92 protein-coding genes and 9 pseudogenes (1 of these 101 running past the window's edge) are annotated in these 115,343 nt (G+C 45.6%); 37 read left to right on the top strand and 64 right to left on the bottom strand.

What is annotated here, in order from left to right; genetic code table 11:
• Positions 1-137 precede the first annotated feature (137 nt).
• Complete coding sequence (locus tag DP114_RS34255; protein ID WP_216669963.1) at positions 138-461, top strand: hypothetical protein; 324 nt, start codon at positions 138-140, stop codon at positions 459-461.
• A gap of 175 nt (positions 462-636) precedes the next feature.
• Here DP114_RS34255 and DP114_RS01875 read toward each other — a convergent pair whose 3' ends face one another.
• The 21 genes and pseudogenes from DP114_RS01875 to DP114_RS01780 all read right to left on the bottom strand — a co-directional run bounded on the left by DP114_RS01875 (position 637) and on the right by DP114_RS01780 (position 28,087).
• Positions 637-2,025: a mercuric reductase gene (locus DP114_RS01875; protein WP_171975302.1), complete on the bottom strand. Its 1,389-nt coding sequence runs from the start codon at positions 2,023-2,025 to the stop codon at positions 637-639.
• Between the two features lie 103 nt (positions 2,026-2,128).
• Positions 2,129-4,399, bottom strand: a complete 2,271-nt coding sequence (locus tag DP114_RS01870) for an aromatic acid exporter family protein (protein ID WP_216669962.1) — start codon at positions 4,397-4,399, stop codon at positions 2,129-2,131.
• Positions 4,400-4,475: 76 nt separating this feature from the next.
• Positions 4,476-4,652: a hypothetical protein gene (locus tag DP114_RS01865; protein ID WP_169265128.1), complete on the bottom strand. Its 177-nt coding sequence runs from the start codon at positions 4,650-4,652 to the stop codon at positions 4,476-4,478.
• Positions 4,653-4,680: 28 nt separating this feature from the next.
• Positions 4,681-6,186: an NHLP bacteriocin system secretion protein gene (locus DP114_RS01860; protein ID WP_171975301.1), complete on the bottom strand. Its 1,506-nt coding sequence runs from the start codon at positions 6,184-6,186 to the stop codon at positions 4,681-4,683.
• 314 nt (positions 6,187-6,500) lie between these two features.
• Positions 6,501-8,153, bottom strand: coding sequence for an NAD-dependent malic enzyme (locus DP114_RS01855; protein WP_171975300.1), 1,653 nt, complete (start codon positions 8,151-8,153; stop codon positions 6,501-6,503).
• A gap of 48 nt (positions 8,154-8,201) precedes the next feature.
• Positions 8,202-9,905, bottom strand: a complete 1,704-nt coding sequence (locus DP114_RS01850; RefSeq protein WP_171975299.1) for a thiamine pyrophosphate-binding protein — start codon at positions 9,903-9,905, stop codon at positions 8,202-8,204.
• A gap of 508 nt (positions 9,906-10,413) precedes the next feature.
• Complete coding sequence (locus tag DP114_RS01845; RefSeq protein ID WP_169265132.1) at positions 10,414-10,923, bottom strand: DUF1003 domain-containing protein; 510 nt, start codon at positions 10,921-10,923, stop codon at positions 10,414-10,416.
• A gap of 210 nt (positions 10,924-11,133) precedes the next feature.
• Positions 11,134-11,694, bottom strand: coding sequence for a cytochrome P460 family protein (locus DP114_RS01840; protein WP_169265133.1), 561 nt, complete (start codon positions 11,692-11,694; stop codon positions 11,134-11,136).
• 89 nt (positions 11,695-11,783) lie between these two features.
• Entirely contained in the window at positions 11,784-12,170 is a 387-nt protein-coding gene (locus DP114_RS01835; RefSeq protein ID WP_169265134.1) for a DUF6130 family protein, read from the bottom strand.
• A 329-nt stretch (positions 12,171-12,499) separates the two neighbouring features.
• Positions 12,500-14,143 (bottom strand): NAD-dependent malic enzyme, encoded by a 1,644-nt coding sequence (locus DP114_RS01830; protein ID WP_171975298.1) that lies wholly within the window; start codon positions 14,141-14,143, stop codon positions 12,500-12,502.
• Positions 14,144-14,265: 122 nt separating this feature from the next.
• On the bottom strand, positions 14,266-15,666 hold the full coding sequence (gene fumC / locus DP114_RS01825; protein WP_171975297.1) for a class II fumarate hydratase: 1,401 nt from the start codon (positions 15,664-15,666) through the stop codon (positions 14,266-14,268).
• A gap of 224 nt (positions 15,667-15,890) precedes the next feature.
• Positions 15,891-16,886: an alpha/beta hydrolase gene (locus DP114_RS01820; protein WP_171975296.1), complete on the bottom strand. Its 996-nt coding sequence runs from the start codon at positions 16,884-16,886 to the stop codon at positions 15,891-15,893.
• Between the two features lie 395 nt (positions 16,887-17,281).
• On the bottom strand, positions 17,282-17,872 hold the full coding sequence (locus tag DP114_RS01815; RefSeq protein WP_171975295.1) for a Dps family protein: 591 nt from the start codon (positions 17,870-17,872) through the stop codon (positions 17,282-17,284).
• Positions 17,873-18,305: 433 nt separating this feature from the next.
• Positions 18,306-18,590, bottom strand: coding sequence for a DsbA family protein (locus DP114_RS01810; RefSeq protein WP_318284532.1), 285 nt, complete (start codon positions 18,588-18,590; stop codon positions 18,306-18,308).
• 138 nt (positions 18,591-18,728) lie between these two features.
• Positions 18,729-19,193: a peptidoglycan-binding domain-containing protein gene (locus tag DP114_RS01805; protein WP_169268684.1), complete on the bottom strand. Its 465-nt coding sequence runs from the start codon at positions 19,191-19,193 to the stop codon at positions 18,729-18,731.
• Between the two features lie 200 nt (positions 19,194-19,393).
• Positions 19,394-19,732 (bottom strand): hypothetical protein, encoded by a 339-nt coding sequence (locus DP114_RS01800; RefSeq protein ID WP_246163028.1) that lies wholly within the window; start codon positions 19,730-19,732, stop codon positions 19,394-19,396.
• 247 nt (positions 19,733-19,979) lie between these two features.
• A pseudogene (locus tag DP114_RS01795) lies at positions 19,980-20,756 on the bottom strand (GMC family oxidoreductase); the annotation flags it as partial.
• Positions 20,757-20,877: 121 nt separating this feature from the next.
• Positions 20,878-21,000: an IS1/IS1595 family N-terminal zinc-binding domain-containing protein gene (locus DP114_RS36500; RefSeq protein WP_417281512.1), complete on the bottom strand. Its 123-nt coding sequence runs from the start codon at positions 20,998-21,000 to the stop codon at positions 20,878-20,880.
• Between the two features lie 1,113 nt (positions 21,001-22,113).
• A complete protein-coding gene (locus DP114_RS01790; RefSeq protein ID WP_171975292.1) occupies positions 22,114-24,396 on the bottom strand; it encodes a CHASE2 domain-containing protein in 2,283 nt (760 codons plus the stop codon).
• 59 nt (positions 24,397-24,455) lie between these two features.
• Positions 24,456-25,283: a DUF928 domain-containing protein gene (locus tag DP114_RS01785; RefSeq protein ID WP_171975291.1), complete on the bottom strand. Its 828-nt coding sequence runs from the start codon at positions 25,281-25,283 to the stop codon at positions 24,456-24,458.
• A gap of 8 nt (positions 25,284-25,291) precedes the next feature.
• The gene (locus tag DP114_RS01780) at positions 25,292-28,087 is read right to left on the bottom strand and encodes a CHAT domain-containing protein (protein WP_216669961.1); all 2,796 of its coding nucleotides are present in this window, start codon (positions 28,085-28,087) and stop codon (positions 25,292-25,294) included.
• A 493-nt stretch (positions 28,088-28,580) separates the two neighbouring features.
• On the opposite strand from DP114_RS01780, the gene DP114_RS35650 reads away from it, so the two are divergent.
• Positions 28,581-28,703: a hypothetical protein gene (locus DP114_RS35650; RefSeq protein WP_256379327.1), complete on the top strand. Its 123-nt coding sequence runs from the start codon at positions 28,581-28,583 to the stop codon at positions 28,701-28,703.
• A gap of 534 nt (positions 28,704-29,237) precedes the next feature.
• On the opposite strand, the pseudogene DP114_RS36545 reads toward DP114_RS35650, so the two are convergent.
• The 8 genes and pseudogenes from DP114_RS36545 to DP114_RS36190 form a co-directional block, all read right to left on the bottom strand.
• Positions 29,238-29,502, bottom strand: a pseudogene (locus DP114_RS36545) (IS982 family transposase); the annotation flags it as partial.
• A gap of 110 nt (positions 29,503-29,612) precedes the next feature.
• A pseudogene (locus tag DP114_RS36540) lies at positions 29,613-29,838 on the bottom strand (IS982 family transposase); the annotation flags it as partial.
• Positions 29,817-29,969, bottom strand: a complete 153-nt coding sequence (locus DP114_RS01770; protein ID WP_169269043.1) for a hypothetical protein — start codon at positions 29,967-29,969, stop codon at positions 29,817-29,819. The gene DP114_RS01770 and the pseudogene DP114_RS36540, both read right to left, overlap by 22 nt.
• A gap of 136 nt (positions 29,970-30,105) precedes the next feature.
• On the bottom strand, positions 30,106-31,335 hold the full coding sequence (locus DP114_RS01765; RefSeq protein WP_216669960.1) for a hypothetical protein: 1,230 nt from the start codon (positions 31,333-31,335) through the stop codon (positions 30,106-30,108).
• A 14-nt stretch (positions 31,336-31,349) separates the two neighbouring features.
• The gene (locus DP114_RS01760) at positions 31,350-33,698 is read right to left on the bottom strand and encodes a hypothetical protein (protein ID WP_172195146.1); all 2,349 of its coding nucleotides are present in this window, start codon (positions 33,696-33,698) and stop codon (positions 31,350-31,352) included.
• Positions 33,699-33,989: 291 nt separating this feature from the next.
• Complete coding sequence (locus tag DP114_RS01755) at positions 33,990-34,400, bottom strand: hypothetical protein (protein ID WP_172195144.1); 411 nt, start codon at positions 34,398-34,400, stop codon at positions 33,990-33,992.
• Between the two features lie 569 nt (positions 34,401-34,969).
• Positions 34,970-35,362: a hypothetical protein gene (locus tag DP114_RS01750; protein ID WP_172195142.1), complete on the bottom strand. Its 393-nt coding sequence runs from the start codon at positions 35,360-35,362 to the stop codon at positions 34,970-34,972.
• Positions 35,363-35,408: 46 nt separating this feature from the next.
• Positions 35,409-35,528 (bottom strand): annotated as a pseudogene (locus tag DP114_RS36190) (zinc ribbon domain-containing protein); the annotation flags it as partial.
• A 797-nt stretch (positions 35,529-36,325) separates the two neighbouring features.
• Between DP114_RS36190 and DP114_RS01740 the strand changes: the two are divergent.
• On the top strand, positions 36,326-36,730 hold the full coding sequence (locus DP114_RS01740) for a CVNH domain-containing protein (protein WP_169264268.1): 405 nt from the start codon (positions 36,326-36,328) through the stop codon (positions 36,728-36,730).
• A gap of 199 nt (positions 36,731-36,929) precedes the next feature.
• Here the strand turns inward: DP114_RS01740 and DP114_RS01735 are convergent, their stop codons facing one another.
• The 5 genes from DP114_RS01735 to DP114_RS01720 all read right to left on the bottom strand — a co-directional run bounded on the left by DP114_RS01735 (position 36,930) and on the right by DP114_RS01720 (position 42,428).
• Positions 36,930-40,364 (bottom strand): two-partner secretion domain-containing protein, encoded by a 3,435-nt coding sequence (locus DP114_RS01735; RefSeq protein WP_171975287.1) that lies wholly within the window; start codon positions 40,362-40,364, stop codon positions 36,930-36,932.
• A gap of 176 nt (positions 40,365-40,540) precedes the next feature.
• Complete coding sequence (locus tag DP114_RS01730; RefSeq protein ID WP_169264270.1) at positions 40,541-41,170, bottom strand: response regulator; 630 nt, start codon at positions 41,168-41,170, stop codon at positions 40,541-40,543.
• A 195-nt stretch (positions 41,171-41,365) separates the two neighbouring features.
• Positions 41,366-41,995: a response regulator gene (locus DP114_RS01725; protein WP_169264295.1), complete on the bottom strand. Its 630-nt coding sequence runs from the start codon at positions 41,993-41,995 to the stop codon at positions 41,366-41,368.
• Between the two features lie 20 nt (positions 41,996-42,015).
• On the bottom strand, positions 42,016-42,132 hold the full coding sequence (locus DP114_RS36535; protein WP_465251438.1) for an ATP-binding protein: 117 nt from the start codon (positions 42,130-42,132) through the stop codon (positions 42,016-42,018).
• Between the two features lie 134 nt (positions 42,133-42,266).
• On the bottom strand, positions 42,267-42,428 hold the full coding sequence (locus DP114_RS01720) for a CopG family transcriptional regulator (protein ID WP_169264271.1): 162 nt from the start codon (positions 42,426-42,428) through the stop codon (positions 42,267-42,269).
• A gap of 59 nt (positions 42,429-42,487) precedes the next feature.
• Here DP114_RS01720 and DP114_RS01715 point away from each other — a divergent pair, with 59 nt between their 5' ends.
• Positions 42,488-43,669, top strand: a complete 1,182-nt coding sequence (locus DP114_RS01715) for an RNA-guided endonuclease InsQ/TnpB family protein (RefSeq protein WP_169264272.1) — start codon at positions 42,488-42,490, stop codon at positions 43,667-43,669.
• 163 nt (positions 43,670-43,832) lie between these two features.
• Here the strand turns inward: DP114_RS01715 and DP114_RS36185 are convergent.
• Positions 43,833-44,028: pseudogene (locus DP114_RS36185) on the bottom strand (serine/threonine-protein kinase PknK); the annotation flags it as partial.
• A 256-nt stretch (positions 44,029-44,284) separates the two neighbouring features.
• On the opposite strand from DP114_RS36185, the gene DP114_RS35935 reads away from it, so the two are divergent.
• The 3 genes from DP114_RS35935 (at position 44,285) to DP114_RS01695 (ending at position 45,564) form a co-directional block, all read left to right on the top strand.
• The gene (locus DP114_RS35935; RefSeq protein WP_305764691.1) at positions 44,285-44,446 is read left to right on the top strand and encodes a DUF1634 domain-containing protein; all 162 of its coding nucleotides are present in this window, start codon (positions 44,285-44,287) and stop codon (positions 44,444-44,446) included.
• Positions 44,447-44,470: 24 nt separating this feature from the next.
• Positions 44,471-44,851, top strand: a complete 381-nt coding sequence (locus DP114_RS01700) for a hypothetical protein (RefSeq protein WP_171975285.1) — start codon at positions 44,471-44,473, stop codon at positions 44,849-44,851.
• Positions 44,852-44,997: 146 nt separating this feature from the next.
• The gene (locus DP114_RS01695; protein ID WP_169265858.1) at positions 44,998-45,564 is read left to right on the top strand and encodes a cupin domain-containing protein; all 567 of its coding nucleotides are present in this window, start codon (positions 44,998-45,000) and stop codon (positions 45,562-45,564) included.
• 256 nt (positions 45,565-45,820) lie between these two features.
• Here the strand turns inward: DP114_RS01695 and DP114_RS01690 are convergent, their stop codons facing one another.
• Positions 45,821-45,967 carry a hypothetical protein gene (locus DP114_RS01690; protein ID WP_171975284.1) on the bottom strand — a complete coding sequence of 49 codons (147 nt, stop codon included), beginning with the start codon at positions 45,965-45,967 and terminating at the stop codon, positions 45,821-45,823.
• A 467-nt stretch (positions 45,968-46,434) separates the two neighbouring features.
• On the opposite strand from DP114_RS01690, the gene DP114_RS01685 reads away from it, so the two are divergent.
• The 3 genes from DP114_RS01685 to DP114_RS01675 all read left to right on the top strand — a co-directional run bounded on the left by DP114_RS01685 (position 46,435) and on the right by DP114_RS01675 (position 50,564).
• Positions 46,435-47,121 carry a YoaK family protein gene (locus tag DP114_RS01685; protein ID WP_169265860.1) on the top strand — a complete coding sequence of 229 codons (687 nt, stop codon included), beginning with the start codon at positions 46,435-46,437 and terminating at the stop codon, positions 47,119-47,121.
• A gap of 154 nt (positions 47,122-47,275) precedes the next feature.
• Complete coding sequence (locus DP114_RS01680; RefSeq protein WP_246163027.1) at positions 47,276-48,616, top strand: Nramp family divalent metal transporter; 1,341 nt, start codon at positions 47,276-47,278, stop codon at positions 48,614-48,616.
• A gap of 310 nt (positions 48,617-48,926) precedes the next feature.
• A complete protein-coding gene (locus tag DP114_RS01675; RefSeq protein WP_171975283.1) occupies positions 48,927-50,564 on the top strand; it encodes an alpha-keto acid decarboxylase family protein in 1,638 nt (545 codons plus the stop codon).
• A gap of 166 nt (positions 50,565-50,730) precedes the next feature.
• Here the strand turns inward: DP114_RS01675 and DP114_RS01670 are convergent.
• Positions 50,731-50,892, bottom strand: a pseudogene (locus tag DP114_RS01670) (IS4 family transposase); the annotation flags it as partial.
• 156 nt (positions 50,893-51,048) lie between these two features.
• On the opposite strand from DP114_RS01670, the gene DP114_RS01665 reads away from it, so the two are divergent.
• Positions 51,049-52,878: a mechanosensitive ion channel family protein gene (locus tag DP114_RS01665; RefSeq protein WP_171975282.1), complete on the top strand. Its 1,830-nt coding sequence runs from the start codon at positions 51,049-51,051 to the stop codon at positions 52,876-52,878.
• Between the two features lie 217 nt (positions 52,879-53,095).
• Here the strand turns inward: DP114_RS01665 and DP114_RS36530 are convergent, their stop codons facing one another.
• The gene (locus DP114_RS36530; protein WP_246163026.1) at positions 53,096-53,860 is read right to left on the bottom strand and encodes a transposase; all 765 of its coding nucleotides are present in this window, start codon (positions 53,858-53,860) and stop codon (positions 53,096-53,098) included.
• 436 nt (positions 53,861-54,296) lie between these two features.
• On the opposite strand from DP114_RS36530, the pseudogene DP114_RS34625 reads away from it, so the two are divergent.
• The 25 genes and pseudogenes from DP114_RS34625 to DP114_RS01535 form a co-directional block, all read left to right on the top strand.
• Positions 54,297-54,371: pseudogene (locus DP114_RS34625) on the top strand (DNA-binding response regulator); the annotation flags it as partial.
• Between the two features lie 358 nt (positions 54,372-54,729).
• Positions 54,730-55,098 (top strand): LuxR C-terminal-related transcriptional regulator, encoded by a 369-nt coding sequence (locus DP114_RS01650; protein ID WP_246163025.1) that lies wholly within the window; start codon positions 54,730-54,732, stop codon positions 55,096-55,098.
• 99 nt (positions 55,099-55,197) lie between these two features.
• Positions 55,198-55,737, top strand: a complete 540-nt coding sequence (locus tag DP114_RS01645; protein WP_169265863.1) for a general stress protein — start codon at positions 55,198-55,200, stop codon at positions 55,735-55,737.
• A 93-nt stretch (positions 55,738-55,830) separates the two neighbouring features.
• The gene (locus DP114_RS01640; RefSeq protein WP_171975281.1) at positions 55,831-56,814 is read left to right on the top strand and encodes a heme o synthase; all 984 of its coding nucleotides are present in this window, start codon (positions 55,831-55,833) and stop codon (positions 56,812-56,814) included.
• 319 nt (positions 56,815-57,133) lie between these two features.
• On the top strand, positions 57,134-58,591 hold the full coding sequence (locus DP114_RS01635) for an NAD(P)/FAD-dependent oxidoreductase (protein WP_171975280.1): 1,458 nt from the start codon (positions 57,134-57,136) through the stop codon (positions 58,589-58,591).
• Positions 58,592-58,714: 123 nt separating this feature from the next.
• On the top strand, positions 58,715-59,572 hold the full coding sequence (locus DP114_RS01630) for a PrsW family intramembrane metalloprotease (RefSeq protein ID WP_169265866.1): 858 nt from the start codon (positions 58,715-58,717) through the stop codon (positions 59,570-59,572).
• 40 nt (positions 59,573-59,612) lie between these two features.
• Positions 59,613-60,149, top strand: a complete 537-nt coding sequence (locus tag DP114_RS01625) for an HdeD family acid-resistance protein (protein ID WP_169265867.1) — start codon at positions 59,613-59,615, stop codon at positions 60,147-60,149.
• A 380-nt stretch (positions 60,150-60,529) separates the two neighbouring features.
• Positions 60,530-61,024 carry a DUF2231 domain-containing protein gene (locus tag DP114_RS01620; RefSeq protein ID WP_216669959.1) on the top strand — a complete coding sequence of 165 codons (495 nt, stop codon included), beginning with the start codon at positions 60,530-60,532 and terminating at the stop codon, positions 61,022-61,024.
• Positions 61,021-61,641 carry a DUF2231 domain-containing protein gene (locus DP114_RS01615; RefSeq protein WP_171975279.1) on the top strand — a complete coding sequence of 207 codons (621 nt, stop codon included), beginning with the start codon at positions 61,021-61,023 and terminating at the stop codon, positions 61,639-61,641. The genes DP114_RS01620 and DP114_RS01615 overlap by 4 nt, the downstream gene beginning before the upstream one ends.
• Positions 61,642-61,648: 7 nt before the next feature.
• Positions 61,649-62,536, top strand: a complete 888-nt coding sequence (locus tag DP114_RS01610; protein ID WP_171975278.1) for a cytochrome c oxidase subunit II — start codon at positions 61,649-61,651, stop codon at positions 62,534-62,536.
• Positions 62,537-62,625: 89 nt separating this feature from the next.
• A complete protein-coding gene (locus DP114_RS01605; protein ID WP_171975277.1) occupies positions 62,626-64,269 on the top strand; it encodes a cytochrome c oxidase subunit I in 1,644 nt (547 codons plus the stop codon).
• Between the two features lie 32 nt (positions 64,270-64,301).
• A complete protein-coding gene (locus tag DP114_RS01600; RefSeq protein ID WP_171975276.1) occupies positions 64,302-64,898 on the top strand; it encodes a cytochrome c oxidase subunit 3 in 597 nt (198 codons plus the stop codon).
• Between the two features lie 187 nt (positions 64,899-65,085).
• Entirely contained in the window at positions 65,086-65,721 is a 636-nt protein-coding gene (locus DP114_RS01595; protein WP_216669958.1) for a MarC family protein, read from the top strand.
• Between the two features lie 116 nt (positions 65,722-65,837).
• Entirely contained in the window at positions 65,838-67,913 is a 2,076-nt protein-coding gene (gene tkt, locus DP114_RS01590; RefSeq protein WP_171975275.1) for a transketolase, read from the top strand.
• A 49-nt stretch (positions 67,914-67,962) separates the two neighbouring features.
• On the top strand, positions 67,963-70,842 hold the full coding sequence (locus tag DP114_RS01585) for a bifunctional transaldolase/phosoglucose isomerase (RefSeq protein ID WP_171975274.1): 2,880 nt from the start codon (positions 67,963-67,965) through the stop codon (positions 70,840-70,842).
• Positions 70,843-71,074: 232 nt separating this feature from the next.
• Positions 71,075-72,103, top strand: a complete 1,029-nt coding sequence (gene gnd, locus DP114_RS01580; RefSeq protein WP_171975273.1) for a phosphogluconate dehydrogenase (NAD(+)-dependent, decarboxylating) — start codon at positions 71,075-71,077, stop codon at positions 72,101-72,103.
• Positions 72,100-73,635 (top strand): glucose-6-phosphate dehydrogenase, encoded by a 1,536-nt coding sequence (zwf, locus tag DP114_RS01575; RefSeq protein WP_171975272.1) that lies wholly within the window; start codon positions 72,100-72,102, stop codon positions 73,633-73,635. The genes gnd and zwf overlap by 4 nt, the downstream gene beginning before the upstream one ends.
• A gap of 41 nt (positions 73,636-73,676) precedes the next feature.
• Positions 73,677-74,357 (top strand): hypothetical protein, encoded by a 681-nt coding sequence (locus DP114_RS01570; RefSeq protein ID WP_171975271.1) that lies wholly within the window; start codon positions 73,677-73,679, stop codon positions 74,355-74,357.
• A 228-nt stretch (positions 74,358-74,585) separates the two neighbouring features.
• Positions 74,586-75,500, top strand: a complete 915-nt coding sequence (locus tag DP114_RS01565) for a Cof-type HAD-IIB family hydrolase (RefSeq protein ID WP_171975270.1) — start codon at positions 74,586-74,588, stop codon at positions 75,498-75,500.
• Between the two features lie 171 nt (positions 75,501-75,671).
• Positions 75,672-76,619, top strand: a complete 948-nt coding sequence (locus DP114_RS01560; protein ID WP_169265879.1) for a class I fructose-bisphosphate aldolase — start codon at positions 75,672-75,674, stop codon at positions 76,617-76,619.
• A 226-nt stretch (positions 76,620-76,845) separates the two neighbouring features.
• Positions 76,846-77,613 carry a 6-phosphogluconolactonase gene (pgl, locus tag DP114_RS01555; RefSeq protein ID WP_171975269.1) on the top strand — a complete coding sequence of 256 codons (768 nt, stop codon included), beginning with the start codon at positions 76,846-76,848 and terminating at the stop codon, positions 77,611-77,613.
• A gap of 3 nt (positions 77,614-77,616) precedes the next feature.
• Positions 77,617-78,783 carry a glycogen debranching N-terminal domain-containing protein gene (locus DP114_RS01550; protein ID WP_171975268.1) on the top strand — a complete coding sequence of 389 codons (1,167 nt, stop codon included), beginning with the start codon at positions 77,617-77,619 and terminating at the stop codon, positions 78,781-78,783.
• The gene (gene rpe / locus DP114_RS01545; protein ID WP_171975267.1) at positions 78,762-79,457 is read left to right on the top strand and encodes a ribulose-phosphate 3-epimerase; all 696 of its coding nucleotides are present in this window, start codon (positions 78,762-78,764) and stop codon (positions 79,455-79,457) included. Before DP114_RS01550 ends, rpe begins: the two co-directional genes overlap by 22 nt.
• 7 nt (positions 79,458-79,464) lie before the next feature.
• Positions 79,465-80,235, top strand: coding sequence for a glucose 1-dehydrogenase (locus tag DP114_RS01540; RefSeq protein ID WP_171978087.1), 771 nt, complete (start codon positions 79,465-79,467; stop codon positions 80,233-80,235).
• Positions 80,236-80,243: 8 nt separating this feature from the next.
• Positions 80,244-82,928, top strand: coding sequence for an MGH1-like glycoside hydrolase domain-containing protein (locus DP114_RS01535; protein ID WP_171975266.1), 2,685 nt, complete (start codon positions 80,244-80,246; stop codon positions 82,926-82,928).
• A 96-nt stretch (positions 82,929-83,024) separates the two neighbouring features.
• On the opposite strand, the pseudogene DP114_RS01530 reads toward DP114_RS01535, so the two are convergent.
• From DP114_RS01530 to DP114_RS01455, 17 genes and pseudogenes are all read right to left on the bottom strand, one after another.
• Positions 83,025-83,381: pseudogene (locus DP114_RS01530) on the bottom strand (MGH1-like glycoside hydrolase domain-containing protein); the annotation flags it as partial.
• A 666-nt stretch (positions 83,382-84,047) separates the two neighbouring features.
• On the bottom strand, positions 84,048-84,719 hold the full coding sequence (locus DP114_RS01525; protein ID WP_171975265.1) for an SDR family NAD(P)-dependent oxidoreductase: 672 nt from the start codon (positions 84,717-84,719) through the stop codon (positions 84,048-84,050).
• Between the two features lie 141 nt (positions 84,720-84,860).
• On the bottom strand, positions 84,861-85,241 hold the full coding sequence (locus tag DP114_RS01520) for a hypothetical protein (RefSeq protein WP_171975264.1): 381 nt from the start codon (positions 85,239-85,241) through the stop codon (positions 84,861-84,863).
• Positions 85,242-85,363: 122 nt separating this feature from the next.
• Positions 85,364-85,657 carry a DUF1634 domain-containing protein gene (locus DP114_RS01515; RefSeq protein WP_246163017.1) on the bottom strand — a complete coding sequence of 98 codons (294 nt, stop codon included), beginning with the start codon at positions 85,655-85,657 and terminating at the stop codon, positions 85,364-85,366.
• Between the two features lie 2 nt (positions 85,658-85,659).
• Positions 85,660-86,001, bottom strand: coding sequence for a lyase family protein (locus DP114_RS01510; RefSeq protein ID WP_216669957.1), 342 nt, complete (start codon positions 85,999-86,001; stop codon positions 85,660-85,662).
• A gap of 224 nt (positions 86,002-86,225) precedes the next feature.
• Positions 86,226-87,266, bottom strand: coding sequence for an alpha/beta hydrolase (locus tag DP114_RS01505; protein ID WP_216669956.1), 1,041 nt, complete (start codon positions 87,264-87,266; stop codon positions 86,226-86,228).
• A gap of 90 nt (positions 87,267-87,356) precedes the next feature.
• Entirely contained in the window at positions 87,357-88,244 is an 888-nt protein-coding gene (locus tag DP114_RS01500) for an alpha/beta fold hydrolase (RefSeq protein WP_171975262.1), read from the bottom strand.
• A gap of 52 nt (positions 88,245-88,296) precedes the next feature.
• Entirely contained in the window at positions 88,297-88,947 is a 651-nt protein-coding gene (locus DP114_RS01495) for an MOSC domain-containing protein (RefSeq protein ID WP_171975261.1), read from the bottom strand.
• Positions 88,948-89,021: 74 nt separating this feature from the next.
• The gene (locus tag DP114_RS01490) at positions 89,022-89,411 is read right to left on the bottom strand and encodes a DUF302 domain-containing protein (RefSeq protein ID WP_169268677.1); all 390 of its coding nucleotides are present in this window, start codon (positions 89,409-89,411) and stop codon (positions 89,022-89,024) included.
• A gap of 48 nt (positions 89,412-89,459) precedes the next feature.
• Positions 89,460-89,609, bottom strand: a complete 150-nt coding sequence (locus DP114_RS01485; RefSeq protein ID WP_370460857.1) for an SDR family oxidoreductase — start codon at positions 89,607-89,609, stop codon at positions 89,460-89,462.
• Between the two features lie 15 nt (positions 89,610-89,624).
• A complete protein-coding gene (locus DP114_RS01480) occupies positions 89,625-90,302 on the bottom strand; it encodes a class I SAM-dependent methyltransferase (RefSeq protein WP_171975260.1) in 678 nt (225 codons plus the stop codon).
• Between the two features lie 42 nt (positions 90,303-90,344).
• Positions 90,345-90,494 (bottom strand): annotated as a pseudogene (locus DP114_RS36525) (ParM/StbA family protein); the annotation flags it as partial.
• Positions 90,495-90,662: 168 nt separating this feature from the next.
• Positions 90,663-91,412: an SDR family oxidoreductase gene (locus tag DP114_RS01475; protein WP_171975259.1), complete on the bottom strand. Its 750-nt coding sequence runs from the start codon at positions 91,410-91,412 to the stop codon at positions 90,663-90,665.
• 178 nt (positions 91,413-91,590) lie between these two features.
• Positions 91,591-92,109, bottom strand: coding sequence for an SgcJ/EcaC family oxidoreductase (locus DP114_RS01470; protein ID WP_171975258.1), 519 nt, complete (start codon positions 92,107-92,109; stop codon positions 91,591-91,593).
• 303 nt (positions 92,110-92,412) lie between these two features.
• Positions 92,413-92,844, bottom strand: coding sequence for a cupin domain-containing protein (locus tag DP114_RS01465; protein ID WP_171975257.1), 432 nt, complete (start codon positions 92,842-92,844; stop codon positions 92,413-92,415).
• Between the two features lie 81 nt (positions 92,845-92,925).
• Positions 92,926-94,503, bottom strand: coding sequence for a GMC family oxidoreductase (locus tag DP114_RS01460; RefSeq protein WP_171975256.1), 1,578 nt, complete (start codon positions 94,501-94,503; stop codon positions 92,926-92,928).
• Positions 94,504-94,618: 115 nt separating this feature from the next.
• Entirely contained in the window at positions 94,619-95,209 is a 591-nt protein-coding gene (locus DP114_RS01455) for a Dps family protein (RefSeq protein WP_171975255.1), read from the bottom strand.
• 615 nt (positions 95,210-95,824) lie between these two features.
• Between DP114_RS01455 and DP114_RS01450 the strand changes: the two genes are divergently transcribed.
• Positions 95,825-98,653 carry a two-partner secretion domain-containing protein gene (locus DP114_RS01450; RefSeq protein WP_171975254.1) on the top strand — a complete coding sequence of 943 codons (2,829 nt, stop codon included), beginning with the start codon at positions 95,825-95,827 and terminating at the stop codon, positions 98,651-98,653.
• Between the two features lie 270 nt (positions 98,654-98,923).
• On the opposite strand, the gene DP114_RS01445 is transcribed toward DP114_RS01450, so the two are convergent.
• From DP114_RS01445 to DP114_RS01405, 9 genes are all read right to left on the bottom strand, one after another.
• A complete protein-coding gene (locus DP114_RS01445; RefSeq protein ID WP_169267688.1) occupies positions 98,924-99,994 on the bottom strand; it encodes a catalase family peroxidase in 1,071 nt (356 codons plus the stop codon).
• A gap of 93 nt (positions 99,995-100,087) precedes the next feature.
• Complete coding sequence (locus DP114_RS01440; protein WP_171975253.1) at positions 100,088-100,645, bottom strand: DsbA family protein; 558 nt, start codon at positions 100,643-100,645, stop codon at positions 100,088-100,090.
• Between the two features lie 537 nt (positions 100,646-101,182).
• The gene (locus DP114_RS01435) at positions 101,183-107,191 is read right to left on the bottom strand and encodes an AAA family ATPase (RefSeq protein ID WP_171975252.1); all 6,009 of its coding nucleotides are present in this window, start codon (positions 107,189-107,191) and stop codon (positions 101,183-101,185) included.
• A 401-nt stretch (positions 107,192-107,592) separates the two neighbouring features.
• Positions 107,593-109,284 carry a potassium channel family protein gene (locus DP114_RS01430; RefSeq protein WP_169267685.1) on the bottom strand — a complete coding sequence of 564 codons (1,692 nt, stop codon included), beginning with the start codon at positions 109,282-109,284 and terminating at the stop codon, positions 107,593-107,595.
• A 125-nt stretch (positions 109,285-109,409) separates the two neighbouring features.
• A complete protein-coding gene (locus DP114_RS01425) occupies positions 109,410-110,024 on the bottom strand; it encodes a hypothetical protein (protein ID WP_171975251.1) in 615 nt (204 codons plus the stop codon).
• Between the two features lie 336 nt (positions 110,025-110,360).
• Positions 110,361-111,941 (bottom strand): hypothetical protein, encoded by a 1,581-nt coding sequence (locus DP114_RS01420; protein ID WP_169267683.1) that lies wholly within the window; start codon positions 111,939-111,941, stop codon positions 110,361-110,363.
• Between the two features lie 64 nt (positions 111,942-112,005).
• Positions 112,006-112,308, bottom strand: a complete 303-nt coding sequence (locus tag DP114_RS01415; protein ID WP_169267682.1) for a hypothetical protein — start codon at positions 112,306-112,308, stop codon at positions 112,006-112,008.
• 169 nt (positions 112,309-112,477) lie between these two features.
• Positions 112,478-113,659, bottom strand: coding sequence for a low temperature requirement protein A (locus DP114_RS01410; protein ID WP_171975250.1), 1,182 nt, complete (start codon positions 113,657-113,659; stop codon positions 112,478-112,480).
• A gap of 137 nt (positions 113,660-113,796) precedes the next feature.
• Positions 113,797-115,343, bottom strand: the 3' portion of a protein-coding gene (locus DP114_RS01405; protein WP_171975249.1) for a sigma 54-interacting transcriptional regulator. Its footprint extends 1,012 nt past the window's final position; 1,547 of the gene's 2,559 nt are visible here — the last part of the coding sequence; the start codon falls outside the window, past its right edge; it ends in the stop codon at positions 113,797-113,799.

Here is a 115,343-nt window from a genome sequence, read left to right as displayed (position 1 = left end):
TCTACTTTTTTGTAACTAACGCAATGGGTTAATGTTACTATAAAACTAATCCTTTCGAGTCAAGATTATTGAAGGGATGACTTCGTTTTCAAGAGTGGATTATCTTTGTGAACAACTTTTTAATTTGCAGCCTTTAAATGCTCTTGTGCTACAAGTTGGTCAGTCATTCACTGCTCGAGTCACTTGTTTTAAAACTAACAAGGGTTGAATGTACTTTATTAGCTCGTCATGATCAAGGATATGCCGATCCTTGGTTAATCCTCACCGATTTACTACCAGAAGATACGGATGCTTGCTGGTATGCAATGCGTTGTTGGATTGAGTGTCTGTTTAAAGATGGTAAACGCGGCGGTTTTTGTTGGCATCGTACCAAGATTACTGACCCAAAACGTGCCCAACGACATTGGTTAGCGATGGGTGTTGCAACTCTGTGGCAAGGAGCGCGTTGGTGGGGAAGTTGATGCCAATCTACCCATTAGATGTGCTTATCAGCATAGCGCACAACATAGTAATCTTGTCCGCATTCCCGGCAGAAAACAAGGGGATAAAGTAGGCAGTTGTCTGTGGTTGTATATTGACCTTCAAGAGTGAAATGTCGTTTCTTTGATAAGTCCTTGGGCTGCAATTGCTGTCTCCTTACAACTTGGAAAACAATATATTTAACCCTTCGGTCATCGTGGGATGAGTCAAAATACCATCGCGCAGAACGGTGTAGGGCATATGAGCTTGCATCACCATCTGCACCGTTGAAATCACTTCACCTGCTTCATGACACAACAGGGAACACCCTAGAATATGACCTGTATCTGTATCTACGATCGCCTTCAGAAGTCCATCGGTTTGACCGAGTGTTTTCGCTCTAGGAACGGCTGACGCATCCACCTTCGCCACGCGGATAGCATATCCTTGTTGCCGTGCTTCAGTTTCAGTCAAACCCACATGAGCGAGTTCTGGATTGATGAACAGACAGGATGGAACCAATCGATCCCGTGTACTACGGTTGCCCCCATCAATTAAATTAGCTTTGAGAATGCGATAATCATCGAGCGATATATGAGTGTATTGCGGGCCGCCGTTGATGTCGCCTAACGCCCAAATCCCCGGAATGTTCGTCTCTAAGCGATCATTGACTTGAATAAATCCGCGTGTATTGATTGCCACACCAGCAGCAGCTAAATTTAAGCTATCGGTATTGGGCGCACGACCAACGGCGACGAGCAAATGCGACCCCTGGAGGGTGATTTCACGATCAGCAACTTGGATTTGAAGGATGGTTTCATTACCAGTGTAATCGACCCTCAACACCTTTGCCTTCAGCAAGAATTCAATACCATCTTGTTCCAGCAATGTTTGAACTGCGATCGCTATATCTGGATCTTGCTGTGACAGGATTTGCTCACTTTGCCCAATGACAGTAACGCGAGAGCCAAAGCGCCGAAACATCTGGGCAAACTCTAAACCAATATAGCCACTACCGAGAACGATCAGGTGTTCAGGCAACTGTTTTAGCTCCATGATCGACTCACTTGTCAAAAACCCAGTTTCTTTGAGTCCGGGTACGGGTGGAATCAACGGTCGTGTGCCTGTATTGATAAACAACCGTTCTGCGGCAAGTAAACCAGTATTGCCTGCGGCATTTGTGACTTCGATCGTTTTAGCATCAACAAATCGTGCTGTACCAATGATCAAATTTTCACCCAGAGATCCTTCCAAATTGTGCAAATTTATTTCACGCGCAGCTAACACAACCGATCGCTTCCGTTGGATGACCGCTGCTAAATCAACGGTGGGTTGATTGGTCTTCACGCCATAAGCCGCGCTGTTCCGCACTGTATGAGCGACCTCCGCGCTTGCCACCATCGTTTTAGTGGGAATACAGGCGATGTTAATGCAACCACCCCCAATCATGGTTAAGCTACGTTCTACCAGAGCGATTTTTCGTCCATTCGCAGCTAATGCAGGTGCCAGTGTTTTACCCGCTTTGCCGCCGCCAATCACAATGTCATCGTAGTATTCACTGTTCATTTATGTCTCCTCATGTTTCTCTGTCCTCTGTGAAACTGTCCTCCGTCAGACGATTGGCGACAATACAGCCTGCCTCTGCACCAATTACAATGTAGTCATAACCCTACTGAGCATAGGTTGGTAAAGTCTGGCTCATTCGGTTCAGATTACTGGCGATCGCTTTCATCGTCATAAAGGTGGAACTGAACGCGATTAATTGTTCGAGGGGATAGCTTCGACTTTCAACTCGCCGCCTCAAAAGGTGCTGTTCAATCGATTCAATTTCCCGGACTAAGGATGATCCCTGAGAGAATTGCGGGAGCATTGGAGCGGTAATCATTGCCGATAGTTGATTAAACGCATCGACCGTTTGCTGGGCGATCGCCTGGAGTTCTGATAAATACTGTTGTCGAATCGCATCGGGCATCGGTTGTTGCAATTCATCTGCCAATGTTCCAAGTTGGGCAAAAAGCGTTTGTTCGTAACCCAGCAAGAAATTCCAAAGATTTTTATGCTTGGTTGCCAATCCACCCGAACCTTGCTCAAGACCCGCAACCTTTAAACCCATTGGATGTTGAGCAATCGTCTTTGCAAGGGTTGCTTTCAGTTGAGTGATTTCTAGGGATGGGGTTGCACCCTGAAGATAAGTTGTTAACAGAGATTGATAGAGCTGTCCAAGTTGCTTAAAGGTTTGAGCAAAACTCTTTTCTAATCCATTTGCAGCAGAGCCACCCATGAATACGGTTGTAATCAATAAAGCAATCAACACGCCACAGGGAATGGCAATTACCACCGCTGCTAGTCCCTCATAAAAGAAAGGGAAAATGTCTTTTCCGAGCCAATCGGCTGCAATAATGGCACCCACACGAGCAATCGGGGTAAATCCCAATAAGGCACAGCAGACATAAATAAAAAAGTAAACCACACAGCAGGTGATAGGATTATAGCCAAAGGAAATAGCCAGGAGATAGATCAAGAAAAGGCTGATCCAGAAACAAATGACGGCAGCTAGACTGAGCGCGATCGCCCTTCCCCGTGTCGGTTGAACGAGTATTGTAATTAGGGCAACAATAATAACTTCAGCCCCTGTCTCATATGCAGAAGGATAGGGGAAATCGATATGGTGAACAATGGCGATTACCATTCCGATCGCAATGCCCATACCAACAATTTCGATCGCCCGCTTCATCGATATAGACGTGCGCTTCGGGAAGGTCAAGAGTTTCCTTCGCTGATGGGTTGCAGCAACATTCGCTTTATAGAGCAGTCGATTTTGCAGCGATCGCAACTCCTGGGTAAATTGGATCAGAAGCTGGAGCAATTGAAAGAATCGCAATGTTTCTGAAATGTTGTATTCGCCAATTTCTCCGGTGGAGCGCAGGTGATTAAGTTTATCTTTGATAATGGCTAAGTCTTGCTCTAGTTCAGAAAGATCAGGATTAAAAGAATGGGACGTATTGGCGATCTGCGCTTCGCTCTTTACTCGCTGCGCTAACGTGCTTAACTCATCACAGCTTTTTTCCAGATGTTGAGCAAACTGATTTAATTCAACCCTAAACTGACGAGCTAACGTTTGCTCATTTTGATCGGCAAGAGCCAGCATATCTGCCAATTGGCGGGAAAGCTGGCTTTGACTGGTTAAAATTGCACTCCAATTCTCCTCCGTTAGCGTCTGACTCTGAAATTCATAAGCAGCTTTTGTCAAAGTTGTCAAGCTGGCTTGTGTGGTTTTTGTCAGCCGACTGAGTAGCGAGGCTGGCGGCACAAAGGCGGGAAGAACAGGAGTATGATTATTTTCGGTATTCTCCAACTGGGGAGACATGGCATACTGATTCACAATTAAGTGAAACAAATGAGGTACACCCTGCAAAAACTGTTTCAAGTTTCTGGTTAACTCAGTGCGAGTATCCTGTCGCCAAAACAGCAGGGTTACGGCAATTCCCACCGCAACGCCAATCCAGTTATCAATCAAACGTGATTTGAGGTACAGCCATATATTTTGCTGATCTGATGTCCCAACTGATCTCATTGCAATCAGCACTCCCAGCAATGTTGCTTGAGAATAGGCTGCCTGCCAGCGATAGGTTTCACAAATTAAGGCAGATAGGATGTAAGTAATCGGCGGAATGATAAATAAGCCTGAGCCATAAAGACCAAATGAATTCACTAAGACAGCAGCGATGAATCCGCCCAAGGCACTGCCGCCGACTCGTCCCAGACCCGCGATGATTGCGCCCCCTGCGGCGGGTTCAATCAGAACGGAGACATAGCCAAAAACGGGATAAACATAGTTATCTAATACATCTGCCCGATGCCAGAAAAAGCTACCCAGTAGGGCAGCACCAAGTGAAAATTTCAATCCCTGTTTGATGATCGTTGAGTACTGAGTATCCAAAGAATTTGCTTCTCCTCTAAACTTCAGCCGGAAATGTGACCCATCGTTTTCGAGGTTGTAGGACGCGATCTTTTATTTACTCGTTGATTGCGCGTTCAACAGAATAGAGAAGTAGCGCAAAAAACGCGACCAACCAGAACCAAAGCTGGGGTGGCTCACTAAAGACCATCAAGATAAACACGATCGCGGCTGCAATTACCCACCACTTCAGCCACCAAGCCCACCACTTCGCCCGTCTATTAGAATGTTGCATAGCATTCGGCTCCAATTAAAAATTAGTATCAGTATACTCCCGTAATCCAACGAAAAGCGGGAGTTAAGTAACTAAGGAGCGATCGCTCCTCAATTACAGCATTGACATCAGCAGTTGTCCCGTCTGTAATTGCTCTGGGTGCTCCCTTACCTTCAGTCCACTTAAAGCCACTGGGTGTATGAGAGTCCGTTTGGAGTTCCAGGATCACCTTCGTCACGCTGGCGTTTATCGGTTGAGGCTTATCGCGATCGTCCTTATCGCGTCCCAATAACAGCTTCTCTGCCAGATCCTGACTGCCGACCAGATTGGATAATTCGGATGCGGTGACTGGCTGTTGAGCCACCTGAATGACTTTTGCAACGATGCCACCATAGCGTTCGCGATCGTATAAATCAGGAATAACTTCGACTTCCATTCCTGGTGCTAACTGCTTTGCATCACCCACTTTGAACAGTGCCACCACATTGACTTTGGCATTGGGGTTATCGACTGCCAGCCTGCCGATGCGACCACTCGGAGGCACTACTTCACCTGAATTGACAGAAATTTCCTCAACTTTACCGTTGTAGAGACTGACGACCTGGCTATTGGCACGAATTCTAGTTTGTAAGGTGTTGATATCGCGTTGTTGGTCGGAAATCGCATTATATCGAGTGACATCACTGACGGTATCTTGCAGGTCGATACTGCGCTTCTCGGTAGTCAGTGCCTCATTCGCTGCTGTCAGGGTTTGCATCTGTGCTCTTAGGTTCTCATCTTCTCCCTTGAGGCGATCGAGGGCGACTTGCGTCTGGTTCACTGAGTTGGCAACTTCTTGTTGACTGAATTGAAAGAAATACGGTTGGAATCCAATCCGAGGGACAGCCCCCTCTTTTGCCAAAGCATTGTAAGCGGAGAGTCTCTCATCCGTAGATGCTTTAAAGCTATGCAGGTACTTGAGGTGATCGAGGTACGCTTCTCGCTGGCTCTGATTGCTCGCCAATTGCACCCGCAGCGATTCAATCTGACCCAAATTTGCCTGACGCTTCTGTGCTACAGCGCTTGAATTGAGTTGACTACGATTCGTTTGAACGGAACCAATTTGGTTGTTTTGTGCCTTGAGATCTGCAAGGCGACCGCGCTTGTCTTGCAATTCTGTTTCCAGTTCAGGAAACTCCATCGTTGCTAATACTTGCCCAATCTTTACAGTATCACCTGGTCGAATATTCAACGCCAATACCCGACCCCCTTCACGCGGTTGAATCGCAATGCTGGAGCGAGGAATCAAAATACCTGCCCGTCCCTCAGCCCGATTGGGAATCTTCCCAAACACTCCCCAAAGGACAAAGGCGATGAACAGCACTCCAACCGGAAGTAATCGCAGCCGAATTTCCCCGCTCTTTTCAACCGCGTTTGACTTTTGAAGTCCCGACTCAGACTGATCAGGTTTAATTTCGGGTTTATTCTTGTCCAAAACTCCCGTTGATGATTCTGGGTGCTGTCCACCCTGTTGAACAGGCATCTGTACGTTGCTTGATGTGTCAGGTGATTCCATTGTTAGCCCCTGGTTGACTGACAAAAGTTGGGGGTAATGTTTTAGATGTGTCGATGGTTAATTATAGCAGTTTTCACCTAAGGTACTTACCAGTAATAAAATATCCCGCGGTCGCCCAGCCTGAAAGGCGCTTGCTCCAACACTAATAACCGTTTTGCACACCCGATAACGAGTACGGTGGGATATTTTATTTTTTGGATCTGCCTAAATGAACCACACCGTTTGTAAAGGCGCAAGCAAGAGCACCCCTATGACTGTGGTTTGTTTACATGAAAATGGCTGTAAAGTGGATTGCCAGATGAACAGGTGCAGCGTTAGACAAGGCTTCTGTATTCAGGTGTGTAGGCTTGCGATTCAATGAAAGCTTGCAGATTGCTTGGCTTTGGCACTCCAGCCAGATTTTTCGCAAAGATAACTTCAGCAACTTTTTGAGCAATGTGCAACGATGTCTTGAAAATTTCTGACTGCGGCGGATAGACTAGCCCCATTGCCAGGTCAGAGGGTGAAACCAGTTCTGCCAACGCCTTCGCTGCTGTGATAAACATCTCATCGGTGACTCGCTTGGCTTGAGTCGCGTAAACTGCCATTCCCATCGCGGGAAAGATGTAGACGTTGTTGCCTTGCCCAGGAACAAAGGTTTTATCTCCATACTTCACAGGTGGAAAAGGACTGCCGCTGGCAAACACCGCCCGCCCCTCTGACCACTTGTACGCCTCTTGCGCTGTACACTCTGAATGCGAGGTAGGGTTGGAGTATGGAAAGATGATCGGACGCTGATTGACTCGCGCCATTGTCTCGATTACCTGCTGGTTGAAGGCTTTTGCCAAGCTGCTGACTCCAATAATTGCGGTGGGCTTGAGATCAGCAATCGCGGCAGCAAAGTCATCGATAGGAGCGTGGGGATGGGCGAAAGGCTTCTTAAAGTCAGCCAGATCAGTCCGGTTGGACTGGAGCAATCCTTTGCGGTCAAATAGCCAGCAGCGACCGCGAGCCTGTTCTGCCGACAGTCCTTCTTGCATCATCACCTGAGCTAATAAATCAGCAATGCCTGTACCTGCCGAGCCTGCTCCCAGAAAAAGGAAGGTTTGCTCAGACATTTTTCCACCTGTGAGACGAAGGGCAGCCAGGATTCCCGCCGCTGCCACTGCTGCCGTCCCCTGGATATCATCATTGAAGCAGCAGACGCGATCGCGATAGCGTGCCAAAATTGGAATCGCGTGAATATTGGCAAAGTCCTCGAACTGAATGCAGCAACCGGGAAATACATCCTGAACTGCTGTCACAAACTCCTCAATAAACGCATCATAGTCTTCCCCTCGCACACGAGGCTGTCGCAAACCCAGGTACAGCGGATCGCTCAGCAGGCTCTCGTTGTTGGTGCCAACATCCAGGGTAATCGGCAAGGTGTACTGGGGTGGCACACCTGCACAAGCGGTGTAAAGGGACAGTTTGCCGATCGGAATGCCCATGCCGTTGACACCGAGATCGCCTAAACCGAGAATTCGTTCGCCATCGGTGACAACAATAAAGCGCACATCCCGCTCAGGCCAATGTTGCAGGATCTCCTTGATCCGTCCCCGGTGAGTAATGGAAAGGTAAAGCCCTTTCGGTCGCCGCAGAATGTGTCCGAACTTTTGACAGGCTTCTCCCACTGTTGGGGTGTAGACCAGCGGGATGAAGCGGGCTGGATCGGACATCAGCGTTTTGAAGTACAGGGTTTCCTCATTGTCCTGTAGAGCGGAGAGATAAATGTATTTGTCCAGATCGGTCGTTTTGTGTCCGAGGTGCTGCATCACCCGTTGGATCTGAGTTTCCTCGCTCTCCAATCCCTCTGGCAGGAGTCCAACTAAGCCGAGTGACTCGCGTTCTGCTGCGGTGAAGGCCGTAGATTTGTTCAGGTGAGGGTTGTGGAGGATATCGGAACCGTGCAGTTGAGATGATTGGGTATTCGCAATGGTTTGAATCATGGTTTTACCTTTTGTTGTGATTAATTCTTTGGTTAGTTCTTTAGTTTGTTAAATCTGAGGGGGACGACTATTCGCCGCCGCAACTCGGCTACCCCATTCCAGCAGTTCTTTGGTGCAGTCATCGCGATCGATGATGCATTCAATCAAAGCTAATCCCTGATGAGCTTGAGCTTGCTCGATGGCTTCAGTCAGTTCACCGACTGTTTGCACTCGACGGCTCCAGCCCTTGCCCTCACCTGCATTGAAGACCTGCACCAGACCGGCATAGTCCCAATTTTTGATGTTGTTATAAGGACCGTCGTGAATTTCCACTTCGATCGTGTAGCCACGGTTGTTGATCAGAAAAATAATTGGATTTAACCCATAACGAATCATGGTGGAGACTTCCTGAGCCGTCAGTTGAAATGAGCCGTCTCCAATCAGGGCAATGACTCGTTTTTGTTGATTCAGTGCCAGAGCATAACCCAGCAATGCTCCGGTTGCCCAGCCGATCGAACCATATTGCATCTGAAACTCGTAGAGACAGCCATCGGGCAGCGTGATTTTCTGCCCGTTAAACCAGGAATCTCCCGTTTCCACCAATAGCGCCGAGTCGCTGGTCAGGATGGACTGAACTTGTTCGCGAATCGTCCGCGTAGTCAAAGGAGCCTCGTTTGGCAGAACTTGAGCAGGCAAAGGGGATTCATGAATACGCTTGAATGCCTTGAAAGAGGTGTCATTGGGCTGAATGGACTCGGCTAGAGCAGCGAGAAACTCCTGCATGTAGACCTGAGCATATTCCTGTCCATTCAATATCACGCGATCGGGCTGTACTTCAATTAGCTTTTCAGAAGCGATCAGCACAGACCAGCCAACGGTGGTGTAATCGTTAAAGATGGGACCTGCAAACAAGTAAGCATCACAGGATTCAATGATTTCGGCACAGCCAGGACTACTGACCTGTCCCCAATAGCAGCCAATGTATTGGGGATGAGTTTCAGGAAACATGCCTTTGGCGTTCGGCATGACCGCAACCGCATACTCAGAACGGTCAGCGAGTTTATGAAACGCATCGATCGCCTCAAACGCCCGTAATTTCACCCCAGCTACCAGGGCAGGTTTAACCGCCTGATTCAGCTTAGCGGCAACCGCTGCAACTGCTGCTTCTAATGCGACAGGATTGCTTTCCACATGACGTTTGAGCTGCAATGGTACAGATTTGGGAAGTGGGACAGTGACCAAGTTGGAAGCAATTTCAATGTAGACGGGTTTACGCTTCTGAATAGCGGCTTCTAGCGCCCGATGCAACAGGCGATGAGCATCCTCAATGTGTCGAATCACAACCGCTTCGGCAGTGATTTCTCGAAAGATGCGGTAGGACTGATTGAAATCATAGCTAGCAGTGGAATGATGAATCAGATGGTGCTGAGCGCGATCATTGGAATTGGGTCCGCCGGAAATCACAATCACAGGTAGATCTTCAGCGTAGGCACCCGCTATAGCATTCACCAAGCTTAACCCTCCAACCGTAAACGTGACCACCACTGCCGATACTCCCTTGCTGCGAGCATAGCCATCGGCTGCATATCCGGCATTAAGCTCATTACAGCAGTTGATCATCTGCAAATTAGGGTTCTTTAACATTTGGTCAAGGAGAACCAGGTTGTAATCACCAGGAACGGTGAAATAGTGCTCTATCTTGATCGTTTGCAGAAGTTCAGCCAGGTACGTGCCGATGTTAGAATAGGTGCCAAACTGATTCAAATTACTCATGTCAAAAACTTTATCTTTGATAGTATCGAACCTTATCTAGCGCCATTACTACTAGATCGCAACAGTCATCTGCAGTTATGTTTCACAAATGATTGCGGCAAACTTCAGGTTACTCGTAGTTTCAGTAGGCAAGAGTATTCACGGTACAAGCGGCACTGTGACATCTCTTTTCTTTAATTCTACAACTGTTTGTATGTTCTTAATCTAAAGGGCAAACTCAAATCTGTCGTCACCTCAGAGTTCACGTTTTGAGCCACCTCAGGTATTAGCATGACATCCACCTTAAGTTCAGGTTCAGCATCCACCTTAATTTGGGTGCATCTAAAAGTTAAGGGAGAGCAAGCAGATGATGCGCACAAAGGGAGACGCTGCAATTAAAACTTAATCCCGTCTATTGCGACTTGAATCAGTAACCAGCTATTGAGTCCAACCATCAAGACAGCAATTGTCCAAGCCATCATCTTAAGCCATTTAGGATTGACAAACTCACCCATCAAGCATCGTTGATTTATCTTTGTATCAAAAATGTTTTTAACTGCTCTATTTGTTGATTTTGCTTTTGTACCAGCTTAATAAGTTCTGCAATTTCCTCTTCTTTTAGAAGCGTGATTTTATCGTGTAAAAGTTCAATTTCCAATTCGGCTTTCATATTAATTTCATAATCGTGTTTAGCTTCTTGTCGGTCAATCGCAGCTTGCCGATTTTGGCTCATCATAATAATGGGAGCGGCATAAGCAGCTTGAAACGAAAGCATTAAATTCAGCAGGATAAACGGATAAGGGTCCCAGTGTCTAACCACGGCAACAACATTCAGAATCACCCAAACTGCCAGAAAGCAGCTTTGAGCAATGATGAAACGCCAAGAACCCATAACGGTGGCAACCTGATCAGCAATGCGCTCTCCGAAAGACAAACGCAGCTTAGGTGGATTTTGAGCAGGATCTTGCTCCCGCAACTTCAGCAACAGTTGATATTCGGCTGGAGTGACTTGACTGCTTATGGGTTGTTTAGAGTTCATAGCATTTCAACGATTTTTACCTAAAATCTTTAAAACTCAAATTGTAAAAGCATTTTAGCGATTTTTCTTAAGACTGAAAATGAAACTGAAATTAATCTGGGCTATGCCGCCAACGATACACATCCATTGCAGCAATAGAAACGGGTTGTGAGCATAAATTAAATCATTACTTTCTGAAACTCACGACATTAGCTAACACACCTTCGGCCTTCAAGGCGCGAAATTCGTAAAGACAAAGTCGCGATCTTTGACGAACGTGTGGCAGGAAAAGCAGCTGTTTTGTACCGCCACGTTGCCAGGTTTGCCGTCGTTAAATTGAGCGTACCCCCAGCCGCCGGTCGAGGCGTATTTTCTTGAGTCCTTGACCATAAACTGAACCCCCTCCTTCTCCTTGGGGGACCCAGCTACGAAAGATTGGAAATGGCCAAAGGCTTGGTCGTTTACCTCCGACGGGACGTAATTCCAGGCGAGCCGGGCAATGATTGTGCCGTCCGGGAAGGGAAGTTTTCCTTCCCGGTATGCCTTGATCGCTACGTCATTGCCCAATTTGGCGCGTATATCGTTGAGGTCGCCTTTTTCGCGGGCCACGGAGATCAACGGCCAGTAGCGGTATCCGGGGGGGATTTTGTCTCCGAGAACCGGGGGGAGCTGTGCATTAGCGTGTTGAGATGGGGGGGGCTGTGCATCAGCGTGTTGAGATGGTGGAACCATGCAGGCAACCACGCTGGCGACCATTACAACTGTAACCAGCAATAAAGCAATCCGTCTCATACAGTAGACCCTTTCAAAAATGGCTATGAAATCTTTACTACGCTTGCACTAAAAATCGATTGTCGTATTCAGTCTCTGCCGTTCTCTCCTTACTTAGCATCGGGCAGCGTGAACGTTACTGTTTCGCTGGTAATGACTTTGTGCGTGGGGTCAGCTAATTCGATCAACACCTTATGCGCTCCAGGTTTCAGTCCAACCAGGATGATCGTTTGACCGCTGGCATCGGCAAAGTGCCAGGACGCATCATCGACGGTAACGTGGATGTGTCCGATACGCGGCGATACATCGAGGGCACCTTTGCCAAACACTGGCAACACGCGCAGGTTCTCCGTCCGATACTGGATGAAGACACGACCCTGGGACAGTGGTTCGGGAAGCGGTGGATCAACAATCAGCTTGGCAGGTGCTTCGTTTTCGATCGCGAACAACGGGGATGCACCGATGATGTCCTTGGCGCTTGGTGTGTGAGTGTTCATAGTGGGTAAATACTTCAAAGTAATTTATAGAACTAAAGCTTACGGATTGACGAAAGTCCTCAAATATGTTCTTTAGACTGTAGGGTGGGCAGTGGTGAGTAAAACCTGATAATCTAGACATAATTTTAGGGCACTGCCCACCTTACAAGTTGTGGTCGCAAACCATTGAATGCGCGTTCATACACATGATGCTCAATCTGTACAGTGCGTAAGTCCTAAGAACGATCCCTTTGAACAGGTGCAGAGTCATAGCTCCGAGAAGCTATCACCGTTTCTTCGAGGCTAGTTGCCTGTAGAAAGAACGGCGTTAGCAACATAATCAAATTTTCTCAAACGAGTGTCTTATACTCCGGCTTGTAAACGTGCTGACGGATGAATGCATCAATGTTGGCAGGGCGATCAACCCGTGCCAGTCCACTGTCAAACACCAGTTTTGCCACCCGTATTGCGGTCTTAATCTCGGTTTCCAGGATGTTCGACTGCGGCGGATAAATGAGTCCCTGCTTCAACAGGTCTTCCGGCACCTGATCGGCAACCGCTGCTGCTGCTTCAATAAACATTTCATCAGAAACCCGCTTTGCTGCTGTAGCATAGATCGCTAACCCAACCGCTGGAAAGATGTAGAAATTGTTAGCTTGTCCCGGCAGAAAGGTTTGACCATTCAAGTGAACGGGTGGGAACTGCACTCCAGCCGCATAAATTGCCTTGCCCTTCGACCAGGTATACGCCTGCTCAGGTGTGCATTCTGCATGTTCAGTCGGGTTCGACAGTGCCATAATTACAGGGCGATCATTAAGCTGCGACATGGTTTCAACTACCTGTTGGGTGAAAGCACCACCAACTGTACTGACCCCAATGATGGTCGTGGGCTTGATGCTTTCAATAGCAGCTACAAAGTCTTTAGTTGGCGGATGCGAATGTGCATAAGGTTTCTGGAAATCCACGAGATCCGTGCGGGTTGGTTCCAGCAAGCCGTTGATGTCGAACATAGACACCCGTGACTGGGCATCTTCCAGCGTCATTCCCTGTGCCACGAGCGCTGTACAGAGCAGGTTTGCCAGACCGATCGCCGCTGATCCTGCACCTAGGAACAAATACTTCTCATCCTTAAGTTGTGTCCCCTTGAGTTTCGTTGCGTTAATCATACCAGCCAGGGTAATCCCTGCTGTTCCCTGCACATCATCGTTGTAGCAAGATACTTTGTTTCGATAACGTTCCAACAGATGTACCGCATCAACTCCCGTCCAGTCTTCAAAGTGAATACAGCATTTAGGAAACACTTCCTGTACGGCATCCACAAATTCATCGACGAAGCTGTACAGTTCCTCGGTTGACGGACGTGTCTTGCGAAGACCTAAATACAGCGGATCGTGGAGGTATTGTTCGTTGTTAGTCCCAGCATCCAGGTAGATGGGCAGCAGTCCTGTAGGCGGCACTCCAGCAGTTGCCGTGTAAAGTTGCAGTTTGCCAATCGGAATACCCATGCCGTTCGCACCCAGATCGCCTAATCCAAGAATCCGTCCTCCATCCGTGACGCAAATAACTCTCACATCCTTAACTGGCCAATTCTGGAGAATTTTCTTCACCTGCCCTCGCCGCTCGATCGACACATACATTCCTCTGGGATTCCGAAAGATATATCCAAACTTGAGGCAGGCTTCTCCGATTGTCGGGTCATAGACAATCGGCAAAAACCGTGCTGGTTCTGACATAATCGTCCGAAAAAATAGGGTTTCGTCGTGATCGAGCAAATTGATCAGGTAAATATAGCGATCAAGATCGGTGTTCTTATGACCAAGCTGCTGCATCACGCGGCGCAATTGCAGATCTTCCGATTCGGTGACATCAGGAACTAGCCCCACCAGTCCCAACGCCTGCCGTTCTGCCTCTGTATAGGCAGTAGATTTATTCAGCGATGGATCATGGAGAAGTTCAATTCCGCGTTTGCCGTTCCGGTTAATTTCGTAGTTCATTACTTCAACTCCTTCAGGTGCTAACTTGTCACATCAATTGAGTTCAAGAAACTTCTTTCCAATTCAATTTTTTGATTAGGTTGTGTGCGGGCTTTGACCATGATTTGAAAGAGGTCTAATGTTTACTTTGCAACATAAGGATGAACCATCTTAGCTGGATCAACGACTCGGTCAAACTCGTCAGCAGAAACGTAACCCAGTTTTAACACAGCTTCCTTTAGCGTCAGATCATGATTGAGGGCATAGTGCGCCACTTGCGAGGCTTTGTCGTACCCAATCATCGGACTGAGAGCCGTTACTAACATCAACGATCGCTCCACAAAGGCACTAATTTGTTTTTGGTTGGGCTGCATTCCTGTCACCAAAAACCGACTAAAGTTGTGACATCCATCGCTGATAATCCGAATCGAGTGCATGACATTGTGAATGATTACTGGCTTATAAACATTCATCTCCAGATAGCCACTCGCCCCACCAAACGTCACTGCTACATCATTTGCCATGACTTGTACTGCAATCATTGTCAGAGCTTCACACTGGGTTGGATTCACCTTACCAGGCATAATGGATGAGCCTGGTTCATTGGCAGGAATATCCAGTTCGTGAAAACCACAGCGAGGTCCACAACTCAATAAACGAATATCATTCGCAATTTTGTACAAAGAGGTTGCCAAAGTCTTCAGCGCTCCACTAAGCATCACCAGCGCATCATGGCTACCCTGCACCGTAAATTTGTTAGGAGCACTGACAAAGGGTAGCCCGCTGAGTTGAGCAATCTCTGCTGCAACGGCTTCTGCAAACTCAGGCGTTGAATTAATTCCTGTGCCGACTGCCGTTCCTCCCAACGCTAGTTGATATACTCCTTTCAAGCTATCGGCTAAACGCTCTAGATTACCGTCTAATAAGCCTACGTAACCCGAAAATTCTTGTCCCAATGTGAGTGGAGTAGCATCCTGAAGGTGAGTACGACCAATTTTAACAATATCTTTCCAGTCTTCTGCTTTAGAATTTAGCGCATTTTGTAATACTTTAACAGCCGGAATCAACGCTTCATTTACTCTTTGTGCTGTTGCAATATACATTGCAGACGGAAATGAATCATTGGATGATTGCGACATATTCACATGGTCGTTTGGATGCACAGGTGTTTTACTGCCCAATGGCTTTCCGACGAGTTGACAGCAACGATTAGAAATCACTTCATTGACATTCATATTGAATTGCGTACCGCTGCCTGTCATCCAAACATGTAGAGGAAACTGATCGACGTGTTGTCCTGCTAAAATCTCGTCACAAACCTGGCAAATTAGATTCTTTTGTTCGTCACCTAATCGTTGAGCTTGATGATTGACAATCGCCGCTGCTTTCTTGAGTACCGCATAGGCAACAATCATCTCGCGTGGGATTAAGTCCTCTCCAATGCTGAAGTGTTCGAGCGAACGCTGGGTTTGGGCTCCCCAGAGTTTGTCACTGGGAACTTTGACTTCACCCAGGCTATCGGTTTCAATGCGAATTGCAGTCATGATCAATCTTGGTAAATAGTTCACTGAAAATGCTAAGAGCAGATTAGAAGCTGTATCTATTAGTTTTCTGCCTTAATTCAATAATGACCAGTCGAGATTGACTTGTTATGCCGCATGTTCAAGACTTACGCAAACCTCGGAGGTTTGTACTAAAAATGAGATATGATATTTCGGTATAAGGGGTTAAACCTCCGAAGTTTGGCATAACGGGAAACGATCGCATCCTATTGCAGATGTTTCTTTAATTCAGCTGCTGCTTGAACAAACAGAGAACGGGTTTCTGGCAACTCAGCTAAACCATTCAATAGCCCGAAGTCATGAATCATGCCGTTGTACTGCACAGTTGTAACCTCGACCCCAGCTTCATCGAGCTTGCGTCCATAAGCTGTGCCTTCGTCATGCAAGATATCGCTCTCTGCAACCACAATTAATGCTCTTGGCAAGCCTTTGAGTTGCTCAACCGTCGCCTGCAAGGGAGAAGCATAAATGTCTTTGCGCTTTTCTGGATCAGCGATGTACATATCATACATCCACTTCATCGTTGGTACAGTCAAGAACCGCTTGTCGCCGAATTGATGATAAGAATTCGTTTCAAAATCAGCATCTACAATAGGCCACATTAGGATTTGCAGCTTAATGTGTGGTCCTCCTTTTTCTTTCGCCTTCAAAGCAGTGACAGCTGTCATGTTGCCGCCGACACTATTGCCAACGACTGCCAGATTCTTGCCATCCACTCCAATCTCCTCACCATGCTCAGCAACCCATTTTGTCGCAGCATAGATCTCATTAATCGCTCGTGGATACTGAGCATCTGGCGTGCGCGTGTAATTGACAAAGACACCTGCAAATCCTGAAAGCACAACCAGATCGCGAACCATGCGCTTGTGTGTTGGGTAATCACCCAGCACCCAACCACCACCATGAATAAAGATGAAAACGGGCAATGTGCCTTTGACCCCTTCAGGTCGTACAATATTGAGGGTAATTGAATAACCCTCAGCAGTAATCGTCTTTTGGGACTCTTCAATGCCTGAAAGGTCTACTGGAACGGAAGTCTGTGCATCCACAAGGAATTGACGTGCTTCGATTGGAGTGAGTTTCTCCAGCGCCACACCCCCTGAATTCAGCACTTTCAAGAATTCCTTTACTCCTTTGGAAAGACGTGGATCATCTGCAACTTCCAAAATTTTTGCTGATTGTGAGTTTACTTGAGCAACCATGACACTCTCCTTTGATAAGTAGTAAACAATCTGTTGAAATGGCACTGTTAAGTGAATGGATTTAACAGTGATGCTTGATCAGCAGTAATTGTGAAATGGCAATCACTTTCTACCAACATCGTTGCCCAGCCGAAACTATTTGTTATATCAAGTTCGGTTGATTAGTTATTATTCCGAAATCTTTGCAGAAAGAGTGAAAATCCTTTCCCGCTGCTCCCTTCCCCCTGCCCTCTTGCAGCCTTCATGATAAGTCTTTAACCGGACACGATATTACTGGTGGCTAGAGCGTGTTATGAACTTGTTAGGCTAAATAAACTAAAGGAATGGAACAAAAAATCCGAGTGATGTAAGTGACCAAGAGTGGGCATTTGTCCCTTGCTGTTGAATGGCTGAGGCTAACTGCGTACCAATGGTGTATCCACCAAATGTTCTGCCAGAAACCAAACTTGTGTCTCATTGGTTCGCAGGACTTGGCTGACTAACAAATCGTTAGTGCCACTATCCTGATTCGCTGCCGTTTTATCGATCGCCACTCTCAATTCCCCAACGATCAATTCATGGGCTTCTAGCAATCGCGACAACATCACCGGCACTTCTTCAACGCCGTTGGGAGGACGCTTAATCTTAGTGACTTCTGCCACATGACGGGGGTCAGCGATTGCCACACCTCCCAATGTTTGTACCCGTTCACCGAGTGCATCAATTAACTCAATTTGCTCACTGGCATGTTTATCGAGCAACAAATGCAGTTGGTAAAACGTGTGTCCACGCATCAACCAGTGATGTTTCTTATAGAGATGGTAGAGAATGATTGTATCTGCCAGAATTTGATTGACCAAAGTACAGCTTTCGCTACGGGCGCTGGGGTCGATAACGATTGGCAGATCGCGCAGAGTACCGTACTGCTGAATTTCATATCCATGCTGATGCAGCAAGGGTTGACTAGCATCGACTTGAGTTATTTTGCCTGTATTTTGAGTGGGCATAATTAGATTTCCTTGATTGTGTATTCAATATTTGTCCAACTACTTCACAGCAGTGCTTGCTACTTCAATCACTTTGGCAACCGCTCTTGGATGAGAGATATAGCAGGGAGCAGGCGTGTGATTGTCCCGTGGTTTCCGTGTTTTCTCATTAGTTGATGTCCTAATCTACCTGGCAACTGCTATAAAAGAAACATGGCTGGAGTGGACTTCAGTTGTCCTAGCGCTGATTCGTTTAGCCATAAAACGCTGAAGTTCAGGGTTGATAGCACGATCACTTTGAGTCACCAGATACCAAGAGGGGATCGTTTTCCAGGCAATGTCTTCAACGGATTGCTCAAACGGTGCTCTGGCGATCGCCTCTGTATTCTTGCTAAGTTGCTAAAATCTCTGGTTTTTGTTGTGCGTATAGAAGTTAGGATAAGCACCAAAAACCTCAATCATTTGCAGCAACAATAGCTGCCACTATCTGCTCAACAGTCCAGCGATCAAGATAGCGAATTCCATTAATAAACAAAGCGGGTGCAGCCTCTACTCCACTTATCTGTCCACCTTCGATGTCCGCATTGATACGATCGACATACGCTCCCTTGGATAAATCCTGCAAAAATTGACAAATATCAAGTCCCAAACGATTGGCATACTCCACTAGATAGCCATTTCCCAACTCCTGTTGATGGATAAACAGCATCTGATGCATTTGCCAAAACTGTCTTTGAATGATCGCTGAAGATAAAATCGTGTTGCATATTTGTGGGATGAATCAGGCTGAAAGGGTGACAAAGAGGAATTACGAAGCGATCGCATAAAGGGCGATCGCATCTATCTAACTGAACTTAAGTTTGAGTGAATGCTCTAACTAGTCTCCCAAGATGCCGCCCCAAGTCAGCGGACCTACAACCCCTACAATATTGGAATCGCGTTCGCCATCGCCATTCTTTTGAAATTCAATCACAGCAGCTTTTGTTCTAGGACCAAACTTGCCATCGGGTTGACCTGGATTTATTCCCTTTGACACCATCGCTTCTTGCATCAGCCGAACTGCATTGCCGCTATCCCCCTCTCTCAAGAAAGTTCCAGGTTGATTGTTCGGCCAAGCATATTGCATTGCTGCCCAAGTTTGTAAGCCAACAACACCATCCTGCTTTAGGTTTTTAGACTTCTGAAATTGGATAACGGCGGCTTCGGTGCGCGGACCAAAAATGCCATCAGGTGCATTTAGAGTAAATTTGCGAATTTGTAAGATGTATTGTAGGTCTGTGACTTCTGGTCCGGTTGAACCTTTTTGAAGAACGACGATTTTTGTTTGTGTTGTATCAGACATTGGAATTCTCCTGTTTTGTTGTAATGGTTGACAAGATTTGAACGTGAAACTGTAATAACGACAAGCCCTTGGCTTTACGCTCCGTGTATCGCACCATGAATCAAATGCCGGTGTGTTGCTATGACACTTGTTGAATCATGAGCGAGTTAATTTGTGTTTGAACTGAAGATGAGTTCCTAGAGGGCAGCACTTACTCCTCATCAACCTTTCGTACAAGCCTGTCGCATGAGGATATGATTGTTTTTATACACCTCTAAAGTTCCAGACTGCTGACTATCTAGCGTGCCATCCCACACCCAGTATTCATAATTGCCATTCGGAAATTTATACACTCGAACCCCTTCTGTAGCTTGGCTCGTTCCTCCGTCCAAACTCAAATTACCGTTGGAACTGGTAGCGCGGTAGAGAAGTTGACCCGAAGAATGCTTTTTCCAAACATTGATATTGTATCCACCCTGGCATCTCATACTGAGGATTAAACCAGCAGTAGAATCAGCAGAGGCTCTTAAGGAGAAATTAGCCCAAACACAGATTGTCATAACAAGGAGTAACGTGAATTTTTTCAGTGGTGTTTTCATAGTTTTTCCTATGGTTAAAGATATGGTAGTTTTGTGAGGCTTCAACAGCTACTGTGCAATTAAGCGTTAATGGGTTTTGAGCGTTGAATATTTCCCACACTGGCAACGCGGAGCGAATTTTGAGCAGCGATAAACCTTCAAGCGTCTTTTGCTCCGCGCAATCGCACATAGAGGCGATACTCCACTGATGAATCATGAAAACAACTCCATTAATAGAAGGTGAATTGAGATAGTTAGACGATGTCTGACGATAAGCCCACAAAACAGGACCAGAGAAAAACTGCAAATCTGGCGCAACACTCAAATTACTCTCAGTATGTAAAAACAATCCGGCTTCCGCGATATTGCTGGTTAGAGCAGGTTGCAGATCCACAGTTACCTGGTGTGCCACCGGGACAGTAAGGTGATCTTGGAGATTCTGATCGACACCAGGTAAATTAACAACTACGGGAATGTCGAGCGATCGCAGGTGTTCTGCATTGCCAATCCCAGAGAGCATCAGCAGTTTGGACGAATCGAACGCGCCAGAGAGAATGATTTCCTGTTGTACAAAGGATTGGTGTATCGTTCCCCGGTGTATGTATTCCACTCCTACCTTGCGCGTTCCCTCAAACAATAACCAAGTAACTAACGCACCAGTAGTAACTGTTAAGTTAGGGCGATCCAAAATACGTACTAAAAACGCTGCCGCCGTACTGTGCCGCTTACCATCTTTGATAGTCAACTGATACAGTTCAGCTCTCTCTTGCTGCGCGCCCTTGAAATCAGGATTGCGTCCATAACCCAGTGCAACGGTTGCTTCTACAAATCTTTGTGATGTCACAGCAGGGGCAATTGGATCGGTAACGCTCAACGCTCCATCGACACCATGGAATTCGGATGCTCCCCATTGCTGGTTTTCAGACTTTTTGAAGTATGGCAATACATCTTAGTATCTCCAACCGGGATTGCCTAACTCCTGCCACTGATCGTAATCGTGACGGTTTTGTTTTGCTCATTAGTCAGGAATACCCTTAGACGAGCACCCATATTTTCAGTCACCTCGGTAGATACATTATCCGTATTTATTTATCTTTACATAGTTTGGTTTTTCCATGCCGATTTACTTAACCTCGTTTTGAATATAATTCGACAAATTGGTGCTCGCATTTGACACAAATGTAGTTATGTTTACCACAATAACGCCCGTTTTTACGGTTATGAGTGGATGCACAATTAGGACAGTTCATCCCTTAATTATCCAACGCCAGAATTCTTATATCTGTGTTTGCATAAATTCAAATATATGCAATTAGCTCTAATTTGTCGTCCACTTAAAGTTGAAACTTTTGTTCAATAAAGTGATTGATCAATTAGTCTATCTCAAAATCGAACGTTGGCTCCAACTAAAGTTGGAATCCAAATTCCAACTGAAGTGCTAATCGTTTTACAAACTGACAATTCTTCGCCTCACCACAACAATCACAGCTTGAGTGCGTAGACGCGGAGCGGCTTGTTGTCAGCAACCCATGTGCGGGGCGCACCTTCAGGATGAAAGAAACCAAAAATCCATCCGTAAGTAAGTAGGCATGATTAAATCGAACTATGTTAACTTATGTAAAGCGCCAAAAATCTTTTAAAAAGAAGCTTTTAAGCGATTTACATTTCTTAATTTAGTTGTGTTTTTTAGCGCCCACCTACTTAGACAGTCAATAAGAATAGATCATTAGAGAGAGAATTACGAAGTTCAGACAGTTAAGACCGTTGATACCTTGGTGTCATTAGCCCGTTCGTCTAGGCTTATTTAGAATGAAATAGCCCTGCCCAACGATTATCTTGTGATAATTTTCACTTCATAGGAAGTTCAAAGTTTTCCAGTGAAATTGAAGGTTGCTCTAGTTTCCTATACATTGTGACTAATTACACTAGTACACGTCGGCAGAAATAAACATACCCTTCGGGTATGCGCAAAGCGCACGCGGCTTGGGCGAACACCCGTCGCCTAGGTCGGGAAAACGCCACATGCTATCTCCCAAGGGGAGACGCCAAAGGCGAACAAGCCGGGAAAGCCGGACGCCAGACGCCTACGGAGGAGCCAGTACTGTTCGCGCAGCGTGGCACTTTGTGCCATAGGAGGGTCTCCCTCCGTAGGTATCTGGCGTTGGAGAGCCGTCATTCGCGCTGGCTCTCCAACGCAGTGGCTCCCCTCCATCACAATGATTATCATTATTGATGATTGGATATTTTTTGGAAGTCCCCTAAGTCTTGATTTTCTTTTGCACAGAAGTATTTAACAGGGCTTAAATTACTCGCTGATGCTTCCAGACTCTGACAAATTTTAAATCTGGTGACACTTATGACGCCTACTCTCGGTTCACAATCACGACGACTTCCGTACCTTGAGTGGGTTGAGTGTTGATAATTAATTCACCTCCAATGCGTTCAGTCCGTTCACTCATCCCTAACAAACCAAAACCTCTAAACGATATATTGTCAATCTCAAACCCCTGTCCATCGTCTTTAACTCGCAAAAGGCACTGCTTGTGTTCATACACCAACTCAATACAAATTTCATGAGCATTAGCATATTTGATAGCATTTGTCAATGCTTCTTGTCCAATCCGCAGTAAGTTGTTCTCAACATTTGGTGATAGAGGATATGCCGTGCCAATCACCTCACAATGGAGGTGGATATCCGTGGAAGATTTCATTTGACTCGTAAGACGGTTGAGAGCATTATACAAGTTCCCTTCTTCTAGCAGTTGAGGACGGAGTGCAGCAACGGATCGTCGGGCTTCAGCCAGACCAGTGCGAGCCAACTCATCTACAGTTTCCATGTGTACCTGTACAGCATCTGGATTTTTCCCAATCAGCTCACTTGCTGCTCCAACATGAAGCAGAATACCAGTAAAAGCTTGCGCTAGGGTATCGTGAATTTCCCGTGCCATACGGTTGCGTTCTTCAAGAATAGATGATTGCTCAGCCAATTTACGTTCGCGTAGCGCGGCGTCAAGCCGTTCAGTAATATCTTGTCCAATACCAACAAACAGGCGATCACAAAACTGAACATTTGCCCAAGAGGTGTTTACAAAGTTATCGTCTTTTGTTCTAATTTTTACGTCTAACCATGTCCCAGTAGCCGCTAACATATGGTCTAAAACTTGCTGACGCTGCTCCTTATCAAAGCAGGATTCAGCAATCAAGTCAATATTATTCAAATCTGTGGTTGACCACCCTAATATCTGTCCTAGCTGACGATTAACGAACTCTACTCGCCCCTGTCTATCATGAAGCGTAATCATCACAGGGATATTGTCAACGATTGTTTGTAAGAGTTGTTTCTGCTGACTAAGCGTTTCTTGTGCCTGTTTTCGTTCAACGATTTCCTGTTTTAATCTCAGGGTACGCTCTTCCACTTTTTGTTCTAGGGTTCGTGCATACTCCTTGAGATTCTCCCACATCAGGTAGCCATTGCTCGTAATGGCAGATCCTACAAGAGCAAGGAGGGGTAGAATGATAACAAGCCACCAACCTGCTAGAAACAGCACATATGCACTGATTAAAAGAGCAATGCCAAAGAAAATAACTCCAGATGCTGTCCGTTGAGGAGAAACAGATGTCCAACCTATGACAGATCCTATTATTGACCAAAGAATGATCCACAGCCACTCCAAGGGTTCTGACCAAACATGCAGTAGAGGGCGTCCATATTCGGCAGCACTTAGCAATTGACTCGTTAACAAAGCGTGAACTTGAACACCAGCAGGTGCTGCAATTGAGTTAGTGGTGTAAGATGTGAAAAAGCGGTCTTCAACGCTCTCTGCGATTAACCCAATGATGACAATGCGATCGCGCACAAAATGCCGTGGCATTCGTCCCTTTAACACATCCGTGATCGAAATTGTGCGGAAGCCATTCCTAAACCTGGGGAAGTTTGATAATATTTGGTATCCTCCATTGTCAACACCAATATAACCTCCGTCATTTGGTTGCAAGGAAGTGAATACTGCTCGACCCAACCGAAACTGATTCTGATTAGAGTTAACGGGTTGGCGGGTGATGCCTTCACCCTCAAGATATGCAAACGCTAATTTTGTTCCAAGCGTTAATATGGATTGATTATCTTGAGTTCTCAAATACAGCAAACTGCGGCGAATCCTTCCATCAGCATCTAACAAGAGATCACTTGCACTAACTTGACCACGCTGTTTTAAGATGGGCGATGGTTGAATAACTTCACCTTGAGCCGTTTTAATCACTTTCTCAATTCCAATTAGATTGGGTGTAGACTTGAAAACGTTAACTAATTCTTGATGACCAGGCTCTACAGGTAAATCTCGAAATATATCAAGACCAATGACTCTGGGCTGCTGTTGTTTGAGCAATGAGATTAAGCGACTTAGCACTGCATCAGACATAGGCCATTGTCTTAGCTGCTTAATATCCGATTCATCAACCGTAACCAGGACAATCCGAGGATCGGGAGGTTCAAAGGGGCGTAGACGAAACATCTGGTCAAGCGCTACTAACTCCATGAACTGTAATGCACCTGTTAAGCCCAAAATCAGCAATCCTCCAGTAATGCTGGGAACAGTTATCAGCACCCCGCGCCATCGCCAAATTTGCCGTTTCAGCTTTGCCCACATAAGATGAATGCGATCGCCTTGGCGAGTTTTCTCTGGTGTTTAAGTTAATTATCCTTGTTTTACTTATTATCTTTTAATTTATTGTCTTTTAACTTGTCATCAATCATGACATCGACTCCACCAGATTGCAGAAATTCGCGCCAGGCTGCGCTGATACTTGAGTCATTGGGTTGGCTGCGCCGTAGCTCCAATAGGATGGGGAGAGCGTCGTACCAAATGTCATCTTTCTGGTATAATAAAAAGCGTTGTTTGAGAGGTGCTTGCTCAATTTGGCGCAAGCGAGTTGGCTCGAGTTCGGTTCGTTGAACGGTGCCTGTGACAAATTGATCTTTAATGCGATCGCTCGGGTTGCAAATGACTGCAAATGACCACGTGTATCGCTTCTTAATCTCTAGAGGTGGTGCGTTAGATGGTAAGCTGATGGTGACAATGTCAGGAGTCTTAGTCAAGGCAACCGTTGTCCGATATACACCGCTACCATTTTGATTACGTAAACTGAATTCTGCTGTTTTAGCGCTGGTTTTTGGTACGTATACGAGAAATATTGGACGCTCTGCTAGAGTTAAGCCTGGTTTGGTTGTTGGGCCCAGAGCAGTCAGCGATGAACCTGTTGTTACCGCTTCAGTATCCTGAGGACAAGTAGTTCGGTCACGCCGTCCTCCTGGTGCTGAACTATCAGGATTCTTCGGTGGAGGAGGTGGAGGAGGATTGCTTGGCTTGGGCTTTGCATTCTTGACCTTTGATATTTGCGGCTGTTCATGTGCATCCAGTTCTGCTGCCAGAACATTGGGTGCGATAGGCATTGCCGACGAGGGAGCGATTGCCAATTCTACAGCCAGAGCAACTCCAAGGGAAGCGGCACACAATAAGGGTTTTATGCGATACATAGCGTTTATTACAGCCAATTTCCTAGGAGAACAAACGGTGCCCAATAATAAGGAGAATTGTAATTATCTTGGTGCAACAAAGCAACTTGAGCACGACGCAGAGCTTCGGCTTTTGTAACACCAGGCTTACTTAACTCTCGATAGAATGAAATCATCAGCGATGCTGTGGAGCCATCGCTTACCGACCACAAGGAGGCGATAGTACTTCGTGCTCCTGATTGTACAGCAAAACCAGCCATTCCTAATCCAGCCCGCTGATCACCAGCTGCCGTTTGACAGGCGCTGAGTACTAGCAATTCGATTGGGCTGAGTTTTCCCTCTCTAGAACGCAGCAGTTGATCCAATTGTTTAACGTTAATACGTCCATCCCAGGTCAAGATAAACGTATCGTCAGCATTAGAACTAAACTGACCATGCGTTGCCAGGTGAACGATTGACACAGGAGTCGAATTAACCCGATTTTGGAAGATCCGATTGGTAAATGATTGATCGAGAAGCACCTGAGCGGGAATTTTTGCTTCAATTTGGTTAATTTCAACCGCAACATTCGGTAAAGCTGGAAAACTCTGACGAGCTTGACTTATCCCTGCCAATAGTCCTTTGAGCCGTTGGCTTTCTAGAGATTGGGGTTCAAGCAGTTGTAAACCGGGGGTTAGCACAATGCTATACTTCTCAATGAGATACTGCTGACCATCGTGGAGCGTTGCCATAGGCAGATTGCGAAGTAAGCCATCTGGGATAAACACAAGCGTTTTTACGCCACTTGCTTCTAACTGAGACTTTTGAGGACGCAGCACCAGATTATAAACTTCTTGGGCAACAGGCAACCAATCTTCTACAAAAGCTGTGGGTCTCAAAGATTGGCGCATTTGGTTTAAAATTTGCTCGACTTTTGTTTGAGCCAAAGGTATCTGGTGATAACGCAAAGGTTGGTTAGGCAAGGACAAGATAACAGCGAACTTATTGGGCAGAATGATCGGATAAATGACAGCAGCTTGTCGATCAATCTGGTCAATTTGTACAGGACGAGCATTGACACATGCTTCTCGGAAGAAGTTGTCGAGTTCTGCTAACTGCAACGCTTCGATGACCTCGCGAGCTTGTTTCAGGTTTTTTTGGCTAGGTTCACCTCCCGAACTTTGGGGAGATGGGGTAAGCAAAAGCTCAACAAACTGTCGATAAACAGGTTCTACGTTTTCCCGAAACGAAAACTGTACATCTTGATTGATGGCGACGAGATCACTACGGAGAGATTGCAGCGTTTTGACTGCTTCTGCATACGCAGAGGTTGCATTTTGCAGATTTCCCGTGGAGGTACACGGCTGTGTGCCTTGACAAAAAATCCGTCCTAACTGCCAATACCACTGGTAAGCAATGTCATCTGCATTAATTGACTGAGCCAAGCTGAGGGCTTGTTTTGTAAGGTTTTTAGCGCTAATCCATTGGTGAGTACTTTCATACAGGTTTCCTAAAGTACCAAGGGCATAGGATTCGGCACGGCGATCGCCAAGGGTGCGAACTTGCTGGACAGCTGTGGCTAGTTCCTGAGCTGAGGTACTGAGAAGATGAGAGGATAAAGGTTCCCCAACTCCACGGCAGTTACTCGACTTGGGACAATCCCGCACTGCCTCTCCTACTTCCCCTGCCTTGCTCCTCATCTTCACTAAGCTTTGAGCCAAATTAATTCGAGCATAAGCGCTCAGGCGACTTGGTGGTAACTCGGCAAGCTGAGATTGAATTTGAGGCAACAAGTTTTGAGCTTCCGCCCATCGACTTGCTTCAACCAGCAAGCTTAACTGCACAAGCTGAATTTGAGTTTTTGCCGTGAGCGAGGGAGCAGTGGTTACTGCTTTGTGGTAATATGTCAAAGCACTATCTATCTGTCCTTGGGCACGAGCAGTGTTTCCCAAATTCAGCAAAATGCCAGTTATATCTGAGCCAAATTGATTTGAGGGAACTTGCGTTTTGTCTCGGAGTTTCTCGGCAATCGCCAAGCTTTGCTGCAAGACAGTCCGAGATTTAGCAAGATTACCAACTAATCTCAAAACCTTGCCAAGGTTTCGCAAACCCGTCACCTTGAGACGCGAATCGGGCTCGTTTTTAAGCGACTCTTCCACTTGACTCAAAAGAGTAGTGGCCCGTCTGTAAAGTCCCTGTGTCTGTAAGGCTCTCGCTTGGTTAATTTGGCTACCGAGTATACCGCTTTTATCATTCGCTTTCCGGTAAGCCGCTTCAGCATTTTGCCAAGTTTGCAATGCTTCTGAGGCTTTGCCTTGAGCCAGTTGTAATTTTCCTTGAACGGTGAGGACTTGGGCGAGAACGTGTGAAGTATCCAGATTGTGGGGTGTATTTTGAGCGTTTACCAGCGAAATTGCCTTGTTGCTCGCTTCATTTGCTTGAGTCCACTGTCCCAGGTCTTCAAAGGCTGTGGCAAGGAAGCTGAGAACGACTGCTTGATTGAGGCGATCGCCTTTGCTGTCATAAATTGTCGCTGCTTGTTGCCAAAGAGCGATCGCCTCTGTATATTGTCCTGCTTGATAACGGTCTTCTGCTTGTTGCACGAGTTGAGCAGGTGAAGCAGAAGTCCCAGAGGGCTCAAAGGAATTTGAGGTAATTTCTACCTGCTGCCTTTTATTCTCGCCCTTCATCCAGTTGCTAGTCCTATCTACTGCAACAGCAATTGAGGCATGGAGGCTGATAGTGATGATCAGTCCCACCAAAGCGACTCGAACAAATGTCAGCCATCCCCTTTTTAACAAAAGGCTGTGCAATACGGACTTTCCCTGATGAATTCGCCTGTTCAAGTGCTGTTCCTTTTTTATTAACATTTGAAGAGCAAAAACTTCCTGTTCAACCGAGACTGTCAGCAGCACCTTGTCCACAGACGGACACGACAGAACTTGCCGCGTATTTTGATATATTTATTACCGCGTTCAAATCGCGGTCAATCTCAAAACCACATGAATGACAAGGGACTGCATACTGATATACAAACTACATTGTATTATATCCTTGAGTTGGAGCCAATCTTCCATCTTAAGATGGACTGATTTATCAATCATTCTATTGTAAAAAGTTTCAACTTTGAGTGGGCGATTTCTTGGAGCCAATTGGCTATATGAATTCATGCAAACATTGATAACAATGTAGATGCAATATCTAAGTTAAGGTTTTTAGACGTCAGCGGTATTCATCCTCTGACAAACAACACAAAACTGTAAAAAAAGACAACTTAGAAAGAGGTTCAGAAAAATGTTGAACAAGTCTTTTACCTTTAGTCTGTTAGCGGCTGGTTAAATGATTGCCCCAACTACAGCTTTTGCTGAACAATCTCAAACTAATGATGCTGGTGTTAGTGATAATGCCAAAAGTATTATTCAAAAAACCACTCAGACCTATGGTTGCTTTAAATGCATCTAACCGTATAAACCTGGCTTTAGTCAATAGCAACGCAATAAAGTTACATCACTTTTCTTGGCTTTTCTCGATAAAACTAAGACTTCAGGTTTAGTACTGGGTTGAAAAAACACATCAATTTTTCTTGGTGCAAGCGACGTGTACGTTACGTATGCCCCAATACGGTTCAGTTAAGGCTGAAAATTGTGTAAATTAAGCATTGTTCCCAAGCATGGAAATTGAGTGTGGTGCATCTCAAGGATTTCTCGTTGCTGTCTCCTGATATACAAAGTAGTGACCTGCTTAAAGCAATCGAGACGGTGATTCCAGCAACGGCAATTCAACAGGCGAGTGCGCGAAGGCGCACGCTGCGCGAACGCTAATAACCCAAGTTGCGAGTTATCAAATTCCAGGTGTATCTTCATCATCGATTCAGGCGTTAAGCGTAGCTCTGCCGTAGGCAATCGCCCACTCTGAAGTTGGGGTAGCGCGTCGCGCTACCCCAACTTCGACTTAATCAAAACTAGAACTACTGAATTGATTGAAAGTATAAAAACTTTATGATGACAAAAACGCTTTTTGAAGAGTGAAAGCCAAAATAAATGCTTCAAGTTTAAGTAAAAACCCTTCATACGTCACCCCATGAATTGACTTTGGAAAAACACAGACAATCTGACTAAATACAGTTTCTTTTGTTTTGTCGCGTACATTGTTTAATGTATTGATTCCACGGCTGGTCTTGACGCTTGGAATTTTTTTTTAGCATGACTTGTAGGTTGATTTGACTTGAGTGCTTCAAATCATCCTCTGCCGTGTAATCAGTACGGGGGTCTTACACGTAAAAAATTTGGGCAGCCTTTGTCTGTTGATCTGTGGGGCAAGACGCGTACTCGTTGTAATAAGGCTGCCCAAATTTTTAGGGGACGATGCGTCGTAAGGAGAGTCAGTGTATACTTCGCTCTCAGGTGGTAAATGAGCGTGGTAATGCATTTAATGCACGCACATCGCTTGCGCTACCAGGTAAAAATACAAACTCTACCGGAATACCAGTTTTCGTAGTTAGCAACTGTACTTTGACTCCACCATAAAAATAGCGTTTTTTAGAAGCAATATAACCTCTAAATTGTTCCGAGCGGATTAATCTAACGTTAAAAATCCGACACGGTGTGTACTGTAATTTCCTTTTTCTCCTCTTGTTTGAACTCCATCAATGACGGCATAGGCAAGGTCTAACTCGTCGTCAAAACTTTTAGAAGCTAGTTCATCTTTTTTCAGGTGTTGCCATTCCAATTCAATGTTACCTTGATAGACACATTGTACGTATTTACTTATCTTTACACAGTTTGGTTTTTTCACCTCGTTCTACTTATCAAAAGACCTTTTAACCTGTTCCCTATTTCCTATTCCCTATTTTCAACTCAGGTTGTTAAGGCTTTTGAAACTGGAACTCGCTCCATTGTGATTCAGCGACAGTTTGACCACCAGGAGCGATCGCCTGCACTCGCCAGCGCAAAGTCTGTCCAGTTTTTTCCTGAAGCCAAGGAGGAGCTGTATAGCTGGTCGTCTTTGCATCCAGCACTGCTCTTAGTATTGGTGTTTTATTGCTTTCAACCTCTAGCTTGTATGCACTTGCCCCCTGAGACTCCTGCCACTTAAAGCTTATAGGCTGGCTGGTTGCTAAGAGAGCACCTTGGTTTGGCAAAAGTAACTGGATGCTAGTTGTTGCTCTTAAGAGTGGAGAATTTCCACTGCTAACATAGTAACGCAACACAGGCAGAGGAAAGCCAGCCACTCCACCAGTAAATACAGTACCACGACCAGTCTGCGAGTTACCTGCATCTTCATCATTTGTTGCCTCAACTCTGAGCAAGACCAAGTGCAATCCGCCTGAGGCTTTAGGTAGCCTAGCGGGATCTGGACCTGGTAAAACCACGCGCCCTGTAGGTGGTAAATATATGTCAAAAGGCTGTATTTCAGTGTAGCGACGTTGTAAGGCACGTTGATCGATGGGTAGCGAAGCCTCTGGCACTAAGTCTCTTGTGGTGGGTAGTGCATCCCCTGGTAGCACGACTTCCCAACGTCCTCTGAGCCTTCCGCTGCCGTTGTAAGTAATTTCTGCATTAAATGGTGGGGGAGTTTGACCCTGTGTGACGTCTGCTATGAACGGATCTTCATTTTTGAAAGTTAAACGCACGTTAGTCAGTGACAGCGGTACCCTTGCACCACTTGCCAGACGACAAGTCACTGCTACGTACTCGTCAGGTCCTCCCGTTGTGCTGGCAAAGCGTCGCACGTAGAAAAATGTCGGGTCATTGCCTCGCGTCGCATCCTGGTAAGCGCGACGAGACACCGAAGCAGGAATTGTCATAATGTCGGTATAGTTATTGGGGCCGCTAGAAGTTCCCAGATCATTCCGCCTTGGTAGGCGACCATAAATAGTCCCTGGCACACAAGAGTTATTGGCATTGATTTCACCGCACCAGATTCCTTCTACGACACGCTGATTGTTCAGCCCCCTAAATGTCAGGTATACGCTTGTGGGTCCAAAAGTATTGACACTGACTCCCAAGGGACTGACTGTGATTGCTGTGGCTCTGGTTGTCGGTAAAAGAGCGAGTGGTAAAGAAAACAGAATCGGCAGAATACGGAATCGCATACTTTTATCTTAAGTTAAAAACTAATGCTGATACCACCATTGACAGTATGAATTGTGCCATCTGTAGAATCCTCAAACAGGCGATTGATGTTAGATAGCATTCCATATCGCAAAAATACTGTTCCAGGCAATTTCAGCCCTGCTGGTCCGTCAATTGTGAACATTCGGGTCAACGTTACGTTGAAGTCGTCATCTCGGTTAAATCCTTGATTCAAGGAGTCGGTGTTTTCGTTACGGCTGAGATTTACCATCAACATCATACTGGGATCCATTTGCCAACGTAACCCCAAGGTTGGATTGCCAGTAAAATTAGTCAGACCAGTTTGCAAACTTCTGCTGCTCGTCCACATATATCCCAAATTAAATCCGAAACGAGGGGATATTTGCCAATCAAACATGATCATGTTGGTGAATTCTTGAGAGTCTGGTTGCTGATTGGACGGGTCATCGCCCTCAAGGGCTTCACTGGGCTTGCGGTTGTCCTTAAAGGTACTACTGAAGTTATAGCTCAACATGATACCGGAGTTTGGGATATTCCACTCGATCCCAAATGTGTGAGTGGTGTCGAGTTGATCAACTTCCAACCTTTCGGCGGGGATGGGGTTGTTTACCGTAAATTGGTGGTTTCGTAAAAAGGAATACTTCAACGTGGGGAGCAGGGTGTTTTTCAGCGCCAGTAGAGTTTGGAGTGGTACGTTGAGATTAAAGGCTGTGTTGCGATTCTTGTTTTTCGCGATGTTGGCAATATCTGCTAGGTTATTTTCTGACCAAATTTGCCCTAGTGTCACAGTCGCCCCAGCAATTTCTCCATTTAGCGATAGTGTGTTTGCCAACTGATCAACCGTGAAGCTGCTAGCTCCAATAGTGTTGTATTGGGGGTCTATGCGTTCGTGGCGGGCAGTCAACGTTAGTTTCAGTGTACGATCATTGCCAAGTTTCACTCCCCTTAGTAGGTCGTAGTCTGCTTGCATGTAGTAGGCATTTTTAGTGGCTGGCTCTACTGGTACTACATTTACCCCTTCAGTCAGTTGAGGATCTTTTCTTTGAGAGGGGTCGCTAAAGGTGCTGCGGGCAAAACCGCCATCTATCCGCAATCTATTAGAATTGTCGTTGGCAAGCAGTCTCAACCCAAATCCGTCACTTTCCTCAGCATCAACCACTTCCCCCTGGTCAACGTTACTAATGGGCTTGCGGGAACCAGTCATCCAAGTTCCTTCTAAACGAACTCCGCGAGGTCCCTCCTGCGAGCTATTCTTGACTATCTGAAAGCCTAGAGTCGCAGCAGTGATGTTGTTGTCGTATTCGGTAAAGCCCAAGAAATTGTCTATGCCGATGATGTTGGTTGCACTGAGGCTGCTGAAGGAAATGTCAAAGCGATCGCCTAGTTTCGAGCTTAGTATTAATCCGCGATTGGTAATTTGGTCAAGCAAAAACGGATGATTACCGTAAGAGTTGCCTTGTCCCAAAGACAACGCAGCCGGACCAAAAGTGACATTAACATTGTACTCAGTTAGGTCTATGTTCTGCGGATTCTTATTTAACTGAGTCGTCGGTAGTATTGGATCCTTATCAAATGTACTTCCAAAAAATTGGAATTTACTCTCAATACCCAAGTCACCAAACCTTTGCTGCCCCGTATTTATGTCTGCCTTAAAGGTTAAGTCGGCAAAGGTGGGACGCTGGGAGTTTGGTTTATTTCCATTGCGCTCTTCCAGAAGCTGGGATTTGATCTCGAATTCGAGCTTCAATGGCGCACTTTCTGTGGAAGCTGATCCTGGCGTGGGTTGTTCAGTTGGTTGTGGTTGTCCAGGTTGAGTTTGTTCTTGGGTTGTTGAAGGTGGTTGAGTTGGTTGTGTTTGCCCAGGTTGAGTTTGTTCTTGGGTTGTTGAAGGTGTTTGCGTTGGTTGTGGTTGCCCAGGTTGAGTTTGTTCTTGGGTTGTTGAAGGTGATTGAGTTGGAGCAGATGTAACTTTTGAATCCGTCGGCTGTTCAGCCTCTGGCTGAGTTGATACTTTTAGCGGTAGTTGGGCAATTTCTTGCCACTGATTATTTTCTTTTACTAGATAAACAATAAGTTTAGTTTCGCCACTCGGAAGGGGAAAATCCTTTGACTGGTAAATTAACTCGTTGCCAACGATGCGAAACTGCGAAGTGACATCAGTCTGACCAATAAAGATAGCTAATCTTCCCTCTTTCTGACTTGGCAGACGATCTAGTTTTAGCTTAATCTCACTCGTTGGTTGAATAGTCTCTTTATCACTAAAATTTGTCTGCTCAATAGTGACAGCAGCAGCTGTGTGGGCATAGAAAAGTAATAGACTACTTAGTATAAAACTCTGACAAATTGTTTGAATACATTTCATATAAAATTTTACATATTGACAGCAACTACTTGGGTATGTCTCTACAAGCTATAAGACTACCCAGTACAAAACTTTGATAAATTGTTGTTCAAATTTTCAAGGTAATCTTACTATGAAATCTACCTCTTATGTCAATTTAATTGACGTGTTGAAAAATTCAACAGAAAATCACGCAATACATGAATTGCGTGATTTTATCTCCAAAACACAGAAAATGATTTTGATCAAAAAGCTACATCAAACTTTACATAATTGACATGGCGGCAAATGGTAGCTGAGTTAATTTCACTCCTACTTAGGACACTTTCCGACTGAACAGAAGGAGGATACTTTATTAGAGAATTTGCCAAGACCTTGAGCTTGGTCAGGTCCAATCTGAATAAACTCACCTTTGAAGTTTTTGCCATCGTAGAACCTCCACGCCTGACCGTTGTTGACAGCAGCAAAAACAGCTTTATTGTCAAACCCAACCTTACTGAGGTCTGCAACGCCATCATTACTTGAAAATTCGCGTCCGCTTTGATCTTTTAAAGTTACATCTTTTACAGTATCTGGTTGCTTTGGTCCAGCGGATGCATTTGAAATAGTCAGCATAGTACCAGCAACAGAAGAGAGTGTTAAAAGTGCTAAAGCGGTTAGTTGTTTGTTGAGGTTTAACATTGCTTTTATCCTTGAAAAAGTGTTAACTTGTTTGTCTGGCATAGGAATCCTGTTAGATTCTTGAAACATTTTTGACACATAACCTTTAAGGGAGATCCAAAAAATAAAATGTCCCGCCTTTGTGGTTGATCTGTCGTTACGGGGTTCCGACTGGGAAAAGAGTCAAGCATGCCGGTTTGTTGATCAGGGGCGCGTAGTAGGGTACTCGTTCTAATAAGGCTTAACTCAATTCCAAGGTCCCAAGTGCGAGCGCAGTAGGTTATTCGTTGTAATAAGGCGGGACATTTTATTACTGGTAAGTGCCTAAAAACCTTATTCTTAGGTACATGCAGAAATTCAGTTTTTGTCAATAGCTTATGTGTCAGATTAAGGTGCGCTCGCCCTGTTACTATCAGTGTTTGCATAAATTCAATATATGCAATTAACTCTAACTTGTCGTCCACTTTGAGTTGAAACTTTTTCACAATACAGAGATTGATAAATGAGTCCATCTCAGAATAGAAGGTTTGCTGCAACTAAAGTTGGAATCCCAATTCAAACTGAAGCACAGCCTACAAACTGGCAATCCCGCGTTTAACCCGGATTTATCACAAATTCTTAAAAAAGAGAGGTCACAAACTGCCAAAATGTATATTGGATAAGCATTTCAGCGGCGCGGAGCGCAGATCGCCTTTGCTGTCATAAATTGTCGCTGCTTGTTGCCAAAGAGCGATCGCCTCTGAATATTGTCCTGCTTGATAACGGTCTTCTGCTTGTTGCACGAGTTGAGCAGGTGAAGCAGAAGTCCCAGAGGGCTCAAAGGAATTTGAGGTAACTTCTACCTGCTGCCTTTTATTCTCGCCCCTCATCCAGTTGCTAGTCCTATCTACTGCAACAGCAATTGAGGCATCGAGGCTGATAGTGATGACGAGTCCCACCAAAGCGACTCGAACAAATGTTAGCCATCCCCTTTTTAACAAGAGGCTGTGCAATACGGACTTTCCCTGATGAATTCGCCTGTTCAAGTGCCGTTCCTTTTTTATTAACATTTGAAGAGCAAAAACTTCCTGTTCAACCGAGACTGTCAGCAGCACCTCGTCCACAGATGGACACGACAGAACTTGCCGCGTATGTTGATATATTTCTTGCCGCGTTCAAATCGCGGTCAATTTCAAAACCACATGAATGACAAGGGACTGCATACTGATATACAAACTACATTGTATTATATCCTTGAGTTGAAGCCAATCTTCCATCTTGAGATGGACTGATTTATCAATCATTCTATTGTAAAAAGTTTCAACTTTGAGTGGACGATTTCTTGGAGCCAATTGGCTATATTGAATTCATGCAAACATTGATAACAATGTAGATGCAATATCTGAGTTAAGGTTTTTAGACGTCAGCGGTATTCATCCTCTGACATTGGTGAGATTTTAATGTCGGATACAATTTGTCAATAAGCAATAATGCTTAAAAAATAGCAAAAAGTCGGGGTTGTCAACATAATTTTTGAGCAGGCGATAAGCCGGAGGCTTGAGGCTACGCCTATGGCGTAATCTTAATACGCATCATTCATTTTTGACCCATATGTTAAGTACAAAGTTTAACTTGATACTTTTTACTTCTCCAAATGTTCAGCATAATTTCTAATTGACAAAAGTAAGATTATCTTAATATCTCACCGATGGACTGTGACCTGAAGAAGATTGTGGGTGCTGGAGCTTTGTTCCAACTCAGATTCTGGTAAGAGCAGTTGCAACGCCACCTACAGCCTCAACTGATAAGGAGAAGAAAGATTTTTTTGAGATATTTTTAGTCTTGGTGTTTTTTTGTGACTTTTTTGGAGATTCTCACTCATTCTTAGCGATCTCTTGAATTTACCTAATTGCTCATGCTTCATATATAGCAAGCAAATCGCCTTTTCCTCACTGTACTTGTTAGTAAGTATAAGCTAAACAAACAAGCCAAAATTCTAAGGAGAAAATATGTTTAAGTTCAACAAAAAACTGTCTTCAGTAGGACTTTTGACTCTAACTTCTATTACTGGAATTGTACTACATATTTCGAGTGCATCAGCTAAACCATCAACTTTTTTCTCAAGCTGTAGACAAATTAGTGTTCGTAATGATTTACTCCAAGCAATTTGTCGCAGACAGGATGGTTCTGAGAGCGCTACAAGTCTGATATTAGAAGGAATTAATAATGTTAATGGAACCTTAGTATTTCAACGAGGAAAGAAATCTAATTATTTCAGTACTTGCAGAGATATTCAGATTAAAAACGATACATTATCAGCTACTTGTCGAGCAGGAAATGGAGCCGAAAGAAATACTTCACTTATACTGAATGACATTGGCAACAATAATGGAGTTTTAGTTAATAAGGAATGAGGAGAAAAAAACTACTGTCCGCTGCGGTGAACTACCCACACCTATCTGAGTACAGATAAGGTGTGGGCTTCTGGCGCGTTTTTCAACACTGCCAGAACTTCCTTTATAGCGAGGGGCTTACGGCGAAGAAGCTAACAGAATGACAATTAATACCCTAATTCAGCAACGCCCGGTACTCTGAATCAGCGGCGGCAGGATGTCAATGCTTGCCAATGCAGTTAACAGGCTGCTTCAACGAATGTTGCACCGTAGGTTCAGGTGTGGTCGCAACCAGAAAGATTTCTCCACTAGAAGTTCTCTGCCATCCGGTTGCTTCAATGATTGGGGTGTAGGATTTGGGGTTTGGGGTGTGAGTCGTTCGGCTGTCGCGTGTGGAGTTTGGATTTTGCTCAGCAACTGTTAACAGGCGTCGGTCTTGCCACTCGGCGTCATCGTCTAATTGTTGTTCCACAGTCGGAGGTAAACCACCCCGCCCGGTGATCACGAAAGAATTGCCTTGGTTTGCCGGACAACCTTGGGCAATCAGGCGGGATAAATCTACCAAGTTAATCGGTAATTCAACTAAACCAGAAGTCGGGTCAATTTCTGCTCTGGTGATATCAATTGTGCCACTTAAGGCGTCGGTTGCTCCAGTGGCGGTGATGTCGCTACTGGGCGTGAGTTGAGGACGCGGTTGAATGCCGAACAGAGAAAATGCATTGATCCTGACATTGCCGCCGCGAAAATCTTGAGAATTGGCGCTGATATTACTATCTTCTTTAGGGACAGCAACTATAAACCGCGTATCAATCGCGATGTTGCCACCAGGAATGTTGCTGCCTGTGGCGTTCGTCGTGATGTTACTGCCATTGCGTAACACAATCAGGCGCGAACCCAAATTGATATTACCTCCACCTCCAGTCGTATCTGCCCGGATGCTGCCAGAATTGTTGAGATAGATGCGATTCGCATCCACAAACAAATTGCCTGCACTGCCTGTGCCCGAACTGCTGACTGTTACTTGTGCTTGGTTTTGAATGCCAAGGGTACCGGTTTGGAGATTTAAGTTGCCGCCATTACCGCTGCTACCCGTTCCGGCAGCAATAATCGAACCATTGCCAGTCAGAGTAATCGACTCTGGGGCAGTAATCGTCAGCCGTCCCCCATTACCATTGCTAGAAGTAGAGGCAGAGATTTGCGCCCCGTCTTGAAGATTCACCCGCACACTTTGCCCGTTTAAGCGTGGCTGAATCGTCAAGTTACCGGCATCCCCAGCACTGGTGGTTCCGGCAAACAGACCACTAGTTGCCCCAGCCAGTTGCAAAGAAGGAGTATTAACTGTGATGTCGCCAGCATGAGCGCGACTAGAAGTCGTCGTCAGCAGTCGCCCGCCACCGCTCAAACCCACTGTATCAGCACTGACTGTAATATTGCCAGCACCTCCGTCGCCAGCGGTGGCAGCAGAGAGTTGAGCGTTATTCAAAACTGAGAGCGTAAGCGCGGTGATATCAATATTGCCTCCTCTGCCCGTTCCACTTGGCTCAAGCGTGCTGATGGCATCTCCCCCATTAAAGGCGACACTACCGCTGGCTTGAATCTGAATATTTCCGGCATTGCCTTGCCCCTGAGTATTTGTGATGATTCTCCCTTGGTTGGAAACAGATAGAGAATCTGTCGTGATGCTCACGTCTCCTCCACTTCCCACAGTTCCTGGACTCACCAAGCTAACCACCCTGCTCTGGTTGTTGTCATCCATTATAGGGACAAGGGCTGTGCCACTAATTTGTACGGAGTCACGAGCATTAATGGTAACGCGACCAGCATTGCCTATTCCACCAAAATTGCCGCTGCTTATGTAACCCCCGTTGGTCAAAGACAAGGAACCCGTTGTGATCGTAACATTTCCTCCTTGACCGACAGCTCCTGAATTCACTTGCGTTGAAATACCGCTTTTGCCGCCTCCATACGCAGCACCATCAATGGAGACGCGATCGCGGGCATTGATAATTACGCTGCCTGCATCTCCCCGTCCAGCTGTGTCGGACACCAGCACAGCGCCATTGGTGAGAGATAGCGACTCGGTAGTGATGTTGATACCACCACTGTTACCGACACCACCTGGCTGCACCTGACTGAATATAGCACTCCCGCACTCACAGTCGTTAATTATAGTACCATCCAAGAAGACGCGATCGCGGGCATTAATATTCACTCTACCTGTGTTTCCCTGTCCTTGCGTGTAAGATGCCACTTGAGCGTTATTGGTGAGAGACAGCGACCCCGTAGTGATGTTGATACCACCACTGTTACCAACACCAGTTGGGTCTACACCACTACCTATAAAACTGCCACCATCCATAGAAACTGTATCACGGGCATTAATATTTATACTGCCTGTATTTCCCTGTCCTCTGGTGACCGAACCCAGTCGAGCATCGTTTCTGACAAAAAGTGACCCTGTAGTGATGTTGAAATCGCCAGCGTTACCGACACCCGTTGGGTATACTGCAGTGCCGCCTATGACACCATTGCCATCCCAAGAAACCGTATCGCGGGCATTGATATTTATACTGCCTGCATTCCCCTGCCCCTGTGTGTTGGAACCTATTTGAGCATTTTCTGTAACAAAAAGCGACCCAGTCGTGATGTTGATGTTACCTGCATTACCCGTACTTCCAGGACCCACTTGGCTGGCGATGAAGCTATCATCAGCTATGCTGATTGCTCCTGTGGTATCAAGCTGCATATCTCCCGCTTGCGCTCTAGCGTTGCCCAACCCGTCTTTGATTCCTACCCAAATTAGACTTCCTTGGCTCAAGCTTAAGTTCCGAGGCGTGATGGCAATGCTCCCGCCATCCTCACCACGCACGTCTACAAGAGATCTGTTGCTGAGGGAAACATCTGAACGCGCTACAGCATCGGGAAAACTCAAGCGCCAATCAAGCGCCGTTCCACTCAGTCCCACGATCCCCTGTCCCGCCAGGCCACCCAACTCCACTCGGCTACCCGGACTGATGATTTGCCCGCCTTCTAACCGGACATCGCCACCGACTAGCAACAGGCTTTGTCCCGCTGGCACCTGCAGCCCGGTTTGGTTGTTTGCAGTTGAGCGGTTGATGATCGCTTGTGCTGCTAGTTGATTGAAAAACAAGGCATTGGGATTGATGGTGAGCAACTGACTCGGTAATGGTTGAGTCGCATCGCTGCTGAAAAATTCGCCATTGGGAAACCTGATGGCATTGGCAGTTGTCCCTACAAAAGAACCACCAATATTGAGTGAGGCATTTGGACCAAACACAATGCCATTGGGATTGAGCATAAACAGATTGGCAGCCCCGTTGGCTCGAATTAAGCCGTCAATATTAGAGATTGATCCACCTGTGACTCGTGTCAGGATGTTCTGCACATCAAGGGCATTGTTGAAGAAAGCAGAACCGCCTGTCGGGATCGAAAACGATTGGAAACTGTGGAATAGATTGCCACCCCGCCTTGCTCCTCCGTCAATTTGGAAATTGGGGTTGCCTGTGACTTGTGTTTGCTCTGCCGCAGGCAATGTGTTATCGGGAACGACTTGAGCGGCGATGGGTTGGGCACAGTGAAGCACACTCAAAGCACTGCCAATTAAGAACCATGATTTCAGATCCCATACGTTCATTGCGCCGTTTCGCTCCCTGCATCCCTAACGACAACTCAGGCACTAGCTACAAATGCTTCAATAATAGCTCTTCTGAGCGTTTGTTACAAACGCTTCAACTTTATGAACAGCAGTTTGAGTGTTCCGTTAACATTTCCAACAAATAAATTATCCAAGTTTTCATAGCCGTGGGAGCGTCAAAGGTTGACAATTCCTCGTTTCAGGGCAACAATAGCTGCCTGTGTCCGGTCTTTGACATTTAACTTGCTTAAAATTCGATTGATATGGGTCTTAACAGTACTCTCGCTAATACATAGGGCTGCGCTAATTTCCAGATTGCTCATGCCCTGTGCAATTAAACGAAGCACCTCTAACTCGCGATCGCTCAATTCCGGGTTGGTCATTCGCTGAACTAGTTTAGCACCGACATTCGGTGGAATGTATTGTTGCCCGTTGTAAACACCGCGAATAGCTGTTCGCAGTTCGTTTGGTTTCAAGTCTTTGAGCAGATAACCCTTTGCGCCTGCCCGTAACCCTTGATAGATATCCTCATCCCCATCATACGTTGTTAGTACGATAATTTTCGCCTTGGCAAATTCAGCGCAAATGGTAGTAATAGCTTCGACTCCTCCCATTTGAGGCATCCGCAAGTCCATCAAGGTTACGTCGGGTTGCTCTTGCCGAAACAGCTTAATTGCCTCAACTCCATCCTCCGCCTGACCAATCACACTCATATCCCCCTCTTGCTCAATGATTGCTGCTAACCCTTGCCGCACAATTAAATAATCATCAACAATAAGAATGCGAATGACTGTTGACTGACTCATATTGCCTACTCTTCTTACGCTGTTGCGTTTATAAAATCCATTTTTTGAACTTTAACTGGGCGTCCACTAGTCCCTAAAAGGAGCACTGTGCGTTAACGCTGCGCTTTACTCTCTATTGTGCAACTTATAGGCGTAACAGCTTACTACTTTTTTGTACCTAGTTCATTTTTCGGGCGGGTCTATTCTACGAATTGCTTACAAACTGACAATCCCGCGTTTAACAGCAATAATTACCGCTTGAGTGCGATCGTTAACTCCCAATTTACTTAAAATTCGATTAACATGAGATTTGACAGTGCTTTCACCGATACTCAAAATGGTGCTAATGTCTAGATTACTCATCCCCTGCGCCATCAAACGAAGTACCTCTAACTCTCGCTCACTCAGTTCTGGATTACTCATCCGCTGTACTAGTTTTGCCCCCACGGATGGCGGAATATACTGCTGACCACGATAAACTGTGCGAATCGCATTAAAAAGCTCGTTGGATTTAGCATCCTTGAGTAAATATCCTTTAGCGCCTGCCTGCAACCCGCGATAGATATCTTCATCACTATCGTAGGTCGTTAGTACAATAATTCGGGCAGATTTAAATTCAGCACAAATAGCAGTAATCGCTTCAACCCCAGCCATCTGCGGCATTCGCAAATCCATCAGCGTGATATCTGGTTGGTATTCCCGAAACAGATTGACCCCCTGTTGTCCATCTTCTGCTTGAGCAATCACCGTCATTTCTGGATCGCGGTTGATGATGATTGCCAATCCTTGTCTGACAATGGAATGGTCATCAACAATCAGAATACGAATCGTAGTGGCAAGGCTTATCATTGTGCTCTCTCAATATACTATATAATAATGACGACAATTTCTGTTCCGTGTTCAGGTTGGCTGTGAATCATTAGCGCTCCAATGCGTTCTGCCCGTTCGCTCATTCCTAGCAATCCAAATCCGTCATTAGACATCTCCGACAATGACGTAAGGGCGAACGGCCGTTCGCCCCTACCAAGGCTTTCCGACAACGCAGAATTAATTTCTGGAGATGTCTATTAGGGAGACACGTCCTAATCATTCAATCGCTATAAAAAGCTGAACATAACTAGACTTTGCTGTTCATCTTTTTAATCTTTTTCTTCAAGGATTGAATATACTCTCGCAACACATCACTTTTATTCAAATCAACTAACTGGCAATATGCGTCTAATGTTTCTAACTCGTCCACCGTAACTCGAATCTCCAGTCTTTCCGTTTGTTTAGCCATTGACATACCGTACAAATGTCCGTACACTAAGAGTGTAAAATAAAAAAACACAACTTGTAATGTACGCCATCAAAGTAGAGCTAAAACTAAATAACAAAGAGCGAACTTTGATGCGTAAGCATTCTGGTTATGCACGTTTTGTTTATAACTACGGCTTGGCATTGACCCAAAGTCTGTACTCTGCTGGGGTAAAAGTAAGTATTGCTAAACAGATAAATGAAATCAAGAAAGTATTCACTGGCTACACCAAAAAGCAGGTTGAGAATCAATGGATGAATAAGTTGTCATCCAAAGTTTATCAACGAGCTTTTATGGATTTAGGACAGGCATATCAAAGATGGTCTAAAGGACTGTCTGGTAAGCCTGTTTTTAAGTCAAAGAATGACGGGGATTCGTTTAGTGTTTACGACGGCAACGGCAAAGTATTGATCTCGCCTGGGAAGAAAATAAAAATTCCGACTCTAGGAACTTTTCGACTCAAAGAGGATCTCGCCTGCTCGTACTGTACACAGACTTTTACCATTAGCCGCCAAGCTAATAAATGGTACGTTTCTTTTGCAATAGACGCTGATAGAATACCACCAACGCATCACCCGGAAGAGTTGGTGGGAATCGACTTAGGCGTGAAATGTTTTTGCACTCTCAGTGATGGCTCTCAGATTGAAGCCCCCAAACCTTACAAACAAGCGAAAACCAAGCTAGCTAAGGCACAGTGGCGAAACCGAAATAAGCAATCTGGCAATCGTCGCCAAGGTATAAAACAGTCGAATAGAGCAAAGAAGTTTTATGACTCTATCGCCACAAAGCACGCCCAAATCGCCAACCAGCGTAAAGACTTTCTGCATAAGACGACAACAGATATAAGCCGTAGATTTTACCGAATTCGGATAGAAGACCTAAACGTTTCAGGGATGCTGGCTAATAGAAAGTTATCAGCAGCAATCTCTGATTTAGGATTCTACGAATTCCGTCGTCAATTAGTCTACAAGTCTGAATTCTTCGGAACCAAGGTAGAGGTCGTTGACCGGTGGTATCCATCATCAAAATTGTGTTCGATCTGTAGGAACAAGCATGATAGCTTGAAACTTTCTGACCGAGTGTACCAGTGCCAGAATAAGTCGTGCTTAGCTCACACGATAACGATGGATAGGGATTTGAACGCAGCTTATAATTTGTTGAACGCACCATCGGACTTTGTACGGCTGGCTCAGCCGGAAGTGACGCTCGTAGACAAGAAGTAGCCGACTACCTTGGTTGAAGCGAGAAGTAAACATCAATGTTCAACGTTGTATAAGTTTTATAGAGCAGGTTACCGATTTCAAAGCCTTGTCCATCGTCCTTAACACGCAAGATGCACTGTCCATTTTCATACACCAACTCAAGTCGCATCAAAAAAAAGAAATCTATTAGTTTCAGAACAATGTCTGAAACGAGTTTGGGAATCGTTGCATTCGCCTCATGCGGACGAATAGGTGATTTGGCAATATGACAATGGACGAACTCTAGGATGTCGGTTGTGGGAAACGGCAACTGTCCAGTGAGCAGTTCGTAGAACGTCACCGGTGCGGTAATCGAGCAAACGGTTCATTGCTTTAGTTTGAGTCTGAATTCCAACTTAAGTTCGAGTCAATCTCCTATTTTAGGTGGGCTGGTTAATCAATCTTTCTATCATATAAAAGTTTCAACTCTCAGTGGACGACAAGTCAAAGCTAATTGCATATATTGAAGCTATGCAATACCGCTATTGCAACGAACGAAGCGAACATTTGATGACAAAGCTCTGGCATGAATTACGTAAGCTATTGCAAACTGATTAAACCACAAGTGTTTCGGCTTTTCTTAGTGCCATTGGCACTGTGGGGCGAGGTATCATCCAACTCGGCATTTTGCTATTGATTCTGACTCCAGTTGCACGAGTTGCGTTTTCAGTGTTTGCATTTTGGCAACAACGCGATCAACGTTACGTTGATTGTGCTGTTGATTCTTGTTCACGGTCTTCTGACGACAAGGTAATTTGAGAAGTTTCAAAACGGGAGGAGACAATGAAACTACTATCGAAACAATCTACAGTACTGTTGGGTTTGACAACTTGTGTTTTAGCTCATCTCCCTTTACCTGCCTCGGCTGACTCGACTGCGAGCTTATTGCTCAGTCTGAAGTGCCAAAGTGATTACACTGTAAATGTTTGGAGACGATATGCTTCGGGTGAGCTGCTTTACCGCGCTACAGGGCCTCTAGGAAATTTAAGGTTGGGCAATGGAACCAGGGAGAATACAGGAGCCGCTGAGGTGTATAAGTTTAAAAATGACAACTATGTGTACCAAGTTCTTGGCGGGCGGGGAGATCACCGACAGCAGGGAACCTTAGAGGTGTTCAAGAACGGGCGGTCGCTCCTAAGTCAAGCTTGTGGGCAAGAGGGATGAAACCTATTGATTTGTTAGTTTCCGTTTAGGTTGCAATTTAATACTCTGTTTTGGTCTTTTGTGACAGACAGAATGCCGATAGCTGGTAAATCTGAAAGGGGTCGTGCTTTTTTCAATAACGTTATACCTATTAAGGAGATGTAGACATGACAATTGCAAATACAAATTCCAAAGTTGTGAATGGTGTTGATCCCTCTTGCCCTTACCTCTTTCACCTTGCAGCTTTAACGCCAACCACATTTGACGGAGGAAACTTACGGGGTGGAAACGAAGACAACTGGCCGGCTCTGGCGGGTCAAAAAGGTGCTACCTATTTCTTCCACCTTGAGCCTGGTGGCGTTCGAGAGCCCCATTGGCATCCGAGCGCGTGGGAGTTTAACTACGTCGTATCTGGGAAGGCTAAGTGGGCGATGCAAGGTCTTCAACAGGAACATTACACCTTCGAAGCCGGTCAGGGTGATGTCGTGTTCGCTCCTCAAGGCTTTTTTCACTACTTTGAAAATGCCAGCGATGACGAAGAACTCATTGTCATGATTGTGTTTAACAGTAGTGTGCCAGAGCCACGCAACGACCTTGGTATTGTCAATTCACTAAGCGTGATACCAAACGATGTCATGGCTGCGGTATTTGGTGTTTCTGCTGATGTCTTCAGCAACCTACCCAAGATTGAGAAGCCTGTGACGATTGTCAAGAAGCGGTCATCCCCTGCTTAATGCGATTGGTAGGGCGCACAGGTATGATAACCTCCACGCGCTCTGGAGCCACTCGAATCACCACTGATAAGCTAATAACCCGAAATCTACCAGGATGATGAGTGGCAATACTATCTTAAAAGTGAGGCACGAATGACCATATTCGCTTTTGAAAGTACCTCACGGACGTTCGACTTCCAAGCGGGTGATGTTGGCTATGTGCCGATGTCAATGGCGCATTATGTTGAACACACCGGAACAACAACCATGCTGGTTTCTAGATATTTTCGCGAGCGATCGCTTCAACGATGTTTCGCTGACGCAATGGCTGGAACTCACGCCACACGAACTTGTTACCGCGCATCTCATGATCGTGCTTTGGTCGATGCCATCTGTGCTCAAAAGCGCGCGGTCGTGCCGTCATTAGAGCAGGTCGCATCATAAGCAGCCGACGATCACTACTGGGTAAGGTCGCGATTGTTACGGGTGCCGCTCGCGGAATCGGACGAGCAATAGCGATACGCGTAGCGTCAAGCCTCCGGCTTATCGCACTAACTTGTGAAGGTGTGGATATGAACGGGGTGTGGGGTGTGGAGAAGAACGATTGGACGGGGTTTGGGATCTCGCCCAATCAAAAGCGTCCTAAAACGGTAGGGCTTTAAACCCTAATGCTCTTAAGGCTATGGGGCAATACGGTTCAGTTAGAGCCAAAAACCTTAAAATTAGTAGGTTGGGTAAAGCGGAGCGAAACCCAACCTACTATTATCCTTAACTGAACTGTATTGGGCTATGGGGTAGGAATACAAGATTCATCTTTCCCTACACCCTACCCCCTCCGAGCTTTGCTCGGTAATCGGCATTTGATGATGTCCGAAAATAGTCACTGTTGTTATGATCAATCACTCCAGTTCAGTTCTACTCTTATCACAGCGTCGTCTGGCAATGGCTTTGATCTTTATCGCGGGTTATGTTGATGTCGTGGGATACATCACCCTGTCAGGCGTTTTTGTCTCCTTCATGAGTGGGAATTCCACAACGGCTGGTCTGCATTTAGGTCGGGGTCAAAGCGAGGTATTCGCTAAGGCGGTGTTGCCCGTCATTGTGTTTGTTTTGGGCGTGGGCGTTGGTTCCCGGATAATGCATCGTCGTCATGGTTTACGACTTGTGTTACTGCTTCAGGTGGCGTTACTAACGACATTTGCGGTGATCAGCAACAGTGTCATGCCGATCTCTCACCCACGCGGAGACTCATGGCTGATTCTCACGCTGACTAGCGTCTTTGCGATGGGTCTCCAAAATGCAATTGTTCGTCACATTGGTCAAGATAGCGTGGGTTTGACCTATATCACTGGGATGCTTGCTGCTTTAGGTTCTCACTTAGCAGCTTGGCTAGACCGTTCAGAACCCCAAGCAAGGAAGCATATCAGCTTATTCATCAGCCTATGGCTCAGCTTTATAGCTGGAGCGACCGTTAGCAGTTGGATCGCGCTCAAAATTGGAGTCACCTTACTTCCACCGCTCATCATGCTGCTAGTCTTACTGATTCTGGATTTTCGCCGCTCGACGACTTTAGCGTAGTAAAAGCGATACGAGGTTTCTAATTTTCTACTTTGTTGCTTGTGATGGACAAAAATCTGGTCGTGGCTCTGAATTTAAGTTGATTGCGGCAATCAAATGAGAGGCTCACAAACCTCATATCCATGATGGAAAGAAATAAAAAGGTCGTTAGCTTATGTTACTTCAACGTAAAGCCGAATCTATGCCCCATTCTGTACCGAGTTTGTCTGAAGTTCATCGTAGTATCTCGATTCCGAATGTTCAAAGCTTTTGGCGCAAAATGTTTGCCTTTGCGGGACCGGGCTACCTAGTTTCGGTCGGATATATGGACCCTGGCAATTGGGCAACTGACATTGCAGGCGGCTCGAAATTTGGCTATACCTTGTTAAGCGTAATCTTGCTCTCGAACTTGATGGCAATTCTGCTGCAATCGCTCTGTGTACGACTGGGAGTCGCAACGGGAAAAGATCTCGCGCAAGCGTGTCGAGATTACTTTTCTCCAAGCGTGAGTTTTATCTTGTGGATTCTGTGCGAAATAGCGATCGCAGCCTGTGATCTGGCAGAACTACTCGGCAGTGCGATCGCCCTCCAACTCTTATTTGGCTTGCCGCTCATGGCAGGAGTTTGGATCACCACTTTGGATGTGCTGGGGTTAATCTTTTTGCAAAGTAAGGGCTTTCGCTATACTGAGGCACTCGTCATCGTACTTGTGGCAACCATTGGAGTTTGTTTCGCTACAGAACTTTTATTTTCTCGCCCAGCAATTGGCAGCGTTTTGCAGGGCTATCTCCCTAACTCGGAAATTGTGCACAATCCTGAGATGCTTTACCTGGCGATCGGGATTCTAGGGGCAACGGTCATGCCGCATAACTTATATTTGCACTCCTCGATCGTGCAAACTCGAAACTGGCAACCGACCACTAACAAACGACGCGAAGCAATCAAGTTCGGTACAATTGATTCTACAGTTGCATTATCGTTTGCACTGTTGATTAATTCAGCGATTCTCATTGTCGCTGCTGCAACCTTTCATTTTTCTGGAAATCAAGGCGTTGCAGAAATTCAAGATGCTTATCAGTTGCTCTCTCCATTGCTGGGTGTGAGCGGTGCAAGTGCAATTTTTGGAGTTGCGCTCCTAGCTTCTGGGCAAAGTTCGACGCTGACTGCAACCTTGGCAGGGCAGATTGTGATGGAAGGTTTTTTGCGGATAAAGTTACCCGCGTGGTTGCGTCGCTTAGCCACTCGACTGATTGCAGTTATTCCTGCCTTGATTGCGGTCGCGATGTTCGGAGAGCACAGCACAAGTAACTTATTAGTATTCAGCCAAGTCATCTTGAGTTTACAGCTTCCATTTGCCGTGATTCCGTTAGTGATATTTACGAGCGATCGCCGCTTGATGGGTGAGTTTGTCAATCCTCGATGGCTCAAAATCATGGCGTGGGCAGTTGCCGTCTTACTGGTTGGACTTAATAGTTGGTTACTGATTCAAGTTGGGATGGACTGGATCAGGCTCTAATTGCAGTTTATAAGGAGTGGTGACTACAGCAGAACCAGAGATGGCGGGGAGCCAAGTCGCGGCAGCGCTGTTATTGCTGGGATTCAATCAATTAATTAGTGCAATGAACAAATTTAAACCCTGTTATGCTTCTGGATGATTTAACTTATTTACTAGTAGCTCACTCATGTAAGTGACAGAAGAGGGGTAAGGTAGGACTTACGCAAAAATCGCTCTTAAGCTTAATTTATCGAAATAGAAGCGACCGCTTTAACGCCAAACTACAGGGAGAGCAATATTCTAACACTCACAAATCAAGAGGAATAGCAATATGCTAATGGCAGATTCCATTGGAACTTATTTAATCAAAAGGCTTTACGAACACGGCGTTCACCATATCTTTGGTGTACCCGGTGATTATGTTCTAGGCTTTGACAAGTTGTTAGAAAATAGTCCCATTCAATTCATCAATACCTGCGATGAACAAGGTGCGGGGTTTGCAGCAGATGCTTATGCCCGTCTACGCGGATTAGGTGCAGTGTGTATTACCTATTGTGTTGGTGGTTTTAAGGTAATAAATACCACCGCTCAAGCCTATGCTGAAAAGTCTCCCGTGGTCATAATTAGCGGCGCACCAGGGATAAATGAACGTATTCAACATCCATTGCTACATCATAAAGTGAAAGATTTTAATACTCAGTACAAAATCTTTCAAGAACTTACCATTGCATCTACGGTACTCGATGATCCCAACAAGGCATTTGAGGAAATTGATCGCGTGCTTGCTACTGCATTACGTTACAAGCGCCCAGTTTACATCGAAATTCCTCGCGATATGCTCAATCAACCTGGTAATCGTGATTATCAGTGGATTCCTCAAACAGATGTCAGCGATCCAACTTCCTTAGCAGCAGCTCTTGAGGAAACTGTCAAGCTAATTAATGCAGCCCATCAACCTGTGATTCTAGCCGATGTGGAAATTCATCGATTTGGATTGCAGCAAGCACTGTTACAGTTGACTGAAACAACGAATATCCCAGTAGCAGATACCATTTTAGGCAAATCGGTGATTAATGAACTACACACCAACTACCTTGGACTCTACGCTGGTGCTTTGGGAAGTGAGTTTGCTCGTCAGTATGTCGAGTCTAGCGATTGCGTGATTATGCTGGGTGTTTTTCTCATGGATTTGAATCTTGGGATGTTTACGGCTCACTTAGATCCAAACTGTGCCATCTATGTCATGAGTGAAAAAACGTCTATTCAATGCCACGAATATCAAGGGATTCGTTTACAAGATTTTGTTCAAGGATTACTTCAAACTGACATTCGCTTCCGAGAACTCAGTTTCTCCAATAGTTCTAAACCGGCGACTTCTTTTTCTCCCATTCCCGATCAGCTAATCACGATCAAACGGTTGTTTGAGCAATTGAATATCTTTATTAACAAGGATATGATAGTCATCGCAGACATCGGAGATTCGCTGTTTGGAGGATTAGATTTATTTGTTCATGGTAAAACTCGATTTCTATCCCCTGCCTACTATGCCTCTTTAGGTTTTGCTGTTCCCGGAGCTATAGGTGTTCAATTTGCCAATCCTCACATCCGCCCACTCGTGTTAGTAGGTGATGGTGCATTCCAAATGACTGGGGTGGAGTTATCTACAATCGCTCGATATGGGCTTAATCCAATTGTGATTGTTCTCAACAACGGTGGATACGCAACAGAGCGTCCGTTGCTCGATGGCAAATTCAATAATATTCGGCTGTGGCAATATAGTCGAATTTCAGAGGTAGTAGGTGCAGGTCGTAGATTTGACGTTCACACAGAAAGTGAGTTAGAAGCTGCACTCTTAGAAAGCCGATCCCACCCTGAAAGCTTTTGTATCTTGGATGTGCATATTGGTTCAGATGATATGTCACCAGCATTGCAGCGAATGACCAACGAACTTGCTAAAAAGATTCATTAGGGGTGTGGTCGAAAGTAGTTGGTAAGTGAGCGCTCGCTTACAGCGCTTTTCAAGGAAATAAACCACGGGTAGAGGCACAGCATGCCGTACTTCTACAAAAATCTGTGGTTCAAATAGCTGAAAATAGCTGTAATATAAAAATCACAATGACAATACCTTTGCCAATTTACGAGGGTTCAAAACCTGTAGAACCGGGATGAATAGGTCCTGAATAACTAAGCTTGGCAAAAATTTGGGCTAATAAAATAGGCTCAGGCTTTTCTGTAAGCATTTTTAATATTTCACGGACATATCGAAAGCCACGATAATAGGTTTTAAGGTCAATAAGGAAAAAAGGGGCAGGACAAAAATGTTTACTTTTACACTTCTGCGATCGACGATGCCACTTTTAGCGATTCTCATTCACGTTTTTTAACAACAGGATAATTTGCGCTCGCTCAACCGCGAACAAACTATCTGGTTGTGTTGTCAAGAGCGGTCACTTATGATGTTCTCTGGCTGGCGGCATTTTGATCGCCCAAGTGTGAGGTTGGCGATCGCCTTTCTATTCAGCTTGACTCTGGCGCTGGGCTGGACATCCCAAGTTTGGGCGCAGGTTTCTCCGGCAAATCCTGTAGTGCAAAGTGCTAACCAACCGCCTTTAGGAGTCCAACGGCTAGGCGCAATTGAAATAGCGACAGTGAAGTTAGATGGGGAAAATTTATTTCAAGTCGTTGCCCCGACTGTCTGGAACCGAAGCAATCCTGGCAAGCAGATTCCGGTTGAAGCCAGAGTCGAAGAGATTGAGGCTAACCTCAACCGCGTTATTGCCTTCGCTCCAATTCAGAATTTTGCAATCCCGATTGGTTCAACACTGCAAGGCGATCGCCAAAAAGGTTTCTACACGAACTTCGATCCCAAAACATTGCAAGTGTTTGTATCTCAGCTTGATGGCGATACTATCCTTCTAGCTAAAGATGCTTATCATTCTGTACCCCTGCAACTATTAACTGTCACCCAGTTAGATGCCGATTACTATGGGCTGAGTGTAGAGCAACTAGCGCAACAGTTGCAGTCGGGAATTTACCAACAGTTATTAGAGCAACTGAACGAGCGTTTACCTAGAGCGATAAAGCAACAAGTTCAGAATGCATTTATCAGAGCTACAGCCACGATTGGAGCTAGTTTGCTACTTTGGATGTTGTATAAACTGCTGATGGTGCGCGAGCGCGTTCTGGCAACAAGACAAGCTGCGGTCGTGGCCCAGTCAAAAGCCGCAGCAGATACGGCTACAGGCAATGTCCCTCATGCTCGATATTTGTTGGAGTTCCGCCACTTGCTGCAAAGACAATTTACTTTGGAGCGACAGCGCAATTTGGTTGCTTTCTTGAGATGGCTGCTGATCTGGGGTCAATTTATCGTGTGGAGCGGTGGAATTACCGCAATTTTAAGTTTATTTCCCCTGACAAAACAGCTAGCCTTGCAACTATTATCTGCACCCTTGCAGTTATTGTTGCTCTGGTTGCTTGTAGGATTGGCAAATCGGATGAGTAATGAATTGCTCGATCGCTTTGCCAAAAATTGGCAAGACTATCATTTCTTCAATTTTCAATTTTTTACGATTGCCGACGCGCAGCGCAAATCTTTACGCATCTCCACAACTATTAGCGCGATCAAAGGACTGAAAACTTTTGTTGTTTGGGCGATCGCCATTGGTTGGGTGTTGCAAAGTCTGGGAGTCTCAATTGGTTCGGTACTAGCTGGCGGTGCGATTGTCGCTTTTGCACTTTCTTTGGGCTTCCAGAACTTAGTCAAGGATTTGGTCAATGGCTGTCTGATTTTATGGGAAGACCAATATGGGATTGGGGATGTGGTGGCAATTGTCAATACATCTGGTGGCAAAACAGGGGGTTTTGTCGAAAATATGAATTTGCGGGTAACTCAACTGCGAAATGATGAAGGGCGTTTGATTACTATTCCCAATAGCGCGATCGCTCAGGTAGAAAATTTGACCCGAATTTGGTCGCGGGTAGATTTTACGATTGAGGTGGCTTACGAAACAGACATCAAGATGGCATTGGCACTACTTCAAGAGATTGCCCAACAGATGTACGGCGAACCCCAGTGGCGTGATCGCCTAGTGGGACTGCCAGAGGTTTTAGGAGTCGATAACCTCGCTCACACTGGGATGATGATTCGAGTGTGGATTAAAACCCAACCACTGCAACAGTGGGTTGTTGGTCGCGAATTTCGCCTGCGCGTCCGCGTTGCTTTTGAAGAGCATGGCATTCAGATTGGCACACCCCAACAAGCCGTATGGTACGAATGGCACTAAGAAAAACTCTAAGCTTTACAGAATAGTGGTTATAGCGTTTATATTGAGTAGTAAGGGGATGAGTCAAGCGATCGCCTAGCCTTCCGTCGTAGGCGATCGCTGTGCCTTGTAGATGCAACAAAGCTCAATGGTGCGGATGATGCAGAAGTTGTACAAAATTTTTTAGGTAGGAAAAGCTTACTCGTTCGTGAAATACTTTCATTGACACTCCCCACGCCTAGAAGGCAGGGGATTCTTGCTTCACGGAGATTCCAATGAATTTACCCGAAGCCGCGCATCTTGACCGTGTGCCCCACGGCTGCAAGTCCACGTATCGCGACCACTTGAGCGGCTGCGACATCTCTATCAGTCGTATAGCCGCAATTCGAGCAAAGATGAGGAGCCACTGCGTTGCGGTGAATCCAGCGCTGCCAAGAGTTGTGCCTTGCGGTGAATCCAGCGCTGCAGGCGGGTTTCCCGCCGTAGGCGACGGGCGTTCCCGGAGGGAGCCAGTACTTGATGAGTGTTTCCCGACAGAGGTATCTGGTGAGACCAGCGCTGCAGGAGGTGAGACCAGTGCTGCGGGAGGGTCTCCCGACAGCCAGGCATCTGGCGAACCCGAAGGGGTCTCCCGACCTAGGCGACTGCGTTCGCGTAGCGTGCGCTTTGCGCTTACCCGAAGGGCGTTGGGGTTCCCAAGGCACGTTTTCGGGGGAAGCTTCCCCCGAAAAGCTGCCGCCCCGTTGAAGCAAGTGGCGTTACGTTCTGACAGTTCTTTTTTTCCTGTCTCGGTTCCACAATTAGGGCAAACCTGACTTGTCTTACGGCTATCTACTTTTTGAAAATAGACATCACGCTTAAAACAAATCTGTTCGAGAATGTTGAAGAATTGACCAAACCCGGCATCCAGGCAATGTTTTCCCAGCATTCCTCTAGATAACCCGACTAGATTCAAATCCTCGACAAACACCATTCCTGCGCCATCACAGATTTGGTGAGACAACTTTGTGTGGACGGGTTCCCCGGGATAAAGCACCTGGCGTTCCCCGGCGCACTACACCCCCATAGCTAGAAGCTAGGGGCACTGTGCGCGTTTTTGGTAGAGCGAAAACTTTGGCAAGCGTCAATAAATAGTAACCTGTGATACAGTTTTCCGTTGAATTCACATGCGCCACCTAGTTGTAGAATAGCTCACCAGCGCGAGCATTTTTCTCGCGCTGGTGAGCGTTGTTTCAGTCCGCGAATTGGGTTAGATTTTATATACCCTTGTTCAACAGTAAAATTTAATAAGCTTTGCAGTATTGCTTGATGCTTATGATGCGTTGTGTATTTTAAATGGCTTAGAGAAGAAAGATACTCAATAGCAATCAGCTTTTGCACTTTTCTCCAAAAACGGTATAACAGGCTACTATTTTTTTGTGCTGGTAAAACTTTTCGGTCTACTGAAATTAGAAGTCAACGACCGCACTCAAGCGGTGATTGTTGCAGTGAAACGAGGGATTGTCAGTTTGTAAGCAATTGTACCAGGACTTACGCAAAATTATGAAAAAATAAACCGCAAAGGACGCAAAGATCACGTATGCCTGCGGCACGGCTTTGCCGAACGCGTAGCGTGCGCCTTAGCGCATAGTTAAGAGGGTTTAAAAGAGTTTTTGCATAAGTCCTATGTACTAAAGTTTGAATTTGGATTCCAACTTTAGTTGGAGCCAAACTTCGATTTTGAGATGGACTGATTGATCAATCACTTTATTGAACAAAAGTTTCAACTCAAAGTGGACGACAAATTAAAAACAATTGCATATATTGAGTTTATACAAACAGTGATAGCAATTGAGTTGCAAAATTTAAGTTTGCCTTACTGAGGATAGTTTTATGACATCCATTTCATTACTGGTCAAAGATGATTTTGAGTACCTAAAGGTTCCAACTCAAACTGATTTTTTTGACAATTCCTCTATTAATTATGCACTCACTGCTGTTGCACAAGAGGTTGCTGAGTTGCTTCAACAAGCTTATCTTTTTCAAGCTGACGGTGTCAATCATGCGAAGACGATCGCGATTCAGACAGTCAAAGGAAAATATATACAAGTCATTACAATTGAGCCTTTGACTGATCGAGAGTTAGAGGTATTGCAATTGATTGTTGATGGACATAATAATAGTGCGATCGCCCAGAAGCTCAAAATCGCTAAGGGTACGGTGAGAACTCATGTTCGTAATATTTTAAAGAAACTCATGTGAGCGATGCCTTCGCCAACACACTCAGGCAGCGATTTAGGCGCTTCGATCTAGTCTTGTCCGCTAAATAGGACGATTTGTAATTTTTAAGGAGATAAAGCCATGTCAGTCAAGCATGAAGCTGTGAATATTTTTCCATCCCACGTTGAGGCAGAAGCTGCCGTGTTAGAACTGCAAAGAGCAGGCTTCGACATGCAAAAGATTTCGATTATTGGTAAAGACTATCAAACCACTGAGCATATCCGTGGATTTTTGACCTGGAAAGATACGGCTAAAGCTGGAGCTGGAGAAGCAGGCTACTGGGGCACCTTTTTTGGTGGACTCTTCGGCATTCTCACAGGTGTCGGCTTGCTCTTTATTCCGGGAGTGGGTCCTGTGATTGTTGCTGGGCATGTTGCTGGAGTGTTGGCAGGTTGGCTCGAAGGTATGGTTTTGGGTGGTGTGGGAGCTGCCGTTGCAGGAGGACTGGTGGGTGCTCTTGTAGGATTGGGAATTCCAAAGGAAAAAGCCCTAAAGTATGAGACACAAATCAAAGCAGGCAAGTTTATGGTCATTGTGTCAGGTACAGATGAGGAAATTAATCAAGCGCAACAGATTCTGCAAAATGCAGGTCATGAAGTCAATCAAACAGTTGTTGTTTAGCCAGGGCAGCAGCCACACAATCATGTCTTGCACCAAGTAGTTGTTGCTGTAAACAACGGAATCGACTGCAAACGTCTCTTTAAAGGAACTCTCATGAAGCTCAACAGAGTATTTACTTCAACCCTTACTTTTAATTCCACGACTCCTTACCATCAAACTACTTGGGAAGTTATTCAAAGTTATGTTCAGCTCACAAAGCCTCGCATCATCTTACTGTTACTGATTACGATGGTTGCCAGTATGGGAATGGCAGCAAAAGGGCACGTTGATCCCTGGCTTGTGTTGATCACATTAGTCAGTGGCGCTTGTGCCGCAGGAGCAGCAAATACAATAAACTGTCTTTACGACCGCGATATTGATTTTGCGATGGAACGAACCCGTCATCGTCCACTTCCGTCTGGTCGAATAGAACCTCATGATGCATTACTGTTTGCGATCGCGCTCATAGTGATTTCGTTTACGCTGCTAGCTGTGTTCGCTAACTTGTTGAGTGCTAGTTTAGCAATGATAGGGATTCTCGTTTATGTGCTGGTCTACACCCATTGGTTGAAACGGCATCACTCCCAAAACATCGTCATTGGAGGAGTCGCAGGGGCAATTCCGCCTCTAGTCGGGTGGGCAGCAGTAACAGGCGATTTGAGTTGGGCAGCGTGGTGCTTGTTTGTGATCGTGTTTCTATGGACACCTCCTCATTTCTGGGCATTGGCAATGATGATTCAAGATGACTATGCCAAAGTTAATGTTCCTATGTTGCCTGTGGTTGCCGGGAATGAGACCACGGCTCGACAAATTTTTGCCTACACTTTAATCCTCATTCCAGTAACTTTACTGCTTGGTTATCCGCTTGATGTAATGAATTTGCTGTATCCACTTATTGCGCTCGTTCTTGGTGGCATTTTTGTTCATAAAGCCTGGTTGTTAATGCAGTCTCCCTCAAATTTGGAGTTGGCGCGATCGCTGTTTAAATACTCCATTGTTTATATGATACTGCTATCTATTGGAATCGTAATTGATTGTCTTCCCATTACTTACAGCGCACTCAACAGGATTTCTGGAATCATTAATCTGTTGAATTAAGCTACGGATAGCCAACTGCTCCATTTACAAGGGGATGAGGTTTTGCCCGCGATCAATAAAAATCTGAATTTGGATTTGATCAGGTTTTTTCAACATCATCAAAACAGCATAAATTTCTGCTTAACTGTACAAACTTGCATGGTCAGAAATATGCCACTGTTATATGGTAAAGGAGTTCTTATTAAAAACCTGTTTTTATCTACACTTTGAGAAATTCCTCAGAACCAGAAATATACAGATTTTTTGATTGAACGAAAAGGGCTACATTGCTAAGTCATTCCTTAGATTGCCCACTGTTGTCTACCTTTCCTTTCCTAAAATGAATTCCTCGACTCACCGTACGATTATTGTCGGAGCTGGTTTTACGGGTCTTTTCACGGCTTTACATCTGCGTCATCAGCATGATCTTCGTTCAATCACCCTGATTGATCCGCAGGAACGGTTTGTTTTTAAGCCCATGTTGTATGAGCTACTGACGGGTGAATTGCCAGAAGACACAGTTTGTCCGACTTATAAAGAATTGCTGCAAGGCAGTGATATCACCTTTGTGCAGGACAAAGTAGCAGCGATCAACCTACAAGAAAAACACGTTCATTTAGCCTCTGGCTCAGACTACACCTACAGCTACCTTGTATTAACAGTCGGCAGTATTCAGGGTTATCTGGGAACGGAAGGAGCGCAAGAGAACGCATTTGCATTCCGGACGCGAGAGAATGCGATCGCTCTGGAACGCCAGTTACGAGATTGTTTGCAGCGTGCCAGTCAGACGAATGATGAAGCGCAACGACGAGCGCTCCTGACATTTGTTGTAGTTGGGGCAGGTCCAACCGGGGTAGAAATGGCAGCAACGTTAGCAGATTTGCTGCCCTACTGGTATGCCCAACTGGGCGGCAATATTCATGAGATTCGCATTATTTTGATCAATCACGGCAAAACGATTCTCGCAGGAGATGTCAATGCGGGTTTGAAGGAGAATGCTCTCCACGCTTTCAGAACTCGAACCGTACCGGTTGAATTGATATTAGGTGTAGGTGTGAAGTCCGTTGATGCAAACTACTTGGAGTATCAACCTGTTGACAGCGCAGAGAGAAAAAAACTGCTGACGCAAACCACGATTTGGACAGCAGGTACTGCTGTGAACCCACTCATCCAAAGTCTCAAGTCCCAGATTCGTGCCGACCATTTAGATAAGCATGGTCTACCGCTCGTCAGCCCCACTCTACAACTGCTGGATTTTCCAGAGGTGTTTGCAGCCGGCGATTGTGCAGATGTGCAGTCGCAGCCACTACCGGCTCTCGCCCAGGTGGCTTATCAACAAGGTGCAAACATTGCTCATAATTTGATTGCACTTGTTAGAGGGGCATCCCCTAGCCCAGCTCATGTGAATCTTCGCGGCACCCTGATGAAGTTGGGCTTGAACAATGGAGTAGCGAATTTATTCGACAAAGTGCAGGTGACTGGCAAACCCGGCGACCTGATTCGCAATGCAACCTATTTGGAAATGCTGCCCACGCCACTACATGATTTTAAGGTAACAACCGAATGGCTTAAGGAAGAAATCTTCCATCGTTACCACCGACCCAAGCTGGTTTCTGAAGCCGTCGCCAAACAGCCTCCTCTGTCTCCTGCTGAGCAACGAGAGCGATCGCTGGTCAAAGCCTTAGCCATCCTTGCGCCGATCGCTTTTCTGATTGTTGCTTACTTCGGCTTACGAACGCCACCTTCGGAACGACTCAGACAACCACAACCGAATTTACCTAGACAATCGACCCCGTAGTTCTATATTCTATAGTCAGGAGACCGTGATACTACTACCGCCACTGAATAACCCAATCTCCCCTGGATATTATTTTCTGATGGTCTGCGGCAAACTTAATTCTCATCAATAGAATGTCAAACCATGCGACAAGAGACTTCTGTACCCGCACGTCCAAAGCGCATCTGGTTGCGTGTATTTTTGGGTGGTTTCTTACTTTACCTCATTAGTTTTATTCTCGTTGTTCTGACAGCCAACCCCAACCTGTTTCCAACCCTGATTCTGTTAGGCAATTTTTTGGTGCCTGTCACTTTTGTCACCTTCCTGTACGAGCGTCAGCAACTCAGCAACATCACCTTACCAAGTTTAGGCTTGAGCTTCTTTCTCGGTGGTGTCATCGCTGTCTTTGAAGCTGGATTTCTGGAGAAATTGTTGATCAGCGGTCCCAAGTTCGACTTTTTTACCGCACTTCAAGTCGGGCTGATTGAAGAACTGGTCAAGCTAATAGCAGTCATGTTTGTGGCGCGCCGAATGCGACACAATTCGGAACTCGACGGATTACTTCTGGGAGCAGCAGTTGGAATGGGATTTGCTGCTCTAGAGAGCACTGGATATGCATTTACTGTATTTCTAATGGCATTTGCGCAAGGGTTAAGACCCAATGCACCAGAAACGTTTCCACTATTAGTAACGGTTGGAGTCACAGGACTGCGTAGCTTGCTGTCTCCATTTGGACATGGGGTCTGGACAGCAACCCTCTCAGCAGTGCTATTTCGTGAAAGCAGACCGGAACGATTCAGAATTACCTTTCCAGTGTTCTTAACTTATCTCATAGTCTCTCTTTTACATGGGCTATGGGATGGAATGCCAATAGGGCTTGTGTTAGACATTCCAATTATCAATTTATTACCGATCGGCTACTGGATTGTCATATTAGTAGGGGTATTGATGCTGATGCGTTTATGGAAAGAAGCTATCCGTGCAGCAAGACCTGCACTTTGATCATATATTTTATTACATTAATTCAATCAGGGAGATCAACATGAGAGCTACTGAATCTGAGACGAGAGAACAAACGATTAATTCTAGATGGTTAACGACGATTGCAATCTTCATGATTATTTTGGGGATAATTGCGATCATATTTCCCTTTTTTGCCACGATTACTTCGACCTTAGTGTTTGGCTGGGTTTTTATTTTTGCTGGAATTGCTCAAATCGTTTATGCCTTTCAATCTAAAGGGGCAGGTCAAGTTGCATGGAAGCTCATTTTAGGACTTTTGTATCTTCTAGCCGGGATTTTTGTCTTAACCGATCCGCTCCAGGGAGCGCTTGCCTTCACGTTAGTCTTGGGTGTTACAATTTTTGTGCAAGGCATCATTCAAGTCTCACTTGCGTTTCAACTGCGCCGGATTTCACCAAATTGGGGATGGATGCTCGTCAGCGGCATCGCAGGAATTATTTTAGGGATTTTCATCTGGTCTAGCTTTCCGTTTAGTGCATTCTGGCTGATTGGGACTTGGGTGGGAATCAATCTGTTTTTCGATGGCGTTTGGATGCTAACGCTGCATTCTGAATAGCCCCGTACTCTGCCCTAGCAATCACCTTGGCCATGAAGTCTCGTTTGCGGTAACCAGTGAGTTTCATATCTGGCATCTTTGAAAGTAGATTTAACGGTTTCGATTAGTATCATTCTTGAGATTCCAATTATAGAGATTAGCTCCTAGTTTGAGTTTTTTCGTCTCCTAAGTACCTACGCATAAATATTTATAAATTTCTCAAAACTGCTGAAACTTTTGAATTGCATTGCTGTTAAGAGTTCCCCCTCCTAGGTAAATAATTTATTTTCCATAATTACTTATCCTCTAGAATGACTGCTACTTTATTTTCCGGTAAGTCCCTAAGGTACAACCCTACCTTGACTCAATTGCTCTCATAGTTCAATAGATAGGAGAACGTGATGCTTCTGCCACCGTTGAATAACCAAAATCTCCCCTACCCAGACACCATGCATCCGGTCGTCGTCCACTTTGTGATTGCGATGGTATTTTTTGCCTATTTTTGTGACATAACCGGATATCTTAGCCGCAACCACCGGATGTTTGAAGTGAGCTGGTGGAACCTGGTTCTTGCATCGGTTGCCATCTTTGTTGCCGTGATTTTTGGTCAAATTGAAGCTGCATTAGCACAACCTTATCCAGCTGCCCAGCCCGCATTAAATTGGCACACCATAAACGGTTGGTCAATTTCAGGCATTTTGGTTGCTATCACGGCCTGGCGCGGTATCATCCGAGTTCGTGATCCGTTGAAGGTGCCTGTGGTTTACCTGGGTGCAGCCACGTTTTTGATGTGTCTGGTCTGTTTACAAATTTATTTGGGTAATTTAGTGGATTGGGTGTATGGACTCCATACGGTGCCTGTGGTGGAAGCAATGAAACAAGGACTTCTAAAATGAACCCACAATTAATTGATCAATTAAAGCAATTGGGAATTGAATTGGGGGCAAATGGATTACCCTATCGATTTCCGCTGCATCCGAATTTTGTACATCTGACTTTAGGTTTATTTATTATTGCGATCGCGTTTGATATCGCAGGCACGTTATTTCCGCTAGAACGACCAATTCTGAAGTTCTTCTCAATGCCTGTCAGTCGGTCTAACTTTTTTGACGTGGCATGGTACAACGCTGTAGCGGCATCCGTTATCACCTTTTTCACCGTGACAGCAGGCTTTTTCGAGATCCTGCTAGCCGATCCTCCCGCAGAGATGAAAAGTGCCTGGGGATTGGGTGCAGGTACAACCATGCTGTTGCATGGTGTAGGCGGAGTGTTATTGCTAACCATGATTGTGGCAATGACCATTTGGCGAGGATATCAGCGTTTTCGCTGGCGCAAAAACAATGTTCAGCAGGTTCAGTTGAGTTATCTGTTAGCAGGCGTTTTGATGTTGGGATATATGTTCGTTCATGGCACATTGGGAGCGCAATTGGGAGCCGAGTTTGGCGTGCATAATACGGCTGCTTATCTGATTCGGCAAGGCGAAAACCCTAATCAAGTCCTCCAGCAACCCTAGTTTTATTATGCGAACCTTTAACATTACGCTATTAGCTATTTTTGTTGGCGTGATCATTCTTACCAGTCATGCAATGGGACAGCAAGCGTATCATTGGCTCCCGATCGCGGCAGCAGCAGAGGCTGAACCCGTAGGTCACTTGTTTAGCTTCCTAGTGACACTCGGAACCATCGTCTTTCTAAGTGTGATGGGAGTGCTAGTTTATTCAATTCTATTTTATCGAGCCAGCGACACGAGCGATGCACCTGCCATTCGCGGCAATTTGAAGCTAGAGATTACCTGGACGGTGATTCCAATTCTGTTGGTGATCTGGATTGCGGGCTATAGCTATAACATTTACCAGCGCATGAACATTCTCGGTTCCTTGCCACTGGTTCATTTACATCTGTTGGAATCCCCCGCCTATGCTGAAACAGGTAGTAGCAATATGCAGCCTACTGAACAAATTGAGGTGATCGCCAAACAGTGGTCTTGGTCGTTCCACTATCCTAGCCAAAATGTCACCAGCACAGAATTACATATTCGTGTCAACCGCCCTGTTCACCTAATGTTGAAGTCTGAAGATGTGGTGCATGGCTTCTATGTGCCCAACTTTCGCATTAAGCAGGACATTGTACCGAATCAGACGATCGCGTTCAAATTTACTCCAAATCGAATTGGTCAATATCAACTGCACGACTCTCAGTTTAGCGGCACTTATTTCGCGCTGATGGAAGCCAATGTGTTTGTCGATTCTCCTGAACGTTACAACCAGTGGTTAGCTCAAGCCGCTACCCGTCCCTCTGTTCCAGCCATCAATCCCGCAAAATCTGAGCATAGTCAACCTCCCAAAACACCGTTAAGGAGCAATTGGCACACCGTTCCACCTGCTCAACCTCCCGTTGTGAATAAATAAGTACCATTACAAAATTAATTACACATCTTGTTTCTCTGTTAAGAGTTCCCTCTCTCCACCAATAAATTTAATTTTGCACGACTACTTAAATGACAAATATCTCCATTAAAAGTGCTAGTGAGCCTGAACAAACTGATTGGAAGCGCTACTTCAGCTTCAGCACCGACCATAAGGTAATTGGTGTTCAGTATTTAGTTACAGCATTTATCTTCTTCCTGTTTGGCGGCTTATTCGCCATGATTATTCGTGCCGAACTGCTCACCCCACAATTAGATGTCGTTAATCGCTCCCTTTACAATGGTCTGTTCACAATGCACGGCACGATCATGATCTTTCTGTGGATCTTTCCAGCAAATGTGGGATTAGCGAACTATCTGGTGCCACTGATGATTGGGGCGCGAGAGACGGCGTTTCCGGTGCTGAATGCGATCGCCTTTTGGCTGATTCCAGTTGTGGGGATCTTGCTGTTGTTCAGCTTTTTCTTGCCCAGTGGCACGGCTCAGGCAGGCTGGTGGTCTTATCCTCCGGTGAGCATTCAGAACCCGTCAGGACACTTGATCAACGGAGAATTTATCTGGTTACTGGCAGTGACAATCTCTGGAGTCTCATCCATTATGGGCGGTGTGAACTTAGTCACCACCATTGTGCGAATGCGGGCACCAGGAATGACCTTTTTTCGGATGCCAGTTTATGTCTGGACAACTCTCAGTGCTCAACTGCTGCAATTGTTTTGCCTACCTGCCCTCACGGGTGCAGCTATTCTGCTGCTGTTCGATCTTTCTTTGGGTACCGACTTTTTCAGTCCCTTTAAGCAGGGTGATCCGATGATCTACCAGCACTTGTTCTGGTTTTACTCTCATCCGGCTGTGTATGTCATGGCGTTGCCTGCCTTTGGAGTATTCTCAGAAGTTATTCCTGCCTTTGCTCGCAAACCCTTGTTTGGCTATAAAACCGTTGCCGTTTCCTCCCTGCTCATTTCTGGGATCAGCACCCTTGTTTGGGCGCATCATATGTTTGCTAGCGCCACCCCCAACTGGATGCGAATGTTGTTCATGGCAACATCAATGTTGGTGGCAGTGCCGACAGGAATCAAAGTGTTTGCCTGGACTGCGACCGTTTGGCGGGGCAAACTGCATTTCAAAACCCCGATGCTGTTTGCTTTGGGCGGTGTCGCCATGTTTCTGTTTGCGGGCATTACCGGAGTGATGCTGGCTGCTGTACCCTTTGATATTCATGTTAACAATACTCATTTTGTCGTTGGGCACTTTCATTATGTAGTATTTAATACCGTTAGTATGGCAATATATGCGGGAATCTACTACTGGTTTCCCAAAATAACTGGACGTATGTACTCCGAGGGGTGGGGCAAACTGCACTTCTGGCTCACTTTTATCGGCGCGAACCTCAACTTCTTTCCGATGCACCCGCTCGGCTTACAGGGAATGGTGCGCCGCATCGCCTCCTACGACCCGCAGTACACCGGATGGAATATAGTTGCTAGTTTAGGAGCCTTTCTATTGGGCATGTCCACCTTACCTTTTATTGCCAATATGGTGAGCTCCTGGTTACGGGGACGCAAAGCACCTAATAATCCTTGGAATGCCACTGGACTAGAGTGGACAACCTCCTCACCGCCGCCACTCGAAAACTTTGAAGAAATTCCAACCGTGACTTTAGAACCTTATAGTTACGGAGAATCTCACCGATTAACTACCGATCCGTCGTCTATCTAAGTGTCGTTATCGTTTCCTTTCAGGAGGCAGTGATGGAAAGCCCGCTCGATTCAGGAAATTCGCTTTCAAAAAACCTTAATTCAACGCCTAAGCGGGATAATCTTGCCTTTGGGTTTCCCATATTCCTCCTATCGGAGAGCATCATATTTGTCAGCTTTTTTGTCACCTATGCGCTGCTTCGTTGGAAAAATTCAACTTGGTTTCCACCTGGAGTTTCTGGGTTAGATATTCCCAGAGCGGCAATTAACACCGTTATTTTGGTGTCCAGTAGTATCGTGCTCTATTTTGCAGAGCGAGCGATCGCTCGCCACAAGCTGGTTAAATTTCGTCGTCTGTGGTTACTGACTGCTGCATTGGGTGTGATTTTTCTGATTGGGCAGGTGATTGAATGGCGTAATATGCCCTTTGGACTGGATGCAGGGCTGGCAGGTGCAACCTTCTATCTGCTGACTGGCTTTCATGGAATGCACGTTTTTACTGGCGTGGTGTTGCTGCTGTATATGTATGGACGCTCCCTGGTTCCCGGTAATTACAATGCGGGTCATCAGGGCGTGAGTGCAGTCTCCCTATTCTGGCACTTCGTTGATGTTATTTGGATTATTTTGTTTATGTTGCTTTACATCTGGTAGCTATCTTCAGCAGTGTCTTATATCACTCTAATTCTGGTTCCGTGCCCACCACCGATATTCGTACAACCTTCTAGCAACACATTGCGATCTGCTGAAACCAGCAGCGCTGAGTCCCAAGGGGACACGCTTACGCGAACGCTATCGCACAGACAATCACACAGAAGGCATGATGCAAAGAAAATACCTTATGGTTAATTTAATCACAGAACACACACTTCTAATGTTTACCGTAAAGGCTTTCGGGGCACTTTTTCCTATCGCGAATCCTATCGGTGCTGTAGCTTTTTTCTACAGCTTAACAGCAGAAGACTCTCCCAAGTTTCGACTCATCCAAGCTCGTAAAACAGCTTTGAATGTCACAGCAGTGCTAATTATATCGTTCCTGGTAGGTAAATTCATTCTCAGCTTTTTGGGCATTTCATTGGGAGTTTTGCGAATTGCAGGCGGTCTGATTGTTGCTCATACCGCATGGGAAATGGTAACTGCTCACCCACGATTAACCAAGCAAGAACATCAAGAAGCCATAGACAAGGAAGACGTTTCCTTTACACCGATGGCAATTCCGATGATTAGCGGTCCGGGTGCTATTGGAGTTGTGATCGGACTCTCAACTCAAACGCATCACTGGATTGAACAACTGGGCTGCATTACAGGAATTTTACTATTAGGACTGTTAGTTTATTTGTTTCTGGTTTTAGGAGAGCCACTAATTGAGAAGTTTGGAGCAACAGGTATGGGCGCATTCAATCGCATTCTGGGATTTTTGATTTTAGCAATCGCGGTGCAGTTAATTTCAGAAGGTGTTCTGGAATTACTTAAGTAGATTTTTTCAGCTTCAAAAAACTCAATATGATTTATAAATCTACATTTACGAAGTAAATAGTTTACATCGGTAATCCTTTCTATGAATTTAGCTTACTACCCTAAGGAGAAAAAGCAGTGATTGCTCAAACTCAAATTGCAAATCAAACTCAACTCGATGAGCTGTGCATTAACACGATTCGTACCCTATCAATGGATGCGGTGCAGCAGGCAAACTCTGGGCATCCAGGTACACCAATGGCAATGGCTCCTGTCGCCTACTGTTTATGGCAGCGATTTTTACGGTTCGACCCCGAAGATCCCATTTGGGCAAATCGCGATCGCTTCGTGCTCTCGAACGGTCATGCCTCCATGCTGCTATATTCGTTGTTACATTTAACTGGTGTCAAAGCAGTTAATGCTAAGTATGAGCAATTAGGTGAGCCATCTGTTACACTGGATGATATTAAGCGCTTCCGTCAACTTGATAGTAAATGTCCTGGTCATCCTGAATATCGCTGGACTTCTGGAGTTGAAACCACGACAGGACCATTGGGGCAAGGAGTAGCAACGAGTGTGGGGATGGCGATCGCCGGACAGTGGATGGCGCAATATTTTAATCGACCTGACTTCGAGCTATTCAACTACAACGTTTATGCTCTATGTGGAGACGGCTGCATGATGGAGGGCATCTCCAACGAAGCAGCTTCCTTAGCAGGACATCTCCGGCTAAGGAACCTGTGCTGGATTTACGACAACAATCACATCACTATTGAAGGACACACCAATTTAACCTTTAATGATGATGTGGGCACTCGGTTTCTAGCCTATGGCTGGAACATCCTTCGTGTCAGTGATGCCAATGATCTCAATGCACTGGAACAAGCATTCAACACCTTTGAGCAAACTCACGACCGCCCTACCTTGATCATTATCGATAGCCATATTGGATATGGAGCACCGCACAAACAAGATACCAGTGCAGCTCACGGAGAACCGTTGGGAGAAGACGAAATCCGGTTAACAAAACGCAGTTACGGCTGGCCAGAAGATGCGAAGTTTTTCGTTCCTGATGGCGTGCGCGAACACTTCCAGACGCAACTGGGACAGCGAGGACACAAACTGCGCGAGCAATGGATACACACCTTCAATGAATATGCTGCTGTGTATCCAGAAATGGCAAACCAACTTCACAAAATGCAACATCGCCAACTTCGTGATAGTTGGGAAGCCGCATTGCCAACGTTTCCAACTGATGCAAAAGGAGTTTCTGGACGGGATGCTTCTGCAAAGGTGCTGAATGCGATCGCCCAACAGATCCCTTGGCTGATTGGCGGCTCTGCTGACTTGGCTCCCTCCACCAAAACACGGCTCACCTTTGATGGAGCAGGAGATTTTAGCGCGGGCGATCGCTCCGGACGTAACTTTCATTTTGGCATCCGCGAACACGCAATGGCGGCGATTCTCAACGGACTCTCGCTCAGCAAAGTGCGTCCCTATGGTTCCGGGTTCTTTATTTTCAGCGACTACTGCCGTCCATCCATTCGCCTCAGCGCGTTAATGGAGATTCCAGTCATTTACATCTTCACACATGACTCGATTGGGGTAGGTGAAGATGGCCCAACTCATCAACCCGTTGAGCAGTTGGCTTCGTTGCGAGCGATTCCGGGACTGATTACCCTACGACCTGCTGATGCTAACGAAGTTGTGGAAGCATGGCGAGTGATTATGCAGTTGCAGCATCAACCAGTCGTGCTGGTGCTGACTCGACAGGCATTACCCACGTTTGATCGCACTCAGTATGCGGCGGCATCCGGTTTGGCTAAAGGAGCTTATATTTTGGCAGATGCAGAAGATGGTCAACCCAATGTGCTGCTGCTAGCAACTGGAAGCGAAGTTTCGCTTTGCATTGAAGCGTATGAACAACTTAAGACCGAAGGGATAAAAGCGCGGGTTGTGAGTATGCCATCGTGGGAGCTGTTTGAGCAGCAAAGTCAGGACTACCGCGATAGTGTGATTCCACCTGCGGTGACTGCTCGTGTCTGTGTGGAACAAGCATCGACGTTTGGCTGGGGCGAGTATGTCGGTTCTAGAGGTGCTCGCATTGTCATGCATACGTTTGGTGCTTCAGCGCCCCTGAAAGAATTGCAGCGCAAGTTTGGCTTTACTCCAAATCAGGTTGTTGCAGCTGCAAAAGCCCAGTTAGCAAGCTGAAGTTTTGTATTCTTGCAAATTTGTGTTAATTCAACAAGGATGTGAACTGATGATTAATGTACAAGCATCAAAGACAAAGAACCCTTTGCAGTCGTTACAATCCTACGGACAATCTGTCTGGTTAGACTATATTCGTCGCAGTTTAATTACTAGCGGAGAACTGCAAAAGTTGATTGATGAGGATGGTTTGCGGGGTGTCACCTCGAATCCTTCTATCTTTGAAAAAGCGATCGCAGGTAGTACCGATTACGATTCGGCTTTAACCACAAGCGAGCAAAGTCAAGATAAGAATGTCATGTCGCTATATGAGTCCTTTGCAATCGCGGATATTCAAGCAACCGCAGATATTTTGAGACCTATATACGAACAAACCAATCGGCGTGATGGCTATGTCAGTCTGGAGGTTTCACCTTATCTAGCAAACGATACTCAACAAACTATTTCAGAAGCTCGCAGACTATGGCAGGAGGTTGATCGTCCGAATTTGATGATTAAAGTGCCTGCAACACCTGCTGGAATTCCTGCAATTGAGCAGCTCATCAGTGAAGGCATTAATGTGAATGTCACGCTGCTGTTTGCTCAAGATGTTTATGAACAGGTTGCCAATGCCTACATGACTGGTTTAGAGTTGCTGGCAGCCAAAGGTGGAGACATCACCCGCATTGCCAGCGTCGCTAGCGTCTTTGTCAGTCGGATTGATACCGCAGTTGATAACCAGATTACGGCTCAACTTAAAACTACAACCGATGCAGTTCAACGTGATTTGCTCAAAAGCTTACTGGGCAAAGTGGCGATCGCCAATGCCAAACTTGCATATAAGCACTATCAGAACACATACAGCTCTAGTCGATGGCAAAAATTAGCCAGCCAAGGCGCACAAACCCAACGGCTATTGTGGGCAAGCACAGGTACAAAGAACCCCCATTATAGTGATGTGTTGTATGTTGAAGAACTGATTGGTTCCGACACTGTAAATACAATTCCACCAGCCACCCTATCTGCCTTCCGCGATCATGGACATCCGAAGTCTAGTTTGACTGAAAGTGTTGATGATGCTCAATCGACGTTATCAAAGCTACAGAAAGCAGGAATTTCTTTACAGCAGATTACAGACAAATTATTGGCAGAAGGGGTGCAACTTTTCATGGATGCCTTTGACCAATTGTTAGGTACAGTCGAGAAAAAGCGGACAGCAATTCTTGGTGGAAAGCTCGATCGCCTAACCTACAAATTGCCTGATGCGCTGAATACTACTGTTCAAGCATCTCTAGACGATTGGCAGAAGAATGGCAAGATTCGTCGCCTATGGGCACAGGATGCAAGCTTGTGGACAGGAGCAGATGAAAACAAATGGTTGGGTTGGCTCGGCATTACTGAAGACCAACTTGCACACCTGGCTCGTCTTAAGCAACTCGCGCAAGAAGTCCAAAACCTAAAATTCTCCCATGTGTTATTATTAGGCATGGGTGGCTCTTCGCTCTGCCCAGAGGTGATGAAGCTCACTTTTGGTAAGGCACAAGGATTTCCCGAACTGCTCGTACTCGATTCTACCGATCCAGCTCAGATCAAAGCGATCGAAAGTCAGATTGACCTCACCAAAACACTATTCGTAGTGTCGAGTAAGTCTGGCAGTACACTGGAGCCAAATATTTTCAAACAATACTTCTTTGATCGTGTGCAGCAAATTCTGGGTGCAGAATCAGCAGGCAATCGCTTTATTGCCGTAACTGATCCCGGTTCTAAACTGCAACACATTGCTGAAGGCGATGACTTCCGCCATGTCTTCTTTGGTGTACCCAGTATCGGCGGTCGCTATTCTGCTTTATCCAACTTTGGCATGGTACCTGCGGCGGCGATTGGAGTGGATGTAGCAAAGTTCTTGGATACGGCTGAAGTCATGGTGCATTCTTGTGCATCATCCGTTCCAGCGAAAGAGAATCCCGGCGTTGTGTTGGGAACCATTCTGGGTGTTCTGGCAAAGCAAGGACGAGACAAAGTCACGCTGATCACGTCACCGGGAATTGCAGACTTGGGCGCATGGTTGGAGCAACTGTTGGCAGAGTCTACAGGGAAAGACGGTAAGGGATTGATTCCAGTGGATCGAGAACCGTTAGGAACTCCAGATGTGTATGGGAGTGACCGCATCTTTGCTTACATTCGCTTAGACTCTGCTCCTGATTCTACTCAAGACGCTGCTGTCACGGCATTGGAGCAGGCAGGACAACCTGTGGTTCGGATTACCGTTGCCGATCCCTACCAAGTTGGTCAGGAGTTTTTCCGCTGGGAAGTTGCGACTGCTGTAGCCGGTTCCATCATTGGTATCAATGCCTTTAACCAACCGGATGTTGAAGCCAGCAAAATTGTTACCCGCCAGTTAACAGCTGAATACGAGAAAAACGGAAAACTGCCGCCCGAAAGCCCAATCTTCACGGTAGATGGCATTCAATTATTCACTGATCCAAAAAATGCCGCTGCACTGACAGAGGCAGTAGGAACGGATCAATCGTTGGTTAATTATCTGCGTGCCCATTTGAATCGACTACAGGCGGGAGATTATTTTGCACTGCTTGCATATATCGAGCGCAATGATATACACCAAGCGCAGCTACAAGCCATTCGAGAAAAAATTCGGGATGCAAAGCAAGTCGCCACTTGCCTTGGCTTTGGTCCCCGCTTCTTGCACTCCACAGGGCAGGCTTACAAGGGTGGACCAAACAGTGGCGTTTTTCTCCAAATCACCTGTGATGATGCCACGGACATTCCCGTTCCTCAGCAGAAATATACATTCGGAGTTGTGAAAGCGGCTCAAGCACGAGGGGATTTTCAGGTTTTAGCGGAACGTGAGCGACGGGCATTGCGCATCCATCTTGGCAAAGATGTTCAATCTGGTTTAGCTACCCTAAAAACCGTGATCGACCAAATTCTGTAATTGACATCTTGCACCAGTTGCGTTAAAGCAATTTTTGTAGGGTGGGCAGTGCCCTAAACTTATGTTGAGATCATCAGATTTTACGATTCACTGCCCACCCTACAGTCTACACTCGAAAAATGGAAATTCATATTTGAGGAGTTTTGTCAATGCGTAAGTCCTAATAATGACTTCATTCAGATGAAAAGCGCTACATACTTCACGCAATTGAGAATCACATAGGAGAAAAACAATGCAACTTGGTGTTATTGGTCTAGGGCGCATGGGCGCAAATATCGTTCGACGACTGCTGCGAAATAAGCATGAGTGTGTTGTGTTCAATCGCACACCCGATAAGGTGAAGCAACTTGCATCGGAAGGGGCAATTGGAGCTTATACCTTAGATGATTTTGTGCAGAAGCTCCACAAGCCGCGTGCCATTTGGCTGATGGTGCCTGCGGGAGATCCCACCGAGCAGATGGTCAAAGAACTGGCTGAAAAACTCGACTCAGGCGACATCTTGATTGATGGCGGCAACTCTTACTACATCGACGACATTCGACGAGCGAATGATCTGGCATCAAAGGGCATTCACTATCTGGATGTGGGAACCAGCGGCGGAGTCTGGGGATTAGAACGCGGTTACTGCATGATGATCGGTGGTCCCCAAGTGGCAGTTCAGTACCTCGACCCCATCTTTAAGTCATTGGCTCCCGGACGGGGAGAGATTCCGCGTACTCCTGGGCGGGAGAAGGTGGGCGGCACGGCAGAGGAAGGCTATTTGCACTGCGGATCGAATGGAGGTGGGCATTTTGTCAAAATGGTGCATAATGGCATTGAATACGGGTTGATGGCAGCCTATGCAGAAGGGTTGAATATCCTGCATCACGCCAATGTTGGCAAACAGAGCCGTGCTACTAACGCTGAAACGACTCCACTCCGCAATCCTGAACACTACCAGTACGATTTGAACCTGCCAGATATTGCCGAAGTGTGGCGACGGGGTAGTGTGGTCGCTTCGTGGTTGCTTGATTTGACTGCGATCGCTCTACTCCAGCAGCCTGACTTAGCAGACTTTGCCGGTCGTGTGTCGGATTCAGGCGAAGGACGGTGGACGGTTACAGCAGCCATAGACGAAGGCACACCTGCTCCTGTTCTCAGCGCTGCCTTGTATCAGCGATTTAGCTCACGTGGGGAAGATGATTTTGCTGATAAGTTGCTGTCTGCGATGCGCTTCCAGTTCGGCGGACACGTTGAGCAACATACGGAGACAAAATCATGACAATCGCAACTGCACCTCATTCTCAGGTTGAAACCTCAGTTCGTCCTGCCAGTCCCTGCGCGATCATCATCTTTGGTGCTGCTGGAGATTTGACCAAGCGTTTATTGTTACCTGCACTTTACAATTTAGCACGTAGTAATTTGTTGCCGCAGGAGTTTGCGATCGTCGGGGTTGCTCACACTCCAATGAGCCAAGACGACTTTCGCAGCAAACTCAGTCGGGATATTCACGAATTCGCAACGGTTGCAGTTGATGATTACCTCTGGCAGCAGTTTGAGCAGCGATTGTACTATCTTCCCGGTGAGTTTCAGGATGCTAACACGTACCAGCAGTTGCAGGATTTGTTGATTCGGGTAGACCAGGAATGCGGCACCCAAGGAAACTACTTATTCTACCTGGCAACCGCCTCTAACTTCTTTTGCGACATCATCACCCAGCTTGGTTCAGCGAGACTGGTGCGGGAAGACAACGGACACTGGCGACGCGTCATTATCGAAAAACCATTTGGGCATGATTTGGATTCTGCTCGCACCTTAAATAAGAACATCAGTAGCGTGCTGAAGGAAAGCCAGATTTACCGCATCGATCACTACTTGGGTAAAGAAACCGTCCAGAATATTTTGGTATTTCGCTTTGGGAATGGACTGTTTGAACCAATTTGGAATCGGGAACATATTGACCATGTGCAAATTACTGTGGCTGAAACAGTCGGCGTAGAAGGCAGAGGTAACTTCTACGAAGGTACAGGAGCAGTACGCGATATGGTGCAAAATCACCTGTTTCAATTGCTAGCGATGACTGCAATGGAGCCACCCGTTTCATTTGATGCAGATGCCGTTCGCGATGAAAAATCTAAATTGCTCAAGGCAATTCAACCCTTAACTCCTGAAGATGTGCTAAAGCATACTGTGCGAGGGCAGTATGGTGAGGGGACGATAAACCAGAAACCTGTTCCGGCTTATCGATCAGAACCACGTGTTGCTTCAGACTCTACCACTGAGACGTATGCTGCTTTAAAGCTCACGATTGATAACTGGCGTTGGGCAGATGTGCCATTTTACCTCCGAACCGGGAAACGGTTGCCGAAGCGTACTACTGAGGTTGCGGTTCAGTTTAAGCGGGTTCCCTCACTGCTGTTTCGTCAAACTTCAGTTGATCAATTAACGCCCAATTTCCTTGTCCTGCGCATTCAACCCGACGAAGGAATTAACTTCCAATTTGGCGCAAAAATTCCTGGTCCAACGGTGCGAATGGGCAGCGTGAATATGGATTTCTGCTACGCCGATTACTTTGGCTCAACCCCCAGCACAGGCTATGAAACTTTGCTCTATGACTGCATGATTGGCGATGCTACGCTGTTTCAGCGAGCAGACAACGTGGAATTGGGTTGGAGTGTAGTTACGCCAATTCTAGATGTTTGGAGTGCATTACCAACACGAGAGTTTCCCAACTATGCCGCAGGAAGTTGGGGACCGAAAGATGCTGACGAACTGCTCTGGCGCGATGGTCGGCAATGGCGATCAAGTGATTAATAAAAATCAGAAATCAATCAGCGATTCAACGGAGAAGCACAATGTTGAGTAAATATAAATGGGGCATTGTCAACATTAGTTTTCTAACCATTTGCAGTACGATAGCAACTTCCCAACTAATGCGAGCCGAAGACACGATTACCACAGCAACTTCAATCAAAAATGCTCCTTATAGCAAGGTATTCCACACTGGTTCAATCTATGCGGTGAGAGATCATGACTATAGAGGTAGTGAACCTGCTCTTGGTGTATCAACTATTTGGAGCAAAAATCCGACCAAGGATAGCCTTTTGCTAGGGGTACGCTACTGTGTACCTGACAACTCTCTAGTTGGCTCTGATGCCTCCTTAACTACGATGGTCCTGCTCAGCAAGAATCAACCCTTGGTCACGATCAATCAACCAATAAAAGAAACCTCTAGCTATCAAAAAGTTGTTCAAAGTTCCACCACGGTTCCGGGATTAGGCTTTTGGGACTCCGACACGTATTGGGGCAACGACGGTTTTTGGGATGGCGTTGATGAGCCTTTCTGGGCTGGTGCCGCTACGTTTCCGTCTGTAACATGTAGTGCGGGAAGCAGTCGATTTAACATTGCTCCACTTGCCAGCGCGATCGCTCAACTTCCGCCCCAAACGCTTCAGATGAAATTGATCTTTAGCAATGGTGCAACCAGCCAATGGGAATTGGGAAAAAAACGGTACAGGCACTCAAAGAATTGTTAGCTATTGGGCAAACCTCGTCAAATACCTCTCAAGCACCTTTGGCAAAGTGAAACGGTATCGGTATCCCGTATTATAGGGGTTTGCAATTGAGTAAAGTACACAAAGAAATAATAAACCACAGATGGACACAGATACACACAGATAAATTTGTACTTCATTCAAATGAGAAGCGCTATAGATCCAGACCAATAAATTGAGCACCAACAATCAACAACCAAGCTTTCTATCATGAATCCAATAACTTCTCCCAAATCGCCTAAAATTTCACTGCTGCTAGCAGATGTAGATGGCACGCTTGTAACAAAAGAGAAAATCCTCACTGATCGCGCCCGTGCTGCTGTTCATAAACTTTGGGATGCAGGCATTCGCTTCACAATTACCAGTGGTCGTCCACCATTAGGGATGAAAATGATTGTAGATGCTCTGAAACTGACAGAGCCTCTCGCGCCATTTAATGGTGGTCTGTTTGTCTATCCTGACTTTTCAACCTTGGAGGAAAACGTCTTACCCGCAACAACTGTTCAAGAAGTCATCAAGATAATTACTGCCCACCATCTGGATGTTTGGATTTATCGAGGGAAGGATTGGTTTGTGCATGAGCGGCATGGTCCTCATGTGGATCGCGAAGAATGGACGGTTAAGTTTCCACCTACCGTTGTTTCTAGCTTTGATGGTTTGTTTGATAACGTTGTCAAAGTCGTTGGCGTTAGTGATGATCTGGATGCCGTTGCCAAGTGCGAAACTGATGTGCAGCAAGCTTTTAGTCAAAAAGTTTACTGCAAGTCAAGAGCCAGTTCGGGTGGTGGTGAACAGGTATCTGCGGCGCGATCGCAGCCTTACTACCTGGATGTCACCCATCCCCACGCGAACAAAGGTGCTGTAGTTGATCGCCTCTCACAACTGCTCGGAATCCCCAGACAAGAAATTGCCACTATTGGAGATATGCCCAATGATGTCCCAATGTTTGAACGAAGTGGATTAAGCATTGCTATGGGCAACGCAAATCCAGACGTACAGCAACAAGCTCAGTACGTGACGACATCCTATGAAGAAGAAGGATTTGCCAATGCAGTCGAATGGTTCATTTTGGGCGATCGACATGGGGCTTCCAATGCAAAATTTCAGCAGTCCAGCGTCGGTTAAGCGTTGGAATGAAACTATGCCTTCACAGCATTGTCCATGCTGTTGTGATCAACTGTTGCGACATATCCGCAATCATCAAGTTCATTGGTTTTGCCGACGCTGTTGGCAGGATATGCCGTGAGGGAAAAGCGAAAAAGTTTGTACCAGACAGTATTTTTAGGAAAAACCACAATGACTCAACGAGTAAAAGAAATTCTCAGTTGGTATGGCAGCGACAATCCTGGAACGCTGACTAATCTGGCGCGGTTGCTTAATCATGGCAAACTAGCTGGAACTGGCAAGTTGGTAATTTTGCCCGTTGATCAGGGCTTTGAGCACGGTCCGGCTCGCAGTTTTGCACCCAATCCACCTGCTTACGATCCTCGCTATCATTTTGAGTTGGCGATAGAAGCCGGATGCAACGCTTATGCAGCTCCACTGGGTTTTCTAGAAGCGGGGGCACGAGAATTTGCAGGCGACATTCCCCTGATTCTTAAAGCCAATGATCACGATGTGCTATTGGATGAATCTGACCCTACTCAAGCTTTAACTGGCAGTGTACAGGATGCTTTGCGATTAGGTTGTGCTGGCATTGGTTTCACCATTTATCCCGGTTCAGCCCACCGATTTGAGATGTACCAGCAGATTCGAGCCTGTGCCGAAGAAGCGAAGCAGCATGGATTGGTTGTGATCATTTGGTCTTATGCGCGGGGATCGGGTTTAAGCAAAACAGGTGAGACGGCGATCGACGTGATTGGTTACGCTGCTCAAATTGCGGCTCAATTGGGTGCTCACATCATCAAAGTCAAACTGCCTAGCGAGCACATTGAACAAGAAGCAGCCCGCAAGGTGTACGAGAAAGAGCAAATCCCGATTGCGACATTAACTGAGCGAGTGCGTCATGTAGTGCAATGTGCCTTTAATGGACGACGGATTGTCATCTTTTCGGGTGGACCAATCGACAGTGATGATGCCTTTTTCAATGAAGTTCACGCTATTCAAGCAGGTGGAGGGTTTGGTTCGATTATCGGACGCAATTCTTTTCAACGTTCCAAAACGGATGCCGTGCGATTCCTCAACACGATCATGGATATTTACAACACGCAACCGTCTCAAGTTCAAGTTCCGGTTCTGAATTAAGGGAACACCAAAAAATAAAGGCATTGCTGAATAATGGCATGATTCAGGCTGACAAGGTGACGCGGGGACACGGTGATTCTGATTGATGCAAATTCCAAAATCATCCCGCAATTATGCAATGCCAAAATCAATTATCTCAAATTCAAAATTAACTTGTAGGGGCGCAAGGCTTTGCGCTCTTATGATAGGACGATTTTTTAATTAGAAGTCCCTAAAGGAAATAACCATGCAAGAATTAATTCGATCGCAAGTAAAGCCTGAAATTCAAGTTTTTGCAAATGCCGAAGCCCTGACTCAGGCTGCTGCCGCCGAGTTTGTGCAACAAGCCCATCAAGCCATTCAAGCACGAGGAAGATTTACGATCGCACTGTCTGGTGGCTCAACTCCCAAAAGTCTTTATGCATTGTTGGCAACTCAACCTTGGCGTAATCAAATCCCTTGGAACCAAATTCATTTTTTTTGGGGTGATGAACGCCACGTTCCGCCCAGCGATCCCAGTAATAACTTTCGGATGACGCAAGAGCAATTGCTGTTTCAAGTGCCAATTCCACAAGAAAATGTATATCGCATTAAAGCTGAAAATCCAGATGCTAAAGCAGCCGCAGCTGAATATGAGCAAGACTTGAGACAGTTCTTTCAGTTGCAAGAACATCAGTTTCCTCGCTTCGATTTAGTGTTGTTGGGCATGGGAGCTAACGGACACACCGCATCTCTTTTTCCTGGCACTGATGCAGTTCATGAGCAAACTCGTTTAGTCGTTGCACCTTGGGTGGAAGAGTTGAACAGTTACCGTATCACCTTAACGCCACCTGTGATTAACAATGCGGTAGAAATCCTCTTTTTTGTCACAGGAGCAGAAAAAGCAACAACACTAAAAGCGGTCTTGGAAGGTCAGTATCAGCCTGATCGCTTGCCTGCACAAATCATTAGTCCGACTCAGGGCAGAGTGATGTGGATGATCGATCAAGCAGCGGCTCATTTATTGGAGACATGAGGGATGCCCACTAAAGTCACCGTAAATTCAGGACAAATCGCGATCAATGACGGATCGACATTCCTCGTTACTGCTTCTGATGGCTCGATCGACGACAACCTTGCCCAAGGATTTTTTGTTCGCGATACGCGCCTCATCTCGTATTACGAAGTCTCACTCAATCGCCAGCCGCTCCAACTGCTTGCATCTAGTCCGCTACAACATCACCGTGCGCTCTATCAATTTACCAATCGAGAGACTCCGACTATTGATGGAACGCTGCCATCGGGCTGCTTGTTAGTGACCATCCGGCGCGATATTGCAGTCGGAATGCATGAGGATATTGATATTACTAGCCATTACACTCAGACCGTCGAACTGAAACTTATGTTGGCGATCCGCTCAGATTTTGCGGATATTTTTCAGGTCAAATCCCAACATCTACTGCCACGCGGTGCGATCGCAACCACCTGGAAAGACAGCATTCTCAAAACAGAGTACCGAAATGCCGAGTTTTATCGCGGGTTGCAAATCACTCCAACTTGTGCTAGTTCAACGCCCTACTATGGTAATGGTCGCCTCATGTTCGACATCAAGCTTGAACCAGGTCAAACTTGGCATAGCTGCGTTGATTTTACGGCGCTAGCGGATGGAGATGTGCTTCAGCCGCAACAAACTTGCACCGTCTCCCACGATACTGAAGCGGCGCGAGTCAGAGACGACTTTGTTCAATCCGCCACTCAGTTACAGTCCTCGAATGCCGAAATTGCCGCCTACTATCGACAATCCTTGATCGATTTCGGGGCACTCCGCATCAAGGTTGAAGATCGTGGACAGCATTTTTGGATGCCTGCGGCGGGTATTCCTTGGTTTGTCGCAGTATTTGGGCGGGACGCGATCATTGCGAGTTTACAAACGATAATGGTTTATCCGGAATTTGCACGCGGAACGCTCATAAAACTGGCGCAACTGCAAGCCACAACCGTAGATGATTGGCGCGATGCTCAACCCGGTCGTATGTTGCATGAAATTCGCCGGGGTGAATTAGCGCAATTGCACGAAATTCCGCATACACCTTACTACGGCACGATCGATACCACTATTCTCTTCCTGAGCGATCGCATCGATCCTGCAACGGCTAGAAATTCCAATGGATTGGAGAATATATCATGTCTCAATCTTCTAAATTAATCACGATCGCAGCTTCAATTTTATCGGCTGACTTTAGCCGCTTGGGAGAAGAGGTGCAAAGTGTGGATGTGGCGGGAGCTGACTGGATTCATGTCGATGTGATGGACGGTCGCTATGTGCCCAACATTACAATCGGACCTTTGATCGTAGAAGCAATTCGACCGATGACTGTAAAACCGCTAAACGTCCATCTGATGATTGTCGAACCAGAGCGGTACATCACCAACTTTGCTAAAGCAGGTGCCGATCATATTTTGGTTCAAGCAGGAGCAACGATTCATCTACACCGAACACTATCCCAAATTAAGGAACTGGGTAAGCAAGCGGGGGTTGTGCTCAATCCTGGTAATCCTTTGGAAGCGATTGAGTGGGTACTAGATCTGTGTGATGTCGTTTTAATTATGACGGTGAATCCCGGCTTTGGTGGTCAACACTTTATTTCAACCATGTTGCCAAAGATTCGTCGCTTACGTCAGATGTGCGATGAACGTGGGCTGGATCCGTGGATTGAAGTCGATGGTGGAGTCAAGCCAGACAATGCATGGCAGGTGTTGGAAGCAGGAGCAAATGCAATTGTAGCGGGATCGGCAATCTTCAATGCTAAGGATTATGCAGCGACAATCGCCGCGCTGCGTCACAGCAAACGACCTGAACAAGTCATAATTGATGTATAAGGACATGATAAACTTACAACGAAAAGTTGCGTTAGTCACTGGCAGCAGTCAGGGAATTGGGCAGGCGATCGCTGCTTACCTGGCGCAAGCAGGTGCAGATATTGTCATCGATTACCGCTCCCACCCCGATGGTGCTAAAGAAACGTTGGCAAAGGTCGAAGCAGCGGGACGCAAAGGGCATATTGTCCAGGCAGATTTAAGCGTGATTAGTGACGTTCGCAAACTTGTATCTGAAGGAATTCATCACTTTGGTAAGCTAGATATTCTAGTGAATAATGCTGGGGTTGATGGAAAAAATGCTGATTTTTGGAACATAACCGAAGCTGATTATGATACCGTTGTTAATCTCAACCTCAAAGGCACATTCTTCACGACGCAAGCATTTGTGCAGCACTTGATTGAGACAAAACGAACGGGTAAGATTATTAACATCAGTTCAGTTCATGAGGAAATGGCGTTCCCTCACTTCACCTCCTACTGCGCTAGCAAAGGTGGTGTGAAGATGATGATGCGAAATTTGGCGGTGGAATTAGGACCGATGGGAATCACGATCAACAATATTGCTCCTGGAGCGATCGAAACCCCGATTAATACCAAACTTCTAAATGACCCTGTGAAGTTACATTCACTCAAACAAAACATTCCCCTTGGACGACTAGGCAAACCAGAAGATATAGCGCCAATGGTCACATTCCTCGCGTCCTCCGCTGCTGACTACGTGACTGGAGCCACTTTTTATGTCGATGGCGGACTGATTCGGAATTATCACGAGCAATAGAACTTGTCATGACTCAAGAAGAAGCAAGGTTGGCAGCTGATCGCGATCGCACTGCTTACTGGAAACGCTGGGGACCCTATTTAAGTGAACGACAGTGGGGTACAGTGCGCGAAGATTACAGCCCGAATGGAACTGCTTGGGAGTACTTCCCTCATGACCATGCCCGGTCGCGTGCCTATCGTTGGGGAGAAGACGGCATTGCAGGTATCTCTGATACTCATCAGCAGTTATGTTTTGCGATTGCGCTGTGGAATGGAGAAGATTCCATCCTTAAGGAGCGGATGTTTGGGTTAACGGGGAATGAGGGTAATCACGGAGAGGATGTCAAAGAATACTACTTCTACTTAGACAATACCCCCACCCACTCCTACATGAAGTACCTTTATAAATATCCGCAGCACGCCTTTCCTTACACTCAGTTAGTGGAGGAAAATCGTCGTAGAACTCGCCAAGACTTTGAATTTGAACTACTGGACACAGGAATATTTAATGAAGATCGTTATTTTGATGTATTTATTGAGTATGCCAAAGCATCACCTGAAGATATTTTGATTCAAATCAAAGCAATCAATCGGGGACCTGATCCTAAAACACTGCACTTGCTACCAACGTTGTGGTTCCGTAACACTTGGTCTTGGAGTCGCGCACAGGAGAACGAAAAACCCTGGCTAAATGTTAGTCAAAAGGCGGTCAATTTCAGCGTCATTGAGGCATCGCATCCAACGCTAGGAACACGATGGCTTTACTGTGATGGCATCCCTAATTTATTGTTTACTAATAATGAAACGAATTACGAACGATTGTTCGGAGTTAGCAACTCTTCACCCTACGTTAAAGACGGCATCAATGATTATGTGATTCACAGCCGCAAGGATGCAATTAATCCCAGCGAAACAGGAACAAAATTCTCGGCTCATTATCAGCTAGTAATCGCTCCTGGTGCAATGCAAACGGTGCGACTACGATTGAGAGACTCCCAATCTTCTCTCAACAACGGCAACACAGAAATCTTGTTTGGACAGGAATTTGAGTCAATCTTTCGCGATCGCCAAGCTCAAGCAGATGAATTTTACCAGCGAATCTGTCCTTTTTCATTATCTGAGGACATGCGAAATGTTCAACGGCAAGCATTTGCAGGAATGCTGTGGAGCAAGCAATTCTATCATTACGTGGTTCATGATTGGCTAAACGGCGATCCAGTAGGTCCCACATCGCCAGTAGAGCGTAAACGAGGCAGAAATCATGAGTGGAGCCATCTATTTAACGATGATATTCTCTCAATGCCCGACAAATGGGAATATCCCTGGTTTGCGGCATGGGATTTAGCATTTCATCTTATTCCTCTAACCATGCTGGATCCAGAGTTTGCCAAACGTCAGTTAAGTGTCTTGATGCGAGAGTGGTACATGCATCCCAACGGGCAACTTCCTGCGTATGAATGGGCATTCAGCGATGTCAATCCACCCGTTCATGCCTGGGCTGCACTGCGAATTTATCAAATTGAGCAAAAAATGTATGGTCGAGCTGATCGAGCCTTTCTAGAGCGAGTTTTCCAGAAACTACTGCTCAACTTCACCTGGTGGGTGAATCGCAAGGATATTGAGGGCAAAAATGTTTTTCAAGGAGGATTTTTAGGATTAGACAACGTTGGGGTATTTGATCGCAGTGCATCGCTACCCAATGGTGGATATATCAATCAGGCAGATGGTACCAGTTGGATGGGAATGTACTGCCTGAATATGTTAACTATTGCACTAGAGCTAGCAAAAGATGATTCAACCTATGAAGATATTGCCAGCAAGTTTTTTGAACACTTTCTCTATATTGCTGATGCCATTGATGGAGTCGGTGAAGCCGAATTAGCCCTGTGGGATGAAACAGACGGATTTTATTACGATGCCTTGCATCTGCCCGATGGTCGTCACTTCTTAATGAAGGTTCGCTCAGTGGTGGGACTGGCACCGTTATTTGCCGTTGCGGCTCTAGAACCAAACACGCTTGAACGATTTCCCAGTTTCAAACGACGTACTGAATGGTTCATTCAAAATCGCCCAGACTTGACCCAAAATGTTGCTTGTTTAGAAATAGCGGGCGTAAAAACCAGAAGACTGCTGGCGATCGCAGGGCAGAATCAGTTGCGGCGCATTCTTCACAGGATGTTAGATGAAAATGAATTTCTTGGACCTTATGGCATTCGGGCACTCTCCAAATTCCACGCGACCAACCCCTACGTTCTACAAGTTCACGGCAATGAGTATCGAGTCGATTATGAACCTGCGGAATCCACAACAAGTCTTTTTGGTGGCAATTCTAACTGGCGCGGACCTGTGTGGTTTCCAATGAATTACCTAATCATCGAGTCCTTGCAGAAGTACCATCACTATTTAGGTGATGATTTCAAGGTGGAATGTCCAAGTGGTTCAGGTCAAATGATGACGCTTTGGCAAGTGGCGAATGAGCTATCACAGCGGTTGATTCGGACATTTTTAAACGATGCAACCGGACGACGACCTATCTATGGCGGTACGGAAACGTTTCAAACCAACCCGTACTGGCATGACCTTATTCTATTCTATGAGTACTTTCATGGTGACGAAGGAGCGGGTATCGGAGCAAGCCACCAAACAGGTTGGACAGGGTTAGTGGCAAAACTGATCCAGCAACATGCAGAATATGGCGTAGATCAACCGTGAGAGGTTAAGGTTATGGTAATTTTGTCAATAAGTAAAAAAACTTAAAAATACTACCAAAAACGTGGTAAGAAACATAATTTTTGTGGGAGCAATGGCGTAACCAAATGACTCTTTGACATCTTCCCCGTGATTGCCCTCATTCCCCGTTAGCCCAAACAGCCGCTCTTTGAGAATGCGATCTTCGCCATTCCACAGCGCGATCGCGAAACATAAGCGTTGATGCGTATCCGAAATCCCGGCAATCCCATCTTCTCCCCAACGATAAGCACGCGATCGAGCGTGGTCATGGGGAAAGTATTCTCAGGCAGTACGATTCGGGCTGTAATCTTCACGCACAGTTCCCCATTGCCGTTCACTCAGGTAAGGACCCCAATGTTTCCAGTAAACTCGTCGTTCGCGAAGCTTGTGCAAAGCACTCTCGCGATCCGCAATTAACCTTGCTTCTTCAGTCATGAGAGCGGTTCCAAGTCGTAATGGGTTTGAGCACTATCTTTTAGATGAATCACATGATACAGGACGTAACAATGTTTTCATTGCTAATGACTGGAGTTTAGACTAAAAGTCAGAGAGCAGCAGCAAATCAATTCAAATGTACTAAAAGACGGCATTTAGGTACAAGTATAAAAAATAGAGTTTAGTCGGCATCTGGTACAGGTAGTCACCAACGTTCGCTTTGGCAGCAAAAACTAACCTGATATAGGCGATCGCCACCGAAATAGTTCAAATGTACTGAAAAGATCGGATAACGCTCATTCCTAACAAGTTAAAAACAAGTGTATTTTGTCAATACGTCCAAATATAGAAAAGATTTGATAGAAGAATGATAATCACGAAGGCGGGGGGGGAGGGAGAGAAGCAGCCGACGGCTGCCTCTCTCCCTCCTCTTGCGATTATTATTATTAATATATTTTCAAGTAATATTCGTATGACAGCGATCGCCCGCTCTTGTTTAGACTGGCGGACAGAAGTAGTGGTAGAAAATTTCAAGAAAAGGAGCCTGCGGTTAACACAGGCTCCCGTTAACGGAAGATCACAGAAGCATCACCAACTCTCAACAACCGTTGTAATGCCGTTGCTATCTGAAATTTGTCAGATCTACTTGCGGCGATTTGCTATTGATCATTGGTATAGATTTGCCAAACAACGTTTACATTGGACGCTCCCGAAACTAGCAGGTATTAGTCCCTGTGGTGGCTTGAAGCAATCCATGTGCCTTTGTTGACTTTGAAGCGCAAGCGTTTCAATCAGAAAGTTACGAACAATTTCTACGTCTGCTCGAATCAAAAACACGAGAGCAGACGGGACAAAATCACGTACAAAACATTGGTCGTAGTTCAAGGTGTCTACACTTGTATCACGGGCACTGATGTTAATAATCTTTCCTGTTCGCTTTGTTTCAATTAAATGCTGCACAAAAGCTTGCGTCGTGAAAAATGTTCCTTTGAGATTGATATTGAGTACGGCATCGTAATCTGCTTCAGTAATGTTCCAGAAGTCTGCATTCTTACCGTCAATTCCAGCATTATTTACCAGAATATCTAGTTTGCCAAAGTGTTGAACTCCTTCAGATACAAGCTTGCGAACGTTGCTAACGGAGCTTAAATCTGCCTGAACAATATGACCATTACGCCCTGTGGCTTCTACCTTTGCTAATGTATCTTTCGCCCCATCCGGATGAGAGCGATAATCTATGACAACATCGGCTCCTTCCTGTGCCAAACGAGTCGCAATAGCTTGTCCAATCCCTTGACTGCTTCCAGTGACAAGAGCCACTTTACCTTCAAGTTTCATGTTGTTCTTAGACCTTGATAGAAACGGGTTCAGGTTGTTGACTGTGACGTAGTTACTAGCTATCGGCATTCTGTCTGTCAGAAAAGACCAGAACAAAGTAGTAAATCGCAACCTGAACGCAAACTAACAAATCAATACGTTTCATCCTTCTGGTCTACAAGCTTGATTTAGGAACGATCGCCCGTTCTTGAACACCGCTAACGTTCCCTGCTGTCGGTGATCTCCCCGCCCGCTAAGAACTTGGTATACATAGTTGCCATTCCTAAACTTATACACCTCAGCGGCTCCTGTATTCTCCTTGGTTCCTTTGCCCAAACTTAGATTTCCCAGAGGTCCCGTAGCGCGGTAAAGCAATTCGCCCGAAGCATATCGTCTCCAAACATTTACAGTGTAATCACTTTGGCAGTTCAAGCTGAGCAGTAAATCCGCAGTAGAGTCAGCCGAGGCAAGTGAAGGGAGATGAGCTAAAACACAAGTCATCAAACCCAATAGTACTGTAGATTGTTTCGGTAGTAGTTTCATTGTCTCCTCCTGACTTGAAAGTGGGTGTAGGGGTGTAAGGGTGTACGGGTGTAGGGAAAAGCCGGACTTTCATGCTTGGCGGTGAAAAATTTTTCATTGGGACTGTCTTGAAACTTTTCAAATTACCCTGTCGTCAGAAGACCGTGAACAAGAATCAACAGCACAATCAACGTAACGATGATATAGAATTGATCGCGCTGTTGCCAAAATGCAAACACTGAAAACGCAACTCGTGCAACTGGAGTCAGAATCAATAGCAAAATACCGAGTTGAATGATACCTCGCCCCCGCAATGCCAGTGTATCATTGAGAATTCCAGGAACTTGACGGAGATCAGCAGGTTCTCCTCGGAAGATATGATCTTCAGGAATGTCATTGCCGTTGTGAAACAGATAAAGGATACCACCTACAATCACGATCAACGATTAGAAATCACTTCATTGACATTCATATTAAATTGTGTACCGCTGCCTGTCATCCAAACATGTAGAGGAAACTGATCGACGTGTTGTCCTGCTAAAATCTCGTCACAAACCTGGCAAATTAGATTCTTTTGTTCGTCACCTAATCGTTGAGCTTGATGATTGACAATCGCCGCTGCTTTCTTGAGTACCGCATAGGCAACAATCATCTCGCGTGGGATTAAGTCCTCTCCAATGCTGAAGTGTTCGAGCGAACGCTGGGTTTGGGCTCCCCAGAGTTTGTCACTGGGAACTTTGACTTCACCCAGGCTATCGGTTTCAATGCGAATTGCAGTCATGATCAATCTTGGTAAATAGTTCACTGAAAATGCTAAGAGCAGATTAGAAGCTGTATCTATTAGTTTTCTGCCTTAATTCAATAATGACCAGTCGAGATTGACTTGTTATGCCGCATGTTCAAGACTTACGCAAACCTCGGAGGTTTGTACTAAAAATGAGATATGATATTTCGGTATAAGGGGTTAAACCTCCGAAGTTTGGCATAACGGGAAACGATCGCATCCTATTGCAGATGTTTCTTTAATTCAGCTGCTGCTTGAACAAACAGAGAACGGGTTTCTGGCAACTCAGCTAAACCATTCAATAGCCCGAAGTCATGAATCATGCCGTTGTACTGCACAGTTGTAACCTCGACCCCAGCTTCATCGAGCTTGCGTCCATAAGCTGTGCCTTCGTCATGCAAGATATCGCTCTCTGCAACCACAATTAATGCTCTTGGCAAGCCTTTGAGTTGCTCAACCGTCGCCTGCAAGGGAGAAGCATAAATGTCTTTGCGCTTTTCTGGATCAGCGATGTACATATCATACATCCACTTCATCGTTGGTACAGTCAAGAACCGCTTGTCGCCGAATTGATGATAAGAATTCGTTTCAAAATCAGCATCTACAATAGGCCACATTAGGATTTGCAGCTTAATGTGTGGTCCTCCTTTTTCTTTCGCCTTCAAAGCAGTGACAGCTGTCATGTTGCCGCCGACACTATTGCCAACGACTGCCAGATTCTTGCCATCCACTCCAATCTCCTCACCATGCTCAGCAACCCATTTTGTCGCAGCATAGATCTCATTAATCGCTCGTGGATACTGAGCATCTGGCGTGCGCGTGTAATTGACAAAGACACCTGCAAATCCTGAAAGCACAACCAGATCGCGAACCATGCGCTTGTGTGTTGGGTAATCACCCAGCACCCAACCACCACCATGAATAAAGATGAAAACGGGCAATGTGCCTTTGACCCCTTCAGGTCGTACAATATTGAGGGTAATTGAATAACCCTCAGCAGTAATCGTCTTTTGGGACTCTTCAATGCCTGAAAGGTCTACTGGAACGGAAGTCTGTGCATCCACAAGGAATTGACGTGCTTCGATTGGAGTGAGTTTCTCCAGCGCCACACCCCCTGAATTCAGCACTTTCAAGAATTCCTTTACTCCTTTGGAAAGACGTGGATCATCTGCAATTTCCAGAATTTTTGCTGCTTGCGAGTTTGCTTGAGCAACCATGACATTCTCCTTTAATAAATTGTAAACAATCTGTTGAGATGGCACTATTAAGTTAATTGATTTAACACTGCTGTTTGATAAGTAGTAATTGTAGAATGACAATCATTTTTTATCGACATCGTTTCCCAGGCAAAACTATTTGTTACTAGTGGTTAGCTTGGTGCTCTCTACAACGTGAGTGCTCAGAAAGTGGTGAATATGATCTGCGATCACGTCCCCATCTTCTTCCAGAGCAAAGTGTCCCGTATCGAGTAGATGGAACTCAACGTTTTTCAAGTCACGCTGGTAGGGATAAGCACCGTCAGCAGGAAAGATGTAGTCGTTCTTGCCCCAAACAATCAGGGTAGGGGGTTGATACTGGCGGAAATACTCTTGCCATTGGGGATAGAGCGGTGGATTGGTGCCATAACTATAAAACAGCGCCAGTTGAATCTCTTCATTTCCGGGGCGATCAAGGAAATGTTGATCCACCGTCCAGGTATCGGGACTAATTGCTTCGAGATTACGAACACCGTTGGTATATTGCCACTTCGTTGCTTCTAGAGTGAAAAGGTATTTGAGCTTTTCAGCATTCTCAGGCGATCGCTCATGCCAGTATGCCTTAATTGGTTCCCAGAATTCGCGCAGACCTTCCTCGTAAGCATTGCCATTTTGAACAATCAGAGATTGCACGCGCTCTGGATATTTAGCTGCAATCCGATAGCCAATTGGTGCACCATAATCCATCACGTAAAGGCTGTACTTTTTGAGATTGATCGCAGCAATGAATTTCTCCACAATCTCAGCTAAATTATCAAACGTGTAATCAAATTCATTTACAGTTGGCATCGAACTGTTGCCGTAGCCGGGATAATCAGGTGCAACAAGATGGAATTTATCAGCAAGGGCAGGTATAAGATTGCGGAACATATGAGATGAGGTTGGGAAGCCGTGCAATAATAGAATCGTTGGATTATCACGGGAACCCGCTTCGCGGTAGAAGATGTCTAAACCATCGATTGAAACTGTGCGATATGTAGTCATGATTTTGCTCCTTGTTAATGTTAAATAACACTGAAATGCAAATGCGTCTCATCTATCTCACATCCTGCCGACGGAGCAGCTCCTGAAAGTAATCGCGCCAGCTTTCGGGTAACGCTTTGAGTTGAGTTACACGATGCAGTAACTCTGGATTGTTTGGCTCACGAACATAAAGCTGAGTGATATCAGCAACAGTAATATTGTTGGTATCCCGACTCACCAACTCTAAAGTGTCTCCGGCTCCAACTTCGCCCTCTTGCAAAACCCGAAAGTAAAATCCGGTGCGACGACTAGCGAGAAATCGTTTCACCATATCCGATCGCCCAAAGCAAATCGCTAGTTTGTAGCAGGGTAAGCGCGGTTGAGTCACCATTAGTTCCACACTGCCGATTTTGAAGCGATCGCCAATGTTCAGTTCTTCTTCTCTCAATCCTGTGACTGTGAAATTTTCACCAAAGATACCAAGTGTTAACTCTGTGTCAGGCAATTCGCTTCGCCAGTAGTCATAATGCTCAAAGGGATAGACATAAACTGCTTTGTCTAAACCACCATGAACGGTGAGATCCGCTTGGCGATCGCCGTCTAAATTGAGCGATCGCACTCTCACCCGTTCGCTGACTGGCTCTTTGAAAATTCCAGTGCTAACTGTTTTTCCTTTCCAAGTCACTTCCTGCGGAAGTCCTACGTTGACAGAGATGAGTTTCATCTTTAGCTCCAAAGTTTTGGATTGCATTCAATTACAGCAGCAAACATGGGATATCGAAAAAACGAATGAGTTGTTTATTGAAGTGCTTGATTGATTAAAGGTTTAATGACCGCGATGTTTTTGACCAACTCATCAATGAGAGAGAACCGCTGTTTTAAGTAATCAGGATCGTTGTAACTCAGCCACACTTTGCCGTCAGCCGCTTCCCATGCCAGTACTTTCAGGGGTAAATCCAGAGCGATCGTCGGTTCTGCTACCATGAGCGGTGTTCCGGCTTCAGGGTTGCCAAATAGCAATAACTGTGTTGGACACAGGCTCAGTCCAACTTTTTTGGCTTCAGCTCGTTGATCGATGCGGGCAAAAATGGTGATGCCTTTTGCCTGAAGAATAGCTTCTAAGCGATCAATGGTTTCGGTTACTGAATATGGGCTAGACTGACTGATGATGCCGTTATTTGCATTCATAGCACCGAACTCCTCAACGGTTTTGGTGATAGATATTTTTAGGGCACTTCAAATCTGTGCCATACCTCCATCGACAAACAACTCAATGCCGTTCACAAAGCTACTGTCGGCTGAAGCGAGAAAGACAACGGCTTTGGCAATCTCATCGGGTGTGCCGACTCTCAAGAGTGGGATGGCGCAGTTAATTATCTCCCCCAACTGAAACTAAGCCAATTATGATCTTTGATATTCGATCCGCACTTGCTTAACATCAAATTGCTCAGACTCTTGGTATAATACCTTTTCTACTTGTTGTAATCCTAAACTTTCAAACCGTTCCAGTTCTGAGTCTGATAATGCCCAAGGTGGGCCACTTGGTTCTGCTTCTGTATCCCGAACATGGGTAATCAGCAAAAGTGTGCCACCGGGAGCTACAAAAGAGGCAACTGAAGAAATAGCCCCAGAGCGCACATTTAGCGGCAAAGCTTGAATGTTACGGCACTCAAACACAAAGTCAAAGGCTTGATGCCATTGTGCGGGAACTGCGAATAAATCTGCAACTACATAGTTGACCAAAGAATCAGGAAATCGTTGCTGACACCAAGCGATCGCAGTTGGAGAAATATCAAAAGCAGTTACCTCAAATCCCAGATGAGCTAAAGCTTCGGCATCATCCCCTAAACCACAACCGATGATTAATGCCTTTTGACCGTTAACAAACTGTTGATGATTCGTCAACCATTCTAAAAGATAAGGATGTGGAGCTAACTTAGCCCAAGGAATTTGTGTTGTGTCGCCTTGAGCTTCGGCATACAAAACTTCAAACCAAGCTGATGGCTCTGCTTTTTCTAGTGCTTCGTTAGCTAACTGTTGGACATGAAGTTGTAAATTTTGAGGTTGTTGTTCAAACATAAAACTGACACTGCTGTTTAGTACTAAACTTAGTTTGATATGGATGAGAACTTCTACACCCGTGGGATAGGGGGTGTGAACTTCACGCTTGCCTTGGTAGTAACGAGAATACAGAGTTGTACCATTGCCAAAGTCTAGAACTGTTAACTTTGCCCGGAATTATTGCCCAAATAATGCACCCATGTCCTCTGGGTATTAAACCGAGATATGACCAAAAGCCTTCAGATCCTCGTACTCAGCTTCTGCCACGTGGTAGAGGTGGCAAATTGCTTGTTCATTGTTCGCGGCCATTTCAGTTCCTCCTTCGTTAATATCCAGTCTGGCAATGTAGCATAGTTCGTCGGGCAAAGTTGAGACGCTTCAAATCTGCGCCATGCCCCCATCGACGAAGAGTTCGATGCCATTGACAAAGCTGCTGTCATCGGATGCAAGGAAGACGACAGCTTTAGCAATCTCGTCTGGCCTGCCCACCCGCCCAAGGGGGATATTGTCAGCCTGACTTGCTACAAATCCCTGCACCTGCTCCTCGCTCAGTCCCATGAGATTGTAGCCAGGAGTAGGCACGACACCAGGGCTGATGGCATTGACACGAATCTTGCGCTCTTTGAGGTCGAGTATCCAGTTACGTGCAAACGATCGCACAGCGGCTTTGGTGGCGCTGTAAACGCTGAACGCTGGGGTGCCCTTGATAGAAGTAGTCGAAGCATTGAGGACAATCGAAGCCCCCTCTGGCAACAAAGGCAATGCCTTCTGCACGGTGAAAAGCAGACCTTTGACGTTTATGTTGAATGTTTTGTCAAAGTGTTCCTCAGTGATTGCTCCAAGTGGGGCAATTTGTCCACCGCCAGCATTAGCGAAGATAATATCGAGGTGTCCTTGCTCTTGCTTAATGGTGGCAAACAGACGATCGAGGTCTGCCAGATTAGAAACATCGCTCTGCACAGCCGTAACATTTTTACCGATGGCTTCTACAGCAGCATCCAGCTCGACTTGGCGACGACCCGTGATGTAAACATAGGCACCTTCGGCAACAAACTGTTTGGCAGTGGCAAGACCGATACCACTATTGCCACCTGTGATTAGAGCAACTTTTCTTTCTAGTTTTTTCATAGGTTAATCTGATGGGGATTCTGGATTTGTGTGAACCATTGAAGTGTTATCGGTTCTGTTGCATGACAGCTTTGAGAACAGCAGATTTAACCCTTCAGTCATTGTTGGATGAGTTAAAACACATCGCGCAAAACGGTATAGGGCATCTGAGCTTGCATTACTATCTGCACCGTCGAAATCATTTCACCTGATGCTTGAGACCTGAAACGAGGTCGGTCACTTGACGTTGAGCCTCTGCGCTCAGTGAGTCAAAGTCGTCTAAGAAGAATTGACGTTCTAGCGTTAACTTCCGGGTATTGAGTAACCCTTCGATCTGCCAACCTTCGTCGCGTTTTGTGACGACGTATAGCGGCAGCGAATCTCGTGACGGTGAACTTTCAGTTTCTCCGGGCAGTATTACCCTGATAAATACATGCATGAGCGCGAGTTGCGAGTTCACGAAGCGGACAAAATTCACCTCACCCTCCAGGCGTGTTCCTTTGACAACTGTGTCGAACGCTTGCTGATGAAATGCAGCGATTTCTTTTCGTCCCTTGAGATGCGTGCCCTCGAACGTGAGGAAATCGGCAGTTTCACTGAACGGGGCAGCGAAGCCTTCGCCGCTACCTCGATTCCAAGCATCAATCATCTGGCGATGGAAAGCACGGATTGCCGACTCGTCAGCAGTAGTGGTGGTTTGAGCTGCTTGTGAATTCATAGTTTTGAGTTTTCCTTTTAAGTGATAGACCAGTTTTCAAGCGGCATAGAAGGTGTCAAAAGAGGCAGGGGAGCAGGGAGCAGGGGGGAGAGGCTGAGACGGAGCTTGTACTCCGAAAGAGCCAAGCCTCTTAGAAGGACGGGGCTTGATACCCATGTTCCGCAACGCGAGATGCAGAGGGGAATAGCTCAGTCCCCTTGCCCTCTGCCTCTTCGGTGAGCCAGTTCCAACCATTCCTCGAAAATCACAACGAGGGCCGAACTTCCCTTCTAGACTAGGTTCTATAGAAGTTCATAACACCCTCTAAGGGAGATCTCCAGGTGCACCCAGAATTTCGTCGCCAATTTCGCTAGAGATGCGATTGAACAATGCTATGTCAGGTGCCTCATTCTCGTTTAGCGTCCCTGTTGCTTCAATTAGTTGAGCAAAGCCACTGGGTACAGAAACGGTTAACCCGCGAGATGGTTTATCGCTGAGTGCAGCAACAACATGGGGTGTGCCTATCGGAATGAAGACACTTTCACCTGCGCTTAGCACAACCTTATTCTTATTAACCCAGGCAGTCAACTCTCCTTCCAGCACATAAATTTGTTCGGAATAGCGTGTATGGCGATGGGGTGGAGTCTGCGTACCAGGAGGGAAATAGCCCTCAATCAGGTCATATTTACCGTCAGTCGTGGTGTGATCGGCGAGAATAGTGAGGTAGGTACCAAGAAGCCAGAATGATTGTGTCATGGAAGTACTCCTTCTAATGAATGAATTGTGTTACGAACGCTCAAGCTTGCGGCTCAGATAAAGCAGGCGTTCATGCCGTTTCTAGATAGATAATTGAGCCAAATTTTGAACATTAAGCTTGTTGGGAACACTTTGCGAGGTACGCTCCGCTTTAATTGAATCTGCTGCCTTCTCAGCAATCATGATAGTGGGTGCATTTGTATTGCCTGTAGTGATTGTTGGCATGATTGATGCATCAACAACACGAAGGCCTTGAATTCCGTGTACTCGTAGTTGAGGATCGACCACTGCCATTGAGTCAATGCCCATTTTGCAAGTGCCAACCGGATGCCATACAGTGCTGCAAGTGTCCCGAATGTAAGCTTCGAGTGCTGCATCACTCTGAACGTGGGAACCCGGAGCAATCTCCTCACCACGAAAATCATCGAAGGCATTGCTCTGAAACAATTGGCGGATTAATTTAACTCCCTCAACCAACTTTTGTACATCGGCTTGACTTTGTAGATAATTCATCCGAATGGTTGGTGGATCTTTGGGGTCAGGCGATCGCAAACTAACGCTGCCAATATTTTCGAGACGGGTAAGACAGACAGCACCCGTAAATCCAAAATCAGCAGGGGTATAACCAGGTGACAAGAATTGAATCGGGCCGAAGAAGAACTGCAAATCGGGTGCGGTCTCCACATTCCCCTTGCTATGCAAAAATAATCCGGCTTCGATTCCATTACTGGTGATGGCAGGGTGTATATCTTGAGTAGCTTCTTGAACGACACAAGTGAGAATGTGATCCTGAAGGTTTTGACCGACACCCGGCAAATCTGCAACGACAGAAATTCCCATCGCTTGCAGGTGTTCGGCAGTACCAATTCCAGAAAGCATTAGTAGTTTGGGCGAATCAAACGCACCTGCGCTTAAAATCACTTCCTGGTTGACTCTCACCTGGTGAAGCGTACCTTCATGCAGATATTCCACTCCAACACAGCGAGTGCCCTCAACCAGCAATTTTGTCACTAATGCCCCTGTCACTACTGTCAAATTGGGACGATGGAAAATGGGTAGAAGAAAAGCAGCGGCTGCACTGTGCCGTTTACCATCCTTAACCGTCAATTGATAAAGTCCTACCCCTTCTTGCTGTACACCATTAAAATCAGGATTGTAGTTGTATCCCTTTGACACACAGGCATCTACAAAGCGTTGGGAGACCACAGCAGGGGACATCAAATCGGTAACGCTCAATTCCCCATCAACCCCGTGAAATTCCGACGCGCCTCGCTGCTGGTGTTCCGATTTCTTGAAATAGGGCAATAAATCAAGGTACGACCAACCGGGATTTCCTAATTCCTGCCAGCGATCGTAGTCTTGAGGATTGCCCCGGATATACATCATGAAATTAATCGAACTGCTGCCGCCCAAGACTTTGCCACGGGAACAAAACATTTTGCGACCCTTCAGGTAGGGTTCCGGCTCAGAAACGTAACCCCAATCCACTTCAGAGCCGATGAGACTAAAGCATTGCGCCGGAATTTGAATTTCTGGTTTTGTAGCTGGGTTGCCCGCTTCGAGGAGTAACACAGTTGTGTCGCAGTCTTCGGTTAGACGATTGGCAACCACACAACCTGCCGACCCTGCACCGATTACAATGTAGTCATAATTAGTCATAAAGTTCTCTTCCTCTGTTATCTACATGGATAAATGGAGTCAAGAATGAACTGATTTAAAAAGCGATTGCTGAAAGACTGTTAGTTATTCATTTACAACACCTGATCTGCTGAATTTAACTACGTACCAATGGTGTATCCACTAAATGTTCTGCCAGAAACCAAACTTGCGTCTCATTGGTTCGCAAGACTTGGCTCACTAACAAATCGTTAGTGCCACTATCTTGATTCGCTGCTGTTTTATTGATCGCCACTCTCAATTCCCCAATGAGCAATTCGTGGGCTTCCAGTAACCGCGACAACATCACAGGTACTTCCTCAACGCCGTTGGGAGGACGCTTAATCTTAGTGACTTCTGCCACATGACGCGGGTCAGCGATCGCCACACCTCCCAGTGTTTGTACCCGTTCACCCAGGGCATCAATTAACTCAATTTGTTCACTGGCATGTTTATCGAGCAACAAATGCAGTTGGTAAAACGTGTGTCCACGCATCAACCAGTGATGTTTCTTATAGAGATGGTAGAGAATGATTGTATCTGCCAGAATTTGATTGACCAAAGTACAGCTTTCGCTACGGGCGCTGGGGTTGAGAACGATTGGCAGATCGCGGAGAGTACCGTACTGCTGAATTTCATATCCATGCTGATGCAGCAAGGGTTGACTGGGATCGACTTGAGTGATTTTGCCTGTATTTTGAGTGGGCATAATTAGATTTCCTTGATTGTGTATTCAATATTTGTCGAATTACTTCACAGCAGTGCTTGCTGCTTCAATTGAGATTGAGGCAGATCAAAACTATTCTGTCGGCGATATTCATCCATTGAAACAATAGAATTAAATTGAGTCCGTAGAGTTTGAGACATTGGTTTTACCTCAATTTTTTGATTGGCTTTAATGGGGTGTGGTTAATGCAAATGAAAATGGCTGTGAATTTCATTGAGAGTATTGCTGCGTTTACATGAGTTGAATATAGGCAATTGATGCTCACTTGTCGTCCACCCGGAGTTCACATTTCTTTCCAACAAGCGATTGATGAAGCAATCCATCTCAAAATGGCGACCTGGCTCCAACTAAAGTTGGTATCCAAGTTCAAACCAAAGTACAGCTTACAAATTGACGCAATCATGCTAACTTAGTTATATTGTGTGGTCTAATGCAGTCGATTCTTGTATTCTGGCTTAAGCGCTTTTCAAATGAATCAGTCACAGTTTTGTGGATTGGGGGGTGGGGGGTAGTTAATGCAAATGAAAATGGCTGTAAGCGATCGCACTAAGATCTGTCCTCTCCTGCTGATCGCAACAATGGCATGAGGGTAGCAAAATGAACCGATCGCACTTGAAAGCATGGATTTTGACAGGCAGTATTGTGAGTGGATTGCTCTACGTTCAGTCGATCGCGGCTCAGGTGATTCCTGATGCGACGCTGCCTGCAGGGGAGCTATCGCAAGTCACAGGTAACCCCAACGTGCAAATTGATGGCGGAGCCAGACGAGGCGGCAACCTGTTCCACAGCTTCAGTCAATTTTCGATTCCTACAGGTGGGTCTGCCTATTTTAACAATGTCGTTGACGTGCAGAACATTTTCAGCCGCGTCACAGGTGGGTCAGTCTCCAATATTGATGGGTTAATCCGAGCGAATGGGACGGCAAATCTGTTCTTGCTCAATCCCAATGGGATTTTATTTGGTCCGAATGCATCACTTAATCTTGGCGGTTCGTTTGTGGGGACGACTGCGAACGCGATCGGCTTTCCCAATGGTGAAGTGTTCAGCAGCGACGCGACGAAACCGCTACCCAGTCAATTGCTCACTATTAATCCTAATGCTTTTTTCTTTAATCAACTGGCAGCACAAGCCATTATTAATCAGTCAACCGCAAATAAAGAAACAGGGCTTCGGGTACCAGCAGCACAAAGTCTGTTGCTGGTCGGGGGTGATATCCGGTTAGAAGGTGGGCGAATCGTGAGTCCGGCTAGTCGAGTCGAGTTGGGTGCTGTTGCTGGCCTGGGAAGCGTCGGGCTAAGCCAAACGGCGGGCGAGTGGCGGTTGAGTTTTCCCAATGATCTGGTGCGGGCAGATGTGTCTCTCAACAACAGATCTCGGATAGACGTTCGTGCTGGAGGTGGCGGGAGTATTGCCGTCACGGCTCGGAACTTGACGATGAACCAGACAAGTTTTCTTCAGGTGGGAATCAACTCAGGCTTGGGCTTTGTTGGTGCTTCTGCTGGCAATCTGACTATCGATGCGACAGAGACAGTTACCCTCAAAGATGTCAGCCTGCTTGTAAATTACGTAGACTCCAAAGCAACTGGCAATGCAGGCAACATCAATATTCTGACTGGTTCACTTTACTTAATCAATGGTTCTCAACTGTTTGCGAGTACCTATGGCAATGGGAATGCGGGCAAGGTGAATATCAATGCTCGTGAGCGAGTTTCCTTTGCCGGGGAGGGTGACACTGGATTCAGTCTCGTCTCCAGTGGAGCATTTAGTTCAGCAGATAGGGGAGCAGTAGGCAATGGGAATGACATCAACATTGAGACCGGGTCGCTTTCGATGACGGGGGGCGCTGGACTGTATGCTATCACCATTGGAAAAGGGAATGCGGGTAGTATCAATATAGTTGCCCGTGAAGGAGTCTCTTTTGATGGAGTAGCTAGGTTGGGGGGTCCCACTGGAGCATTCAGTTCAATAGAGCAATCGGGGATCGGCAACGCGGGCAACATCAACATCAGAACTAGGTCGCTGTCGGTGACAGGGGGTGCTGGACTGTTGGCGCTGACTGAGGGCAACGGAAATGCGGGCGATATCATAGTCATTGCAGATGCTGCTAACTTTTCTGGAGTTAGTAACTCTGGATTGGCGAGTGGGATGTTGACGAGCAATACAGCCACAGCGAATGGTCAGGGAGGAAACATTAAAATCACCGCTGGAACCTTGAGCATTCAAGATGGGGCAGTTTTGACTGCGCGAACGTATAACCGGTTCGATAGTGGTAATATTACTCTTAACGTCAATACCCTTAACCTGACCGGTGGTGGAAAACTCCTTACCACTACCCATAGCAGTGGACGAGCAGGCAACACCATCATCAATGCCACCGACAAAATCAATATTTCTGGCTTTGACCCCACCTTCGCTGATCGAGTCGCTCGATTTGGTGAACTGACTAACACGATTAGTGCCAGCAGTGGGCTGTTTGCCAACACAGAACCCAACTCCACAGGACGCAGCGGTGATATCCATCTCAGTACCGAAACCCTCAACATTCAAAATCAGGGAAAAGTCACCGTCAGCAGTTTGGGTACTGGCAGTGCAGGCAATCTGTTGGTGGACGCCGATCGCATCTTCCTCAATAATCAAGGCAGCATCCGGGCAGACACCAACGGGGGTGGGGGCGATATCAACGTGCGATCGCCCTTCATCCTCCTCCGCAATGGCAGTAACATCACCACCAATGCCACTGGAGCGAATATTCCGGGCGGCAACATCACCACTGATACCCGCTTCCTGATTGCAGTGCCGAACGAAGATAGCAACATCAGCGCCAACTCTGAAAACTTTCGCGGTGGTAATGTCCGCATCAATGCCTTTTCCCTCTTCGGTATTCGTCCCAGTCCGATTTCCACCCCGTTGAGTGAAATTACTGCCACAGGTGCAACTTCTGCATTGAGTGGCACGATTGATGTGATCACCGCAGGCATTGATCCGACCTCTGGGTTAGTCGCGTTGCCCACTGAGCTTGCAGATCAGTCAGGGTTGATTGCTCAAGGGTGTCCTGCTGACCGGGGTAACTCCTTCGTCATCACAGGTCGCGGTGGCTTGCCGCCCACACCGGAACAGCAATTAGATGATGATGCGGAGTGGAGCGATCGGCGCAGGCTGGTTGTGGGTCAGCAGGTAGACAGCAGAGGAGGACACGGGCTTCGGCGTGAGCGCTCAACCGAAAGAAACACACAGACACGCAGACACGAAGAATCCTTCAACTCAAAATTCAAAACTCAAAATTCAAAACTTCCTGACACCCCGATCATCGAAGCCACCGGATGGCGAATCACTCCTGCTGGAGAAATCTTCCTGGTTGCCGACACCCCTGATCCAACAGTGCAGAATCGGTTGAATCAATTTGTTGCCTGTCAAGGCAGGCGATAAACTGCTCGAACGTGACGCCGCTAATACCGTTTCAGTTTAACCCTCTTGTGTCACTCTCCGAAAAGTTTTATCATTTCTGAATTCTAGAGTTCTTATACAGTAGGCGATAGCAGATTTTTTTCGGAATAGAAATATTTGAAAGCATGGAACTTGCCAAAATTAGATGAGTAAATGCTGTATTGCCTGGTATACCTTGTGTTCAGAAAGTATTAATAATAGAAAAAACCGGAAAGTGACAGAAGAGGGATAGCTGGGCTTGCACAGAATCCGTCACAGATCACGTATCCGCCTTGTGTGGGATACGGCGTAGGAAGGAGACCGGAACAGAAGAACAGGATCATCAGTTGGTGCGATCCCGTCTGCCATGATCAGCGGATCGTAGTTGATCTGATAGCTACCAGCCAGGTTGGACGGCGTTGCCGATGTCAGGGTGAGGGTGCCAGCCTTCAGCTCTCGACGGTTCTTGGGCCAGAGCAGCGTCGGATTAGTTTCAGGATCACCGGGTTCGCCTATCGTCACGATCATGTCCCAGTTCACTGCCCTCGTACGCATGCGCCCCATAAGTGCCTGCTCCAGAAAGTTGCGCGGCATCGATTTCAACTGTGCATTTGAGAGCTGCTTCTCGCCGTCTTGAGGAACAAAACGGAATTTGGCGATGGTCGTCTTGCCTGCAGCATTGATAAACTTGAAGGCGTGGATGCTGTAAAATGCACAATTGGCGTAGCTCGGAGGTGGGTTGTTCTCCTGCAAAAATTTTGTTTGCAACATGTTGTCCGGGTGCGAAGACTCGAACTGCTTGAACTTTGCTGGATCTGGTTTTCCGGTAGTAGGATTGATCGCCAGTGCGATGAACTTGTCCAGAAACGTTTGCGGTACGGCAGCAAAGAACATCGGTGTACTGAGCATCGTCATGTGATGCAGGCTGCCATCGGGTAGCCGGAATTCCAGCGCCATACCGCGCGGGCTTTTCTCAGCGTCAGATGCCATTGGATCACCACCAGCAATGGAGAACCGTGCGACGATGTTGAGCTTTTCTCCAGAGAACAGCGCAGAACGCGAGATTTCTTTGACTTCTGGATTACCGATGAACGTACCCAGAGCACCCAGACCTTTCGTGTGATTTCGTCGCTGACCACGGTGTAAGCCATAGGCATCCTCAAGCGCATCCGCAACTTCTTCTGCGGTAGCCTCAGTCTGCCCTTCCGAGGGTTCCAATTGGCGAACAGACATGCCGACGGCAGCAGCGGCTGTCGCGGTTGTCGCCGTGACGAAACCCATAGCGGTAAGCCGACTGACTGATATAAGAAATTCTCTCCTGCTGCGAACCTTTTGATCTACCATTTGCTTCTCCGTAGATAATCATCTAATGGCGAATGAGCAAATCGCCGCCGAACCTGCGCCCAGGAATAGAAGTTAGGATAAGCACCAAAAACCTCAATCATTTGCAGCAACAATAGCTGCCATTATCTGCTCAACAGTCCAGCGATCAAGATAGCGAATTCCATTAATAAACAAAGCGGGTGCAGCCTCTACTCCACTTATCTGTCCACCTTCAATGTCCGCATTGATACGATCGACATACGCTCCCTTGGATAAATCCTGCAAAAATTGACAAATATCAAGTCCTAAACGATTGGCATACTCCACTAAATAGCCATTTCCCAACTCCTGTTGATGGATAAACAGCATCTCATGCATTTGCCAAAACTGTCTTTGAGCCGCTGCAGCTTCCGCAGCTTCCGCTGCCCGTTGAGCATGTGGATGAATCTGTACCTCAGGAAAATGACGGAAAATGAAGCACAAATCATTTTCCCCGAAAGAAACATTAAGCTGTTGCACAATAACTTTAATCAGCTTGTAAACGTCCGCACTCTTTTGACATTGATAGTCGCCATACATCACCAACACTACAATCGCATTCAGAACACCCTTTATGTGATCTTGTGTTGACGGTGGGAGGAATAACAGACTGCGGTCACGGTCAAAACTCACTCATGCCTCCGAAGGATGAAAATGCTCATCGCCAGCGATCTCTTCTGAAATCCTTGTACTACCTGAGCTAAAATATAATTTATGAAAAGGTCTAAGTCATTAGACATCTCCGAAAACTAATTTCAAACCCTTGTGCTGTCTGGGTTAATGTTTAATATCTGGAGAGGTCTATTTAGAAGAAAATTAGATGGTGCGTTAACGAAATGTAACCCACCTACAAAAGCGGCGATCACACTATTACCTAGGTAAGGTAAACATTGCTGTAAGATGCAATTCTTACAGATCTTTCGCCTCTAATACCACTATTACCTCCCAATACTGCTTTGTTATTAAAATCATTTTATGAACTCTTTATGGGATGTATGTCAAACAAACTTAGTTCATAGGAATGAGTTACTGTTGGTGTTTGTATAAATCTAAATATATGCAATTGACTCTAGTTTGTAGTCCACTCAGAGTTGAAACTTTTAGCCAATAAAGTGATTGATAAATCAGTCCATATAAAAATGGAAGATTGCATCCAACTAAAGTTGGAATTCAAATTTCAACTTTAGTATAATTGATAGTGACAATAATTTCTGTTCCTTGACCTGGTTGGCTTTGAATCGTTAGTTGTGCGCCAATGCGCTCTGCCCGTTCGCTCATTCCTAATAAGCCAAAACCACTGCTCCATAGAGCGCTACCTACTCCAAAGCCCCGCCCATCATCTTTAACTCGTAAGATGCAGTGTGTATCGTTGTATAATAACTCAACCCGAATTTCGCCAGCACAGGCGTATTTGATCGCATTAGTTAATGCTTCCTGCCCAATTCGGAGTAAGTTGTTCTCCACATCGGCTGGTAAGGCATAGGCTGTACCCTGAGTCTCGTAAATCACAACAGTATCGATTGTAGATCTCATTTGAGTCACGAGGCGATGCAGGGCGTTCTCTAAATTGCCCTCTTCTAATAGCTGCGGACGGAGTGCTGCTACGGATCGCCGTGCCTCTGCCAGCCCTGTTCGTGCTAGTTCGTCAATCATTTCCAAATGTGCCTGGGTTGCTTCCGGGTCATCCGCCAGCACTTGTGTTGCTGCTTGAACCTGAAGCAGAATACCTGTGAAAGATTGAGCGAGTGTATCATGAATTTCTCGCGCCATCCGGTTACGTTCTTCCAAAATGGAGGTTTGCTCAGCGCGTTTGCGATCACTGATATCGAGAAGCACACCCAACATTCGTACAGGTTGCCCAGCTTCGTTATAAATGCCTCGACCTCGACCTACCAACCAATGAATACTGCCATCTGGATGAATGACTCGATATTCAGCTTCAAAATCAGTATGAGTTTCTAGAGATGCTGTAATAGCTTGCTCAATCCGATCAATTTCTTCTGGATGAACGCGATCACGCCATGCTTGATAGCTGCTCTCAACTTCACCTGGGACTAACCCCAGCAGTCGGATATGGTTATCGTCCCAATCTATTGTATTCTCTACCATGTTCCAGTCCCAAGCGCCAATATAACTAACGTTCATAGCCAGTCTGCGTTGCTCTTCACTCTGTCGCAGAGCGTTTTCAACTCGTTGTCGCTCTTGAATCTCCTCACAGAGCAGCAGCGTCCGTTCAATGACTTGTTGCTCTAACGTTCGGTTATAATCGGCTAGCAGTTTCTCTGCTTGTTTACGTTCAGTGATGTCTTGAAAGGCTGCGATCGCATAAACTACATTGCCCTGTTCGTCGAAGACGGGAGTGCCCCAGACCTCGGTTGAAATAGTTGCGTTGTTTTGGTGAATATCTATATCGTCAACCGTAGTGCGTTCGCCACTCAATGCTCGGATGATGGGCAACTTCTCTGTCGGATAGATTTGATCCGTTCCCGTCACATAACATTGATAAATCTCTGGAATTTGCTCCGGTGTCGCGGCAGGATCAACGCCTTTACCCATCAACTCAATTCCTCGCTGATTGACATAGTAAGGGCGACCCGTCGCATCAATAATACCAATTCCTACTGGAATCGCTTCTAGAAATTGAGTCAGATGACTTTCGCTAGCCCGGAGCTTTGAGTAGAGTTTGGCATTTTCGATCGCAATTGCTGCCTGGGTTGATAATAGATGCAACACTTGCGTTCGCGTAGCGTCTCCTTCGGAGAATCGCTCCGGTGTAAAAGCTCCAGCCGCTAATCGATTCTCCAAGTACAACACGCCAACCAGCTTATTTTGATTCAGCAGCGGTAAACAAAGCAGTGATTGAGTTTGGTTATGTTGAATGTAAGGATCATTGATGAAATTCCCCTCACGAGTTGCATCATTCAGAATTAGAGATTCATGAGTCCGGATCACATACTGGATAATGGATTCGGGTACGCGAGTTGCCATTGGAACCGATTGCAGTACTTTCGTTGCACAGATCTGTTCACCCTCCTTGAGTTCACAAGCCGCTTTGATCGTCCATTCTCCTGAGTTTTCCAAAAGCAGGTATCCAGTTTGTGCTCCAGCATTCTCGATTAAGATCTGCATGAGAGAACTGAGCAACCGCTCGAGTTCAATTTCACTCGAAATTGCTTGAGCTGCTTTCATCACTGTCGCTAAATCGAGAGCAGTATGTGAGGTATTTGAGGTGGTTCCAGCAGTGGTGCGAATTGACGTATCAGCGACACCCGACGATTGAGGAAAAAACTGTGGATAACGAGTTTCTAAATCTTTGACTTTTGCCCTTGCTCCCCACCGTCCATAACAGTAGTGAGCTTCCTTCATATAGGTTTGGGCAATTTTCGCCCTACCTCGCGCTAGATAATGTTTGGCAGCTAACTCATAGGCTAAAGCTTCTTCTTGCAGATACTCGTTGTCTCTAGCACCTTGCATCGCTTGTTCATACAATTCTTCTGCCTCAAAAAGTTGACCTAATATCCGTGCTTTTTCTGCTTCAATTAATTCGTATTTATGTTGAAAATTTACTGGAGCAGAATGTGCCCATTTCTGCATTTTCTCCTGATTGTTATTTATTTTGAGCAGCAGATGCTCTTGTTCTGAGGAAGGAACAGATTGGTATAATTGTATCTGCGCTAGAGAGTCATAGAAATAGAATACAGATACTGAAAAAGTTCCTGCTACTCCGTCTAGATAAAGTCCAGCTTGAGAAGCACACTCCACTGCTTGGGGAAAATCTTCAAATAAATAATTTAGAATAAGCTTGTCTAGATACAGATAGTAAAGGTGAGTTCTATCGTTTGCTTCAAGGTGAATTGGCAAAAACTGATCTTCATTATAGTGAGCACCAAGTAATCGACCTGAATTTTCAACTTGTTCTAGTAAGTTAAAGATAACTTGCTGCAATCTGCGAAAGTAAATTAATATGTTTTCCTGTTTGAACTGAGCTAAAACATTACTGTAAATCCCGATCGCTGATGTAATCTTTGTTAATTCTAAACCAGCAAAATATGCGTACAAACAGTAAAAGCCAGCAGCATACATACTAAATTCTAAATCTCCAATTTCCAGCCCAGTCTCATATGTCTCCTGAAGTAAGGGTAAAGTCTGTCTAACATGGGCTATACAGTGCATAAGATGCGCTGCAACCATCTCTGTAACCCTAGGTTTAAGTTTTTTACTATCTAATCGCTCAGTCAAGCTGAGTGCCAATTCACCGAATTGGTAAGCTCCTTCAAAATCCCTCATAATTCCATTGAGAATCACCCCACCGTAAGTAGCATAGGCAAAAGTTGAAGAAGAAGTATTTCCATATTGAACAGATAGATTTGTTTTTTCTAATACAATCAGTGGTAATAATAGAGGAGCAGCTTGAAAGGCAGCTCCAACAAGGCTAGACAAGATTTGCATCGCAGCCAGTTTCTCTGGCTCTTTCATTAATGGTAGCTCCAGCAAATTTCTTATCTCTATGGCATTAAAGTAATCTTCCGTCTCTTTTAACTGCCTTTGAACATCAGCTTCTACTGGTATTTCTGGTAGAGCGATACCCAGTCGCTCTAAAACCTCTAAACCAATCTTAATTGCCTCAGTTTGCCTACTTTGCACCATGCAATTTTGAATTTTAGTTTCATAGACTTTTATTTTATCTAGAACACTATTTGCATACTCTAGAACCACGATCCCCGATCGCTCCATTTGTTGAAAGTCGCTACATAGGTATGCTGTTTCTGTTGCTTCTTCGTGCAATGCCAATGTCAGAGCGTATTGAAACTGCCAGCTATCGGTGGCTAGCAATTCTATTCCTGTCGTTAAATAGTGTAGTGCTGCACTATGAGCTAATGATTTTTTGGCTTTCTGACCTGCAATTAAATTCAAACTAGCTATTTTGTCGCACTCCTGTTGATTCGTGACTAAATCACGACCGAGATTAAGGTGATCAACTATCTCAAATAAATTGGCTGATTTAGTTTCAGACTCATTACTTTTCAGTAAACAGTAACCAATCTGCAAGTGAACAGTTTGTAGTTGTGCTTCATCAATCAAAGCATAGGCAGCTTGCTGGACGCGATCATGTGAAAACTTGTAATTCTGAATTAACAGATTTTCATCCAACTCTGAAGTAGCTAGAATCAACTCCAACTGAATCACTGTGGTCAGTTCTGCAAAAATTTCAACTGCCGGTCGTTTGCAGATAACTGAGAGTGTCGCTAAATCGAACTCAGCACCGACACAAGCCGCTAGACGTAAGATTTGTTGAGTTTCCTTTGGAAGTTGCTTCAACTTTCCAATAATTAACTCCACTACATTATCAGTAATATTTTTGGCTTTGATCTGAGCAATATCCCATTCCCAGTGTTGTTGATTAATATTGAAAACGAGCAGATCTTCGGTGTACAACGTTTTGAGAAACTCATTCGTAAAATAGGGGTTGCCGTTCGTTTTACGCCATATTGATTCTGCTAAAGGTGCGATCGATTCAGTAGGCGTGTGCAAGGTTTCAGCAATCAATTGAGCTACTGCTCCCTGTTCTAACGGAGCTAATGTAATCTGATTAATCGCGACGTTTTCCTGCTTGAGTTTTTCTATCATTACTGAGAGCGGATGTATCTGGGTTACTTCGTTATCCCGATAAGCTCCAATGAACAGCAAAAATTGCATCTTCTGATCGCTTAGAATTAACTCAATCAGCCTAAGCGTGGCGAAGTCTACCCATTGCAAATCATCTAGAAAAATGACCAAGGGATGCTCATAGGAACAACAAGCTCGAATGAACTTTTGAAAGACAAGGTTAAACCGATTTTGTGCCTCAGTCGATCCAACTTCTGGCACGGGTGGTTGCTTGCCGACTATCAATTCAACTTCCGGAATTACATCAATGATCAGTTGCCCGTTGCTTCCTAAGGCGTTTAGAAGTTGCGATCGCCTTTTTTGCAGTTGCTCCTCAGGTTCACTTAACAATTGTTGAACCAGTTTTCGTAGAGCATCTACAATTGCGCTGTAGGGAATATTGCGCTGAAATTGGTCAAACTTACCAGAGACAAAGTAACCGCGCTTTGCTGTAATCGGTTTGTAGAGTTCCTGTACTAACGCTGATTTGCCAATGCCAGAATAGCCAGAGACGAGCAGCATCTCAGAGGACGCGGCGATATTCCCCCTGTTTGCGTCACTTACCCCTGCTACCCTCTCGAACGCTGCCAATAATGCTGTGATCTCCTCCTCCCGCCCGTATAGTTTTTGTGGAATCTGAAATTGATCCCAAACGTCTTGCAGACCCAATTGAATGAAATTAATTTGACCCTTTGTTTCTAACTGACGAGCACAGTTTTCTAAATCCGCTTTGATGCCCCAAGCACTTTGATAGCGGTCTTCTGCATTCTTCGCCATCAGTTTCAAAATAATATCTGAAACAGGCTTGGGAATCTTAGCGTTCAACTTATATGGCGGTGTAGGGGATTTGGCAAGATGACAATGGACGAGTTCAAGGGTGTCTGTTGTGGGAAACGGCAACTGTCCGGTGAGCAGTTCGTAAAACGTCACACCGAGCGAGTAAAAATCGCTGCGGTAATCGATTGAACGGTTCATCCGCCCAGTTTGCTCTGGAGAAAGATACGGGAGGGTTCCTTCTAAGACGTGCGGGCTTTTGAACGTGGGATTGGTGCGGTTGAATTGAGTCGCAATCCCAAAGTCAATGATTTTGACAACACCAGTATTTGGATTGAGAACGATGTTGCCAGAGTTGATATCCTTGTGAATCACATTAGCCGTATGGATTCTGCCTAAAATTCTGGTAACGTGGATCGCAAGCGGGAGAAAAGTGGATATGGGCATGGGGCAGAAGGTCTCTGGGCGCAGCCGCATCCAGTACTCCAAGGACTCCCCGCCAAAGTCCTCCAAGAGAATAACGAGTGTGCGTTGATATTCCTGTTGGCTGTAAGTTTTAATCACTCCTTCCAGATTCAGGGAGCATGTAATTTGATATTCCTGTTTGTAGCGAGTTATTTCTTGAGGAGAGGGATAATCTTGCTTGAGCAGTTTGATGATGATCGCCTGACCATCTTGCACTCGGATGCCTCGATACACTAAAGAGACTGAACTCTCATAGATTTTGCATTGAATGGCAACTCCAGGCAGGGTAATCATCCAACTCTCTCCTGAGGTAGGATATAAGCATACTGCAAATTATATAGTATTCAGGACTTAGGCAACTGTCACAAACAATGGCGCTTGCACTCTTGCGCCCGGGTCAAACAACTACTAGACAAACATAGGAACGTCGGGACGTTTTAGTTGCTGAACGCGGAGGATTTGACGATATAGCGGTTCTCATCACATACACCACCACGAATGATGTAGAGCAGGGTTTATGCACTTTCACTACAGCTGTGTATTGCACTCAACACCAGAAGCGCTATAACCTATAACGTAAGCCAGACAACCAATATTTGCGATTAAGCGACGCCTAAAACTAAATACACAAGAGTACTCCTTCTTAAACTACTTCGTTTGCAATTTCAGGCGTTTATATTTCCACTTGGCTAGAGCTAACTCGCGATCACTTGCGGCGGTGCACTACGCCACAACTGATACAATCGTGTGCCGTGTGTTGTTATATATAAAATATCTCCACCACTCAGGTTTGTTTCCAGTAAATCCCAGCCGTGAAGAGTTTGAGAATTAGTCTCTAAGTATAAAGGAACAAACTCAGCAGACATGGCTACATCTTTCACCTGCTGACCACAAAAAGGGTGTACGGGTGTAATCAAAGTTGCAAAAGCAACCCAAAGACTATCTGCTGTAATGCCATTGCCGAGTATTTTTCCACCCAATGCAGCAGCTGCAAATGCTGGGGCTGCAAGTTCAGCAGGACTCAAGACTGCCTCGAAGTCAAACACCTCTTGTGCCATATGGGCAAAATCGGGTTCTGCGTAATGGACTATCACTGGCACTTGGGGTGTCATACCTTTTGCCTTAAGGGCAACTTCTAGGTTCGTCGCATCGTTACCTGTGACAGCAAGGACTGCAGCGGCAGAATCTAAATTAGCGACTTTGAGTGTGGCTGAAAAGCTAGCATCAGCATAAATGACGGGAATACCTGCTCCACGGGCAGTGTTGACATATTTGTTGTTTGAGTCGCGTTCAATGACGACGACCTCATGTCCGCTTTTTGAGAGTTGCTCAACAACTTTTATACCGATTCCACTCAGGCCACAGACAATGTAGTGATTACGGCGAGGAACTCGTGCTGCATCCCAAAATTGTTTAAAGCGACTACCCAAAACAAAATCATTGAGCAGTGCGTATAATAGACCGATGACAGCAGCCCCAATCAGCATCATAAGAACGGTAAATAGTTTAATGCTGTCAGGAGCATTTTCTACGACTTTGTCATTACCACCTGCTCCCGTAATCATGCCTACTGCAAAATAGAGGGCATCAATAATAGAAATATTCGTATTGGTAGAAGTGTAGGTGAGGGTGGCAATTACAATAATGATCAGCAAGACAATAGTCATCACGACCACTGATTGCGCGTGTTTCTTAAACTGCCGTAAACTGGTCAGGACTTTTAGAAGTTTTGTAAACCGTGATTTGTGGGTGGAACGGATACACGGTTGAGTACCAAGGATCAGGCGATCGCCCACCTTTAACTCTTGTCCAGACAACACTGCACTAACTAAATCCATCTCACCCTTGAATGGCATATAGTAAATCATTATCCGCGAGCGATCATTCCACAAATCACTCAGCTTGCGACCAACCCACGGATGATTTTTATCTATATATTCTTCGTAAATAGGCCAAGTTTGTTTGAAAAGTTTGATTTGCCCAATTACTTGGTTTCCTAAAGCCGCAAACGTGAAGACGGGTGCTGCCAAACCTGCAACACTCAGACTTAAGTGGTTAGGGACAGCTTTATCCAGGCGATCGCCCAAATTGGTATTAAAAAACCGGTTGATAATCCGAATTTGCGGATTCAACATCCGCGCTTGCATCATAACTGACAGATTCACTTCATCATCCGGTCCAGCAATCACCAAAGTGTGTGCCTGCTGAATTCCTGCTGCTGTAAGGGTACTAGCTGCTTGCAAGTCGCCGACAATCAGATCTCCTGATGATTCGCCTGCAATAGGTTGATGATGAACGCCAACGACTAACGCCCCCTGTTGTCGCAGCAAACGAAAGATTTTATATCCGGTGCGACTTAAGCCACAAACAATGATTCGAGGTTTCATGTAAAGGCAGCATGACTTACAGGATAAAGCTGCATTCTTATAGATTTCTTCTCATTTTTACTGATTTATCTCTAATAGAACTGTAGCTGAAAACACGATAATTGCAAATCCTAGAACACTTTTCTTCAATCTGTTAATCTTTTGACCATTTGTGCATAAAGCAAGACTTGTTTTGGAGACCAAAAAAGCAATCTACCGAAATTTAAGGCAGCTGTGGTAAAGCTTAAAGCTTCAAAATCCTGAATTTTGTATTCAACTTGATTCTCAAAATCTGTTAAGCTTATATTCTCTGTGTTTTTCCCCGTACCAGTATAAGCTTTCCACCCTTCATTTATAGCTTCGGCAACGACTGATGAGCAGTTTCTTTTTATCAAATGGTAGGATTTATTTTCCTTTGTAAATTTTTCCCAGAATGTTTTAATCGGCTCCTGAGGAAGATTTAATAATTCAACTGTGCAGTCTGCTTGTCTTTGTTCGTCACCTTGACCTAAAATCAAACAATCTTCCTCATAACTAGTACTTCTAATATCAGCCAAATGCTGGAATAAGAGTTGATTAATGTTTTGGTTTTTATGATTAATAATACTTTGAGTATTCTGCATTGATGACCTATTTATAATTTCTTTGTTAGGCCAAAAGCTTATATAAGTATCTATGCCTACCTGCATTGAAGCGTGACCTAAGAACTCCTTGGGAAACCAAATGTAGACAGTGATAATATCTCTCATGGAAACACTCATGCTCAATTGCTCGTCCAACGCCACTTATTTTCGAGTATTACTACTCATTTTAAGCTGTGCTGCACCTATAGCCAAATAAGGGGCTTGTCTAAGCAATTCAAATCTAACACCAGCGATCGCCTCCTGAGCCAACGTTTATAACTTGCCATCTCTTATATCTTGCTCTAGCTGTTTATCCCAACGCTGATAATCCAAGTCAAAGAACCACCGCCTAAATCGCTGAGACTAATCTGACGGAAGTGTTAGGATAGCTGCTTGAATTTGCTCAAGGGATCACATACCAGTTTCTACCTGCCCTACAAATAAAGATTTTCTCAGTTTAGGAAAAACTGTTCATTATGTATTTCTTACTTCCGTGAGATTCAAAATAATGTTTTTCTCCAAAAACTCATAAATTATTTCATTCTGATTGATTTCGCCAGGAAATGAACTCAAATCGTACTTACCAGTACCAGCTACAACATCGAAGAGTACGTAATCCATAAGGATTGATCGAAACAACCAGTTACCAAAATCCACCGAACATGAGAACCCAAGTTTATCATTTTTAGTCCATCCTAAGGGACAACGAGAAAATGGAACAGCGTCAAAATTCAGTACATCGTTGACATATTGTTTTAACAGATCACCCGATAGACAATCACCGAAGCTAACCATAAGTGGTAAAGCATTCAGACGATAACGCATCAAGCAGGACTGTACCCAAAAGATATAGTCGTGATGTGAGAACTTAAGTGAATCTGAATACACAGTATTCTCATCTGCAAAGCATGGAGTTTCTTCATAACTTATACGATCTGGATAGTTGGTATTTATTGTGTGTGGAAGTTGACATACGTCGCAGAGTTTATCTATGTAAGTGGCAATTGTTCTGTGGTCACGACAATCACTCAAAAGCCCGACTTTTTTTACGCAAAGTGCCAATCGTGCAAATCTAATAGGTGGATAAATGTCCTGCCAACGCCAGGATGGAGCATCATCAGGGGGATGCATAACATATGGTGGTAACGGAGGATTAAGCGCAATAAAGCAAAGCACATTAACGGTTGGCAAAACATCTAGCAGACGATCTAGCCCAGCGTTTAAGACTACCAGAAGGCTGCGAATGGGGATTCCATAATCACCATCAAGAATTGTTTTAATTCTGTTTGTGAGTACTGTTTCTACACCAGCTTTCCCTAGCACTGGCATCCAAAGTGATTCAGGTAGTAGCTGAAGTTCGGAAATGGTTGCAGCACACTCCATGAGAATCTTGCTGGTCAAATACATTCCAGATATAGAAACAAACATCATTTCGGTGTCATCTACCGAAAACCATTGTCTTGCTGTTAATGGGGTGGTTAATATTGCATTCTTCGTCTGCGGAAGGAAGTCATGTTCTGCACAAAGTGCCAACATAACATCTCCAACAACTTCACCAATAACTGTTCCTGGCGGTTTGCCAAGTTGTTTACTGATTCGAGAATCTTCAAATACCGCATGAACCCACTGATGATCGAACCATATCTGTCTAAACAGGTTCATCTGATCATGTTCATCACCTTGAGCAAAGATTGGATGTCGCGTTTGGGGATCGATTTCTAAAATTGGTGTTGTAAATTCGACACGTTGACGCAAAAAATCTCGTACTCTACTGGAAGGCATTTCCCGAAGCCATCGGAGGGTTGTGTTTTGCTGTGACAATCGCAATGCTTCGAGAAAACAGCCGAATGATGTTCCGTGATGCTGAAACCAATGAACTCGTTCGTGAATAACTGTAGCGTTGTATTCAAACCCTCGAAGAACAAACTCCTTCTTCTCCTGTCCTTCAAGATTTGGAGCTAGTATTTTTGTTAACAGCGTTCGGGGATCATAAAACGATTCAGTAAAACCAGAGTGATATATGGTGTGATTAAAAATTGGTAAATCTGGAACCATAATAAACAATTCACACAAATTAACAAACGTATTAGATTTGACATTTTAAAGGAGTCATCATCGTTTAACCTTTTCGTCTATTTGTTTGACCAGATCGCTGAAGGAATCCTTTTTTCTTGGCATGGTCATTGATTTTGTGACGAATCTGATCGTAAATAGCGGACGATGCGAGATTGATCGCAATGCCAAGTACGATGTCAACCAATTCAACTTGATTTAATGGCTCTCTATCTAAAAGACTGTTAATTGTGCTCGTCACTGACTTTACTTGCACATCAGCGACTTCCTCAATTGAGCTTAGAACACGTAAGAGCTCATCAACATCACTGCGTTTCCCTCTAAATGTTACTTGTTCTTCATGTAGCATTGTAGCTTCCTATATTTGTATCCGGAGGTATCCGATTAGTCGATTCATTAAGGCATATAACTACTTATTATACCTAAAATCACCGTATATCCACTCTACTTGTAAGCAGCTCCAGAAAAATGCCGGATAACATTCTACTATGCACTTGTTTTAGCCCAACAGCTTACGACTAGATTTCTGGCTCAACCAAACGTGTTGTGGGACGACTTTGAGATAAATCTTGCACAACCTGTACAGCACAAACTAAAGCGACAAGCCCAATGACTGCAACAGGGAACAAACCTTTGCCAAAAACGGCAATGAAAAGCAAAACGACTGCTGCCCCAACTCTATACTTGGTGCGGATTTTACAATAAAGGATCACTCCCAAGCGGTGGAGAATACCTAAAGCAAGGTAGCATACAGCAACAGAACCACAAAGCAGCCATCGAACAGAATCAGGAAGTGCTACCATTGGCTTGCTTATCAACGCAAGTTCTACAGCGACTCCAGAAGCCGCAATACCAGCAACAAGGGGAAAATGGGTGAAAAGCCATATAGCCATAATCGTTGCTCTTCCTTCAGTCCGCGCCCTGTTAATCGGTGTACCACCGAGGTTATCAAAATAAACCCACCATAGGCTCAAAGCAATACCTAAAGCGAACACAGCAGCAATCACAGTTAAAAGATCCCATTTCTGTTGAGAAACACCATCGACGACTGCGATAATTGCTTCGCCCAACACAATAATGGTGAATAGCCCAAAACGTTCAGGTAAATGGGATGCATGGGGAGGTAATTCTATCTGTAGTTTGCGTGTTGTTAAGGGTGTCGCAAAATCAATGATCAGTCCTAGTCCCCAAAGCACGAAACGCCAGGGAATCGATACAAATGCAGACACTAACCAGAAAAGCGCGCCTATTGAAAAACCTGTGGCGTAACTCTTTGTCAGGGGACGAGCCTGGGGAATATACTGTCCTGCACGGATATACTCAATAATCAGTACAAGACGACCAACAACGTACGCGAGAGCAAAACCAGCAGAACTTTCACCCAAGCCGTAGTGTATATTGACAGCCATTGCTGCGGCTGTAAGCATATGTAGACTGGTGAACAACCGCCGTCCAATGTCATCGCTATCAAAGCGATTAGCATAAAATGTCGTACCAATCCAAGACCACCAAATAGGTATAAAAAGAGCTATAAAGCCTAACACTCCCGAAAGTGAAACATGATCATGAAGATAGTGGGCGACTTGAGAGACAGCAACCACAAACACCAAATCATAAAAAAGTTCCAGCCAAGTAGCGCGTCTTTCTCCTTCTCCGTCTTCACCAATACGTAATCGTGGTGGTTTTATAAAACTTCGCATAAACAATTCAAAATATGTCCTAGGGACATGCACTTTTCCGGATTCTACCAGCTTAAGCAGACATTTTTGAGGGGCGATTTTTTGGTTCCCACAGCGTGTCTTCTGGACGTAAGGTGCCAGATTTTTCACTTGTTTAACTAACTAGATACAATCATTGCCCACATACTCGCTGCTAAGCCAATAGCAGCTAAATGTTGCCAAAAAAGCGATCGCATCGGCTGACGAGCAATTTTTTGTGTCAACACCACCGTCAACAAAAGTGAAATAATGAGGGTGGTTCCTTGCAAAAAGGTAATCACCGCTGGATGAGCCAGCAATATAGGTAATTGTTCACCATTCATACCGAAGGTTGCAAAACTTACAGGGAGAATACGTCCTCCTTCGGTTAAACCCAAATGCAGATAATGAGCTAAGTTTCCTCCTAACACGAGTGGTAAATATCCATAGGCAAGTTCTACAAATGATCGTGGCTTCGGATTTTGCTGAGTGGATTTTAACTGTTTGTAACTGACATATAATAATTGCATGATTCCGTATGCCAAAAAAGGAATCGCTACGGGGAGAATCAGAGCCAGTAAAGATAATCCTAAGTGAGGCAGAAATTGGGTTAAATCCAGATGTAAGCCGAGCCTTGATTGCATTTCCGGCAAGTGATGCAGGAACACCCCCCCCAATAGTAAAAACAACAGTGCAACTTCGTAACTGCGGGGAATATGAGTTGTCCACAATTCCATTCCCGGAGGACGCAAATTAAACTCAACGGAACGATGCGGACAGGCTTTGAGGCAAGTCATACACAGCACACAATCTCTATTATCTTCCAACTGTGCTGGGTGAGAGTACAACGGGCATCCATTTGTTTCCATCCCCTCTCCCTTCTGGGGTCCACCCTTGTAGCATTGATACGTGGTACAACTGGCAGAACAGATGCCTTGCTGTGCCCGGAGTTCGGTCATGGAGAGTTTAGCAAATAAACCATTCATTCCACCGATGGGACACAGATACCGACACCAAAATCGCCGCTCAAAAATGGCAGAGAATATCATTGCTCCTGCTGTAATTAAAAGCAGCAAACAACCAGAAAGATATGCTGTATTTTCTAAATTCCAGAGTTCTTCCCATAGGAAAATAAGAGTAAATAGTCCAAAAAGAAACCATCCGCCCCATTTTTCAGCTTGATGTCTGGGCCAGCGTTTAAGTTTTCGGGGAAAGAACTTTTGGGAAAGCTTTTGTGTCACTTCCCCGTAAATCATAAAGGGACAAACTGAACACCAAACACGTCCTAAAAAGGGAAATGCTAGTAGGGAGAAAGGCCACCACCAAGCCCAAAACAGATTGAGAGCGAAATTGCGATCGCGCGTTTGCGGACCAACAAATAAGACTCCTACAATGAAGGCAAATGCTGTTAAAGTAAAACCATAGTTAATACGATCAGGCCACCAAGAACTACGAAGAAACTTTCGCAAACCAGGATAAGCATTTAAAAGATTGACACGAAATTGCTTTTTCTTAGTATCAACAGACCAGAAAATTTCTTCTGTGAGTTCTTTTGCTTCTCCAGCTTGGACGATCGCCCGTTCTACTAGATCTTGCAGTTCTTTCAAATTGCCAGGGAAATCGTAAGACTGCAAACGGCGCAAAGCTTCTGAGGAAACTTTCGGTCGCGCAATACCTCTAGCGCGAG

The organism is Brasilonema sennae CENA114, assembly GCF_006968745.1.
GTDB classification, from domain to species: Bacteria; Cyanobacteriota; Cyanobacteriia; order Cyanobacteriales; family Nostocaceae; genus Brasilonema; species Brasilonema sennae.
Note: the sequence above shows the minus strand (reverse complement) of the source record. Positions and strands in the feature narration are given on the sequence as shown.

Excerpts from the sequence above, each read along its gene's own strand:
- DP114_RS34255 (WP_216669963.1), top strand. The coding sequence starts at position 138 with ATGCTCTTGTGCTACAAGTTGGTCAGTCATTCACTGCTCGAGTCACTT.
- DP114_RS01875 (WP_171975302.1), bottom strand. The coding sequence starts at position 2,025 with ATGAACAGTGAATACTACGATGACATTGTGATTGGCGGCGGCAAAGCG.
- DP114_RS01865 (WP_169265128.1), bottom strand. The coding sequence starts at position 4,652 with ATGCAACATTCTAATAGACGGGCGAAGTGGTGGGCTTGGTGGCTGAAG.
- DP114_RS01860 (WP_171975301.1), bottom strand. The coding sequence starts at position 6,186 with ATGGAATCACCTGACACATCAAGCAACGTACAGATGCCTGTTCAACAG.
- DP114_RS01855 (WP_171975300.1), bottom strand. The coding sequence starts at position 8,153 with ATGATTCAAACCATTGCGAATACCCAATCATCTCAACTGCACGGTTCC.
- DP114_RS01850 (WP_171975299.1), bottom strand. The coding sequence starts at position 9,905 with ATGAGTAATTTGAATCAGTTTGGCACCTATTCTAACATCGGCACGTAC.
- DP114_RS01845 (WP_169265132.1), bottom strand. The coding sequence starts at position 10,923 with ATGAACTCTAAACAACCCATAAGCAGTCAAGTCACTCCAGCCGAATAT.
- DP114_RS01840 (WP_169265133.1), bottom strand. The coding sequence starts at position 11,694 with ATGAGACGGATTGCTTTATTGCTGGTTACAGTTGTAATGGTCGCCAGC.
- DP114_RS01835 (WP_169265134.1), bottom strand. The coding sequence starts at position 12,170 with ATGAACACTCACACACCAAGCGCCAAGGACATCATCGGTGCATCCCCG.
- DP114_RS01830 (WP_171975298.1), bottom strand. The coding sequence starts at position 14,143 with ATGAACTACGAAATTAACCGGAACGGCAAACGCGGAATTGAACTTCTC.
- fumC (WP_171975297.1), bottom strand. The coding sequence starts at position 15,666 with ATGACTGCAATTCGCATTGAAACCGATAGCCTGGGTGAAGTCAAAGTT.
- DP114_RS01820 (WP_171975296.1), bottom strand. The coding sequence starts at position 16,886 with ATGGTTGCTCAAGTAAACTCACAATCAGCAAAAATTTTGGAAGTTGCA.
- DP114_RS01815 (WP_171975295.1), bottom strand. The coding sequence starts at position 17,872 with ATGCCCACTCAAAATACAGGCAAAATAACTCAAGTCGATGCTAGTCAA.
- DP114_RS01805 (WP_169268684.1), bottom strand. The coding sequence starts at position 19,193 with ATGTCTGATACAACACAAACAAAAATCGTCGTTCTTCAAAAAGGTTCA.
- DP114_RS01800 (WP_246163028.1), bottom strand. The coding sequence starts at position 19,732 with ATGACAATCTGTGTTTGGGCTAATTTCTCCTTAAGAGCCTCTGCTGAT.
- DP114_RS36500 (WP_417281512.1), bottom strand. The coding sequence starts at position 21,000 with ATGAACTGTCCTAATTGTGCATCCACTCATAACCGTAAAAACGGGCGT.
- DP114_RS01790 (WP_171975292.1), bottom strand. The coding sequence starts at position 24,396 with ATGTGGGCAAAGCTGAAACGGCAAATTTGGCGATGGCGCGGGGTGCTG.
- DP114_RS01785 (WP_171975291.1), bottom strand. The coding sequence starts at position 25,283 with ATGTATCGCATAAAACCCTTATTGTGTGCCGCTTCCCTTGGAGTTGCT.
- DP114_RS35650 (WP_256379327.1), top strand. The coding sequence starts at position 28,581 with ATGATTGCCCCAACTACAGCTTTTGCTGAACAATCTCAAACTAATGAT.
- DP114_RS01765 (WP_216669960.1), bottom strand. The coding sequence starts at position 31,335 with ATGCGATTCCGTATTCTGCCGATTCTGTTTTCTTTACCACTCGCTCTT.
- DP114_RS01760 (WP_172195146.1), bottom strand. The coding sequence starts at position 33,698 with ATGAAATGTATTCAAACAATTTGTCAGAGTTTTATACTAAGTAGTCTA.
- DP114_RS01755 (WP_172195144.1), bottom strand. The coding sequence starts at position 34,400 with ATGCCAGACAAACAAGTTAACACTTTTTCAAGGATAAAAGCAATGTTA.
- DP114_RS01740 (WP_169264268.1), top strand. The coding sequence starts at position 36,326 with ATGTTTAAGTTCAACAAAAAACTGTCTTCAGTAGGACTTTTGACTCTA.
- DP114_RS01735 (WP_171975287.1), bottom strand. The coding sequence starts at position 40,364 with ATGAACGTATGGGATCTGAAATCATGGTTCTTAATTGGCAGTGCTTTG.
- DP114_RS01730 (WP_169264270.1), bottom strand. The coding sequence starts at position 41,170 with ATGAGTCAGTCAACAGTCATTCGCATTCTTATTGTTGATGATTATTTA.
- DP114_RS36535 (WP_465251438.1), bottom strand. The coding sequence starts at position 42,132 with ATGTCTAATGACGGATTTGGATTGCTAGGAATGAGCGAACGGGCAGAA.
- DP114_RS01720 (WP_169264271.1), bottom strand. The coding sequence starts at position 42,428 with ATGGCTAAACAAACGGAAAGACTGGAGATTCGAGTTACGGTGGACGAG.
- DP114_RS01715 (WP_169264272.1), top strand. The coding sequence starts at position 42,488 with ATGTACGCCATCAAAGTAGAGCTAAAACTAAATAACAAAGAGCGAACT.
- DP114_RS01700 (WP_171975285.1), top strand. The coding sequence starts at position 44,471 with ATGAAACTACTATCGAAACAATCTACAGTACTGTTGGGTTTGACAACT.
- DP114_RS01695 (WP_169265858.1), top strand. The coding sequence starts at position 44,998 with ATGACAATTGCAAATACAAATTCCAAAGTTGTGAATGGTGTTGATCCC.
- DP114_RS01690 (WP_171975284.1), bottom strand. The coding sequence starts at position 45,967 with ATGACGGCACGACCGCGCGCTTTTGAGCACAGATGGCATCGACCAAAG.
- DP114_RS01685 (WP_169265860.1), top strand. The coding sequence starts at position 46,435 with ATGATCAATCACTCCAGTTCAGTTCTACTCTTATCACAGCGTCGTCTG.
- DP114_RS01680 (WP_246163027.1), top strand. The coding sequence starts at position 47,276 with ATGTTACTTCAACGTAAAGCCGAATCTATGCCCCATTCTGTACCGAGT.
- DP114_RS01675 (WP_171975283.1), top strand. The coding sequence starts at position 48,927 with ATGCTAATGGCAGATTCCATTGGAACTTATTTAATCAAAAGGCTTTAC.
- DP114_RS01665 (WP_171975282.1), top strand. The coding sequence starts at position 51,049 with ATGATGTTCTCTGGCTGGCGGCATTTTGATCGCCCAAGTGTGAGGTTG.
- DP114_RS01650 (WP_246163025.1), top strand. The coding sequence starts at position 54,730 with ATGACATCCATTTCATTACTGGTCAAAGATGATTTTGAGTACCTAAAG.
- DP114_RS01645 (WP_169265863.1), top strand. The coding sequence starts at position 55,198 with ATGTCAGTCAAGCATGAAGCTGTGAATATTTTTCCATCCCACGTTGAG.
- DP114_RS01640 (WP_171975281.1), top strand. The coding sequence starts at position 55,831 with ATGAAGCTCAACAGAGTATTTACTTCAACCCTTACTTTTAATTCCACG.
- DP114_RS01635 (WP_171975280.1), top strand. The coding sequence starts at position 57,134 with ATGAATTCCTCGACTCACCGTACGATTATTGTCGGAGCTGGTTTTACG.
- DP114_RS01630 (WP_169265866.1), top strand. The coding sequence starts at position 58,715 with ATGCGACAAGAGACTTCTGTACCCGCACGTCCAAAGCGCATCTGGTTG.
- DP114_RS01625 (WP_169265867.1), top strand. The coding sequence starts at position 59,613 with ATGAGAGCTACTGAATCTGAGACGAGAGAACAAACGATTAATTCTAGA.
- DP114_RS01620 (WP_216669959.1), top strand. The coding sequence starts at position 60,530 with ATGCTTCTGCCACCGTTGAATAACCAAAATCTCCCCTACCCAGACACC.
- DP114_RS01615 (WP_171975279.1), top strand. The coding sequence starts at position 61,021 with ATGAACCCACAATTAATTGATCAATTAAAGCAATTGGGAATTGAATTG.
- DP114_RS01610 (WP_171975278.1), top strand. The coding sequence starts at position 61,649 with ATGCGAACCTTTAACATTACGCTATTAGCTATTTTTGTTGGCGTGATC.
- DP114_RS01605 (WP_171975277.1), top strand. The coding sequence starts at position 62,626 with ATGACAAATATCTCCATTAAAAGTGCTAGTGAGCCTGAACAAACTGAT.
- DP114_RS01600 (WP_171975276.1), top strand. The coding sequence starts at position 64,302 with ATGGAAAGCCCGCTCGATTCAGGAAATTCGCTTTCAAAAAACCTTAAT.
- DP114_RS01595 (WP_216669958.1), top strand. The coding sequence starts at position 65,086 with ATGGTTAATTTAATCACAGAACACACACTTCTAATGTTTACCGTAAAG.
- DP114_RS01585 (WP_171975274.1), top strand. The coding sequence starts at position 67,963 with ATGATTAATGTACAAGCATCAAAGACAAAGAACCCTTTGCAGTCGTTA.
- gnd (WP_171975273.1), top strand. The coding sequence starts at position 71,075 with ATGCAACTTGGTGTTATTGGTCTAGGGCGCATGGGCGCAAATATCGTT.
- zwf (WP_171975272.1), top strand. The coding sequence starts at position 72,100 with ATGACAATCGCAACTGCACCTCATTCTCAGGTTGAAACCTCAGTTCGT.
- DP114_RS01570 (WP_171975271.1), top strand. The coding sequence starts at position 73,677 with ATGTTGAGTAAATATAAATGGGGCATTGTCAACATTAGTTTTCTAACC.
- DP114_RS01565 (WP_171975270.1), top strand. The coding sequence starts at position 74,586 with ATGAATCCAATAACTTCTCCCAAATCGCCTAAAATTTCACTGCTGCTA.
- DP114_RS01560 (WP_169265879.1), top strand. The coding sequence starts at position 75,672 with ATGACTCAACGAGTAAAAGAAATTCTCAGTTGGTATGGCAGCGACAAT.
- pgl (WP_171975269.1), top strand. The coding sequence starts at position 76,846 with ATGCAAGAATTAATTCGATCGCAAGTAAAGCCTGAAATTCAAGTTTTT.
- DP114_RS01550 (WP_171975268.1), top strand. The coding sequence starts at position 77,617 with ATGCCCACTAAAGTCACCGTAAATTCAGGACAAATCGCGATCAATGAC.
- rpe (WP_171975267.1), top strand. The coding sequence starts at position 78,762 with ATGTCTCAATCTTCTAAATTAATCACGATCGCAGCTTCAATTTTATCG.
- DP114_RS01535 (WP_171975266.1), top strand. The coding sequence starts at position 80,244 with ATGACTCAAGAAGAAGCAAGGTTGGCAGCTGATCGCGATCGCACTGCT.
- DP114_RS01525 (WP_171975265.1), bottom strand. The coding sequence starts at position 84,719 with ATGAAACTTGAAGGTAAAGTGGCTCTTGTCACTGGAAGCAGTCAAGGG.
- DP114_RS01520 (WP_171975264.1), bottom strand. The coding sequence starts at position 85,241 with ATGAAACTACTACCGAAACAATCTACAGTACTATTGGGTTTGATGACT.
- DP114_RS01510 (WP_216669957.1), bottom strand. The coding sequence starts at position 86,001 with ATGACTGCAATTCGCATTGAAACCGATAGCCTGGGTGAAGTCAAAGTT.
- DP114_RS01500 (WP_171975262.1), bottom strand. The coding sequence starts at position 88,244 with ATGACTACATATCGCACAGTTTCAATCGATGGTTTAGACATCTTCTAC.
- DP114_RS01495 (WP_171975261.1), bottom strand. The coding sequence starts at position 88,947 with ATGAAACTCATCTCTGTCAACGTAGGACTTCCGCAGGAAGTGACTTGG.
- DP114_RS01490 (WP_169268677.1), bottom strand. The coding sequence starts at position 89,411 with ATGAATGCAAATAACGGCATCATCAGTCAGTCTAGCCCATATTCAGTA.
- DP114_RS01480 (WP_171975260.1), bottom strand. The coding sequence starts at position 90,302 with ATGTTTGAACAACAACCTCAAAATTTACAACTTCATGTCCAACAGTTA.
- DP114_RS01475 (WP_171975259.1), bottom strand. The coding sequence starts at position 91,412 with ATGAAAAAACTAGAAAGAAAAGTTGCTCTAATCACAGGTGGCAATAGT.
- DP114_RS01470 (WP_171975258.1), bottom strand. The coding sequence starts at position 92,109 with ATGAATTCACAAGCAGCTCAAACCACCACTACTGCTGACGAGTCGGCA.
- DP114_RS01465 (WP_171975257.1), bottom strand. The coding sequence starts at position 92,844 with ATGACACAATCATTCTGGCTTCTTGGTACCTACCTCACTATTCTCGCC.
- DP114_RS01460 (WP_171975256.1), bottom strand. The coding sequence starts at position 94,503 with ATGACTAATTATGACTACATTGTAATCGGTGCAGGGTCGGCAGGTTGT.
- DP114_RS01455 (WP_171975255.1), bottom strand. The coding sequence starts at position 95,209 with ATGCCCACTCAAAATACAGGCAAAATCACTCAAGTCGATCCCAGTCAA.
- DP114_RS01450 (WP_171975254.1), top strand. The coding sequence starts at position 95,825 with ATGAACCGATCGCACTTGAAAGCATGGATTTTGACAGGCAGTATTGTG.
- DP114_RS01445 (WP_169267688.1), bottom strand. The coding sequence starts at position 99,994 with ATGGTAGATCAAAAGGTTCGCAGCAGGAGAGAATTTCTTATATCAGTC.
- DP114_RS01435 (WP_171975252.1), bottom strand. The coding sequence starts at position 107,191 with ATGATTACCCTGCCTGGAGTTGCCATTCAATGCAAAATCTATGAGAGT.
- DP114_RS01430 (WP_169267685.1), bottom strand. The coding sequence starts at position 109,284 with ATGAAACCTCGAATCATTGTTTGTGGCTTAAGTCGCACCGGATATAAA.
- DP114_RS01425 (WP_171975251.1), bottom strand. The coding sequence starts at position 110,024 with ATGAGTGTTTCCATGAGAGATATTATCACTGTCTACATTTGGTTTCCC.
- DP114_RS01420 (WP_169267683.1), bottom strand. The coding sequence starts at position 111,941 with ATGGTTCCAGATTTACCAATTTTTAATCACACCATATATCACTCTGGT.
- DP114_RS01415 (WP_169267682.1), bottom strand. The coding sequence starts at position 112,308 with ATGCTACATGAAGAACAAGTAACATTTAGAGGGAAACGCAGTGATGTT.
- DP114_RS01410 (WP_171975250.1), bottom strand. The coding sequence starts at position 113,659 with ATGCGAAGTTTTATAAAACCACCACGATTACGTATTGGTGAAGACGGA.